This window comes from Gammaproteobacteria bacterium (genome assembly GCA_029881255.1).
Taxonomy (GTDB): Bacteria; Pseudomonadota; Gammaproteobacteria; order S012-40; family S012-40; genus JAOUMY01.
The window spans coordinates 1-115,343 of sequence record JAOUMY010000009.1; the positions used below are offsets into that span (position 1 = coordinate 1).

The following is a 115,343-nucleotide window of genomic DNA, read 5'->3' on the forward strand; positions in this document are numbered from 1 at the left end:
TACATGCTGCCAACGACTTACACTTCGCTGGCCCAAATGCCGTTGACAACCAGTGGCAAACTCAATCGCAAGGCCTTGCCTGTTCCTGGCGTTATCACTTCCGCTCATGAGTATGTCGCGCCACGCACGCCAACAGAGGAAGTGCTTGCCGCCATTTGGCAAGATGTGTTGAAACGCGAAACGATTGGTGTTTACGACAATTTCTTTGAATTGGGTGGACACTCATTATTGGCAACTCAACTGGTGTCCCGGATTCGTAAGCATTTCGAAGTTGAGTTGCAAGTCCGATTGTTGTTTACCGACCCAACATTACAGGCCTTGGCTAAACAGATAGACCGTGCGCTTCAAGTCGCAAACGGTGTTATCGCACCGCCGATTACCTCGACTTCGCGATATACTGACTTACCACTATCGTTTGCGCAACAACGCTTGTGGTTTCTCGATCAGATTAACCCAAAAAGTTCGTTATTTAACGTCCCGATGTTTATGCGTCTAAACGGTCCTCTGAATATTGCAAAGCTATTTGACACGTTTAACGAGGTAGTACAGCGCCATGAAGTACTGCGCACCGTGTTTACCAGTATAGCCGGACAGCCACTCCAGATCATCAAACCTCAATTTTTCATTCCGCTACCAGTTATTGACTTAAGTGGACTAAGCAATGATGTCGTTGAAACCAATATATCCAAACTCGCTGACACTGAAGCGAAGCGGCCATTCGTACTCTATGAAGGTCCTCTTTTGCGTACCACGCTTCTTAAACTTGGATCAGACGAACATATCATTTTGATGACAATGCACCACATTGTTTCAGACGGTTGGTCCATGGGAGTATTGATCCAGGAACTGTCGATTCTATATAACGCGCTATCGCGTGGACAACAAAACCCATTGCCGCCCTTAACTATTCAATACGCGGATTTCGCTCAATGGCAACGAAACTGGCTACAGGGTCAGGCACTCGAACAGCAACTTGGATTCTGGCGAGAACAACTAGAGGGTGCGCCCGGACTTTTAGAGCTACCAACTGACCGTCAGCGACCACCGGTGCAAAGTCATCGCGGTAGTTCAGTGTATTTCACAATAGAGAAATCGCTGGCCAAACAAATTAAGACACTCTGTAGCGAACAAGGCGCATCAGCCTTTATGACAATAATGACTGCCCTGCACATATTGCTGTCAAAACTTAGCGGCCAACAAGATATATGCGTCGGCACACCCATCGCCAACAGAAATTACCAGGAACTAGAGCCACTGATCGGCTTTTTTATAAACACGCTGGTTATACGCAGCCATCAGGATGATCGACACAGTTTTAGACAATTGCTTTCCGATGTCCGTGAAAGAACATTATCCGCATACTCGCACCAGGACTTTCCATTTGAACAACTCGTAGATGAGCTCAATATACCGCGTGATATGAGTTACCCCCCCCTCTACCAGGTGTCTTTCTCTTTTCATAACATGCCGCAACCTGGTTTACAGGCGTCGGAGATTCGCCTCTGCCCCTTGGCAACTCCAATGTCTATGGTCAAATCAGAAATCGAATTGCACATCACTGAGTCATCAAACGGTTTTAGCGGACACTGGAGTTATGCCGTAGACCTATTTGATGAATCTACGATAGATCGTTGGTCTAACAGCTTCCTCTATCTGCTAAAACAAATCGTCGCAAATCCCGACGCTTCTCTCCGAGAACTGTCACTGCTAACACACGACCAACAGCAAAAGATCGTCGCGCAATGGAATAACACCTCAAAGGCTCACTCTTCGCCATTCTGCATTCATCAATTGTTTGAAGCCCGGGTAGCCCTAAACCCTCATGCGGATGCATTGTTAATCGGTGACCAATCGATGAGTTATGGCGAATTGAACAGGCGCTCAAATCAACTCGCACACTACATACGTAGCCAAGGCGCAAGTCCCGACAAGTTAATAGGCGTATACACCGATCGCAGTTTTGACGCGATCATCGCGATATTGGGAATATTGAAGTCAGGTTGTGCCTATGTGCCACTTGATCCGGATTCCCCCCAGGAACGCCTTGTCTCCACGCTGAAGGACGCACATGCGCGTATGCTTATAACCGACAGCAATATGGTGCAAAACCTCCCCGACTTGCCTGCAAGGGTACTTAATCAACTGAGTTATCGTGAACTTGTACTGGATACCGAATGGAGCAAAATTGAATCTTGTTCTGAGGAAGACCCGACAAATATCAATGTGCCGGGGAATTTAGCGTATGTTATCTACACCTCAGGTTCTACGGGACAACCAAAAGGTGTGCAGATTCAGCATGGCAGCTTATGTAACTTAGTCCACGCACAAAGCGCAAGTTTCAATCACAAGCAGAACACGCGATACTTGCAGTTTTCGTCACTATCGTTTGACGCCTCTGTATCGGATATTTTTTGCACACTTATATCCGGGGGTATGCTTTGTATCGCCAGTCAAACGCAGCGTCATTCTATAGACGAAATGAAACAGTGGATGACATCTCAAAACATCAACGCAGCAACTTTTCCACCATCTGTGCTCACGGCAATGGGTTCCCATCTATCACTCCCGCAGCTGAAGACGTTGATCGTAGCCGGTGAAGCATGCCCGGCATCTCTTGTGAATCAATGGGCTCCGCATTGTGATTTTTTTAACGCCTATGGACCAACTGAGACAACAGTCTGCGCTTCCCTAACATTATGCGACGAATCAGAACAGGCACCCTCAATCGGGTATCCAATCAACAATGTCAACATCTATATATTAGATCGTCATTTAAACCCGGTTCCAATTGGCGTAGTCGGCGAACTCTACATAGCAGGTGCAGGACTGGCACGGGGATATTTAAACAAATTTCAGTTGACTGCTGAATATTTTATCCCCGATCCATTCAACACCGTTGTCGGCGCACGCATGTATAGAACCGGCGACTTAGCTCGTTATTTGGATGATGGTCAAATTGAATATAAGGGTCGTGTTGATCATCAAGTAAAACTGCGAGGTTTCCGAATTGAACTAGGCGAGATCGAAGCAACACTACGTTCTCATCCCGCCATAGCCGAAGCTGTCGTCTTAGCAACAGAAGGCGAACTCGCAGACAAACGTTTGTCTGCCTATCTTATTGCTCAAGCTGGCACCGAGATTCCCGACGCAACGGATCTCAGAGCCTTTGTTCAAAAATATCTGCCAGGCCACATGGTGCCAAATACTTTCACTAACATTGATCAGGTTCCTGTGACGATAAGTGGAAAGCTGGATCGCAAACGGCTATTGGAAACCGTAACAGCTGAGAAAAAAACAACGTTTGTATCACCAAGAAACGCAATCGAAAAAACGATAGCAGATGTCGCCATGGAGATATTAAAAGTAGAAAACGTTGGCATACATGACAACTTTTTCGAACTAGGCGGACACTCACTATTGGCAACGCAATTCATTTCAAAAATACAAGATCAGCTGCAGGTGAGATTAAACGTAAGTGTTCTGTTTGAAAATCCCACCGTCGAAAAGGTGGCAGCGTATATAGAAACTATCGAACAAATAAAACTGGATTCTTCGATTTTCGATGAACCGGCCGAAGATAACGCCTATCAGGAAGTGGAGCTGTAGTGTGAAAGCCCTCAGTCATTCCCGATTTCTTTACATTTGCTAACTGGAACAATCCATGAGTATTGTCGAATTAATAAAGAGCATTCAGAACGAAGGTATAAAACTATACGTTTCCGATGGCAAACTTCGGTGCATGGCGCCGGATGGCGTTATTCCACCAGCGCTTCTCAATGAAATTAAGATTCATAAAAGCGAAATTACGCGGCTTTTGACAAGTGTTACGTTCAACAAACAAAGCGTATCAAAAAGGCCAGACTCGTGCGGCGAGAGGCTTCCACTTTCTTTTGCTCAACAACGTCTGTGGTTTCTCGATCAGCTTAATCCCGGTAGTCCATCGTATAACATACCGACGACGATGCGCCTTTCGGGGCCATTGGATGTAACAGCACTGCGTAACGCATTCAACGCGGTTGTTGCACGCCATGAGTCGCTACGTACTGTATTTGTCAGTCATGAAGGGCATGCGCTGCAACACATTTTTCCATATAGCCGTTTGGAACTACCTCTGCTAGACCTATCTTCCCTGCCCTCCACAAGCAGAGAGCAACGGATGCAGGCGATAACCACAGCCGAAGCAGGAACACCCTTCGACTTGAAAAAAGGACCGTTGTTACGATTCGGTCTAATTCGCATGGATGCTCAAGAGCATGTCGCGTTTGTGACTATGCATCATATTGTTTCCGATGGCTGGTCGATGGGAGTTTTGACACAGGAACTCGCCACGCTCTACAGCGCTTTTTCTCGAGACCTTCCGAACCCGCTGCCACCCCTGTCGATACAATATCCCGATTTCGCGCATTGGCAACGCACCTGGCTGCAAGACAATGTGCTGCGGCAACAACTCGACTACTGGCGCCAGCAACTAAGCGATGCCCCACCATTCTTGGAATTACCGACTGACGAACCCCGCCCAAAAGAGCAACGTTTTCGGGGAGCCAGCTTTGATGCTCATATATCAAAAACGCTAACGGAAAAAATCCATTTCTTTAGTCGTCACCATGGCGCTACGCTCTTCATGACATTGATGGCGGTGTTTCAACTATTGTTAGCAAAGCTCAGCTCTCAAAAAGACATTTGCGTCGGCACCCCGGTTGCGAACCGACACTATGTCGAATTGGAACCTCTCATTGGCTTTTTTGTAAACACATTAGTGATTCGAACTCATCTGGAAAACGACGCCACCGTGAGCGAGCTGGTTTCACAGGTTCGACAGACCACATTAGCGGCATATGCTAATCAAGATTTGCCCTTTGAAAGATTAGTAGACGAACTCAATGTGCCTCGCGACATGAGTTATAGCCCGTTGTTTCAGGTCATGTTTTCTCTGCAAAACATGCCAACGCCGGCACTTCAGGTTTCTCAGTTACAGCTACAACCTGTTGCAACGGTTGATTCAACAGCCAAGTTTGATATCGAAGTTCAATTTATGGAAACAGCTAATGGAATAACCGGTGGCTGGAAATTCGACGTTGACCTCTTTCACTCCTCGACCATTGAGCGTTGGTCGCGCGCGTTTATATTTCTACTTGAACAGGTCGTGAGTAATCCTGAAGCTCGACTCAGTGAATTAACTATTCTGGACTCTCAACAACGACACCAGCTCCTGGTCGAGTGGAACGAGACCTCGGTAGATTACCCAGACAATCAATGCCTGCACACAATATTCGAAGAACAGGTCAAACAAACTCCAACTGCCATTGCGCTGGTTTGTGAAGATCAGTCTCTCACCTACGCACAACTCAACCAACGCGCCAATCGCCTGGCCCATTATCTACGTGACCAGGGTGTTGGACCGGACACCTGTGTGGGTCTGTGCATGCAACGTTCTTTGGAGTTAGTGGTTAGCATCTATGCAATTCTCAAAGCAGGTGGCGCATATGTGCCTATAGACCCGGAATACCCGGTTGAGCGTATCGCCTTCATTTTATCTGATACCGGAGCAAAATTAGTCCTTTGCCAACACATTTCAGAAAATCACGTCGGTGAGTTTTCAGCCAAGACATTCTATTTTGATCGCGACTGGCAGGCTGTCGAAGACTATCCCGATACGAATCCCCGTACTATCGCTACAAGCGCAAATCTCGCCTACGTTATTTATACCTCCGGCTCAACAGGCCAACCCAAGGGTGTCGCTGTCGCTCACGGAGGTGTTTGCGACCGCATGCGCTGGACGCAAGAACGTTATCCCCTGTGTTCTCAAGACAGTGTGTTATTAAAAACACCTTTTACTTTCGACGTTTCAGTATGTGAATTTTTCTGGCCGCTATTCGCCGGCTCTCGGTTGGTTGTTGCCCAACCGGAGGGGCACAAAGATCCGGTTTATCTTAGCCACATTATCGATCAGCATCAGATTACCACTGCGCACTTCGTGCCCTCCATGCTTCAGGTGTTTCTCGAACAACTTCCCACAGATAGCGGTACCTCACTAACACGGCTCATCTGTAGTGGCGAAGCATTACCACTAGATCTACAACAACGCTGTTCAGAACAACTCAACGCTGAGTTGCATAATTTGTACGGACCGACGGAAGCCTCCATTCACGTAACTGCATGGGCTTGCGACCCGAGAGCAACTTATACAAGCGTCCCCATGGGACGCCCTTTGGCCAATACCGATGTTTACGTACTTGATCAGGCACTCAACCCGGTAGCACTCGGTACGCCAGGCGAACTCTACATTGGCGGTACAGGAGTCGCGAGGGGCTATCTCAACCGTGCAGCTTTAACAGCACAGTCATTTATCCCCCATCCTTTCAGCGAGCACCCCGGCCTACGTTTATACAAAACAGGCGACCTTGTACGCTATTTGGCAGATGGTAACCTGGCGTATTTGGGCCGATTGGACCATCAAGTAAAGCTCAGAGGTTTACGTATTGAACTGGGTGAGATTGAAGCCGCTTTACGGCAGCACACCGCAATAAGTGAAACCGCTGTATTGTTAAGAGAAGATAAACCGGGCCAAAAACGTCTTGCTGCATACGTTGTGTGGCAAAGTCCTGACACTATTGTAGATTGGCGCGATCTAACAGCGGCTTTGCAACTCCAATTGCCCGACTATATGATTCCATCGACATATACCTCACTGACGGAAATGCCACTGACGTCAAGCGGCAAACTTGACCGCAAAGCACTGCCCGCGCCGGAGATGTTCAGCACTCAACGTGAATTTATTGCGCCACGCACCTCTACCGAAGAAGTACTCGCGAAAATCTGGGAAGATGTTCTCAAGCTCGAAAAAATAGGTATTTACGATAATTTCTTCGAACTCGGCGGTCATTCTCTATTAGCAACACAGGTGATTTCACGTATTCGGAAAAGTTTCAGCATCGAACTACCGCTAAAAACGATCTTTACGTCTCCCACGCTGGAGAACCTCGCCGTCGCAATCAGTCTTGTGAAAGAAAATGGGGACAATAATTTTTCCATGCCGATCAGGCCGGCCGCAAGAACATCAAACCTTCCACTCTCCTTTTCGCAGCAGCGTTTCTGGTTCCTAAATCAAATAATTCCAGACAATCCGTTTTTCAATATTCCAGTCGCATTGCACTTGGACGGAACTCTCAACTCTCAGGCCTTACACAAGTCATTCAATATACTTGTAGCTCGCCATGAAGGGTTGCGCACGTGCTTTCCTACGGGGGACAATGGCCAGGCACGACAAATTATTCACCCCAGGCTGGAAATTGATGTTCCAATTATAGACCTGGAAACGCTGGCGGATAACGTTAAAGCCGCTACAATCAAAACTTACTTGTCTGAAGAAACCAAGACTCCTTTCAATCTCAATGATGGGCCTCTCATTCGAGTCCGCCTGCTGAAACTATCAACTACAAAACATATTTTACAGTTTACCCTGCATCACATAATATGCGATGGCTGGTCTCTAAATATTTTGCGCCGCGAGTTCGAACACATTTACAATGCAGTGGTCGAAAATAATCCCGTTAAATTGCCACCTCTGCCTCTGCAGTACGCCGATTTTGCCTCCTGGCAACATGCCCGTTTGCAGGGTGAAACACTGGAAAAACAACTCTCATATTGGCGCAATAACCTAAACAATATGCCGCCGTTGCTACAATTGGCAACAGACTATCCGCGCCCTAAAATTCAAACTTATAACGGCGCCGTTGAAGTGGTTGCCATCGATAAGGAGTTAACGGGAAAACTAAAAGAAGTTGCTCAAGCCAACGACTGTACGCTATTCATGGTGCTAATGACTGCCTTCAACATTCTTCTTCATCGTTACAGTGGTCAAACCGATTTTGCCGTGGGCACTATATTGGCAAACAGACACTACTCTGAATTAGAATCTATCGTGGGTGTATTTATCAATACGATGCCTTTGCGTGCAAACTTATCCGGAAACCCAAGCTTTAGAGAACTATTGCAACAAACGAAAACAAACTCACTTGGCGCCCATGCCCACCAGGACATCCCCTTTGAACTACTGGTTGAAAAATTACAGCCTGAAAGAACTACAGCGTACACGCCACTTTATCAAGTTCTTTTTGTACTACAGAACACGCCTTTGGAAAGCGGAAAAAGTAACAAAGATTTGAAAATTCATGCTGGCGAATCTCCGCGCACGGTTGCGGAACACGACTTGACACTCAACCTGAGTGAATCTGCCAACGCTGTTAGCGGTATTCTCGAATACAACACCGATTTGTTTAGCGCACAAACAGCGAAAAACATGGTAAACCACCTTCATCGCATTATAAATCAAGTCGCTGATAACCCGGAAATTTTGCTAAGTCGTGTGGATATTCTTAATCATGCCGATAAACGCATAATCGAGACATGGAATGCGACAGAAACTCCCGTACCCGACGATGACGCTTTACATCGTTTATTTGAGAGTCAGGCGCTTAAAACACCTGATGCGGTAGCAGTTGTGTTTAACGGAGAAACGATTACCTATTCGGATCTAAATAGTAAAGCGAATCAGCTTGCACATTACATTATGGAACAAGGCGCGGGACAGGGTCGACTGATATGCGTGTGTTTTGAGCGTTCTATTGACCTGGTAATCGCCATGATCGGCATTCTTAAATCGGGGAACGCCTATGTCCCACTAGATCCAGACTATCCACAAGAGCGTCTACGCTTTATGCTCTCGGATATCGAAACCCCACTTGTCATAACACAGCAGGACTGTCTGGAGAAAATACCAGTAACAAACACCCATGTTCTTTGCCTTGACGAGAATTGGGATATGGTTGGTCGATATCCGAAAATCAATCCGCTCACGCGCGTGTCAACCTTGTCCCTGGCCTATACAATTTATACCTCTGGCTCAACAGGGCAACCAAAAGGCGTGGGCATTACCCATCAGGGCATATGTAATCGTTTGCGATGGATGCAAAACCGCTATCAACTTGTTTCAAGTGATCGTGTGTTACAGAAAACGCCATATAGTTTCGACGTGTCGGTGTGGGAATTTTTCTGGCCTCTAATAACGGGGGCTCGCATGGTGCTGGCAAAACCCGAAGGACACAAGGACGCAAGATACATACAACAAATCATAGATGACCATAATATTACTACCATACATTTCGTACCATCAATGCTGCAGGTATTTCTTGAACAATTGTCTCAAAACTGCTGTCAATCACTTCAACGGGTAATTTGTAGTGGCGAGGCTTTGTCGAACCAATTGGCTCAATACTTTTTCGCACGAATTAATGCCCAATTACACAACCTATACGGTCCAACCGAAGCATCCATCGACGTTACTGCCTGGGCGTGTCGAGCAGAAGAGAAGTCATATAGCGTCCCCATAGGCAAACCAATAGCCAATACCGAAACCTATATACTGGATCAACATCTAAACCCGACCCCGATTGGAGTTCCAGGTGAACTATACCTCAGTGGTGTCGGCCTGGCCCAGGGCTACGTCAACCGCCCCGCTCTTACTGCGCAAGCGTTTATCCCACATCCATTTGGAAAACTGCCGGGCGCACGCCTGTACAAAACGGGAGACCTGGCAAGATTTTTATCTGACGGAGCTATTGAATTTCTCGGGCGCATCGATCACCAAGTCAAACTAAGGGGACATCGTATAGAACTCGGGGAAATCGAATCCGCCTTATGTCGACACCCAGCTGTTTTAGAGGCTGTTGTTCTAGCACGCGAAGACAACTCTGGCGATCAACGTCTTGTCGCTTACGTGGTCCCGGACCTTGACTATATACCTGTGAACGAGGCCAAATCTGAACTAAACCAAAAGGCGATTGATCAATGGAAGAACGTCTACGACGAAACCTATCAGTTGCCAGTCTTCACTACAGAACCTTTCGTAAATTTTTCGGGCTGGAACAGCAGCTATACCAATCAGCCAATTGCTACGGAGGAAATGCTGGAATGGACTGAGGATACAGTTGCGCGCATCAAAGAGCTTGAGCCGAAGAAAGTTCTTGAAATTGGATGCGGCACGGGCCTTCTTCTCGGTCGCCTACTCGCCGATTGTGACGAATATGTTGGAATCGACCTATCTGAGCAAGCGCTAAACCAGATAGCAACAGATTTGGCCGCAAGCAACTTACCGTCGGAACGGCTGACACTTTTTCAAGGACGCGCCGATGATTTGGGATGTGTCGACGGAAAAGCGTTCGACACGATCATACTCAATTCGGTAGTTATCTGTTTTCCCTCTGTAGAATATCTAATAAATGTCGTGCGGGAAGCACAAAACGTGCTAAGTCCGAATGGAAAAATTTTCATTGGCGACGTGCGCCATCTGGGACTACTCGAGGCTTTTCATGCATCCGTACAATTTCACAAAAGCGCTAACACTACGCAGAAAACGGAACTGACGAAGCTAATTCGATCTGGTATCGCAACCGATAAAGACCTGGTGATAGACCCCTCGCTGTTTATTGCTCTTCAACAAAATAGTTCAATGCTAGGCCATGTAACCATCTCACCCAAATTAAGTAAGTTCCATAATGAGATGTCGATGTTTCGGTACGATGTTGTTCTTTATGCTGGTAACTCTCTACCCATCAACGACGACATTTCCTGGGAATCGTGGGAAGAAAGACGCTATTCCAGCGAACAAATTCGTGACTATTTGATCAATCGACAACCAGAGCAACTGGCCTTGCTCGCTATTTCAAACTCGCGACTCACCTATGCAATAAACGGACTATCGTACCTGGAGGAGCCAGGTAACACGTCAACAACACTCGCCGACGTGAAGCGAAGAATAGCTCAGAAACAGGAAATTGGAATCGACCCTTATGAGCTACGCGATATCGCAATGTCACTTGGTTTTGAGACAGAGTTTAGCTGGGCATCATCGAACGGTTCCGGACGATATGACGTCATCATTCAGCGCAAGGAATCATATAACGCCGCATTTTCCTTGACCCGCTTTCCGGTTCTGAAGCAGGAAACTCCGCCTACTTGGAAAAAGTATGCAAACAATCCACAATTGCTCACCTTACAAACTGATGTGCTACCAGACATACGAAAACATCTAAAATTAACTCTGCCAGATTATATGACGCCATCTGCGATTATGTTTCTAGATGCGTTCCCCTTAACGGCGAACGGAAAGCTGGATCGTAATTCACTTCCCAATCTCGGTGCCCCCCAAAAAGAGGTCGATCGCGTGTATATACCGCCTAACACTGAAATGGAACGAACGATCGCCGATGTGTGGAGTAATTTACTGGGAATTTCTACGATTGGGCGAAATGACAATTTTTTTGAAATCGGCGGCCACTCCCTTTTAGCGACGAGATTTGTGTCGCGTATGCGTGAAAGCTTTGGAATAGAATTTCCTCTGCTCGCCATGTTTGAAACTCCCGTATTAAAGACGGTTTCAGCACGAATAGAAGATCTAATGCCGTCCATCGCCAGTAAATTAGAATCGCCGACTTGTGGAAACCAAAAGCAATGGACCTGTCTGGTGCCACTACAATCACGCGGTACAAAGCCGCCAATCTTTTGTGTACATCCTGCCGACGGAGGTGTCTCGGTTTACATGACACTGGCCTCGATGCTAGGCACCGATCATCCCTTTTACGGCCTACAGGCCTGCGGTCTGGAGCCGGGGCAAAAACCTATCAACTCTCTAGATGCCATGGCTTCTCACTATTTTAAAGAGATCAAATCTATGCAAGCTACCGGCCCTTATTGTCTTGCCGGATGGTCAGGTGGAGGTCATATTGCTCTGGAATTAGCTCAAAGACTAACCGCGAATGGCGACGAGGTCCGCTCATTGTTCATCATAGATACGCCTGCGATAATGAGAATTTCTCTGACAGACGACGTTAGCTACATTACCAGTATTTTTAAAACTGGAATTGAAATGTCTGACAAAGAGCTACGCTCTTTAAGTTCGGATGAATTAATTCGAAAATTTGCTGAAAGGGCGAAAACCGGACTGTTACTTTCTAGCGAATACTCACTGGAAGACGCAAAACGACTTTTTTCAGTGTTCAAAGCGAATTTGGATATCTCAAACAGCTATACACCGTCTGCCTACAAAGGTGACACTACCTTCTTTGCTGCAACACTTGAGAGAGGGAGCAACACACCAATAGATCTATCGACTTATTGGAAAAATTTCGTTAATCCCGATACCCGGGTCATTTATGTTCCGGGGGATCACTCTTCTATCATTAAACAAGCTAACAACGTTCAGATAATAGCTGATCAAATTCGAAAACGTCTAAAAGATCGATTTTGATGTCAGATATAATATTGGAACAACAACTTCACGGAGAGATTATTTGTTTCGAATACGTATTATATTTTATAATTTTCAATACTTAATTGTAAGACACAACTAGTCAAAACTAAACTTGAATGAATTAGCAAGGACTGAACCATGAACTACGATGAATGTTATCTAAAACAAAATATACAGGTTGAAGCTCTCTATAATAACTGGTATGCATGGCCACACCTGATTTCGCCAGCCACTTCTGCCATGATAACTGCCAATTTGCATCTCAATATATTAAAGTCGTATGTCGACAATCCTGAATTACACGCAATGGCGGTTAAGAGTCCTGAAATGCTTGGCGGCCCATTCGTCGATTATGAAGGTAAGCGAGCCGACGAAATAAGCAGTCTTATCGACAGCACAGAAACTAAATTAGGTCATTTGCTGAAATTCGCGGAAGCAGTCAAAACGTTTGATAACGAACTGCAAGCCACTGCTAAGGGATTTTCGCTCGAGCCAATGTATGAAAAGATTCCCGCCCCACTGAAAGGCTACGTCGAACTCGTCTATGATTTAAACCACAATCCATCCCTGCGTTTTATCGAAGGTCTGTTATACAGAAGCCCTTATTATGTAGAATCCGCCCAGAGTATGTCGTTGTCAGTGATTAACCAGGACTATCGCCCCTTTGTTTTGAGTACGCCACGCCTGGAGGACAAAAGCCACTTACATCTTCCTATTCGCTTTAACAATCCGAGAATCGATCAACTTTTCAAAATGAAAGACTCACCGAATTCTTATGCATATATAAAAGATATCTTGCAGGTAGCCGACGACAAGGATGAGCTGTTTAAAACCTTCTTCACCGATGAACCTAATCGGAAAGATAATTCTAAGCCTGATTCCGGTGTTAGATTTCGTTATTACGGACACGCGTGTATTCTTATAGAAACTCAAGACGTAAGCATTTTGACCGATCCAGTCATTAGTTACGACTATGATAACGGTATAGATAGATATACTTATGCCAATCTGCCAGATTCAATTGACTACTTGATAATCACGCACAATCATCAAGATCACGTTATGCTCGAAACCCTGTTACAGATACGTCACAAAGTCAAAACTGTGGTTGTACCGAGAAGCAACGGGGGATCACTCGAAGATCCGTCAGTAAAGCTTATGATGGAGGCAATAGGTTTTCAAAACGTCGTGGAACTCGATGAGATGGAGACTATGCAAATTCCCGGAGGTTCAATAACCGGATTACCCTTTTTTGGTGAACACTCCGACCTTAATATACGAACCAAGCTCGCACATCTCGTCAAGTTAGGTAACACCTCTCTTATGTGCGCAGCTGACTCTAACAATATTGAGCCGGCACTTTATGATCACTTGCACAAAATTTACGGAGATATTGACGTATTGTTTCTGGGCATGGAATGTGATGGTGCGCCACTGTCCTGGCTCTACGGACCACTAGTAACTGCGCCTTTGGATCGCGCAGTTGATCAGTCTAGACGGCTTGATGGTTCTAATTATGAACGTGGTGCAAAAATCGTAGATTCATTGAAATGTAAACACGTCTATATATATGCCATGGGCCAGGAGCCATGGCTGAATTACGTCATGAGTAAAAAATATACAGAGGATTCTAATCCAATCGTGCATTCAAACAGGCTTATCACATATTGTGAAAACAGGGGAATTGTCGCGGAAAGATTGTATGGTACTAAAGAATTATATATTTAGCAGTCTGACATATTTTTGATTTTTACTAATTTCGTGGGGACTCAACGGAGCAATATCGTAGCAATCTGGACGCATAAGCGCATCTGGAATAGGTATTGTTTCTGACTGAGTCTCCCGAATGAGGATTTGAGTGATATAACATGGGCAACTTTACAATTAACATTAATAACGCGAAGACCCGGGAAAAGGCCTTTAATCGAATGAATCGCTCATTCGATATCATTATGAAGAGACGAGAACTAAAGCATGATCCACCGTCTCTAAAAAGATGGTTTAAACGGCAAAGTTTAAATATCGAGTATCAGTTTTTAGATTACTACTTTGGCGGCCCGCCAAAGTGGAGGATTTCGCTGCGATCTCTCAACAAGTCCAAGCGTATTTTGCCTGATTTCGCCGTCGTGTCGCCAATGAAAAGCGGATCATCCGATCTTTCCACCTACCTTTTGCAACACCCAGCGATACTCAAACAACTTTGCAAAGAAATTCCTGTCTTCCACGACTCGGATATTTGGCGCATATTCTACCCAACCGTCGATGAAAAAATTGAGATTGAAAAACGCTTTGGAACAAGTCGATGTGGCTTCTTTGCACCTTTTATAGCGCAGTCTGCAGCTCTGTCGGAGACACTGTCTAATATTCACAATAATTTTAAGATCGTATTGTTATTAAGAGACCCAGTAAAGCGCGCGTATTCACAATGGAAGTGGGACATACTGGGTGGAGGCGTTAGAGCAAAAAATATGAAAATTTATCAGCGCTTTTCTAATTACGCAGAACAGGCTGTTGACAGCTTTCCCGACTCCATTATGTCTAGCATATGCGGTGCCTCGATGTTGCACGAAGGCATTTACTATAAATACGTCAATCTCTGGATTGAAAAGTTTGGTGTTGACAACGTTCTCGTCATAAATGCCTGTGATTTTTTCAAAGAAACTGAACGTACTTTAATGGAAATCTATGGCTTTTTAGGACTACCCGAATACCGGCCTCTAATTACAGACAAGATATACAATAGAAACAGAATTGAAACCGCCCCACTCGACGAGGATGCAAAATATATTTTGTCCGAATTTTACAAACCATACAACCAAAAACTATACAATCTAATTGGCAAGACATATAATTGGATTTGATAAACAATTTCGGTTTTTATAATAAGCTCAACCTAACAGACAAAAGATAAAAACGGAGAGAACGAAAATGGAAATTTTTTCCGATAGAGTGCTTGAAGAAGTAAATACGTTTTTTGACAAAGCAACTCCTATCAATCCTCAGCAAATTGATTTTAAAAACCCCTATTTCACTCAACCCAAACACGCCGTTAAGGAACAACTTTCTGACCCAAAGAGTTTGTTAGCCGGATTGTCTGCAGATCATTTATATGTGCACGTGCCATTTTGTGCAACACATTGCCTGTATTGTCACTATCCTACGTTGACAAATGCGCATTCGCCTGAAAATCAACTCACTTTCTTAGAAAATATCGAGAAAGAATGGAACGAATATCAAGAAATAGGCGTCGATTTTTCGAAAGTCAAAACCGTACACATTGGTGGTGGCACACCAAACTGTTTAGACCCTGATAACCTGGAAAGATTAACTAAAAATTTGTCGGAGATATTTAAGCCTTCCATTGAATATGCTGCTGAATTATATCCTTCACCTTATGACTTAACTGAGGAAAAATTTCAAATTCTTGCAAACAACGGAGTGGATCGAGTAAGCATTGGCATTCAGACGTTTAATTATGCTATCAACGAAAGGAATCGTCGGATAAATCAAAAGCCCGAAGATTTATTTCGTATTTTGAAGCTTGCCAAGCAATATTTCAATAACGTTTCTATTGATCTTCTTTACGGACAAAAGGAACAAACTCTGGACGATTTGTCGAAGGATTTTGAAATCACTCGAGAGCTCGAAATAAATTCCGTGTATTTATACCAAACACGTGAATTGATTGGAAAGAGGCTAATAGAGCTACAAAAGGCTCTCAATATGTTCTTAAAATATTTTTCAAGCCACGGTTATGAAATCGTTTCATTCGACCAGGTTATCAAAAAGCGAAACAACGACGGCTTTTGCGCGCATCGTAGTGGACGTAGCCTATCGGAGAATTTGTTAGGTATTGGACCCGGATCTGTGTCGGAGATGGGGGAATATATCTTTAAGACAGTTTCACCCGAAGTTTACGCGAACCAGCCTGGAATTGATCTTGACAGCGTAGTAAAGCGTAGCGAACGAACGCAAAAACTTGAGTATTTAAACAGAGCCTTTCGCCACTTTAATACGCCAGGAATAAATGGAATGTTGTTCGAAGACTATAGAAAACGCTTTGGCATTGACTCACCTGTTGATGACTTTCCCGAGGAAATCGAGTTTCTCAAGAACAACAAACTTATTGCGATAGATAATAGCCAAATAGAAATCACCAATCTAGGAATGCTCTTTACTCAACCAATTAATAACTACTTGCTAGGTCATTACAAGTAGGATAACCATTGCGCTAAAACCATAGCAGACAATGGCTATTTTTTGCAGCCAACGACTACGGCGTTTTGCCGGGGAGCAGATTTGGATTATTCTTTCGTAAAGAAAATTGTTTCGTCTAGCCTAACGGATATCGATCTGATCGAGGCCCGGCGCCAAGCGGTTCCCGGTAGCCATACTGACGTAATACTAAAAGAATCTTTGCTCGACCGAATGTATGACAAGCAAGGACTACGTAAGCGCATCAGCGAAATTACTGCCAGCGGGGAGTTTATTCTTAATTCGTTTCCGTGCGAAAATTTCAGAGGCGCAAATCTTTTGCTTCGGAGTGAATTTCTAATATTGCAATATGTAGGCAACGGATGTTTAACCACTGATCTTCTGGATGATTATATTCGACATACTATCGAGCGTATAAGAGGATTTTCCGCCTCTCGTATAATGTATCGTTGTTGCGACTATCATCGTCACGACTTCTCCTTTTTTACAAGCGATTTTTTTGCGAATCAACATTCTGCGCTTGCTAGAGGAGCCCAGCTTCTTGTTGACGAAGAAGAGCTATTTCTTTTGGATATGAAAATAGTTCAAGGTTTACTCGATTGGGGAATTCCAGTCGATATTCTAATACCTTTTGTACAGTTTCCCGATCAATTAACAGCACTACGCGATCGAGCAGAATCATTCATTTCTTATAATGGAATTAACTCTAAGTTCGGAATGATGCTGGAGGTGCCCGCCAACCTATTTCAAATTTCTGATTATTCGGTATCAGATTTTTTTGTTTTTGGTCCGTCAGATCTTACGAAGTATTTGTATGGTGGTATAGATAGAAATGATTGGAACTACGGCAGCATTTCGGATGATGTTATTCTCGCGCCTATTGTCCACGCGATTGAGGAAATCAACTGCTTGCAAAATAGGCAGGTACTTCTTGCAAAGCAATTGCTCAACCTAGAAGAGAGGTTAGACTATCAACAGAGAGAGAGCCTGAAATTCAGGAAGCTCTTTATGCCCAATCAAATCGCAAGACCTATTACTCAATCTTCCACGAGTTCGCAGGGTGCGTATGAAGTTCATACTTAAGCCTGCTGATCAATCTAAGTTGTAGTGTAGTCTTTGATGTGTTCACCGATGTCACTCAGGATAATTAGAAGTTATTAGCTCAATCTACAATCAACATGGAGAGTTAAAATGGCAATATTAAATATTTGGAAGAAACCAAGACCCCGTAGCCTGAGAAAATGGCATCAACCGCCTTGCATGAAACGAACCGAGTATTTCGCCTATAGAGGATCTGAGTTAATCGATACCAATCTCGCCTATTTGCGTCGAACAGCGCGCAAATTTTTAGGTCCGAAATCGATTCATAAAACGCGTTTCGTTCCAGTTGAAAGTAGGTCATGGATGACAGAACTTTCAATAGCGGATCAATTCATTAACGACGTACAATTGGCCAAGTGGGGCGATCAAAACAGAGGAATACCACCGTTTAACTGGAAAGATGTACCTATATTGAAGGACCCCTTTTCCCTAGCAGTCTACCCACTACTTCTTTGGGAACTAAAACCAGCAACGGTTATAGAACTGGGTGCGTATCTAGGCGGAAGCGCTCTATGGATGGCAGACATGATGGACACAATGAACATCAAAAGTCATGTTTACTCCTACGAGATAAAGCGTGATCTAATTAAAGTAGAACACCCGAACATAACATTCATACAGATGGATTTGAGTAAACCAGAAAATTTCGATCATGAAATGTTGAAAAGTCTGCCACATCCATGGCTAGTGATTGAAGATGCACACGTGAATATTTATAACACGCTTAGTGTATTCGATAAGTATGTGAACGCCGGTGATTATGTCATAGTCGAAGACACGCTGTTTCCCGACACATCAAAAGTTGAACAATTTTATGCATTTCTATCGGAATTTGGAAGCGGTTACGAAGTTGACTCACACTATACGGATATGTATGGATATAATGCCACGTGGAATTTGAATGGGTATCTCCGAAAAAAATAGAAACCTTCAATTAAAATTGATTTCGCAAATCAGCGCATTGATATATCTGTCAGATTTATCGTGAACAGGCGATCATTTTAAATCGTAATTTTCGCAATTATACTACTTTATTAAAATTCGATTTAGCTCATGTTTACTAAAGCTTGTTCAACCGTAATAATATCTTCGTCTGTCAGCCCGAGGTGAGTAACGAGACGCACACGCTGATGACCGAAGTCGACTGTATTCACATTTGCGTCTTTCAATTTCGAGATAAAGACAGAGTTAGCAATAGTTTCTTTAAGTACTAACACAACTATATTGGTCTCCACCGGAAGAACTTCTTTAACGTATTTGTTTTTTTTAGCCGCTAGCCCAATACGTTCGGCATTCTTATGGTCTCTCTCCAGCTTTACGATGTGATGGTCAAGTGCATAACTTGCTGCTGCAGCGAGAAACCCGGCTTGTCTCATACCACCGCCTAATACTTTCCGTATACGTTTGGCCCTGAGAATATCTTCCCTGGTACCCATTAGAACAGAACCGACGGGTGCCCCTAAGCCTTTTGAAAAACACAGCGAGACACTATCAAATAATTTTCCGTATTGCCTGGGGTTCTCCTTGTTGGCTATGATCGCGTTGAATAGTCGTGCGCCATCCAAGTGAAGTTTTAATTTCCTGCTTTTACATACTTCATGAATTGCCTCTATTTCCCGTATATCATAACAGCAACCCCCACCCCGGTTGGAGGTATTCTCCAGGCTCACCAATCTAGTAACCGGAAAATGAATATTATTCTGATTTATTTCACGAATAACTTGTTCTGCGGTAATCAAGCCAGTCCATCCACTAATTAATCGAACCGATGCGCTAGAATTAAAAGCTATTCCCCCACCTTCATATCGATATATATGCGACTCAGAACTACAGATTACCTCGTCACCAGGAGAAACGTGAAGTTTGATCGCTATTTGATTTGTCATTGTACCGGATGGACAAAATATTGCTTTTTCCATTCCGAAACAATCGGCAGCCTTCTTCTCCAGCTCGATAACAGTTGGGTCTTCATCGAACACATCATCGCCAACCTTCGCCGAAAACATCGCTTCCAGCATACCTTGCGTTGGTTTCGTGACGGTATCACTTCTTAGGTCAATCATAGGTTCAATAGTCAACTAATCATTGCCAAATGTCGATTAAACTAAAACAATTTTTCTAAAGCAGAATACATCCTTAAATCCGATTCGCTATCCACCTCATACCAAGGCTGGGAAATCGGAACACCAACTATTTCATGCCTATCGATGATTAACCTTTGCAACAAAGATGTAACATCCATTTTATCTACCTCTGGTTGCGAATAACGACTAAGGTATGACCGTATTTTTCGCCATCCTTCTTTGGTGAATTTCATTAAACCTATGTATTGACCCTCTATCTCTTCAATCGACGAAGAACGATTTCCAATTTCTACAATTTTGTAGTCTGACAGACGAAAGGTTTCTGCATCATCTAGTGGATTCTTGAAACGCATCTCCCACAATTTACGCCAATTCGGATCGTACGCTACAGCGATATCTCCATTTGAATGCGCTAATTTCTCAACGGTATCTTTAGAATAAACGATATCCGAATAACTAACTAAACACGTATCAGAATCCAGCCAATCATCTGCCGCTAACAACGACACTACCATATTAGTTTCTTGCCAACGGTCATTTCGAAAATAGCGCAAATCTAAATCAAAATTCTCTGCTCGATACCCAACTACGATGGATATTTGTTTGATATTTTCGCCTTCTAAAGCCGAGAGTTGCCAATCAATAAGTCGCTTGCCATGCAATTCCGTGAAACATTTAGGTTGCCGCTCAGTCAAATTCCCCATGCGACTGCCTCTACCCGCCGCTAATATTATTGCTTTCATTGATTAATACCTTGATACCGATTTCTATAGTCCATAATATTTCGAAATTATTCTTTGATCAATTGGGTTAAATGGCTGGTTTCTTTCACCATGCCACATGTGACCGTATACCGGATATTTCTCATGTTCAATAGCCATCACGATTCCGTCCTCAGATTTCGCAACAATATTCAAATCAGGAACAGAATTTCTCGCTCCGTATTCGTGATAAACCGTCACAGAATCGAGTTGAAGAAGCTCTTCTGAAACAAGCCCCTGATAGACTTGCAATCGGTGGCAAGTACCAATGTGATTCTCAATTTTACCTAAGCTAACACCAAAATAATCTTGGATTATTTGCATACCGCGACAAATACCCACAATCGGCTTCTCGTGTTGCAAAGCCCATCCGAGCAATGTTTCCTCAACAGCATCCCTTTCTTGGGCATTCCCCCCGTATTTCTGCAGCGTATTACCGCCGGTAAATAGAACTCCAGAAAATTCTTCATAATCAAGTAGACATTTAACAAAACGAATATTATTGCTGACGAAAACCGGAAACAGATCAATTTGAAGCAGGTAGTCAGTCCACCGCTGGTCAATAGCATCCCTTCGCTCACCATAATCAACTACGTCATCGATTCTTTGTGTTACCAGGATTCTTCTCATTGCAAAATATGTACTTGACGCTGAGAACAATTAATTTCTAGTACTTTTGCCTTTTCCCAGTGCCGATACAACACCTCTCCAGCTCCAATAACTGCGGGAATTCCGAGTTCACAAGCACGAATAGCCATGTGTGAATTTGCACCCCCGTATTTGGTTATAAAGCCATTTATGCTATGTGAAAAAATCCAGTCAAAACCTGGGTCTGCATTTGGCAATAGCAAAATACTACCGTTCAAAAGACTGCCGTCAGCAGCTGAGTCGACAACTCTTCCCGAATTAGATTTCAAGGTGACGAAATTTGGCTCATCTTTTGGCAGTTCAAATCTCGTAACATCCTGATCTGTACATATCAAAGGCGGCAGGCTTAAATATTTCGTAAAACGATAGTCATTCTTACCCTCTAGGATGGCACGCAGAATCGAGTCCTTTTCATTCTTAGTCGATGAATACAACCGCTTTATGACATCAATCTCTAGATAGGATAGATCGTCGGCGGTAATTCCGTAATCACATCCAACTTCTTTCACTAGACGAATGACCTCGCTGAGGCTTTTAGTAAAAACGAATTTTGCGTATTCCCTCGCCTCAATGGCGGCCTTGATAAAGGCAAGAAAACTAACAACGTCACGTTCCAGCCCATGTTCTGTGAGCAAACGCTCCAGTTTTATTAACGCTTCCAAACTAAGAGAAAAGGTTTCTCTCTTTTCTGTAGTTAAAGTGCTGTCTTTTTCAGACCAATCAAAATAACGCTCCGGCTCTTCATCATATCGAGGTGAAAGAATATCGTATGTTCCCGGTCTAAGGTGTCCATATTTCTCAAGAAATTCTTCTTTTTCCAGCGCCATAAAGTCTTTCGTAAGCGAAGAGCTAATGCTATCCAAAGAATTCATAAAGCATTGATAATCTGACTCACTTAAGACATTGGCTGTGACCAGAGATCTTAACATTTGAACAGCGATGAATGCAGCTCTTGCCAACCCTGCAAACGGCAATGTACCGTAACGTTTACAATCTTCAATAAGCCAATATATTTTGTCTAGTTTGCTTATGTTACTCGAGCATATTTTATCTATTTTGTCTTGTAAGACAGACAATTTCTCACGATCTTTTTCCCAAAGACCATTCTGGCCCCGAATGATGTTATTGGTTAACGACCTAAGGCTATTATTGATCGTTTCAATATCAGTCTCAGTAAAACCGGAGCCAAGTAAAAAATTCAGCTTCTCGGGTAAGTCGAGTGTATAGCACGAATATATAATCTCAAACTCAACTTTGTCATGGTAGCTGGGATTGCTTTCGAGTTGGTATATATAGTGGTTAACCAGCTTTGTTGCAAGTTCATCAGGAATATCCCCAGGTATAAAGGAGTTGAAGCTCACGCGCACATCAATATATGGAATACCTGCAAAGCACACCAAAAGAGGAAAGCTTCTTAGGTTTCTGTATCCGTAATTATCTCTTTGATAGGCCCAAATACTATCTGTGATGAGTTCCTTATACAAACTCACGGCTAAAGGACGTGGTCTACTTCCTAGTATCTCTGCAGGATTCCAGTCCGGCATAACGCCAAACACCGTTTTTTCTCCTAGTAAATACGGATGAGATCCACTAAGCTCGACTATTCTTTGTTGAATACCTAGTATTTCTTGCGACTGTGAATTTATGCTTAGCGGGTCTTCTTCAGGCAGAACAAGTGGCCTAACTTGTAGTAAGACAAGCTGCCCCTCCTTATCAATCGCAAACTCGACATCAATTGAATCATGACTAAGCAGCGCTTCCAGTTCTTTTACAAGCACTATCACATTCTCTAGCTTGTCATTGTAGTCACCAACATTATTTAATTTCGCCAAATAAAACGTCCGTAAATTATTTGTTGAACCACTAGTGACTGTATCGGTTTGACCTGAACAATCATCGTAGTTGACAACATAATAATGAGCCCCACTATTAGGGTCTCTTGAAAATGCAACCCCACTCAGATAGACGTTTTTTAGCATCGGTTGGATAAATATTTCGTCTTCCGAACTCGATAGCCGATTACAGACCAAGTCTATTGAACGATTTATTTCAGTCAATCCGCTTACGTCAGCAATCGTAAGATAATGTCCCGCGAGGGATACATTTGCTGTATCCTCACTTGTGGCACTACTCCGGACGATGACTTCGCCGCTGATCCAGTCGGGCAACTCGCCAATATTGGAAATGTCGTTCTTAGACGAAAACCATTGTGCGCGTGTAAAACAAAACTGCGGTAGTACAATAGCACTTTGTATGTTGTGCTCAAGTTGGCCTAGTGTTCGTGCTTTTGTCAGAAAGTGCATTCTGGGACCTGGCTAAACAGTTCTGGCGGACCATGCTCTTGTAAGATAGGTGGTTTCGATCCCATCCATATGGCCGACAAATTTTTCGACATACGCCATAAATGCGTTAAATCTATCCTCCCCAGCTTGTACTCGAATATCATTAACTGACCACCACGCACCGAGATATTGCTCTGGTGTTTGTGTGACAGTGTGACGACCTTCTATGTATACCACATCATCGAAAAATGGTGATTCATTCAGTTTTTGAGTCAAGGTAGTCGTTAACCCAGAACGTCCGGAAGATACTCGTTTGAGCTCAGGCACCATTTCGTGTAGCGTATTTTCAATTTCGACCAGAACCGGATTTTCCTCAATTAGTCTTGGATTCCAAAGAGCGGCAAACCGCCCTCCCTTCCTTAGTACTCTGGAGAATTCCTTAACTCCCGCATCAAAATCCACCCAGTGAAATGACGATGCCATCGTTAAGAAATCAACAGAATCAGATTCAAGACCAGTATCTTCGCCTTTGCCTTTATACCAACGAACGGGTAGGCCGGCGCAGTCTGCGATCCCTTTCGATCTCATTTCCTCGTTAGGTTCTACAGCAATTGCTGATTTCACCGATCTACTGCAAACCATCCTTGTCCATATCCCGGTTCCCGCACCCACGTCTGCAAAGTCTACTCCCGGTGCAGGCTTTTCTAGCAGACTAAATAGAGCAGCTAAAACACTTTCCGAGTATCCGGGCCGATATGCCGAATAGTTATCAGCTAGATTTGTATAATCTCCAAGTTTTTCAATATTCATCCTGGCTTTCCAATCCTGTAATTAACGTTAAAAATATTTCATCTATTCCTTGTGCCCCATCATTTACGATTGTTAAGTCAGGCCTTACCGGAAACTCTGCAACAACATCAACTCCCATAACATTCTCGATTTTCCCAGCTAGTGCATGGCTATACAGCCGTTTCTGGTCTCTTTTAACCAAAATTTCTATAGGCACATCTATAAATATCTCGATATAATTTTCTATGTTCGCACGATTCCAATCCTGAACTTCATGGAACATAGAAATAGTAGCGCACACAACATCCTTATTTTGGTCAGACAGCATCTTACACAATCTGGAATATCGTTTGGCCAAAGCTAGTCTTTCGCTCCGTGTATGTGCGTGAATATCACCAAACACTTCGCGCAGCTCATCTCCATCTAAAAAGACAACACTTTTTCCATTTTCTTTCAGGTATTGAGCCAGCTTGCTCGCAAGCGTTGTTTTGCCAGCGCCTGACAAACCGGTAACCCAAAATACCGTTCCAGAATCGTTTACTTTAATCATTTGCTTGGAGCTTATAAACAGATTAGGCGATACTTACTTTTTTCTCTAAGTATATTTTTTAACATAATAATCCTTGTCATTTATATTGTATCGAGCAGACGAATGGTGTTTGTGCTTCCATTTTCAAGCTAATGCTAATTCGAAATACAGCACTCAAAACCTGGTTCTCGCAACGAAGTTTTAAGCAACGTTTGGCATCTTCTGTCCATGATTAAAGTTCTGTGAGGACTTGGGCTGTAACACATTTATATAAAAATAATTTGTATTGATCAGTTTATCTTGTTTAAACAGCATTTTTCTAAACTTAAAGCCCAAGTAAATAACTCTCCACAACCTTACGAAGAATACCCCGCCTCGAATGCCCGCTAAAGATCCGTTGACAAGGTACTCACGCTCAGCTTTCATCGGCAACAACAGTAACATAAAGGCCATATATTTTCCTACAGCTTTTACTTTTGGATCATATCCGAAGTTAGCAAACCTATTACGGAAAAAGTACGCCATAACCTTCATATCCATATTGGAATAAAAGCTTAACCAAGAGTTATCTTCAAAGTTCTCAATAAAGCCATTTACTTTCCTCTCAGTCGCGCTGTCACCCCACCATTTATACCCATAGATAGTGCTTTCAAGCAGTACAGGGTCAAAGTCAATCGTTATGTATTCGCAGATTCGTTCCAGGATCAATTTCTGAAAATTATGGATATCCTCGAGTCTCAGCGCGGCGCAATCCAGATTCTTTCTATTTCTTGTGAGTTCAGATATATCCATCAAAGACGTGATAACCTGCCTGTAAAAATAAGCTATATTGCAATGTTCCGTGATTTTAGTCTTGCTGACAAAAGTCGATTTGATGGCGGCCCGAGGATCTCTACTTAACGCTATCGCTCTGGCATCACTATGGAGGGGCTTGACCGTCAACAACTCGTATACATCATGAATGTGATGAACAATAATCTTTTTATCTGTTGCATCCTTTCCAGTTCGCGCAAAGTCATACGCGTAATGCACAGCATAAAAAAAGTCTTCTTCGCAGACTTCATCAGCATATGATAGCAGGTCCAGAAGCTTTGTTCTAAAACGCTGTTCTGAAACAGCAACGATTTCATTTTGATTTTCACCCAACTCGTCGAACTTTAGGAAAGAGACATTGTTAATACTAAACAGATTGGGAAAGAATTCGACAAATTTATCTACTAATTGCTCCTTATTGAATTCACCATTTTTTCGCCAAAACATTGGGTACTGGAAAATTTGAGAAATCATGAGAATTTGAGGATGACTATCCAGAAGACTTTGAAAAAAAATACTTCCATTTCGCCCCGTGGTTACAATGTATACAACAGGCAATCTAGTTATTCTTGACATCTATAAAATACCCACAATTGCAATTTCCTATCACATACCGAGTGGAGCCGATAAATGCGAATTTTCTAAGAAGTTTACCCCGCCCTATAACGCATTACACATGTCTACGACGACAAAGTAAGTATTACGTTAGGTACGCCTCAATCGCTACGGAAACAGTTCAGGTCCATTTATCTTCTATACAATATCCGTTGACTCAAGTCACCCAGGGTATCCTGCTCGAGATATTCTTAGATCCAGGATGAAATCTACTTCCCCATATTCCAAACGGACAAACTACTATTTAACACCGTAAACGTAATACGTCGTAATATCATTCCAAACGCCCTCTTCTACCGCAAGCTTGTCCATTTCTGCAAAATACTCCAGCTTTGCCTTTTCTAGTATTTCCTGTGGAACTGCTGTGATTGGGTGTGGATACTGCCCGATTGGATAGTCCTCCTCTGAAATCCATCCGTCTTTGGCCTCTTCTAGAGACATGAAGTGACCATCTTTGACTTCCTTGATTTCGACCTCCGAATAACCCGAGTCTCTCAATAATGCTTCGCATATTGCCATTGACCCGGTAGGAGAATTCGCCAGATACTCAATCCCGTGGTTCTTCAGTACCCTTCTCGCAATGCAACCACAAACGAATGAAGTTTCAGGCCAGGCATGAAACCCAAGCAACCCACCCGGCTTTAGCATACGGCGCCAATTCGCTAATGCTCTGGGCTTGTCAGCAATCCAAAAGAAGGCTGAAGCACAATAAATTCGATCAAAGCTATTCTCAGGAAAGTCTAGCGCCTCGGAATCCATAACCTTAAAAGTCAAATTGTCATGCAATGAAACTTCTTTTAGTTTTTCTGCTTCTGATATCATTCCCTGCGACAAATCTATCCCGAACACTCGACCGGACCGACCAACCAAACCGGAACAATGGTAAGCTGCAGACCCAGTACCTGTAGCTATATCTAATACCGAGTCACCCTCTTGTGGAGGATGATAATCTACCAATTGCACTGCTAACGACCTATGCCAATTACTTTGCCCATATGACTTGCTTCGCTCATCATATGAGGAAGTAATTATCTTGTGATACGCTTGGTAATCCGAAACATTCATCAAATACCTCCCCATAGAATTGTCAGCAAAAAAGCATGAATAGCCAGACTCTTGTTACTTAGCTGTTCTTCAACTTGAATGGCACAATTATAAACAATTTTTTCTTCCGATTAATGGTTTTTATATAAATCAATCAACATCACAACAAACTTAACGGCGCCCAGTATAGCGTTATCTTCTGTGGTATTCACCCTTTGAGACTGAATGCGCTCAAGACACCCAAAGTAGGATCCACTTCAAGTTGTTGACAAAAAAGTAAGTGGAGCAGCAACTCCCTATGTCCGCAAACGCCATAAGTATAGAACCCAAAGACCCAGTAAAACATCGACAGTTGCGCAGTAGGCAGGCCACCACAAAGGCACCGTGCTGATTTCAATAAACTGATTGTGCATCAGATCAAACAAGCCGTGCGCAATCAGGCCAAGTCCTACGGCGAGAAATGGAAATTTTTTTGAAAACGCTGCTGTTCCGATAAATAGCAGCGCTATCATAGACTCTGCAACTATTGACGCTGCTATTCCGCTCATTGCCGCAAACAGAACATAGTAAAGCGCAATAACGATTAGAATCGTCGGATAAAAACTCGTGTCTTTATCAAATCTGAGAGCATGCGCAGGCAAGGCTACGCATAGGGCAGTGATAATACCGGCTATGTATTCCATTACAGCCTACGGCAACTCCTCTCGCCCATTTACAAACCTGGCAAAGCGAGGCTTTTCTCGCGGATGCACCGGGTCTCTTTTTTTCCACACCCAGCCGCCAAAGCGAGTGGCTTGAAAATCATTGTAGGCCTGCTGAATTTCTTCGCGCGTGTTCATCACGAAGGGACCGTATTGTACTACCGGTTCGTCGATTGGTTTACCTTGTAGCATGAGGATACGCACAGGCTGATTACCCGCCTGGAGTATGACTGAGGTCTCGGCTTGCATAACGGCAGCGGTCTTTACTTCGAGCCTGGTGTCACCGATACCGAGTGATTCACCGTCATAGAAATAAAGCATACGATTCACACCGGCGCTTGCAGCGGGAAGCGTCCAACTGGCATTGGCTTGCATGTCGATAATCCAGATGGCCACTTCATTTGTATTGTCGGCGGCCCATGATTCCGGCGGCGGTGCGAGGGGCGTTATATCTTCTAGCTTACCCGCCACAACTTCGACCTGTGTTTTCGCGCCTTTGTCGTCTTCAAAAACCTTGCGCGGCGTTTTCTCCTGCCAGAACATCGTGAAATGCGGTTCCGCGAATTTGCTCTTCCGTGGAAGATTGATCCAAATCTGGAATAGTTGCATGAGATTGGGCTTGTCGCGATGAATGAGCGGAAACATCTCGCTGTGTTGCACACCCTTGCCGGCAGTCATCCACTGGGTATCACCCGCACCATATCGGCCTGCGGCCCCCATGGAATCGGCATGATCCACTATGCCATCTCGCACAATAGTAACAGTCTCGAACCCGCGGTGAGGATGCACGGGAAAGCCGGGTACCGTATCGCCATGATACATGCGCCAACCGTTCCGAGGTTCAAAGTCGCTGCCAATATTGCGACCTGATAGTAAATTTGGCGCAGGGCCCATCTTGTCATTCCCTTCTGGATAGGCATCGTAGTGATGTACACAAAACAAAAAAGGATCGGGCGTCGGCCACTGAAAATCGAGTGGGATAGTTTTTAAAACCGGGCCTTGATTCATGGCTACACCTCTTTACGTATCAAGCGGGGTAAGATCCCCCTGTTTTCTAATACTAGCAATAATAGTGGCCACAATAAGTACCCCACCCTTTACAATCGGCAACATATTAATCTCCGCTATCCGTAAATATCATAGGACGAGTTTCGCCGATCTTCATTATCCAAAGCGTATCTTCCCCATAACCAAGTGAAAGCCCCTCGTTAAAAAAACGTTTCGGCGGTTCCCACATAAGCTCATCCGATAAGCTGCTGACAGTTCCCCAATGGGATGCTATCAGGTTTTTTGCACGCAACTCTTTTCCGACCTTGACCGCTTCTTCCGGCGTAAAATGTGACATCCACATTAGTTTTCTTGGCTCATAGGCACCGATGGGTAAGACCGCGTAATCGAATGAACCATACTGTTCTCCGACTTCTTTATAGATGGAATTTGAATAGCCGGAGTCACCAATAAAGAAAACACGCTTTTCATCGCTAACGATGGACCACGATGACCATAGCGTCTTATTATGGTCATCCGTGGCGCGTGCAGAGTCGTGAACTGCTGAATGAGAGGTGAAGACTGTATTTCGTACCTCCACGGATTCTCCCCAGTCAAGCTCAGTAACATTTGTATAGCCGTTTTCACGAAAAAGTAACCCCACCCCTAGCGGCACTACAACATGAATCCGCTCTTTATTTGCAATTCGTCGAATGGTTCTTTCATCCAAGTGATCGTAGTGATTATGAGAAAGCAATATAACGTCTATTGGCGGAAGCTTTTCTATGGGTATACTTGATTCTACAAAGCGCCGAGGTCCCGCCCACGATATAGGGCTCGCGAATTCCGTCAAAAAAGGATCAGTTAAAATAGTTACCTTGGAGACCGTAATCAGAAAAGATGCGTGACCTAACCAGGTTATGCGCGAATCTTCGTAGCTTTCAAGCAAACGTAGCGACATTTCCTCAGATATAACATGCCCGTCAGGAATGTCCGGAAGGACAACAGAACCCCAAAACCGTCGAAGATAGAAAAAAAGACCTTTAGGCGCGGCCGTCTCTACATATGGATAATTCTGAAAACCGTTAGCGATATGATGTTTAGGCATGTTGTCTGTTACGCCGGAATTCTGTCCACCAAAAGCGAAACCACCGTTGAAAACAAAAGCAAGACATAAAAGTAGTCGTTTGAAAGGCGCATTCACGATTATCATTCTAGTTAGGTAGTAAATTAATCCGAAAAGCCTATTTAACAGCAATGTTATAACGTTTTTAGTGGAGAATACATAGTTTCAGCTATTGCCATAGGCGGACACTGATAAAGCTATACTTGCATCAATAATGTTTCAGTTTGACCTGACATTGCCCATTCTTGGTACAGATCAGAGTTATTTGCCAGACAAACTTCCTTTTCAAGACCGAAAGAGATGATGATGTCCCATATGGGATGCCTTCTTCCTGATAGCAGACTTGTCACTGGTGTTCGCTCCGAATCATCCTAATGTGCGTTCAAATAGATTAAACTTCATCATCGTATTCGACCTACTGTGTCGTGTTTTCTTTGACACCGAGCTTGCTTTAAGTCAAGTGACCAATCCTTTATAATCAAACCCCATAAATTTATTCGCTATTGCCATGAAATTTTACCACTCACTCATTTTGCTGCTATCCCTGATTTTTCCCAGCGCCTATGCCCTTACACCTGGCGAGGTTCCGGTTGGCGGTGTTTTGCGCGACGCAACATTGCAAGGCTTCGGTGGTGATGTTCTACGTTTGTCCTCACTGCGCGGAAAGCCGCTAATCATAAACGTCTGGGCAAGTTGGTGCGGTCCGTGTAAAGCAGAGATGGGATCATTGGAGAACCTGCACAAACGCTATGGTGGCAAACAATTTAACCTTATCGGTATCTCCACCGATGATGACACTAATGCGGCTTTCTATTTTCTCATGCGTGAGGGAATAACTTTCGATAACTACGCCGACAAGAATCTCATGATGGAAAACATGCTAGGCGCTAATACCATACCCGTTACCCTGCTTATTGATGCCAATGGCAAAGTACTCAAGAAAGTGAGGGGATTTAAGGAATGGGATAGCCCGGAAACGATTAAAATGATTGCATCGGTATTGGGCGTGAAGTTATAAAATCAGGTGTAATTTTTCCTCTCAGACCGTCTACCACGTGTACCGGATTGTGAAACTATAACACCGCGGATGGCCTCCTTTTCGATAGGCCGTTTCTCATGTAAATAGTCTTCGTGCAGTGGGGATAAAAACCACTGTCCGTCTTCGATGAGCAACTGACGAAATATATAGCCGTTCTCCACTATCGCCAGGACATAAGACTCATGTTTGACTGCGCCATCAGGGGAAATCATTATGATGCAACCCTTTTTAAACTCGGGCTCCATACTGTTATCAACAACTTGCAATGCGAATGGCTCGCTTGAACTACAACTGTCTAGATCCATGCCGGTTTCTTTCTCGTGTCATTTGTGAGCTTGTGGAATCGGGGCATTATCTCACAATTTGCGAATATCCGAATACTCACTTCAAGGAAGCAGCCGATTTTAGTAGAAACGCCTGACAACACTCCCCCTTGTAAAGATGAAGTCAGAAATTATTTATTGCTTTTCAGAAAAGAGATAATGGACGAACCTCTAGCATCCTATTCCCTTCAAATGTAAAATCGACGAATGCGCGCATCTACGATTACACTCACTTTTTTACTACTCACGACTGGCTGTCAACTCGAGGAACTCCTCGGCCTGTCAAGCAACGATTCAGGAAGCATACCTGGCAATGAGCTTACACAATCTGGGGGCCTGTCTCCAGAAGATGCCGCAAAACTCTATGACAATAGTGCTCACTCCGATCTTATTACATCCCATGGGTATAACCCATATCACGCTGTTTTTATCGCGCACGAGTTTTCGTACTCAATACCGGCAAATCAGGTTGATCAAAGTACAGGAGAGGAAATACGCGCCTGGAACCCGAACGAAGGACGCCGCATCCAGACAACCGTCGATGTTATGTGGCAACTGAATTCCACCTACCCACCTACATCATATCGCGAGGGAATAATTGAAACGCAATCAAAGAGAGAGTATCATCTTCTCGAAGCGACGAGGGCGCAGATCGACTTCAATGCTACAGAGCTAGATTCGGTATACGTGAATGATGAACTCGTTCAAATGTCGAACCATGCTACGACGAATGAATTCACTGCCACATTGATTGATTCCGAATTGGGCAAGATCACAATTGAATCCACTACGATCCGTGAACACTGCGACGCGAAGATCATAAGAAATAGTATTTCATACCTTGTGGAATGCCCTAGTCCTCACCCCTATTACACAACCCATCAGGCTGAAATCATTGTGACGATGGAGAACGGTGACGCAATAAACGCCTCTGTCACCTATTACACCTGCTCACGAGAAGACTGCGAAAGTGAACAACAGTTTATTTCATACGACATCGTAACACCCTTAACAACTCTCTCCTTTGTTGAACACGAAGAGGTGTCAAAATATATCGTTTGGAGTGATGATAAGTAGATTCAAACGTAGGCGTGGTGATTCGAACACCAATCCAATCTATGCTACCGGCTAGCACCGGACACTCAGGTTTCCCGAAAACTATTTGAATATGGCTAATGACTTCTTTCGTTGTCTGACTTCCGTTTCCGCCGGAACTAATTTCGCTATGCGTTCTATTTCATAACAATACAGTCAACAATAACTCCAGCGAGTCCGAGTGTAATGCTTGGTCTTATTCCGTAATTGATACGCACGCCTTTTTATTTTTATTCCCGACGCTTATAGACGGAAAAGACTATTTTATAATTCTGAAACTGTGAACGCTTTTGTTCAGAATTCGTTCATGAACGCAAGATTACCATTTGTCCATGTTGTCGATGTTTTGAAGTGATGGCTGAATCGAAAATGAGTTTTTTCAACTAGTAAAGGAATAAACATATGATTAGCTCACTAGACTTGCTTGCACTGTTACTCGTTGGTGGTAGCCTTTTCGCAATTGTTTTAAATTACGTAATGAGTCGGAAATATGTTGCATATGAAGCCGAGATAAAGTCCAAGCAATAAGCTCTGTTTTATTTTGCTACTAATAGTAATTGGCCGTTACTCTCGACAGTTACGGCCTGGGGCGGGCACGGAATACCCCAGTTAGCCACTAAGATTCTTTGCAAAGTATGGCAAGTGCGGGTGCGTCGTCCTCCCAGTCTATGCCATCAAACTTTCCGATATGTATTTTATAGAGTGGGTGTCAAGAGAGCGAACATTACCATCGCACCCATCCGGTTCACCTAGCGCCTCTACCTCGAACCGAATAGCCCCGCAATACCCCCCATACATCATTGAATCACTATTCTCTTGCTATGCCTTTTTGCATTCTCGTGTATTAAACATACTTTTCAAACGATTTCTTTTTTCACGGTGCTAGGCAGGCACCAATGTGGGGTTGCCTCGAGTGCCGCCAGACTGATCGGCAATAGTTATTCGAAGCATCAGAGGGCATTTATACAAATGCCCTCTGATGCAGGTTTGTCACAGTAACTTTATCAATTGCAGCTGTATTCTGAACTGATATTCCATAAACGTTCGGCATTGCAATGCGCGATATTATGCGCCGCCTGATATTTCAATTGAGATAACGCAGTTCGCCAATACTTAATTTTTTCGTTATATTGATTTTGCCAGTGCACAACAAACACATTATCTAGCGCGAAAATAAAGCGATCGCTATGATGGTTAAATGCATTTTGCCACGGTCGTTGTAATCGATAACCACCATTCCCATCCGGTTCAAAGAGATTCGTCCAAGGAAATATAGTAGCGGCCGCAAGGGGATCTGCATGTGATGTGAGAAAATAGACGTTGTCATGGCGCATCAGCATACGTAGCGTTTGAGCAAGATCAAGCTGCGCCATGTGTATAAGTATGAAATTATGAGTAGGATTGTCGTCCAAAAGTTTTTCAAGTTCGTCTCGATAATGTAGAAACTCCTCCTTCGTCATCGCGCCAAATTCCAGATGGACTATGAATGGCCAATTTTTATTCTTGGCTATATTCAAGGTTTCCTGTACGTAAGGTGAAAATAGGGATTTTATAACCAGCGGAATATCTTCGCTCTTACTTTGGTGGTAGTTCAGCACTTCGCCAGTAGCACGGTAAGGAATAGAATACCCGTTGTTATTTGGATAAATCAGTTGTTTTTCAAGAAAATCCTTATACGCGAGAACATCGGCTTCACTATCGGTACCATCGAAATATAAACTGCTTTTGCTCCTTAACGCGGGCAATATTTCTACAGAAGAGCCAGCTGCCAATTGCGTAAAATCAAACAAGGATTTTTGTCGTTCGTTTAGCGCACTTGGGCCACGCGTGGCCAGTATCGTCGCTTTCACTTGATTGTTCACCATGCGGTCGAGCATTATATCGTGTGTCACGTTCGCATCAAATTGACTGTGCGCGTCGACGAAATAGATATCGTCCCATGCAACAACTTGAGATGCATAACCAAGCAAAATAATCTGTAATAGACGAGTCAAAGTTCGAGTACGTAATTCCATGACGCTTTACTCCTTTAGCCATTTGTATCATCTCGGATACCCTCACCTATAGTATCGATCAACAAAATAAACATGTCAAAATGATGGGCATTTTGAGTGAGGAGAATTTCTGCAATGCCTAGTAAACGATAACTTCAGTATTCCCGAGTATGATGCTAATTTTTTACGTACTCGATGGGCATGAACAAACCGGGTCCGGAGAACAATTATTTCTAATATCCAAGCTGGCTTACATTTGAAACAATTCTTCTGACCCGATTCTTACCTATCCGAAACGCCGCATTGCGTCCAGCGTCAATCCTGTACCAACGCTCCCAAATCGATCACCCTCCACCACATTCACCTGCGGAAAGACGTTCTTCACTACATGTTGCACAGAAGGTAGGCCGGTAGTACCACCGGTTAAGAAGATGCTATCGATTTGCTCAGGGGAAATCTGCGCTTGCGATAAAGTGTGCCGAATGGTTTGATCAATGCTCGCCAGCTCTTTCTCTGTGGCTTGATCAAACTCCGCACGCTGACACTGTGGTCGTAAATTGGGTTTTATAAACGCCAGATCAAGCTCAGCTTCAAGATGTTCAGATAGACTAATTTTGCAGGCCTCTACATGGGTAATCAGGCGATGCCCTTGCTGATCTTTTAACACCTTGAGTAGACGCTCGATCAAATCGGGTTGTTCGGCACAGAGTTTCAATTGCTCTATATAGTTTATATTCGCCCGATCATATTGTTTATGTATCAAATGCCATGTTGCGAGTTGAAAATAGGGAGCGGTTGGCATCTGTAGTCGCGATGTCTCCTGTACATAGCTCTGCATACCAAGCTCAGGCATCGCCTTGTATAGATTAAAGCGTCGATCAAAATCGTTACCACCGACATGCACGCCCGTAGTAGCCAGAATGTCAGCATAGCGATCTGTTGCGTGTATGCGCTGCGGAGACAAACGGATGATGGAAAAATCCGAGGTACCACCGCCAATATCCACAATCATCGCCAGCTCTTCCTGGTGTAACTGTTGCTCGTAGTTTAAGGCTGCGGCAATGGGCTCAAATTGAAACTCAACATCCTTGAAACCAACGGCGCGATAGACTTCCGCCAGTGCCTGTTGCGCTGAATCATCGGCCTCCTTATCACCATCCACAAAATGCACCGGGCGCCCCGCCACCACTTGAGTCAGTGTTTCACCGGTTTGCGTTTCCGCACGTTTCTTTAACTCCGAGATAAAGTCAGCGATGATCTCAGGATAAGTCACGCGACGCATCCCAACTTGAGTTGTTTGATTCATCAGAGACGTACCAAGAATACTCTTTAAAGAGCGCATCAAACGCCCATATTCTCCATCGATATAATCATCAATGGCTTCACTGCCAAAACTGGTGCGGTGGTCTTCAAAATGAAAAAACAGGGCACTGGGCATGTTCGCCCGACCCGGCTCAACAGGGAGTAAAATCGGATGCCCCTGCTCCACGACGCCAATCGTGGAATTGGATGTTCCAAAATCAATACCGCAAATTGAGTTCATGAATCAGGGGCTCTGGCGTGGTAAAAATAAAAGGGTCGACAATATACGCTACATCTCGGCAAAAAAGAATGGATGTGAATGAGTAGATAAATATAGTAGAAATCAGGGGACACGGTAGATTCGTTTTTTTTCATTGTATAAGCGACCTGGATAGGACGCCAATTACTCACATAAATGTGGTCTGCTTTGCAGTGTTTGCTGCTGTTAAGGCGTGAGTATAGTTATGTGAGCTATTTGACTATGTGGCTGGTTTATCTCTCATCGCAGAAGCATGACGTTCTAAATTGACTCGTATATATGTGAAGAGATAATTGTCGATACTTTTTACAATCCTTAATCATAAGGATTTTCCTAGGAAATACAGATCATTGTAAAGTATACAATTCTACTTTTTGGTACAGCAGTTGCCTTAATTTTTATACGTAATATTGAAGTCTTTATATCGAGGGGGCCTAGTTATGTTTATCAATTCCTTCAAATCAAACTTCTTCTCTACTTGCTTATTGTGTTTTTCGCTCATAACGATATCTCAGGCAAAAGCGACTGTCATCTACGATAATACGACCAACCCAATCGGTGGAGGAACGGCTCTCAACTATGCACTGTCGGCAGATGACTTTCAGTTAAGTCAAAATACAACCGTAACCGGAGCGACCATAGGCCTTTACGGTGGAGGTATAAATCTCTGGGATTTGAGCGGTGAATGGGCTATTTTCAGTAATGGCCCCAATCAACCCGGCAGCATATTAGCAATTGGTCTTGCTGACAATGCCCAACTGGTAGGAACTGATTATAGTTTTGACTTTGGCGATAGCGTCATGCTGAACGCAAACACTACCTATTGGTTCGGATTTCATGCACTAAATGGGGGAAACAACGCTGGCTTAGCCTGGCAGAGCCGATCATCGCCAATAGGCTCAACCAGTGCGACGATTAGTTTATCAGGTGGCTATACTAATCCTTTAATTGCTAACTACAGCAATTCTTCTGACTGGGTGCTTCATTCTTCATTTGACATAGTCTTTCAATTGCACGGATATACAGCTGTTCCAGAACCCTCAGCCATTGCCTTATTCGCCCTCGGCTTGCTGGGGCTAAGCTTTTCCAGAAAGCACAAGGCATAAAATCTATTCTATACGGCACACAGACCCGCTCTTGTAGCGGGTTTTTTAGTTTATGAACGTCGGTTTCGCCCAGAAGCGGACGTAGAGATTTGCCGAAAGCGGACAATCAATGCCCAAGTAGATTCTGACTGCATTGCAGCGGAAGCAGCCATTTGAGCAACAACTACTAAACCAAGTCTCTCTACTAGACGCGGGAATTCAATGGCAAAACTCGTTGGCGAAAACGGAGCATTGCGAAATTATCGTTCGTACCTTGCAGATTCCCACGCGTGTATTGCATGCATTCTGGTCTCGCCCCAATGATACCCGCCAAGCTTACCACTTTGTTGTATGACACGATGACAAGGAATTAGAAAAGCGACTGGATTTGCGCCTATCGCTGTGCCGACGGCGCGAGCAGCACGCGGCCTTCCTACTTTAGACGCAACCTGAGTGTAGCTTGTCACCGTTCCAGGCGGTATTTCCAACAATGCCTTCCATACACTAATTTGAAAATTTGTTCCGGTAACATGCATAGAAAGTGGCCGATCTAATTTCATATCCCTGGCAAACATTGACTCAATAACTTCAGACGTGCCTTCATAATTTTCACGCAGAACAGCATGAGGCCACTTTCTAATTAATTCGTCCAAGTGGGTATCTGTATCATTTCCACTTAAAAACGCCAGTTTGCAGATTCCCTTTGGAGTTATGGCAATAAATATGTTTCCAAAAGGAGTGGCATGTATAGCATGCTCTATAGCAATACCGGCACCGCCCTTTTTGTATTCGCCTGGTGTGACGGCTTCTAAATGTACAAAATGATCATACAACCGCGAACCGCTACTTAATCCTACTGCGTCTGAAACCTCCAATAGGGATTTAGATTCAGATTCAGATAGTAATTGTTTTGCGCGTTCTACGGTAAGTATCTGCAAGAATTTTTTTGGCGTCACACCGGCCCACCTAGAAAAAAGGCGTTGAAAATGGAACGGACTCATATGCAAATGCGCAGAGATTTCCTCAAGAGAAGGTTGCTGAGTTATACGTTCACTTATAAATGAGATAGCCTTAGCTATCCGTTCATAGTCAGACATGGTTGTTTATCCAGCTATCGAAAGCCACGCTAGCAAATAGTTTTGAAGTGGCATACCCAATTCCCGAACTAGCCCCGGTGACAATGGCAATTTTTTCAGATAATAATTCATGATTCTGGCCGTCCACAATATCTTCTAGTAGAAACACATTATGGAAGGTCAGCCCAGTTTACTCGACCCGAATCTTGCTACATTGTCTACTTAAGACATAACAGCTGCTATACGGACACCGGTAGACCCGTGGATAAGTTGCAAAGAGTCGAGTGAGTCCTATTTGTCAATAGCCTAAATGTCCGCAAACAATATTAAAACGGCCAATACCGGACACTGAAAGAAATGCTATTACTCTGACCCGATTTTGATGACTAAAACGGGCAGGTACTCTCCCCTTCTATCCGCTCACCCGTGACAGGATGATCAAACGTTACACTCGTCGCGTGTAACATCAAACGACTGGCCATAGAAAACGCCTCATCTGTCCCATATAGATCGCAGCCCAAAATGGGATGCCCTAATTCTCGGCTGTGGATACGCAGTTGATGCGTACGACCCGAAACCGGTTTAAACAGCACTCTTGTTGCAAAAGGTTCCTCCATGCGTTCTATTACCTGATAATGTGTCAATGCCCATTTACCGGTTTCATAACATATCTTTTGTAGCGGAAAATTTGGCCTATCTTTTGCGACGGGCAGATTGATACAACCCTCATCCTCGATAAGATGTCCATGCAATAGAGCCGTGTAGGTCTTGGTCACAGTGCGACGCTTGAATTGTTCACAGAGGTGCGCATTTACTACTTTATTCAAAGCCACGACCAAAACACCCGAGGTACCGAAATCGAGACGATGAATCATCGTCGCGTCGGGGAATAGCTTGACCAAACGGAAATGAACCGAGTCTTTGTTTAATGGATGCTTTCCCGACAAGGTCAACAAGCCCGTTGGCTTGTTGATTAATAGGAGATGTTGATCTTTATAAAGAACCTCTAATTCTTCGTCGCAGAAGGGAACGATAAAGGGATCGGCTTGTGGCTGCATAGTGGTTTTTTGTTAAAAAGGTATAAAATCATCACACTGAGACGGCGTATATTAAAACAAGCCGAGCACCGTGCCCACTTATTTTGCCCGATAGTCTTTCATACGTAATCGGCCACACGCGGACACTCAAAGAACGATAACGGACATTAGTATTCTAGAAGAGTCTGTGCTCCACACCCAATTCTCACATAATTCTATAGCGGACTTAAATGGGCTATAATGCGTCTTTGAACACTTTCCACCTTATTTGATCCGTCATTCACCCCGGGAATCCAGTTAGAATGAGTAATGAGTCAAACTATCTAAACCATCCACTGCGCGGACTTGGCTTGAAAAGCTTATTGACAGAAATAATAGATCACTACGGTTTTGAAATCCTCGATGCTTATTTAAATCTCAACTGTTTTAAAACCAAACCGAGCCTCGATTCCAGTATAAATTTTTTAAAAAAGACTGACTGGGCTAGAGAAAAAGTTGAGAATTTCTATTTGTATGAGTTTAAAAACTTACCCAGACCATCATCCGAACAGCTATTGATACCTCCGAGAGAGCGAATTATCCCAGAAGGCCAGGAACCCAGCGAACCCAAAATACTGACACTCAAAGATGCTGAACTTTTATATGAAAAGCGCCCAAGAAAATCAACGGAGCGGAACACGAAAAAGCGCTCTCCTTCAGATAAAAAAGCCGACCCCTGGGCCAAAGCCCGACAGAAAAAGTAAAAGGGCTCCCACATATTTATCTAAAATCGTCGACGGTTTTTGTTTAATGAGACCGGCTTTCAAACAACTAGAGTTACGAACGGTATTGTCGGCCAATAGCGGACATACAGATTGAATTGTTGACCCTTTTACTTCGTGTAATTCCTCATAAACGCTTTCTATACTTTAAGACTCCTCCAGTTCTCAGAGGAGTACAGAAATGCCTAATACATCAGTAAATAACTCAGCTATAAAACAGCCTGAGCCATGGAATAAACACAAGCTCATTGGTCAGAAGCCACCGCTCAAACTCAAGGAAATCTGGGCAATCCGCATACGACTACAGCTTGCCAATGCCACCAAGGAACTCGCTTTATTTAACCTGGCAATAGACAGCAAACTCCGTGGTTGTGACCTTGTAAAACTCAAGGTTCGAGATGTCGCACACGGCACCAAGGTAATGTCTCGTACCATGATCTTGCAGCAAAAAACCAAACGTCCGGTTCAGTTTGAGATTACGCAACAAACGAGGGAGTCTTTGGGTGCATGGATCGCTGAAGCAAAATTCCGATCCGATGATTACCTCTTTCCAAGCCGCATACACGAAACTCCCCATCTCTCAACCCGCCACTATTCGAGGATTGTGAAATCATGGGTTTCTTTAATTGGTCTTGATCCTAGCGACTATGGAACGCATTCGCTCCGGAGAACCAAGGCTACATTGATCTATAGGCGTACGAAGAATATAAGGGCTGTTCAGTTGCTGCTTGGGCATACCAAGCTTGAAAGCACTATTCGATATCTTGGGATTGAGGTTGACGATGCGCTAGAAATAGCCGAACAGACGGAAATTTAAATACTTTTCTCACAAGTAAGCATTCGTTTAAGCAATCATTTAATCGTCCAAGCATTACCATGACCAGATTTGTATCCGTAATATTTTTGTTTGAATCCAGTCATCGCGGCCACATATTGAGAGAGTATTAGAGTTACGTCGCTAGCTTGTGGAACTTCATCTTCATCCAACATATCCAAGAACTCGATAGAATCTTCATTTTCAAGAATAATCCTGATTTTACCGAGAAGCCTATTAACGATTTTTATTTTACTTTTACTAACAGCAGAATCAGGTTTCTTTTTAGATAGCTCCTTAAATTCTTCATACATAGACTTTAACAATGGCATCGTCGTATCGTGTGCATTAGCTAGTTCTAACGTTGTTTCTGACTTTTCTTTCATTCCAGCTAGTCCTTCAATTTCTTAGGTTTTACTGTCCTTATTTCAATCATGCCGTCTTCATCTACGTCATCGTCCGATTCTCCTTTTACACGCCAGTACCAGGTGCCGTATGAGTTAACCACGTTATCTGACCGTAATTTTTCAAAACATTGAAGATACTGAGATAAGATAAAAACCACATCACTAGTTTGAGGTACATCATCTTCATCAAACAAATCAAAGTCATCAAATGGCCTATACTTATTTGTTAAAAAGTTGTTGCTATCCTGCACAAGCTTATTGATAAACTTAAGTTTGAATTTATTAACCGCGTCGTTCGGATTCTTCTTGGACAACAATGCTATCTCATCATACACGCTTATAAGTTGACCAGAGAGCTTTTCGAACTTATCTACATCTTTCTTATCCATTTTAATTCCCTTCATGATGGACAGCTTCTTCTGAACTCCACATACTTTTTCTTTAGTACTTCAATAGGAGCTCTTTGCTTACTCTCGTATACATCAACCATGAGCTTTAGATCCTCATCAGTAACTGCAATAATACACTTTCTCTGAGAAGACCAGAGGTCAATTGTATTCTGGAACATAGCTTTAGGTAAGTCATTTCGTGTAAGAAAAACCCCAAAATTACCTAAACCTGTCTGCAAATATCGATTTAGCTGATTTATATGATCACGCTCTATTTTTTTAACATTTTTCATTTCAAAAACAAGCTGCCTATTTCCGTAGTCGGCAAATATTTCGTCCAAAAAATCCACATCTCTATTGTTGTAAAATATTAGATCTCTAATGTGTCGGCCAGACTCTGTTCTACTTTGCGTTTGAGCAAAATCTAGATGAGGATAAAATAGTGAAGCGAGAAGGTCTGCAGACAAATCTTCATATTTAGTATCTGCTCCACCTTCTTTTCCAGAGTTTAGTTTTAATATTTCTTTTAGTTTTCTCTTTGCCGAAACCACTGGGATTTGGCTAAACAAGGGATCATTTTTACAGTCCGCAGACGTTTTATCTTTGTTCTTTATATATTCTTCAACGACCCCGTAATTTTCTCTATTAAAATTCAGAACTTTAACTCGTTCTTGTGGTTCATCAGGGTGAAAAATATCATCTCTAGGACAATAAGAACGAAAGTAGTCTTCGTAATTTATCCAAGGATTAAACCTCAACCATCTTTTAGGCGTGAAAATTAGCGGTTCTTTAGTTTGGGGATTTACAGGTAAATACGCCTTTTCGTTAGTGTCAAAGTCATGTTTCTTGTAATTATAAACTGAATCTAGAATAACCCCTTCTGTTGGTATTTCATGTAATTCGCATTGTTCGATGGTGTAGTCGATAAGAAATGACTTTATATAGTTACACGCGATATCACTCACACGGTCTTTTGAAACACCATTAACATATAACTGAATAGCTTCAAAGTGTGTAAACCCAAACTGGCTGTATTCAGGAATATCGCGAAAAAGTGACAGTATATCCACAGCCTGGTCTTTACTGATCTTGTGGCCTTTACGGGTCTTAGAAACACCGAGCCCTACTTCTCCGCACTCTGATAGAATTACAAGGACCGATACAGCTTCCTCTTCCCGCCCTTTCTTCAGAAGATAGTTAAGATGATTAAACGAGTTTGCAATCGCTGTATGGAGTGCCTGATCCTGTTGAGATGGAGATTTCCACAGGAGAAAGGGATCAACATATAGCGGAATATCCTCGTTAAAAAACTGAATGGCAAAATCAAGCTCTGCCTGGCTTTTATGTATTCCGTGATAGTCGGTAAGTCTTGGTCTTATCAGGTCCATACTATCTTCTTTTTATGTATTAACTTTCATAAATTCGTAGAAAACTGTCCCAATATATGAACCTATTGCTCCAAGAATAATAGCGGAAAGCGCTGAAATAATCAGAGACCAAATGGGGTGTTTTTTGATAAAGTCGATAAAACGATAGTACAGAGGTTTTCTTATCTTTTTTATTTCTTTTTGAATAATCTCAATGGCGTCATTTGATACTTTCTCTTTCCTCAATCTTTCAACACAGTCCGCACAGATGATAGGTTCGTGACAGGAATATACAACATCACTTTTTATGCCATTCATATCAAACAAACAGCCACGTGTTTCGTCATGGGTGAAATTTGTTTGTTCCTGATTAAGTGGAATTCGTGCCCCATTTCTTTTGAAGACGAGAGTATAGGCATAAAGTAGTCTATAAATAACGTTTTCTAGGGGGATATTTGACCAATTCAAAATTTCCTTGATCTCATGAAATGTAAAAACAACTCGATTATTAGTAAGCCTTCTTGAGTACCAATTTAGTTCGATGGGAACGTTTACTATTGCTATCAGAAAGTCACCAGCAAATTTTTCTGGCAAGACGTCTTCCAAGCCCTCATCTTTAAACTCCCAATCATACCCATCAGAATCTTTCGTCAATGAATAGCTTTCAATTTCACCAACAATTGAAAATACCTTCGATTTCCAATCCTTAAGCTTCTTCCTGTCAAACTCCGCTGGCATATAGCCAATCGTCGCCACGGTTATTTTTACTTTATCCATTAATCTACTTTATGAACCTGTTAAGAGTTCTGAGTGTCCGCTTCGGGTCGAAACCAGTCACTCAACCCTACTAATTCTCGATGTAAACACCGCCCTACGCATCTCAACCACAGCAGCCAGTTTCTCATTGATCGCTTGTACATCAATTGCGTCGCCCTCCACCACGATGTGTGTTTCCTGTGTTACGTTTTTCTTTAGATTCTCAACATTTTCTTGATTAGTCACATTTACGTACATATTGACGACAAAAAGTTGTTCTTCGGTGGCGTCGTTAAATTTTATCTTGTAGTCCTTGTCGTCGACGATGTTGATTGAGTCTTTGGGCTGTAGGAACCTCGCCGTCCATCTGACGTGTAGTTTACCGCCGTTTAGTGTGAATTTGGTATCTATGATTTCGCCTAGCCAGGAAACTGCCTGGCTGGCAGTAATGCCTTGCATATAGGCATTGGGTTGTATTCCTGTTGATTGGATTTCGATCTCAGTATTTTTCTTTTCTTCAAGCTGTCGTCCAGTATCGTCTTGTTTGGATGACATAGCCTTCGCCCTGGCAGTGACGTTGCCTAGCTGTGCCTTGCAGAATTCTTCCAGATTGTCGGCGAGCTTTTGTGTTGCGCATTTCTGAAAATACGGCATCGCCTTGTCAAATTGATTCGATTCTTTGTAGCTGACCGCATACATGTAATCAAGATTGGGATGGGTGTAGCCTTTATTGGCGTATTCATCTAATAGCGCGAGGCTCTCGTTATAGTGTTTGATCGCATAGGCCAAACGGCCCGATTCAAACAAGGCATGCTTGTAATATTTGTCTTTGAACTCGCTTGAACTTAGCGCTAATTCCTTGGCTTTCTTCACAGACTGATACGCCAGTTTGTAGTGTTTCTTGAATTCGTACGCCTTGGCTTTTATATAGTGTCCGAGCGGATTGGTAGTTTGCGAGATGACATAATCGAGCAGGATTAGCGCCTCATAGCTCATTCTGATATCCACCCACTGATTGGCGGCCTGCATCAAGTCCTCGTATTTCCTGTCTTCAAGCAGCTTGGTAAATTCAAGCCAATAGGCGCGATTGTTTTCGTTTGTTTGTGTACTGAGTAATAAGTCCCAGCTGTCGGCCGCTGGATTTTTATGATGGAGCCGATCAAGCAGGGCCGCACGAAGGATGTGCTCCTCTCGTGTGGGTTCCAGCTTTCTTAACGCAGTGTTGAATCGACTGGCATCCTCATAGTTACCGAACATCACCGCAACCAGAAACCGATTGTGGACGATCATGGGGTCATTCTTTTCGTATAACAGTGCCTGATCCAGTAACTCTAGCCCTTTTTCATAATTCTCCAGGTTGAGCATGAGGGCAGCATAGCTCGATAATACGCGTGGCTCTTTCGGTGAGTGATTAAGCGTGATTTGATAAATCTTTTCTGCGGTATCGGATTCTCTGGCGACGATGGACTGCTTCGCCCAGGTGAGGCTGTTGTCGACTAAATCAAGTTGAGTGGACGGCTGTTGATAAGCCTTGTTCAGTTTCCAATAAAAGGCCGGAAAATGCTTATCGGAATAGTCCTCTTGTAATTCACACAGGCTGACTTCGATAGTTACCGTAGATTGCGCCGTGTCGAGTTTTTTCGAGGCCCAATCTTCGGTTTCCTTGCAGACGGATGAATAGGCGACGTCAACACTGCCAAGGCTGAACATCAGCATCCATACAAGCCAATGGCGTGTCATATATTGTCTTATTCTCCTGGGGTACAAATATTCTGCTCTTTTCAATTACTTGCCCGAGCATACCCCTACCGTGTGGTCATGTAAAGCGCGCGTGAGGTTGGCAGTCGCTTACATGTAGCGTAAAATCCGGCGCACAAAGAACTCGAATAAAGGATTCCTCATGCGTCTATCACTGCTGATCGTGGCTGTGTTCTCGTTTACAGCGTGCACACAAGCACCATTGAAGTTGAGTAAGACGCCGACTCAGGCGGAGGACTTCAAACTGCCGCCTGCTGAATTACAAAGCAAATTTCCCGATGTGGATGGGCTGCATCCATACAAGATTCGAGACTATCTGATCTCTCGTAATGCCGATGTGGGCTTTAGTCGTGTTTATATCTCGCCTTTGCGCGAGGATGCCTATGCGATTCTCGGTGAACCTGAATCTACACATGCAGGTGGCTATGATTTGCACATGACCCACTCTCCCACTGTACTTTTGGGGGGCTATGCGATGATTAGTTGGGAATTGCCCTTAATGCGCTATATCGCGTTTGGCGTTATGGGGCTGCATGCACTCATGAGTAAACGGGATGAGCAACTGGAATGGCACAAGGGTGACTATCGCATTACAGCGCAATCGCAAGTCGGAAGTCCTTACCTCAACTACTGGGAGTGGCAGCATCTGCCACAAGGTAAGGATGGTCCGGCGGTAACGTTGTCGAGCAACGAGGCGTCACTGAACTATATGCTCATGAATACCAGTCGTCCATTATTCAATATGATGCGCTTCGAGCCGAATGAACATGGCTATATGTCTATTGGCCTGGGTAGGCGCTTAGGTGGGGATACGAATGGGCTGAGTTATTATCTTGAGGCCAGTTCCAGTTTTGTCGGCACATTGAATACGCCAATCGATTTCTCAAACCAAGGTATTGCGTTACTCTCACGTTGGAGTACCTCGACGAAATATGATGTTGGTATTGGTGCGTGGTATGACTTTTCTATCTTTAAACTCACCGATTACGGTATCCCAGGCAAGGCCGGTATCTTTGTCGAGAAGAGTTTTTTCAAAACCAAACAGGTCGAGCATTTCATCCGTGTTGGATATGCAATGCACCTGGATAGAAACTTAGACACTCGCTATCCGCAGTTTGCCCGTGTACAGGTGGTGTCGCGTTTATTGAAATAAGTGGTGCTGGAGCCGACGTAATTCGGCTCATCAATCACTTTTCGATGTCGTATCAAGAAAGTATATTTGTCCAAAATATATGCATATACGTTATCATTAATACATGCCTATCAATAGGACAAAAACTAGAACGTAAATACCTGGTAATCGTTAATTACCTAGCCAAATTATCGAGAATATTTTCTGCAAGGAAGCAGCGGCATTCTGACAAAGGTCAGCAATATTTTCGGAGGAAATCGTATGATCAAGATGGGAAATTATTTGTTCTGCCTGCTGCTTTTCATGACGGTGGCGGCTTGTTTCCACGATGAGAAAGTAACACCCATCGTAGGCTCCGATGCGAACAGCGGCGATACAACACAGACCGATGTTACGACGCAATCCGACGATATGACGCCGGATGAAGTAGAGGATGCTCTACTCAAAGATGCCACGATTGTATTGGTCGACGAGCAGAACAAGGATTTTTCACTTGATGAATCCTTCTGGTTTGGAACGACGGCGAGCATTGAGTATAGCATTCAACTCGATCCGGACTATGAGAGTGATCTGACTGGGCTTGGCGCAGTTTCCGGTGGTTCCGGAATGGCAAGTAATACACAGATGGTGTCTTCCAATGTTTCCAAAGATTCGGAAGAGACCATCGATTCATACGATTTCGAATTGAGTTACAACCTACCCACGTTTGTTCTTCCGGCCGAGGCAATCGCCCAATTAAAACCCGGTGTTCCCAGACTTAAGGCTTTCGCCCGTGCAGGCGAAGGTGGCGGTCAGAGTACGGTTAAGGTTGTGGTAAAGGGTACTGTTAAAAAGGCCGGCAAGGAAGCAGCGGGAGAGTATTTAAAGAAACGTTTTGGTGATAAGGGCAAGAATGTCGGCTCTGGTGCAAAAGCCGTTCTGGATGTGATTAGCGCATTAGAAGCGGCAAAAGAACACTCAGATTTAATGGATCGCTTAGATGAAATGGAAGACTGTGTAAAAAACCCACTACATCCGCTCGACCAGAAGACGTATCAAGACAATCCGTCAAAACAGCAGGACGATCTGGACAAGATAGAAGGTGTGCGCAACGAAGTGAAGCAGAACACCGGCGTGCGCTTCTTTAATAAGTGGGTTAACAAGGCGGCGGGTTATATTAAGGCCACTAAACCACTTTGGCCGATTATCTCCGGACCTTCATCATACACAGACAGTACGCTAAAAGACGTGAATAAGGACTTGGTCGACACTATCGAAAGAGAGATGCCATCGTGCAAGAACTATTACGAGGGCCGGATGAATTTGAGAAGTTCTATTGATAGCGAAGACAATGACGATGAAACAAAGAATATCGTGGACTTAAAAGATATGCGTTGGAAGCTGAGCCGATACGCGACAGGTGATGTTGCGGTGTACCAAATGAGTCGTGCAGGAGATTTGCAAATTGTGCGTCAGGGAGCTGCCTGGGAAGAAGAGTGCGATCGGTTTGATCAGGTGTTTCATGGTGTCGAGTATTCAGGCACATTGCTAGTGTATGTTGCAGACCGTAGTGACGCCTACGCCAGGAAGTATGCTTGGGGAATCCGTCCGAAGACCGTGATCAAGACGATATCCGCCATATGCGACGATGACGGAGTTCCGGACACCCCGCGTGTGCCAACGCCAAAAGTCGTGGCGCTGCATTCACACCTATCAAGCTGTGGATATGCAACTCCACCCTATGAGCCCTTTGGTATGCCGAGCGATATGCCATCCTATAGTACTTCAGCGATATTAGAGGGAAGTGGCAGCTGGACGTGCGAGTACCTGGATCATAATGCTGATTGGTTACTCACAGAAGTCATCTTGAGCAACTAACGCAAATACGTTGGTGGAAGTCAGGTGCAACTTTTCTTTAATTTCAAAGTAAAGTTGTATCTGACTATTGTTCAGTGTGCGTTTTGATACATCTTTCCCCCCCTGGCTATTCGATACTTGTCTTTGAAATAGAGACCTTCGAATTCGATAAGGCAAAAAACAACACTAGCCTAAGTGAATTCAGATTGGATAAATATCTAACAGCAGAGGAAACGGTATGGGCAGAGTCAAAGCGAAACCACACTTGACGTTTAATGCGGCTGGTCACGGCAACGCGCCGGTCAGACGATTGACCTCCTACTATGTGATCGGTGATACCTCTAACGCGACATCCTGTTATATCTTTTCACATGGCGGCTTGTATCAGAAAAACGTTCAGAATGTACTCGGCTTCAACGTTCCAGAATTTTGCAAGATAAAATTCTACGTACCGCACGGATATTCTATTTGGTCGCCCTCCACTTCCTACCGAAACGGTGAACCGGCGCAGGAAAACCAGACTGGCTTCAAGATGAATTATGTCAATGGTGACAGTTGCCCAAACTATTCCTTAACTAAGTTTGCGGGCCGTCACTCCGGCGCAGAAACTCGACAGGGCTGGGAAGACAATGAAGATGACTATAAAGGCTGGCAAAAAATTGCACATGATGCCGGCATTGTGATTGTTACGCCACGTAATCGTTGGTTCCACTCAGGTGTTTCTCTGGAGAATGCGATCAAAACTATTCAAAGGGAATATCCAAACATCAAAGAGTTTCGCTGTCCCCATTGTCGCGTCAGCAATGTCGATATCAACGGAGATCCACACATGGGTGATCGATATGCCTGGGACGCGGGCAGTGCTGCTTGGTTTGAAAACAAGGGAGACGATGAGAACCCTAACTGGCAACCATGGTAGTCAATTAAGAAGTGTCTAATCCTACTTAACTTTACCCAACACTAACGCACTAAATTGAATAGAAAAAGTATTGAAAAGAGACGACAGGAATCACAATCCTGTCGTCTCCATAACGATGTGACTACTAGCTGAACGTTAACGACGTAGCGTTCTTCTATCACCCCGCCTATCGCCCCGAGCTAGCAGCAACAGCAGTAGCAATCCGAGGATTTCGAATACGCCGATCGCACCACCACCGCGTATGCGCATGCTCACCTGGAACTCGCCAAGCACGTCGAGAACTAGCGATTCGTTGTATCGCGATGGGATATCGTCGGGTTTTAAATCGGGTGCGGTGTTAAACACCTGGCTGATTGCCTCACCGAGTGAAAAGAGTCTTACTTCTTTTTCAATAGTGACGGCCTTGGATTTAATGACTTTCTTACCAGCAACGACATTATTGGCATCGCCTTGTTCTGGTTTTTGTTCGGGTTGCACGCCAGGCATTTTCCGCGTCTGATCGATAATGCTGGCTTCTTCTTGCGCCAGCACGGGGAAACTCATAGCGAGTATACAAACAAAAGATAGGATAATGATTCTTCCAACCCAAACGAATCGACAGGTATCGCCATCGCTTGCTAGAGAATGATTAGTCATTTTTTCCAAGGGTATTTGCATGATTGTTCGTATTCACCGTTGAAACGACCTATTCGTTCATTCCATATTAACGGCGCATAGAAACAGAGGCTGGACGCACTAGGCGTAACAAATTGTTTCAAACGACATATACCCAGTTGTTACTGCTTATTTAATACCTCATTTTTTTGGTCTTGATACACATAGATTCACATGTTGTATTGATAATTCGTCATCTGAATGGGAAGTTAGCTATGCGCTTTATGTTGATCACTGCAGGACTTTTAGGAATCTCGAATATATCGCTGGCAGACGACAAATGGTCGTTCACCTTAGAAGGAGGAGTGATTTATCAAACCGTTAACGTAGTCGAGATTCCGCCCGGTACTGGTACTAGATTTTCGTTAGTCGATTCGCTGGGAAGTGGACCTATTCCCTATTTTAGAGCGGAAATGAATTACGCAATTAATGAACGTCACCGCATACGTCTACTTGCAGCACCGCTCTCGGTAGAAGCCACAGCACAAACCAATCAGTCGATAAACTACAATAATGTTACGTTTTCTTCCAATACGGACACCACTTTTCTGTATCAATTTAACTCATATCGTTTAACCTATGCTTGGCGATTTCTTTCAAATCCCCGTTGGAATGGGGATTTTGGAATCACATTTAAGATTCGTCAGGCAGACATTGCGCTAAAACAGGGAAGCTTAGAAAGCAATTTTCCTGATCTCGGCTTCGTCCCTCTACTTCATTTTGCCGCGCAGTGGAAATTTGATAACAAATGGAATATACAAAGTGACTTGGATGCTATCGCTTCACAATACGGAAGAGCATTTGATTTTGGTCTATTCGTACACTATCGAATCAATCCGAACTGGTCTGTCGGTGCCGGCTATCGCACAGTAGAGGGAGGTGCCGACGTAGACATTGTCTACAATTTTGCATGGTTACATTATGCTGGCCTGCGTGTAAAAGCATACTATTAGAATTTGAAATTGGAGGGTTCGAATACAGGATTTCGCCAGCTATGTCTATTACCTGTATTCGACCCACCGATTCTTTTTACGGCGTAACCGTAATTGTGATTTGATCGCTGTCCTGGCTGCCTTTGTCATCGGTGACTGTCAGTTCAAAGATCAAGGTCATGCTGCGCCCTTTGCGGGTTCTCGGTGCGGTAAAAGTCGCAACCGCGCTATTGGCGTTGTTTATCGATACACTCTTGCCATTCAGTTGCGTCCATTGATACTTGACGATGCTGCCGTCAGAGTCATGCGAAGCACTTCCATTCAGCGTCACGTTCGATTTTTGTGGCACTGTTTGATCGGCTCCCGCATCGGCAACTGGCGGGTTGTTATCACCGGGAGTGGTACCGCCACCGCTGCCCGTACTATCCGCCATTTGGTACAACAGAATATAACCGTCAGATGCGCCACCATTGTAAGTTGTATCAAAGGCGTCACTACTTACAGGCAATACGTCACCGCTCGATACCGAACCACCGAAGTAGATGTTGTTACCACCTGCAGAGGTCATATCGCCACTCACACTCGCTAGCGTCGAATATGCCAAGCTAGTGAGGTCGCTGGACATGCGCGCGAAAAAGTAACCACCTGTCTTTTGCTCTGCGTCAGAGCTAAGAGGAAATTTCGCATCTCCTGCAATACCATTCAGCACGATGTTACCTGCGTCATCTAGTAACAAATCTCTAACCGAGTCGTGGCCGCTACCACCGATGTAGGTCAAGGCCTGTATTGTTTGCAGATCGCGTGAATAGCGCACAAGAAAGCCGTCAGCTTTGGCGATGTAATACGTGGTGTCTGTATTGTCGCAGTCGCCATTGATTCCGCAACTGCTATCGTAAGCACCCGGTGTTGTTGGCAGATTGTTCTTTTTGGTACTACCGCCTACCAACACAAATCCGTCACCAAGCGCAAGCGTATTGAACGCTGTACTGTCATTGCCTAGATAACGGAAACTGTGGCTGGCAAGTAAGGTGGTAATATCTGCGTCAAACTGACGCACCGCGCCATCGGCGCCACCTAAAACTGTATTGGTGATATAGATACTGCTGTCTTCGGCAATTGCAAAACCTGACGGTGTTGATCCGCCTATCCAACTCAAGGCATGCAATGCCGAAAGGTCTGCGGCAACACGCCCCATATAACCGGTAAAGGTGTTGGCCCCAAAACTACCTTGCTTAATACAGTTACACGAGGTGCCATAGGCATTCGGCGTTAATGCAAGATTCTCTTGATTGTGTGTACCGGTAAAATACAGACCACCATTACCCATCGCGAGTTTCTGTATTGTAGCTGGCACAATCATTCCAGCGGCATTCAGCTGCGTTAAATCCGGACTAAAACGCGTAATGAAACCACCAATCTGTTGATAGTCGGACGGATAGCTGTATGCACCTGCTGTTTGCGGAATTCCGTTGTTCGCCTGTCCGGCAACAATCACTTCGCCGTTAGAATCAAGTAACACATCATACGCTGCGCTACCAATAAAAGTCGCATTGACTAGCGTAGTCAGATCCGCACTCATGCGAACTACAAAACCTTCACTAATATTGTCAAAGGTGGAATCGTAACCCAATGCTGTTGGAAAATCTGGTGCCTGGGTACTTCCCACCGCGTAAATATAGTCACCTGCCACGGCGAGCGCATGGACATTGTCGTAGGTGTAAGTTGGATAACCATCGCTACCACCGAGATAGGTTGCGGCTAATACTGGATCGATAACCAACTCACGTGACTTATCATACTCACCGACACGAAAACCGTATTGATTGTCTTTAAGTACATAAGCAACTTCGACAAATTGTGTTTCATTTCCACGTTTCTGAAATGCCACTGGTTGGGTAAATGCGACAGGACCTATGCCAGTATCCATCACCAGTTTGCCATCAACGCCGATATGCGACTTTTCTATCCCTTCTAACTTGACTTTGATCTGATCGGGATTCGCTCCAGGCGCAATATAGAAACGCTTTTCTACATTATTGGCCTTCGCATGTAACTCTAAACGTATGCCGTCGCTCATCTCGCCAAGACTCAAACGGTTCACCGTAGTGACACGCTGTAAACCGTTTTCGTGACGTATGTTGAGATTTACAAGGCCAGTTTCCAGTGACTGCGCCCGCAGTGTTTTGTCTGTTGAAAAACTCTCGCGAAACGCCCATCTGGCCTTTCCATTTTGCATGGAATACACCAAGCCACCCTTGCGATCGACAAAGAGATTTCCGCCAGGAACTGTCGTATAAAAAGCGACATCCGGGTGTTGCTGCCCCTGGTTTTTTACAAATGGAATACTGTTTAGTTGTAAAGACTGTTGAATAGCATTGTTGGATGGCGACTGTTGTATAGTTGCGTGTACATTAGAAACCGCACTAACACCGACGAATAATGCTCCGATAAACAAACGTGTGTGACGTGATAGAACCGACATGATATCCCTCCTGAGGTTTTCTTCCCAGGCTTTACCATGTCAAGCTTTGTTCACAGTATCATCCCGTAAAAATCACAAAACTATCACACGTGAAAAACACTTATTCGAGCAGGTATACTTCAGACTGTTTGGGTGTCGCACATTCGTGACACAAATCGGCGATATATTCGACCAGATCTTCTTCCTGGATAGTAGAAGGAATAATATCCAATGCCGCACGTTTTTTGCCTTCGTTTCCTACGTAACAGGCATTACAGCAATCCTTGCCTCTAACGACTTCCACGTTTCTATCAAAACCAATGCGCTTCACTAATGTCTGCCTTCCGCATAAGTGGGGCGAATAAGTTGTATCTAGTCCCACTTATTCTATAATACGGCCTCTGCGTAGCAAATCATGCTTATTATGTGAGTAAACTGCGTCCCATTTACTCAGGAGAACAGCATGTCCAACGTGCGTCACCGCTATCAAACCATCGAGTTTGGCGATTCCGATATTCACTTGCGCACATTGCGAGACCGCCAGCAGTATGACGATCCGGAAGGCATTGCCGATAAACTTGGAATTTCATCCGCAACATGGCCGCTATTTGGCATAGTCTGGGATTCCAGCAAGGTGCTCGCACACCTGATGTACGAATTCGAGATTCAGGGAAAACGTATTCTTGAGGTTGGCTGCGGCATGGCCTTATCCAGTCATGTGTTGAATAGCCGCCTGGCCGACATCACTGCCACCGATTATCACCCGGAAGTCGAAAACTATCTCGAGATCAATGTGGTATTAAACAAAGGCAAGCCTATTTCATTCCTGCGCTGTGACTGGGCGGACGAAAATGACGAACTTGGGGTGTTTGATCTGATAATCGGCAGCGATCTGCTCTATGAGCTAGACCACCCGGCATTATTGTCTACTTTCATTGATGAGCATGCGAAACGTCAGTGTGAGGTCATCATCGTCGATCCAGATCGCGCGCAACAAAATGCGTTTTGTAAAAAAATGGCGGCGATGGACTTTTCATTTACGAAGAGCAAACCTGTTAACACAGACTATCTCGCAAACCCATACAAGGGGAAGATACTTCGTTTCAATCGGGGACAAAACTAAGGTGTAGAGCCTGCCAATTATCAAATCAGGTGCAGGCTATCGACGCCCGCCCCAACCTCTTTTTTGCTTTTCTTCGAACTTGACCTTGATCTGGTTGCCGCCTACGCTTTTTAGATTAAGCCCGGCAATTGCTGCACGCGCTTCATGACCTTCCATTTCTACAAATGCGAATCCTTTGCATTTGCCTGTAAATATGTCGCGTACGAGCTCAACTGAACGAACAGTGCCAAACTCCGAAAACATATCTTTAACACTATCCTGAGTAGATTCGGGTGGTAAACTGCCGACGAATATTTTTTTCATATCACTCTCTTGTTGATCAAAATAGTAAACATTGAAAAGTGAAAAAAAACAAACCCCGCGTAAGCGGGGTTTGTCATATAGCGTTATTCAAACACTACATTTATGCCGGTACAACATTCTTAGCAGAAGGGCCTTTTGGGCCTTGCTCAACGTCATAACTAACGCGTTGGCCTTCTTCTAAAGAGGCATAACCACCGCCGCTATTGATTCCGGAGTGATGTACGAATACATCTTTACTACCGTTTTCCGGGGAGATAAAACCAAAACCTTTTGTGGCGTCAAACCACTTAACAGTACCAATATTCACTAAAAATTTACCTTAAATATTTAAAAAAAAAAATATACGATCAAGGTCAGTCAGAAAGGTTGAATCGGAGGATTCCAAACTACGGGTCCAGGCATTCCGCCTATTGATAACGATAATTGTATGTGTGTGTTCAAATCCTGCCGCTTATGAGCTAGAAAGCATCTAAACGTAGGATAAGACGTTGGATTATACACAAAGTTCCCTTGACTCACAATTTAGCTTGAAAATCTATTTCAAAATGCATTTCGGTTGATTTACACCAACGCCAGTCGACTACAGAAAATAGAAGGGGTAATCGGGGGTAGAATCAGGTATACTCGCCCCCGCTACAATAATTTGTAAGACGCACATCAGTCTGCGTCACTTTTCTCGGTATCTTCCTTAATCACAGTAAGCCGCCCCGAAAACAATTGAACCGTTCCCTCCTGGACTGTCTCAGGCAAAACGCCTGGGAAGGCGGCAACCAAAACCTCATAAGGCCATACTTTATATGTCATTTCTCTCACTCGGACTAATGCCCGAACTGTTACGTGCTATTCAAGAACAAGGCTATGACCAGCCTACTCCCATACAATCCCAGGCAATTCCAGCCATATTAAAAGGCAACGATATACTCGCTGGCGCTCAGACCGGCACAGGCAAAACCGCAGGTTTTACCCTACCCTTGCTGCATCGTTTGAGTGCTGGCAAGGAAAATACTCAGCATCGCCGCATCCGCGCACTGGTGCTAACACCTACGCGTGAACTGGCTGCACAAGTCGGCGAAAGCGTAAAAACCTACGCGAAATACCTGCCGATTAAATCTCAGGTCATCTTCGGTGGAGTCGGTATACGCCCCCAGATCAACGCATTACGTCGCGGTGTTGACGTACTTGTAGCGACGCCCGGACGTTTATTGGATCATGTTCAGCAACAAACCATCGATCTGTCTGGCGTTGAAATACTCGTTTTAGACGAAGCCGATCGCATGCTGGATATGGGTTTTATTCATGCCATCCAGAAAGTCATGCAACTACTTCCAGCCAAGCGACAAACATTGCTATTTTCAGCAACTTTCTCCGATGGCATCAAAAAACTCGCCACATCGCTGTTGACTGCACCCGTGTTGATAGAAGTGGCCAGTCAAAATACAGCAAATGAGTCTGTTAGCCAGGTGGCTCACCCGGTTGATCGCCAACGTAAACGTGAATTGCTCTCCTATATGATAGGTTCACGCAATCTGCGTCAGGTACTCGTTTTTGCCCGCACCAAGCGTGGCGCTGATCGACTATCAAAACAATTGATACAGGACGGCATCAAAACTGCCGCTATACACGGTGACAAAAGCCAAAATGCTCGCAGTAAGGCGCTAGCCGACTTCAAAGGCGGCACGATACGCGTGTTAGTTGCGACCGATATTGCAGCGCGTGGCATTGATATCGATCAACTGCCTCATGTCATCAATTACGACCTACCTGAAGTGGCAGAAGACTATGTTCATCGTATTGGGCGAACAGGTCGCGCCGGAAACAATGGCGCCGCCCATTCTCTGGTAAGCATTGATGAACACAAACAATTACGAGATATTGAACGTCTGATTAAGCGCAATATCCCGCAACAGTTAATTCCTGGCTTTGAGCCTGACAAAAGCATAAAAGCAGAGCCTTCATCTACTCGGCCACGCAGACCGGCTGCCGCTTCAAAACGAAACACCAGTAGCGCGCCTGCGGCTCATCGCGGCAAGCGACCTCCATTACATGCCGGCAAAGGACAAAGCGGCCGCGGACGTCGTGTAAACAAACAATCCAGTTTAGGGAGCTAAATTACCGTGAACGAAACTGAAAATCCGCCACGTAAGGCAAATGAGTATTACGTCGCGACTGTGGAAAAAGTGGCGGCGCCTGAAGGCATGCCAGGCAGTCTTTGGCATCGTTATGTGATACAGCGCGGTAAACAAATTATCGAGGGCATGCAGCCTGGAGACATGAATGACGTTACCAGCCATGCACAAGCCTTTGCCGAGAGCCTGAACGAACGATTTTCCAGAACAGGTTATGCCTACGGCAAAGCCAAGAAGTAGTCATATAAAAGGGGAAAACGTCCCCGATCGCAGTTGACGTGAACGTTGCGTCGCCTGGTTGTACACCGTTTACGACATAGGAGCATAAATGTCTAAAGAAGATATATTAGAACTCAAAGGTACCGTAATAGAAACCCTGCGCAACGAGCAATACCATATAAAACTCGAAAACGGCCACAAAGTTTTGGCCTATGTTGCCGGTAAAATGCGTCGTTTTCGCATAAGAATTGTCGCCGGTGACACCGTTACCCTGGAAATGTCTCCTTACGATCTCACCAAGGGTCGCATCATTTTCCGCGATAAAACCTGAGCATCGTCTGAATAATTTAGCTGGCAAGCGATAGCACGCTTACTAGCTAACTTACTCAGAAGATATTCAAAGTACCATTCAGCTATTCTCAGCCACTCAAACTATGTACACATTTTCATTCCCACAATGTGTATTTTTACTATCATGTTGTCACATTACGTGTTACTGTGGCTTCACACAGAGATTGGAATTATACGCAAAGCGTCATGTCCAGTTCTGCACTTACATCGCTATCAGTCCGACATTATCGGCCAGATGTAATAAAACCGAGTATTTTTATTGTTATCGACTGGCGCCATGCCTGGACAAACCCTTCTTTTAGGTCACCTCCAATACATAGTTCCCGCCTAACTCTGAATATATTTCGTCTATTTAAATTGTAAAAAGGTAAATTATTAGTGATTAACGGTACTGTAAAGTGGTTCGACGCCGCAAAAGGTTTTGGGTTTATTTCTCCTGAAGATGGTAGCAAAGATGTATTTGTACATCATTCTGCAATCAACAGCGGCGGCGGTTATGCCAGTCTGACCGAGGGACAACGCGTTAGCTTTCGCGTAGAGCAAGGCCCGAAAGGTCCATCCGCAACGAATGTGGAATCTGAGTAAGTAAAACATTCTTATTATCAAGTTACGAACCCCACTGATGTGGGGTTTTAACTTTTAGTGCTATTACAAGCATGCGCACCTTACTCTATTGCTGTGAAGATATAGAGACGGAATTGAGCAATTCTGATTGAGTTTTCCGGTTTTCTTTTAGAATACGTATTCAGTATCAGGCGATCAGGCCGATATCCTCAGCGTACAACGGCGTTAATCTCTTAGTAGACTGCGTCTTCTCAAATGCCACATCCATTACTCAGTAGAGACATCTTGTTGACATGCGGCTAAAAAAGGCTGGCACGATCTCGCTGCCTACTCAAAGCCCTAACCCAGGAGTCAACATGTCCAGAATACCACCCCCTCTACCACCATCTGGCCCATATTCCCAACAAGCGCCTCCAGTCGTTATTTCAAGTTTACTCTCTCCACCCTACAACTCCGAAGCCACACGTCCAACACCAAAAAACATCGATATCTCTTTAAGTAAAACAACATTTGCAGCATATAGTCGCACCGCCATATACGAAATTCAGGAAAACCCGATCGCGACGGCTATCGTCTATTGCGAAGGAAATTTTGGCGATCTCGACGGAAAAACAGCAAATGGACTTGTTCGTCACTCCGAAAAATATAAGATTTTGTCCGTCATCGATAGTGACAAGGCAGGGTTAGATACCGGCATGGTTCTCGATGGAAAACCAAATGCTATTCCAATTTTTGGTAACCTTAAAGACTCTTTGGCACATACCGAGCAAACGCCAGACTATTTTATTTTCGGCATGGCACCCTCAAGCGGCATGTTGTCTCCTAGCGAACGCACACTCGTACTTGAAGCGATGGCACTCGGTATGAACATCGTCAATGGCCTGCACGAGTTCTTGAACGACGATGCCGAATTCGCTGCGGCATGCGCCTCTGGCAATGTACATATACTCGATATTCGAAGACCAAGAGCAAAGAAAGATCTGCGTATGTTTAGCGGACGCATTGCCGAAGTGACCTGTCCTCGTATTGCCGTACTTGGAACCGATGGCGCTATTGGCAAGCGCACTACTGCCACCATTCTTACGCGTGCTCTGAATGACATTGGAATTAAAGCCGTAATGGTGGGGACTGGACAAACAGGATTAATACAGGGATCACGCTACGGTATCGCATTGGACGCTATTCCTTCCCAGTTCTGCTCCGGTGAAATAGAGGCCACTGTGGTTGAGGCTTTCCACGGTGAAAATCCCGATGTCATTATTATAGAGGGACAAGGCGCACTGAGCCATCCTGCCTATCTGAGCTCAAGCTTCATCTTACGAGGCAGCCAGGCAAATGGTGTTGTACTGCAACACGCCCCCGGTAGAACACATCGTTGTGACTTTGAGAACGAGGCCATGCCGACGCCGGCGTCAGAGATTCATCTCATTCAAACTTTCGTCAATACAAAAGTCATAGGGCTCACGATTAATCACGAGTTTATGAGCGAATCAGCGGTCAGTGAAGCCATCACGCGCTTTGAAGATGAGCTCGATATTCCAGCCACTGATGCACTAACACGCTCACCGGATCGCCTGGTCGAGATGGTATGTTCTGCTTTTCCTGAGCTTGAGAAAATACGGGTCGCAAACGCACAGTGAGCGCGCCGAGGCTAGAAATCGATCTCACAAAACTCCAACACAATACCGGTTACCTCGTTGAAAAACTTTCAACCAGTGGAATCTCTGTCACCGGTGTCACCAAAGCCTTTCTTGCTTCGCCTGAAATTGCCAAAACTCTCATTGAGTCTGGCGTTAGCGCCCTGGGAGACTCACGCATCGAGAACATCGAAAAGATGCGACACGCGGGTATTGTCGCTAGCATGACATTGATACGCTCACCCATGATGAGCCAGGTGGCCAGAGTGGTGCGATACGCCGACATTAGCTTTAACACTGAGATCGACATCATCAGAAATCTCTCTAACTGTGCCAGCAAAGCGGGAGTAACACACGGAATCGTACTCATGGTAGAGATGGGAGATTTGCGCGAAGGCATAATGCTGGGCGATATAATTGAAACTGTTTACGATGTCCTCAGTCTACCTAATATCAAACTCTGTGGAATTGGAACGAACCTCGCGTGTCGCAGTGGCGTGTCTCCCGATGAGCGCAATATGGCAGAACTATCAGATTTGGCTGACGCTATAGATGCCAGGTTTGGCATAACACTGGATACCGTGTCGGGTGGCAACTCGGGAAACATCGAATGGGCATTAAGTGGCGTGAATACTGGCAGAATCAATGAACTACGCTTGGGCGAGGCATTGCTACTTGGGCGTGAACCGCTACAACGCCAGGCTATCGATGACTTGCACACCGATGCCTTTACACTGGTAGCAGAAGTGATTGAGTCTAAAATAAAACCGTCACGACCTTGGGGAAAACTGGAGCAAAATGCTTTTGGTGAGCAATCATCTCTCAGTGAAGACGACTTTGATATCGCGCAAACCATCCTCGCCATTGGACTTCAGGATACGGATTTGACTGGACTGCGGGCACCGACAGGAATCGAGATTATCGGTGGCAGCAGCGACCACCTTATTGTTAACTCAGGTAGTCGTTTACCTATTGGTTGTGAAATTCGATTTCAACCCAACTACAGCGCATTGGTACGTGCGATGACCTCTCCATTTGTAGAAAAAGTGGTATACAGTCACGACCTCAATGTCGAACACGGGAAACCGTCGGATTCATGAAAATCACAATTTTAAAACATCAATGAAACTAAAAATGGGGACTCAAAAATTGATTTGTAGGCAATGCGGATTCGAATCCTTTAGCCGGATTGAGCGTCGTTGGTGGATGCGAGTATCACCCTATAGCCGCTTGTATTCTTGCGATACATGTTCAAAACAAGTATTCATAGTATTCACGCCTATAAAGGACGATAGCGTAAAAACTCTCGTCTAGTGACAATAGACTTTTCGCTCATCTGTATAGATAGTTAACGTTCTGTTTAGAGTAAAAATAGCTAAACCGGTTCTCTATTTCTTCTTTCTTCTTGAAACATATGAAACACTGTGTCTACTCATACGTTCGTTGAACGCTTCCGTCATAGACTCAGCATGTTGCATAACATCAAAGCGTGAGCCCTTCTTCAAACCTGTTATTTTCGACTTACCGCGCCTGATAACATAGCTATGCCACACACCACCAGGCATTCCTTCCGGCGCTTCTGCATGCTCTACCGCATCAACGCGATACAATAAGTCATCTGAATAGTCATCTACTTCCGGTATCATAATTAAGTATTTCCTTTATCGTAAATGCCCGCTCTTAAGCGGGACCAACTGCTACTATTGACAGTGTAAACTACAAGCCGCGCGAACCTCGGTTTATGACAGTTCTGGAAAAGTTGATTTCTATTGGTCCGAGATAGGTGCTTCATGGAGAGTCCGTGAAAGGCGACACACGAAAGAAGGGTGTCTAATAGTTGATGAGTGTCCATAATAGTAACAGAATTTATCTCCAGTGAGTGATTTATTTCACCACGCAGTCGCATTCCCGATCTTATGCCATTTTCGGTACAAAATAGATCCTTTCTCTACTGCATAAACAAGCCGTATTAGTATATCGGCAAAACCGTATATTTTCTTTGACAAAAAAAAACCGGCATTGCTGCCGGTCCTGAGAAGTACCTAGTTTACTGTTTATAAAACCTGACGTCCTTTCTATGCTGCCGTTCTTAAAGGCGGAATAAACATGGTGTTGCCCTTCGTCGTAGGTTCCAGCGTGTACACTTGATTTCCTATAATAGTCCGTGTTCTCAAAAACGAACCTGCATCAAGAATGGAATGGATCACGAGAAAAATACCGAGAATGTGAACGAAAGCGGCAATTGAGGTTGACACTGGTGGACTTGCAATTGCCAGGACTGAAAGAGCAATACCGATGCTTGCGGTAGCTATGCTGGTAAACTGTTTTGGCTCCAACCAGGTACCGTTTTCCTTGCGCGTTGCAAGCATACGTTTTCCGACTATGGATAGCATGACAAGAACTATTCCTGTGATATTAATCGTTGCCATCCACAATTTGGATACTGGAGGGAATGCCATCGCCATAACTACAATGCCGAGCCCAAGGACAAGATAAAACCCTCTTTGTTCCATATTCATCATCGAGTTTTTTGGTGACATGAATTTTGAGGCGTTTTGAGTGAGAGTGTTCATATTTTGAATCCTTTGATAAATGAGTGGTAAACGCTACGAGCAACAATCCTTTTGTCTTCGTAATGTTGATCATTATCCGGGAGTATACGGCATGTGTGAAATTGGAAGTTTTGTTACCTACTATTGATAAAAGTAAATGCGTTGAAAAACGACACCTTGCAGCCAGGTTTTCAATGTTAGATGCATCATAACTCCAGGCACTTATTCGCTATTTCCCGCCCTTCTGTTTGAACATAGTCGGTAAACAAATTGACGACACCGGGTAATTTTTTTTCCGCCGGATACGCAAAATACCATTGCCCCTGGATCGGGAATCCGGTGACGTTCAGGTTTTTCAATATATTCAGTTTTATTTCCAAAACTGAGGTAAATAGCGAAAGAATTGAGATACCAAGACCACCAATTACACCTTGTTTTATCGCCTCATTCCCGCCCAGAATCATATGAGGCCTAAGCTTTATATTATGCGTCTTGTAAAACTTCTCTATCTCTTTTAGAGTTGACGACCCAGGTTCCCGAATTAGGAACTTTTCCTCCATCAATCGCTCTAGAGAAATGTTTTTTTCGTTTGCCAGTGGATGATCCATGGACGCAATAACTATCATGGGATTTTCAACAAAAGGTATTATTTCCACATCCATATGTGTTGGCTTTCGTGAAACAATATAAAGGTCGTCTTTATTATGCGACATACGTTCGTCTATTTCCGGACGAGTGACAACCTTCATTTCAAGCTCGATTTCCGGATACTTTTTATTAAACCCACCAAACACCCTAGGCAAGAAAAATTGACTGGTAATAGTCCCGGAAATACTGATTTTTCCCTGTGGCTTATCTACAAACGACGCCATATCATTTTCGACATCTTTCAATTCTCTCAGAATATGTTGACAATGTTGCAGCATCTTCTTTCCAGACTGCGTTAGGTACAGCTTATTACTGACCGACTCGATCAGTACGGTATCAAGAGACGTAGACAGTTGTTTCACCTGAAGTGAGACAGAAGACTGCGTGATAAACAGCTCCTCAGCTGCGCGAGTAAAGCTCAGATGCCTGGCAACAGATTCGAAAATCTGCATTTGCCTTATGGTGGCGCGTAACACAATATTTTCCTTTATATTGAAACTAATGAGCCTATTGTCTTTCAACAGAAATGCTCATAGCTGGTTGATAGAGAGATTATTCCTGGTAGCGTCGTGTGACATATTGATCAAGTATTGAGAAAGCCCTGCTGCACACAGGAAACATAGAAATGAAAGCTATGGAATATAAGGTGATAGACCCTAAAAAGACCTATAAAAACGCGACTCAGTACCGATGGAGTATATACCTGAAACGCCGAAATAGCCATCACTAACAGGCAATCCCCTATATAGTCACGCAACTCAAGTGTTGTACATCTTAAAGTAGTGACACTCCAGGTTTCATGTTCGGAATTGTATAACTAACAAAATTCAATGTTACAATTTCAGTCGATGCCATTTAACCGGACATATCCGTTTTTGCGACTATGTTGAGCAAACAGAAAATCACCGGGCTGATCTCCGGACCTGGACTGTTTTTTCTATTTTTGTTACTCCCTGTACCCGACGGTTTGTCCCAGCAGGGAATGTTGGTCGCGGCCACTGCTATGCTAATGGCAGCATTGTGGATTACCGAGGCTATACCTATTCCCCTCACCGCGCTCATCCCCGTAGCGCTATTTCCTATGAAAGGCGTACTTGATGTACACCAGATTGTCGGCGCCTATACACATCACCTGATATTTCTCTTTCTCGGCGGATTTTTGATCGCTGCTACACTGGAGAAGTGGAATTTACACCTGCGTATTGCGCTGCATACTCTACGCTTTACGGGAACAACACCCGCAAAACTGTTATTTGGCTTTATGCTGGCGACTGCTTTTCTCTCCATGTGGATCAGCAACACGGCAGCGGCTTTGCTCATGGTTACAATTGCAGCCGCTGTTATTCGACAGCTTGAACCGGGAGAAAAAACTCAGTGCGGTTCAAGAAGCCTGGCTACTGTACTTATGCTAGGCATTGCTTATTCGGCGTCTATTGGTGGCATAGCTACGTTGATAGGCACGCCCCCTAATGCCATACTGGCAGCTATCGTCGAACAGCAATATGGTATAAGTATTCACTTTATCGACTGGATGAAGATCGCTCTGCCCCTGTCTCTGTCAATGCTACTCATTACCTGGGCATATCTGCGCATGTCTATCCCATCTTCCAACACGCCAACATATGATTTCGATGTTAGCAAACAAATTGGGCAACTTGGCAGAACAAGCTCAACGGAAAAACGCGTATTGGTCATTTTTCTACTGGTTGTCTGCGGCTGGCTTTTTCAGGGTTTAATCCCGACAAACACCTTACTACGGGTTTCCGATGCGGGTATTGCGATGGTAGGTGCATTACTGCTATTCCTCACCCCGGCAAAAAAAATGTTTGGGCCGCGACTCCTCGATTTGAAAACCGCAAAAAGTATTCCCTGGGACATACTAATTCTTTTTGGGGGCGGCCTCGCACTGGCCGAGGGATTTAGCGAGAGCGGTCTTACGCTATGGGTTGCCGCGCAATTCTCTGTTCTTCGGGGTATCGACATCATTATGCTAATCGGCATGATAGTACTCGTCGTCGTATTTCTCACCGAAGTCACTTCGAACACGGCAACTGCATCTATCTTACTACCCATTATGGGTTCGCTTGCCATTGCGTTACATTTACATCCGTTTATGACGATGGTCGCCGTCGCCCTGTCTGCGTCGTTTGCGTTTATGCTGCCGGTGGCAACTCCACCGAATGCCATTGTCTTTGCCAGCCGCAAAGTGACCATCGCACAGATGGCGCAGGCAGGTTTTGCACTGAATATCATCGGAGCAATATTGATAACACTATATATCGTTTATCTAGTGCCACTGATTACGGACTTGTCATTGCCTGCCGCCTCAGGTGGTTAAGAAGTTTAATGAGGCCTGACCTACTTCGCACTCCAGATTAACGTTTAGTATTTGTGTGCTTTTCAGGCAGAGTATTTTGAATTGAAAATTTAATTTGTCCGCGCAGTCCGCTAAACTCGGCCAGTGCAGAAATATTGGCACTCTTTCTTGTCCCCTCTCCTCTCGCCAGACAAAAAAATAAAAGTTGTAATATTCTTTTTCCTGCTTTATCTTGTGCCTCGTCTTCGGTTCGACCACTACATATAGTGCTCGTGGAAACAGGGAACCCGGTGAGAATCCGGGACTGTCGCGCAGCGGTATTGGGGAACGAACGCTACCAGCAGCAATGCAGGCACTGTGTTTACGCACGGGAAGCCGTAGCCTAGGTGACCATCTGGTCTCGCCCCTAAGTCCGAATACCTGCCGAAACATTGATCTTCAGCGTACATCGTCTGAAGTGTTTCAACAGGCCTCGCGATAGGGTCGGAAGTTGAGGTATTCCTCTTCTGTTTCTAGCGTTGTGGCCATAATCTTTAAAGGCCAGTCAATGAGCACTAACGCGTCATTAGTCGTCGACACTACATCCACACAACTCACTCAATATCAGGTAATACGCCGCAACGGAAAGCTTACTGCTTTCGATGCCAGCAAGATTCAAAATGCGATTACCAAGGCGTTGCTTGCAGTCGAGGGAAACGCCGCGGATGCACACAAAACCCGTGATACCGCAGTAACACTCTGCCAACTCGTGGTTGAAAGTTTGTTTCGACGTCCGCCTATTGGAGACACACTACACATCGAAGATATCCAGGACCAGGTAGAGTTGGCTCTGATGCGTAGCGGACATCACAAAGTGGCCCGCGCCTATGTGCTGTACCGCGAAGAACACGCCCGACAACGTCATGCAGAAGAGCAAACGCCTTCTGATGACAACGATACCCCCAACTACACCGCTTTTGACGGTCAGCGCCTTGCCATTGCAACACTACAGTTAGATCAAATTTTAAACGCGTGTTGCAAAGATCTCGATGGCGTCGATCCCAAACGCATTCTTGATGAAACACGCAAGAACCTGTTCGACGGCATCAAGGAAAAAGATCTTTTTACCCTGTTGATAATGAACGCCCGCTCACACATTGAACAGGAACCCAATTATTCCTATGTGGCAGCGAGATTGCTTTTAGATGATCTCTACCATGAGGTTTTGCGTTCATTCGATAAAGGATTAGTCGCTCGCCTGTCAATTCAATCCGTACACCAACGTTATGCGGAGAATTTTGTTGATTACATACACCACGCCATCAATGAGCAACTACTCGACCCCGAACTGGCGCAGTACGACCTGGAAAAACTCGGTAGCGCATTGCTACCTGAGCGTGATCTTGATTTCAACTATCTCGGCCTGCAAACCCTTTACGATCGCTATTTCATACACAAACAAAACCGCCGCCTGGAATTGCCGCAGGCGTTTTTTATGCGTGTGGCTATGGGGCTGGCGATTAATGAAATCGACCGTGAAACTCGCGCAATCGAATTTTACGAACTGTTGTCGTCGTTTCAGTTCATGTGTTCAACCCCGACACTGTTTAACTCTGGGACGCTCAGACCACAACTGTCCTCCTGTTACCTAACGACGGTGCCGGATGATTTGAGCGGTATATACGATGCACTCAAGAATAACGCCTTATTGTCGAAATTTGCCGGAGGCCTTGGGAATGACTGGACACCGGTGCGTGGTCTAGGCGCACATATCAAGGGCACAAACGGCGAATCACAAGGTGTGGTGCCATTTTTAAAAGTCGCCAACGATACCGCTGTCGCCGTGAATCAGGGTGGCAAACGCAAGGGTGCCGTCTGCGCTTATCTGGAGACCTGGCATATCGATATCGAAGAGTTTCTCGAACTACGCAAGAACACCGGCGACGAACGACGCCGCACTCACGATATGAATAGCGCCAACTGGATACCGGATTTGTTCATGGAACGCGTCGCCGATGATAGTCACTGGACCTTGTTCTCGCCTGACGAAACGCCGGAACTTCATGAGCTAAGTGGCCAGGCATTTAAAGCCTGCTACGAAAACTATGAGGCAAAAGCAGAGAACAATGAGCTGCGCATATACAAACGCGTGTCGGCACTAGGCCTGTGGCGCAAGATGCTGGCGCAGTTGTTTGAAACCGGACATCCGTGGATTACGTTTAAAGACCCGTGCAATATCCGCTATACCAACCAGCATCAGGGCGTGGTGCATAGTTCCAATCTATGTACTGAAATCACGTTGCATACCTCTGAGAAGGAAATTGCGGTGTGTAATCTCGGCTCGATTAATCTCGCCAAACATATCGACAACGGTCGACTCGATGTGGACAGACTGGGCAAAACGGTACGCACGGCGATGCGTATGCTCGATAATGTCATCGAATATAATTATTACGCGGTTAAACTGGCACGCAGCTCCAATCTCCAGCACCGTCCGGTTGGCTTGGGCCTGATGGGTTTTCAGGACGCCTTATATCAACTGGATATCCCGTATGCCTCTGCGGAGGCGATTAAGTTCGCCGATGAGTCGATGGAAACGATTTCATATCTGGCCATTGATGCCTCTTCGGATTTGGCCAGCGAACGCGGTGTTTACGCCAGTTACCAGGGCTCGTTGTGGAGCCAGGGAAAACTCCCGATTGATACACTCGATGACCTACGTCAGCAACGGGGTCGTTTCGTCGAAGTAGATAATACCTCGACCCTGAGCTGGGATGAGTTAAGGGAAAAAATCAAACGCCAGGGAATGCGCAATTCCAATTGCATGGCCATCGCACCGACGGCGACGATATCGAATATCTGCGGCGTATCACAATCTATTGAACCGACTTATCAGAATCTTTTCGTCAAGTCGAATCTTTCCGGTGAGTTTACAGTGATCAATCAACATCTGGTCAGGGATCTCAAGGCCAGAGATCTGTGGGACGATGTGATGGTCAACGATTTGAAATACTTTGACGGATCGGTTAAGAAAATCGAACGTATACCCGAGGCCTTGAAACAAAAATACGCCACAGCATTTGAGATAGATTCGCGTTGGTTAATCGAAGCCGCCAGCCGACGCCAGAAATGGCTCGATCAGGCACAGTCACTCAATCTGTATCTGGCACAACCCGACGGCAAGGCCCTGGACAGTCTTTACAAACTGGCCTGGGTGCGCGGCCTGAAAACGACTTACTATCTCCGCACACTGGGTGCGACACATGTAGAGAAAGTCAGAACACGTGCGCTTAGTGAAACAAGCGCTGCTGTGTGTTCGATAGACAATCCTGATTGCGAAGCCTGCCAGTAAAGGAGAACACGATGTATAACTGGGATGATCCACTTAATCTTGAAACAGAACCGACTTCCGACAAACTGCGCGAAACAAGCAAAGAACCGGCGTTGGAGCGACTAATCGACAGAATCACTCCACCAAAAGCTGCACAGCAAGCGGTCTCGGTGGAAGACAAGCGCGTCGTCAACGGCGATGTGGATATCAACCAACTCGCGCCTTTTAAATACCCCTGGGCGTGGAAATATTTTCTCAACGCCAATAAGAATCACTGGACGCCTCTGGACATCAATATGTCCCAAGACGTGCAGGACTATCACCACAAGCTGAGCGATGCGGAAAAACATTTGTATGAAAATGTCCTCGCCTATCTGACTACCTCGGATATTCTCGCCATGCGCAATGTCGGTCTGGCGGTGATGGAAAAGATGAGCGCGCCGGAATTGCAAATCTATCAGGCGCGACAGGTCTACGAAGAGGCACTACATACGTGGACGTATCAACACTGCATCGAAACCATCGGTCTGGATCAAAGCGAGATCTACAATCGTTATCGCGTGGTGCCTGAGATACACGGCAAGATACAAATCGCCAACCGAAGACTCAATGCGGTATTACGCCCAGACATTGATCTGCGACAGCAAAAAGATCTGCATGAGTTTTTGATGTCATACCTGTTCTTTGCCGCCGTTTTTGAAGGCTGCTGGTTTTACAACGGCTTTAGCCCGATCTTCGCGCTACAACGCCGTGGACTGATGAAGGGCACCTCGGAACAACTGCAATACATTATGCGTGATGAAGTCATGCATTGTAGTTTTGGTATTCGCACGGTAAAACAACTCATGCTTGAGGAAAACATCAGCCCAGACCCACAAGCCCTCGCCGAGATGTGGCAAGAGGCAGAGGATGCCGAACGGTGCTATGCCAACTATATTTTACAAACGCCTGTCGTTGGCTATAGCGCATCAGACCACATCGAACAATTTCGTTTTATAGCCAATAGACGTGCTCGACAACTGGGGATAGACGAGCCCTACCCCGGTGCTCAGTGCGCACTACCGTGGTTAGACGAACAGGCAAATATCCGCAAGGAAAAAAACTTTTTTGAAACGCGGGTGACGGAGTATCAGACGGGTAGTAGTTTGAATTGGGATTGATATTAAGCTTTTAGAAATTGGCTATGGCCCTGCATCAACATTGTGTGGGGCTTTCTTTCCTTTCTCTATTAGAGAATCGCACAACCAATTCTGAGTTCTGGTATTGTAGTATTTGTTACTTCTAGATTAGCTTGTCCTGAATAACAAAGCAGACTATCCTACAACGGTGTGTTCAACTCCTTTTTGATTCCCGGTTCGAAATCGATGTATATACACCAGTGCATGATAATCCAAGACATACGATATCCTCGGTTGACAATACTTCTTGGCAGCCTGTTTGTATTGTTTGCTATCGTGTTTCCAGCAACTGCAAGTACAAATTCAACGCCTGCCAGCACGGAACATGGAATAGGCTTGACGTCCCACCGCATCGGCGTTCCTTTTTCCAGCCAGGTGTCCAGCCGTTTCGCCGGATACGGCATGAACTACGGATATCATTTTGCTACTAGTCCAGCGTGGAAGCTCAATTACCAACATCGACTGATCGCGGGTGCATATCGCCAGCCGTATTATCAAAACGGTTTTTTTAGCAACTATACAATAGCGCTTGGCTATCGATTTCCTGCCGGGGTGGACCTATGGAGTAATCTCGGTCTGGGCTTTATGTATACGTTTGAAGACGCCGCAGTATACAAACAAAACGACACTGGCGAATTTACACAGGTACGCGACTATGGACGAGGGAGTTTTTTCGTGCCTTTAGGTGTGGAAGTCGCTTATAACTTTTCCGAGCGTCACTGGATTAAGGCGCTGTATATGCAATACCGACTGGATGTCGAGTTGACGTTTCTCGCTTTTCCACCGGTTTTGCCACATGAGTATTTGGCCTTGGGGTTTCGATTTTAGTCATGAGACAGAAACTCATTCCAATCGTTGTACTAAGCCTGAGTATGCAGGCGTGCAGCATCAAAGACCCGACCTATGATGTAAACAGTTATAACTGTAGCGACGATTTCGCCGTCGATAGCAGTCTTCATCCACACAATGACGCTCTGTTACAGGCCATGAGCGAAATTCAGTCTCAAGGCGTGACAGGTTTCTCGGCACTGATACACACCGCCGACGGTTTTTGGGTGGGCGCCTTGGGCAAGGCCGATATCGCGGCCAATGCGAGTTTTAAAACATGTACGAAGTCGATGCTGGGCAGTACCACGAAGACCTTGGTTGGCGCACTCGCGGCGAAGTTGCAGCAAGAGGGCTTAATCAATCTTTCTGATAAGGCTTCGAATTATCTGGATGCCGCATTGGTGAAAGAAGTCGCGAATCTCGATCAGGTCACGATCGAACAACTATTGAATCACACCAGTGGCATTCCCGAATATCTTCTCGCGATTAGCGGCGGCCTGGACTTGATCGGCAATATGGATAATCCAGATCATAGCCCGTCGACTATGGAACGCCTGGAATATATATACGGCGTGGATGCCTACTTTAAACCCGGTAATGGCCATCATTATTCAAACACTAACTATTTACTCGTCGATCTCGTACTTGAGAATGCTACGGGTAAACCGCTTTCTCAACTTTTCGATGAATATATGTTTATACCGCTAGGGTTGAACAGTACGGTCTATGACGCCAGCACAAGCTACACACCTGGACAGGCCCAGGGTTATCTGGATTTTTTCGACAATGGCAAGTTTCGCAACAACACCCTCGCCGATGGCGGCGCGAGAACCGCGCATGGCGGTGCCATATCGAATGTGTTCGACCTGTATACATTTTTTAATGCCATACTCGACAGCAACGCGGGCTATCTGACTCAGGCTTCGATAGACGCCATACAAAACTGGACACAACATCCATACAACAACACCAGCAAGACCCGACACTATGGGCTTGGCCTGGTGAAAACCACGACCGATACGGGAAGCTATTACTCACACGATGGTTTGTTACTCAATGGCTACAACGCCAATATCATTTACTACGTCGAACAACAAACGACGGTCATCTACCTGGCAAACTCTGCGACTGGGTCATACAAGGTAAAAGGTCTGATGGGGGATTTTACCAAGAAGGTAGAGGCTATACTCTTTTGAAGACGACACAAGCTATGATCTTTCCATTTCTGCGCAAGAGCGACAAACATAGATGGCTCTGCAGGCCAGACTGCAAATGAACGATATGAAAAACATATTTAGCTTTTTTCTAATTTACCAGATACTGTTACTGACAGGATGTATGGCTTTTGTCAATGCCGGTGGAGAACCCGAAGCGGGCGAACTTGAACGTTTTGTTCATTGGAGTGTTGGGGCAAAGCTCACTTCGCTTTCACCAGAAAAACTCCGCGATAGCCTAAAGCCGTACAATTTCGAAGTTGAAGAAACCTATAACGATAAGCGTTACCGTTTTCTGCGCGGCTACCCTCATTTTATTGACGGTGTTTTGAAATTCCGTTACCAACGCTCTGGAGGGGGCGACCCAAAAGACCAATGGGAGCTATTGGATGCAATCATCTATTTTCCCGGACTATCCCAGATGGACATCGAGCAAATTCTCCAAAAACTGGAGATCTCCCTCGGCAAGCCTGTAAAGACTAAACAAAACGATATGATACTAACAATGCGCTGGATGATCGGTGAATTCGACGAACTTAGCATGCGGGTGGACAAGGAGGCAGGAAATCTCAGCCTGACGTTTAGTGTTTTACAGGGTGATGCGCCATAGAGTATGCCGTCATATTGCATCCAATAGCACGCCTTCCTGATCAATAAATCTTTTACGTATTCGCAAGGCGGGTAACAATTCCTGATCCGCGTACTCACATCCGATTTCACCAGGGTCTTGTTGCTCCTCTTTCGACGCTGTTTCAGCCTTATGTCCTGCTCCACTTTCAAGAGCCCGCAACAGAGCCTGATACCCCGGCCGCCAAGCGGCAGCATTGTTGAAACGTTGTCTGAGAGACTTTAATATGCCCATGCCGGAAAAGTCGAGATCTCCCCAGAACCAGACATCTCTTAGTTGCGACGACTCCTGAAACCACCAGCTCTGAAACGCGTCTTTTTCTGATTCAGTTGATGCATGATGAAAATGCAGACTGACGCTATCACGATCACGTATATTTCTCGCACTCGAACGAAAACCAGCCATATACACGATAGCGAATTTCATTCCTCCCCTGAGTACAAGCTCGGTATAGGAATCCTGGTTCTCAACGAACAAAACGTCATCGAACCGAGGTGGTAAATAGGCATTTACGACCACCGGACGTGGCCGAATATTTGAATTCGCAAATAGCTTTTCCACATAGTCCTGGCGTTGATCAAGAAATTTTGAATCTCCAAAAAAGCAATATGCGCTTAACTGGCGAAGACTCATTCCTTTTGAAATTAAACTGGAGAGTTTGACAAAGCCAAGAACAATATCTTCCGCGGACAAACCCGTGACCTGAATCGGTCGATTGGCAAACTCGTCAAGCGCATCGCCAAAACACGATTCATTCGAATATACCGCGTCACTCCACTCCTGACGATATGGACGCCTTGCCGGTCGAAGCAGCCAACGCCGAACTAGCGGCTCCGCATTTTCAAGAAACAGCAGCGCAGCATTGTCGAATTCGGCGGCATACGGTCCTCGTTTGTGATCAACTTTGATATCGAAAATATGGTAATCAGTCGACAAAGACTTTAAGAGTGACCACAACTGGTCCGAGCCCGCATCGTGGCGAAACAATCCAGGAAGTGTTTTTTTGTTCAGCTTTTTTCGTAGGGCCTGCTTGCGCTGGGAGTATGGACGTTTGTCCAGATCGTCAATAAGCGAAGACAACAATCCTAGTATCTCCGCTTCCTCATCCAGCCACGCAGGTCTATGCATCCGCTAATACTTCCTCCATAAAGTCCAGTTCTGCCTGTTGATAGACGGTGCGTCTGTGATTCTTCCACAAACTCTTGATACGCTCCTGGTTGCATTGCTTGCGATCAACCAATACGCGGGTCTTGAGTTCGCCGCGTAACCTGGCGCTTGGAACTTTGGCGAATACGAATTCGTTACTGATTAAATCCATGTAAGGACCGCACTTGCTCGTCGGCATGATAAACACCAACTGCAGACCGAGGCTCTCGGTCAAATAGTTAATGACTTCGCGTGAGCGCGTCTCGTCCATTTTCGAAAAGGCCTCGTCGACTAACACCATACGCAAGTGGGTATTGCCTTCGGCAAAGCGAAAGGCGGAGGTAATCGCGGCGGAGCGAATTATATAGGCCGGTGTTTCGAGCTGACCGCCGGAACCCGTGCCATATTCACTCAGTGGTATTGGTTCTTTGCCCTCCACTTCCTTGTAGATTTCATAGCGCCGATAGTTGCGGTAATCGGCGATACGTTGCAACTCATGCATGGCGCGGGTTTCGTCTTCGTCGAGTAACATGCGCATTAACTCGTCGAGCACTTTCTTCGACTTAGTCGACAGTTCAGCCTCGAACAACGAAACCTCATCACCAAGAGTTGGGTTCTTGACCAGGTCTTCGAAGAAGCGGGCATAGTCTCGAAATTCCGGAATCCAGTCACTGGCGAAGCGGAAGGTCTCACGGTCTGCCCCAAAGCGGTGATGTTGCAACTCTTTATTCAGGTGTTCAATCTGGCGTCGTCCATCATTCAGTGCCTGATAAATCGAATGACACAAATGCGTAACGAAGGCGTTATTAAAGGCCTCTTTCAGTGCCGACAACTGCTTGTGTTTTTCTGCCAGAATATTATTGCGCAGTATGTTATAGATGCGATCAATCTCACGCTGTAGCGCACACACCGACGTAAACAAACTCGCGTCGTATTCACCGACAAAGGCGATATAGCCAATGGTATCCGATGTCCGGCAGTGCTGATTATGCTGCTGTAACTCTTCGGCCATTTTGCGTTCCGCCTGATGCAGGCGTCGTTCAAGGTCATGGCGATAACTGGCGAGATGATCTTTATTCGTTTCCCTCGCCTCACGATCCGCGGTCTCCAGACGGGCATTGGCATCAAAGTCTGGCCATACCGCGCTTATGGCATTGAGTGCCTCTTCTCTGGACTCAACACGTTCCATGTCGAGTTCCTGTAACTTGCCAACGGCGCTAATTTGCTTGTCGATCTCTTTGAGTTTTTCCTGAATCTTGCCCAGGGACTGATTGTATTGCGCCTCTTTGTTCGATAGCTCGTCTTGTGTCTGCTTAAGCTGTTTGAGCTTTAACTCCAATTCCTTGTGATCGCTGAGGTCGAGTTGTTCGAGCAAACCGTCGAGTTTTTTCATCTCGCGATGGCTGGCGATGATGTCAGACAATACATCGGCATAAATCGACGGCTTCAAAGTATCGACACTACGTAATAATAGCTGCGCCTGCTGTAATCTATCGTTGGCACTATTCCATTCCTGTTCGATCTTTTCCAGTTCGGCACGCTTGGCCGTCAGGGCACGTTCGCGCGCGGCTGCGCCAAACACCAATTCCGCGTCGGGCAAATCGCAACGCCACATGGAATAATTACCGGAACCCATACCATCTTCGGTAATACCGCGTCGGGTCTTGCGCAACTCGTCTGCGCTATTAACGCGCAATACACTGCCATAACTCGCTATCAAATAGGCACGGGCCACCGCATGGCTGAATTCGAGTACGTGAATCATCGAATCAGGATGCAGATCGATACGCTCAGAGTCTTCAAAGGCCTTTTCTCCCTGTATCACGCGCGCGCGATTGTCGCGCCCCGGCATATTGCGCACCACGCGAATTGCCTGGGCCTCATACTCCGGTTCCACCAGAATCGAGAAACGCGTGCCACCAAGATAACCCTCTATCGCCGCCTGCCAACGGGCATCTCTGACCTCGACGTGATCACACAACACACGCGGATCGGCAGCGGGATACTCCTGACGTATCGCCTTAATCGCGCGTTCGACATAAGGCGGATAACTCACCTGATGGTTTTGCAGACGAGTAATCTCGTGTTGTTTCTGTTTGCGTTGATCACTCAAGGTTTGGTAACGGCTGCGTCGACCGTGTACCAGTGTCGACAGACGGTCGCGGTTTGATTCACCACTACCCTGCTCATGCCAGCAGGCATGCCACTGATTGTGTTTGTGCTGAATCCTGCGCAAATCATCCATGCGTCGTTCTATTGCCGGTACTTCACCGGAAAAATCCCGTTGCACCAGCGTATGAATATCCTGCACCAACTCATCGCCACTCTCGGCAACCCCATCGGCCAACTGGCGATTTTGTTTTTCCGCCAGTCGTGGCATTTCAGCGATTAGCTGCTCATCACCAAGTGCTTTCTTTATTTCTCGCGTGGTTTGCAGATTGGCACTGATGATCCGATCCTGATCCAGAACATAGCGCACCTGTTGCACCAGTTTTTCGTCCAGCTTGCGCTTTTGATTCTCAAGTTCATCCTTTTTGCGCAAGGCATCCACACCCTGGCGCTGTGCTTCGAGACTGATTAATTGCTCTCGTATTTCCTTGGCGTGTTGTTGGACTTCGGTTATCGCATCCTGTTTTTCCTTCAATGCGATCCGTTGTTCGCGTTGAATTTGCTTACCGCGTACGTAATCCGATTGACGTGTAAAATATTCGGCCTGGGCCAGGGTGTAATCGACGACATTCAGTTCTATCCATTGTTCGATATAAGACTGCGACTGATTCTTGGCCCGTTCAAGAATATCGATTGATTCCACCAGACGCGAAGATTCGCGCTCCATGCTATGTATCGTCTTGAGCTGACTCGATACGTCGCGCACTGCGTCGCCTAGATCTTTTTGTTCGAGAATTTCATCGGCGACAAAACGATTAATACTTTGCACCGGCTTATACGCCATGAATCGCGAGAACGCTCTGGCCGCGGCAACCGCCTCGACTTCGGGCACGCCATCTTCGCGTCCGCGTAACGCGCCATACAAACGACGCAGATAGGCCTTCTTGGTTTCGTATTTTTCAACGCGACGTTTACCGAATTCCTTAATCAATAAATTCTGAAACGTATTCAAGGGCGTGACATATTCACCGCCAACGTCTTCACGTACGAAATGTGCGCGGGTTAACTGTTCACCGGCAATAATAAAAAATTGTGCATCTTCCTGACGTGCCACGGTGTTGCTACCGGCACGATCTATCCAGGCGCGTATGGCGATGATTGCGGTGAACGGTTCGCCACTCTCGCCCTTTGATGGGTGAAACACGGCGGCCAGATAACCGTCGGTGGGATCCAGTCGCGCATAACTGCCGTCGTCGCAACCCAAGACATAAGACGCCAGTGTACGCACACGCTTGCCGCCGCGACCTCGTTGCGTGGTCTCGTCCTGCCCCGGATTAAACTGAAACAGATTTTCATGGGCAGCCGTCATGACGGTTTGAATGGCATCCGCCGCTGTGGTCTTACCCGAACCATTGCCTCCGGAAAACAGATTGACCGGGCCAAACTCAAACTCCAGTGGCGGTATGTTTCCCCAGTTGACATAGACAAAGTGTTTAAGAAACATCGGCGGCCTCCCCTTCTTCCTGCGGCAGGCTTTGATCAAGCGCATCCAGTGCATCGTCATTGACGAAGCTGACTATCATGGGATGAATACGAATCCAGGACTCGGCCGAATCGATACTGTCTTCCTGACGAAACTCGATCAGGCGCAACTGACGCAGCCGCTGAAAAACCTGACGTCGCTCAGTGAGTTTGTCCGGCAAGGAACGATTGAGTAGATTGCGCATGGCTATGCTGATAGATTCCAGCGACTCGGTGACAAAACCCGCGTCGTCGAGTTGACCTTCACGCAAGGCTTTGTCGTATTGCAGACGCAAGACCAGCAACAACGCAACTTCGTCCTGACGCAGACGCGCGCGCAGACCGCCGCCAAAGGCATTCGCTTCACTGTCTTCCATGCCCGGTACGTTCGCGCCAGGCGGATAGAGACGGACATAAGCAAAACGTCGGTCGTGGAATAGTTGTACGCCCATCAGTTGCAGATAGTCTTTCACCAAATCTTCGATGCGCAGAAAACGATCATAGAGTTGTTGCTCGACCTGATTCTCTGCACGACACAATACGCCGTTATTCAATAGACGCAGGCATAGCTCACGAAACTCATCCACAGACAATCCTTCGCCTTCCAGGATTCCCATTACACAACTACTGAGCATGCATACCTCGCTCGATCAACTCTATCGTAAATTCGTCAACGACTTCGAAGTAGTCCGTACGGACACGATTCGCCGTTGGTAAAACCCTGAATTCAAATTCACTCGAACTCGGTGCGCCGAGTTCGATAATGTGCGCGCTCATTAATAGTTCGCGCGCATCGGCCACGGGAAGATTCTGGCTGTGGATGCGATGACCATCGCTCAAGGCCTGCACAACATAATCACGCTGCGCCTGATTGTTAAAGGTAAAGGCCAGATCAACAGCGGTCTGAACATACATTTGCTTGCGCGATTCCTTGTCGTCACTACTGGCGACCTCAACACTGGTATTGACCACGCGTGCCTGGCGTGTTGCATTCAAACGCAAACTATCGGTGTCGACAAAGCCGATGCTAAGTGACGCCAGCGCCTCGCCCGCCGCATGCAAACCCGCGGTTTGTTGTTCCTGCGGCGCCAGTTTCAAACGATCACACAGCGCATGCAAACGATTCTGCACACCGCCACCTGAATAACTAAGCTGGCGCATGATGATATCCGCGCGACGGGTAAAACCCTGTAAGGCCTGACGCAGTGCGGGCAACATTATCATCGACGCATTGTGCATACGCGACTCAATGCTGTTGAGAATTTTCAGATACAAGGATTGTTCGCGCTGTTCAAGCAACTCCGGTGCGCTACGTCGTAATTCCTTTTCCACCGCTGTTTTGAATTCCTTACGCTTGCGTCGCGCGCTCCTGAGTAATTCGTCGATCTCGTCGCGATATTTCTCCACCGAATCGGCGGACAAACGCACCGCCAGATCCGGCATAAAACGTTTTTCCATGAAATCAAAAAACTCATCAGAGGCACGTTGCATTACTTGTTGCGCCTCGACCTCTCTTACCAATTGGCGTTTCTTATCATCGAGTTCGGCAATAACATCGGAAAAATCGGCAATAATGCGTTCGGAATATTCAAAGGCATCGAGCAAGTCATAGACCTCGCCCTTGTCGAGAAAGGATTGCAGTGCGTTGCGGGTGTTGCGCGTATTGCGATGACGGGTGCGAAAACCCCGGCCCGCTGTTTCGACTATAGGTTGGGCAAACAGGCGACCATGACGGGTAAAGGCAAACGTGCTTTGCAGCGTGGCCTCATCCATCTTGCGTTCCAGCCAGCCGAACTCCAGCATCTGATTGAGCAGCCAGTTGGCCTGTTCGCGCTGACTACGACTGGGCGCAATAAAATCTTCGACCTCGACTTCATCCAGCACCGGGCTACGTGCAATCGCCTCTTCGAGTACCTCAATCACCTGATCGCGGTTGAAACTACGACTATAATCGGCGCTGCTACCATAAAGCCTTTCATACAAGGCACGCAGACAGTCCATAAACTGGCCGCGGAATTTGCTCGTCAGGGGGCGGAAAAAATGCTTACGTTCATCAACAAAAAAATCCATGCACCACCCTATAGCAAACCTCGATAGACCATGCTTGAGGCATGGTTATACTCACCCGCCGCCATGACAGGGCCGGGTATTTTACGCGTTTTGGAGGTAGGCATAAATGGGCGTTTGCCGGTGAGTGCTGGATGATTTTTGACCAGTTTGTTTTGGATTCAGCTTTCCTATCTGGACAGTAGCGCGCGAGCTCACTAAATTCAGAACCTAGACCGTGAGCACATCCTCATGTTCTAACGTTGAAGTCGAACTCAAGACGCTGTAAGTGAACATTGAAGACTCAAGAGTATCATTGCGCCACCGAATCCACTCTGCTATCAGACAGTTAGCACTGATGCAGTTTGAAACGAACGAGACAGCTTTACTATGTCTCCGAAGAGACGAGGCAAGATCAGTATAAGTATTACCGCATACTACCGAGTTGTTTGACGGCAGTTTTGTTAGAAAAAGCTTTTTCTAAAGGCAAAAAGCCACAAATTCTAAACAGTCGATGCAACGATTTACTGATATAATGTGCGACCTTAAAAAGCCAACAATTATGCAAGCGATAGACGGGTGAATGGGAAAGACGATAGATTTCACCTAGTTATACATCGCTTGTCGATTAGGGAACAATCGATGAGAATTCAAACCCTGTTTAACAAATGTCAATTGATTTTACTCGCTGCGAGTCTGGGCTTGCTCGCCGGTTGCGACACGTCCACCGAACGACACTCCTCTTTGTTGTTTTCTATGGATTCATATTTCAAGCAGCACGGCTCGGGCAAACCGTCTGCTCGAAGTTCACATGGTGTATCCTCGATCACACTCCAAATCCGAAAGATTAGCGGCGAGCTTTTGACGGAAGGACGCCTGGACGCAGAGGTCAGCAGCAAAGCTTTCACCGTTCCTTCAAGCGTGGAACTGCATATACTGGCAAATGGTTTTGATGGCGATATCAAGACATACGCAGGTGAGGTTGCAGTTGCGCCATTGATTCCCGGTGAGTCCAGACAAGTCAGTTTTCATATGTATAGTGTCGACCTTCAACCCATTACCATCGATGTCGGGCTAAACAATCAACCAGCGAACGGTCCTAGCGCTGGTGCAAAATTATCGCTAAGCCGCAATTATTTTCTTTTTACCTCGGATGCAAGCAATTTAACAGAGGGCGACAAGAATGAAAGCACGGATGTCTTTCTACGAGACCTGGACACTGGCAGCATCCTCAACCTTCATACCAACGCCGAAGGGAAAGCGGTCTCCTCTTCCGGACTAATAGCCGAAAGCAACGACATTTCCGTTGACGGCCGATACGCGGTATTTTCCTCTAGCTCCAGCGATCTGGTTGAAAATGATAACAACGGTGTTTTCGATGTCTTTATCAAAGACACGCTGAGTGGTTTTATCCAACGCATTAGCGTGTCAAACACCGGTCAGGAATTTACGCTCCCAAGCTACAGTCCTGACATTACCAACGACGGTCGTTACGTTCTGTTTTATTCAGAAGCCGATTTGCTTGGTACTGGCGGAAATCGATATTTTCGCTATGATCGAATTGCGGACACTCTAACCTCGAGCGTGCAGAATGCCCGTCAGGCGACTTTGAGTGGTGACGGTGCCTTTATCATTTATGTTGATAGCACGTCGGGATCGCTTAAGAGTTTTTCCAGTAATGACGGCAGCATCATCGATATTCTTGCCACCGAGCAAGTAAACAGAAAGTCTAAACTCGCCAAGGTTCAAACTAGCGCAATTGAGTTTGCTGTCAATCGAGATGGAAGCGCCATCGTATTTAGTCTCCATGCCAACCGTACTCCGTTTGTGCGCGATGAAGTTTATTTGTTCCGCCGCAGTTCGGGTACGATAACAAGGATAAGCGAGAACGCTAGTGGAGAAGCAATAAGGGTTATCGATGCCGGTTTACACTACCCAGGTATAAGCGATGACGGTCGTTTTGGTGTGTTTAGAATCGACCACACGATTTATGTTAAGTTTTTTGAGACCGGCGAACTTGTCGCCGTCGCCAACGGTGACCGTCCCATACTCAGCCCGGATGGCGCGCGTATCGGTTATACCAGTGATTTTGGTCGTCTATATTTAGTGCCAAATCCGCTTTATTCGATTGCGGTGAACGTTACACCAACAAATACGCGAAGCCCTGCACCACAAAATGTTCAGGTTCGCAGCCAAAACGGTGGAGTGTCGATACATTGGGATGAAACCGGTGCGCATACCTACTACCGAGTTTATCTGGCAAATGTACGCGGTGTTACGCCGGATAACTATCTGGAACTGGAAGGCGGCGCGCAATTTGAAACCTTGGAAAATAGTTTGTCAGTTCCGCTTGATGAAGAGCATCGTAGACGTATTTATGTCGTCGTCACTCCGGTAGATGATGAAGGCGAAGGTGAACCTTCGGATGAGGCAGAGTTACACTACCTGGTCAGCACCAGTGCGGTTACCAATGGCACTATCACACCCAGTTCGCATTCAGATGTAGAACAAGGCTCGCACGTCGCTTTCAACATTACTCCAGCAACCGGCTATCATATTGGCAACGTCACTGGGTGTTCGGGTAGTCTTGAGAACGGTGTTTATACGACAGGGCCAATTACTGCTGACTGTCCCGTCACAGCGATTTTTGAAATCAATAGATTTAGTTTGAATTATACTGCGCAGGCCAACGGCGTGTTGCAAGGTGATACCGAACAGACGGTGAACTACGGAAGCAGCGGTAGTATAGTCACCGCAGTTCCAAATGTAGGTTATAGCTTTGTCAACTGGTCCGACGGTTCTGTATTGAATCCACGCACGGATATAAATGTAACTTCGAACATCAACGTCTCCGCGTTTTTCTCAGACAACGTATATAGTTTGACTTATGCCGCAGGCGTAAACGGCGCGTTAGCCGTCGGTACGAATCAGATATCGACATTCACCCAAAACGTAGTACATGGCGGAAATAGCGTCCAGGTTACTGCCGTACCCAACACCGGCTACCATTTCACCAATTGGTCGGATGGTTCAATACAGAGTTCACGCACGGATTTGAATGTGACAGGCAATATCAATGTCTCGGCTAACTTTGCGATCAATACCTATACGTTGTCGTATTCGGCTGGCCCGAACGGTACGTTGCGGGCCAATGATAGTCAGGGACTGACTTTTTCACAAACCGTCAACTACGGAAGTGATGGCTTCGCCGTTAGGGCGGCTCCTGGCCCAGGCTACCACTTCGTCAATTGGTCGGATGGTTCGATACAAAATCCGCGGACCGATACCAATGTGACGGGTAATGTTACAGTCACCGCTATCTTTGCGATCGATACCTTTACCCTAAAATACACCGACGATGGGAACGGAACCATTCAGGGCAATGCGAACCAGACTGTTGACTACGGCACAAGTGGCAGCGAAGTCGAAGCCGTACCTAACACCGGCTACCATTTCACCAGTTGGTCGGATGAGTCGACGCAAAATCCGCGCACAGATTTAAACGTGACAGGCAATATCGATGTTACGGCTAACTTTGTAATCAATACCTATACATTGAACTACACTGCGGGTGCGAACGGAACCTTGAGCGTCAACGAAACCCAAACACCGACCTACGCGCAAACCGTCAACTACAGCAGCAGTGGTAGTGCCATCACGGCAGTACCGAGTACGGGTTACCACTTCGTCGATTGGTCCGATGGTTCCACACAAAATCCGCGCACCGATACCAATGTGACGGGCAATATTACTGTCACGGCGAACTTCGCGATTAACACTTATAACTTGTCCTACACGGCAGGCGCGAACGGTATGTTGGGTATCGCTGTAGCCCAGGTTCAGACATATTCACAAACTGTGGATTATGGTGCTTCTGGTGATACGATTACTGCAGTGCCAAACACTGGTTACAGTTTTGATTCCTGGTCAGATGGACTCCTAACCGCCTCAAGAACTGATACGAATGTCACTGCTGACATTAACGTGCAAGCGAATTTTGTCGCCGACGTAAGCCCGTTTACGGCGTTAAACGATACCGGTTTAGTTAGTTGTAGTGATGGTGTAAATTTTGTGAGTTGTCCGCAAACCCTGTATCCCGGCCAAGATGCCGAATATGGCAGAGACGCGAACAGCACTCGCAATGACAATGATGGGTATGCCGGATTCTCGTTTACCAAACTCGATCAAAACGGAAACGCTTTAGCAGCGACGGCGACAAGTTGGGCCTGTGTTCGAGACAATACGACGGGACTTGTTTGGGAAGTCAAAACATCAACTAATTCGAGTACTGAATTTTCTTGGCCGGATGCGCAAACATATGCGAGTAACTTGAGTTTATGCGGCTTCAGCGATTGGCGGCTACCAACGGTAAACGAACTACTTTCATTGGTTGACTACCATGTCAGCAACCCGGCTATTGATACTAATTTTTTCCCGTATACCATTAGCAACTACTATTGGACTATAAGGGAGTCTTCCCAAACATCAGGCGTTATATGGGTGGTCCGTTTCAGTGATGGAATCGCAGGACCAGATTCACCGAACTATTTTGGATTTCCAGTTCGCGCGGTGAGAGGGCAATAAGATGGCAACTATGAAGAACAACGTTCTACTACTCGCAATAACTGGCTTAACCATGTGTACAAGCCCTTTGGTGCATGCGACATGCAATACCAACTTACCTGAAACCACACCGACACAGCGATTCGACAATAACCTGGATGGAACAGTAACTGATTTAAAAACAGGATTGATGTGGAAACAGTGCGTCGAAGGAATGACAGCCCAGGGCACCACGGCTTGCGTTGGCACTGCGCTAACTTTTGGTTGGCAGAGTGCGTTGCAACAAGTACAGGTTGTAAACGGAGACCCTTCCCAAAACCTCGGCTATAGTGACTGGCGCATGCCTAATATCAAAGAGCTTCAAACAATTGTTGAGCGGCAGTGTGATTCGCCTGCGATTAATCAAGCTGTATTTCCAAATGATCCAGGCACATACACATGGTCCTCCACCTCCAATAAGATCCCAGCAAATGGCGCCTGGAGGACAGGTTTTGATACCGGTAATGCAATCTCCAGCGGGCTTAGCAATCTCACAAACATTAGACTCGTACGAGGCATGGAACCGTAGTTTTTTGCAATGCTCAGCGAGCTTTGTAATCGATACTATATTTAACTACGCAATAAAAAACCGGACCAAAGCAATAATCTCACTCTGATCCGGTTTCGAGGGGGGTTAAATTGTACGGTTTGAGTTCGACGTACGCCGAGCCTTCCAACCTATTAGGCCGACTCCGGCAAGCATCATTGCCCATACTTCCATTTCTGGTACGACGGCGACTGTTGCGCCATAGTAGTTCACAACTTGTTCATTACCGGTGATTGCAGAGAAAAAATTCCCCGCAAGTTGATCATTTGTCATCATATCCAGGCTGGTGGATGTTCCCTGCTCCCCCAGCACGTCGAAAGTTAGCGTAGCCACTCGTCCCGCTGTGAGACCGTTGTAGTAGCCAAACATAAACGAATTGTCGGCAATAATTTCGCCGCTAAATGTGCTTCCCGGTCCGCCGGTGAATTCCGGGTCTAGCGTCAAACTGTCGTTGAACGCCAGTGAAGAAAAACTCAGGGCACTGGGATCGAACACAAGATCGACACCTCCTCCAACCGTTGCATCCTCAGTAAAGTCGAACCAGACGTCGAGCTGAACTTGTCCTCCCTGCAATGCGTCGATTTCTACAGCCGTGCCCGGTGTGACTTCTTCGCCACTTGCGCTAAGCCATATCGTGTTCGCCATCGCAAGATTGCACACGCTAGAAAGCGCAAATACATAGATCGATTTTGATATTACCTTTTCCATTTTTTTCATGCAGCCTCTCCTTTTCCTCATTTATGGTGCTATGCCGCTCGGGCCAGGAACACTCAGAAATTTTTGTTTTATAAACGCCAAATCACCAAAATTGACGCGACCGTCGCCGTTAAAATCCGCGTCAGCATCTCTACTCAGAAAACGTTGTTTAAAGATTGCGATATCACCAAAGTTCACCCGCCCATCCTGGTTCAAATCCGCATCGCAACGATTGCCAAAACCATCGCGATCGGTATCGCGTTGATCCGGATTTGCCACGTTTAGACAGTTATCACTGATGCTGAATATGCCATCACCGTCCGGGTCCTGATCAATCGCGCCTGGGCTTGCATAGTAGGCGTTGAAAAAATTCCCGGTCTCAAGAATGCCACCCGGATTGGTGACGACAAGATGATACGGCCCAAAAGGCAAATTCGCAGGGACAACGGCACTCATGTTTTCGCCATCGGCGTAGGAAATACCGCTGACTAAGGCGTTACGTTCGATGACCTGCACACCAGCATAGTTGTCTGCCACATATATCGTGTTGCCGATTACATCGATACCGTAGGAATAGCCGGGCGTATCATACCAACCACGCACAAGCGGGTTGCTCGTATCCGAGATATCTATTTCCAGCACGCCAGTTTCCGAGTTACTGACGAATACTCTGTTGTTCACCACCATCACATCATTTGCGAAACCCAGTGTTGGAAATTCGCCGAAGAGTGACGGAAGCGATGGCATCATAGTGTTGATAGCCTGGATACCGCCCCAGCCGTCAGCGACAAAAGTCAAAATGCCGTACACGAAAACACCATACGCGAGTCCGGGTGTGTCGTAGTTGCCCGCTAACACCGGTGCAGTTGGATCTGAGATGTCTATGATTTGCAGTCCGGCGGATCGGTCAGCGACATACGCATATGTTCCGGACACTGCGACGCCTAAGGCTTCACCCGGTGTATCGTATGCACCGGCGAATACTGGATTGACAGGATCGCTGATGTCTACGATTTGCAGTCCGGATAAATAATCGGCGATATACGCATGATTGCCATTTATCTTTACGTCGTATGCCCTACCCGGCGTGTCGAAGGATGCGACTAACGTCGGTGAAGCGGGATTCGATACGTCGATAATTTGCAGCCCCGAATTGCCGTCGGCAACATAGGCGTAGATTCCTTGCACGCTGACACCTAGCGCAAGATCGGGCGTGTCATAGCTGCCTAACTGAACGATGTTTTGGGTGTTGCCAATATCGAGAATAACGAGACCAGTTCCACCGTCGGCAACGTAAGCAATATTGCCGACGACGTCGATAGCATACGCATTGTTTGCGGTTTTAAACGTACCAGCGAGCGGCGGCACGGTGGGATTACGAACATCGTAAATCTGAAACCCTGCCCCACCATCCGCGACAAATAAGTTTCCGTTCAAGGCATATAGTGATTTCGCGTAACCGGGTGTATCGACAAAACCGATACGGCGCAAATTCGATGGGTCGCTAATATCAAAAATACGTATTCCGGTGTGCTCGTCAGACACATAGGCGATATGGCCGATGATATCGACGTGGCTCGCGTATCCAATAGTGTCGTAGGAATCCAACACCGTCATCGCAGCAGGATTGGACACATCAATTGCCAACAATCCGGCCTCATACGCGGGTACGTAGGCAACATTGTTTCGAACAAATACGTCGTACGCAATACCGGACACGACGAGTGATCCAACGAGTGTAGGATTTGCAGGATCACTGACATCGATGGCGAGCAAGCCCAGGTAGTTGTCCGCAATATAGGCGACATTGCCGTCGACAAAAACCTTCGACGCGCCATTGCCAACGCCGCTTTGCTTATACGCACCGACTTGCACCAGATTTGCCGGATCGCTGATATCAATGATCACGAGACCCGAGGACTGGTATGCAACATAGGCGTACTGACCAAGCACCACCACATCATAGGCGTAATCAGTAGCAGGCGTGTCGTAACTGCCAAGTTGAACAGGATTCGTTGGATCGCTAACGTCGACGACCTGCAATCCGCCGGTCAATGCTGCGACATAGGCGATTGTGCCAAAAACTGTTACACCTCTCGCTGCCGGAGGCACAATTCCCGAGCCGGTAACCACATAGGTTGACAACAAGATAGGATTTCGCGGATCGGATACGTCAAAGAGTTGAAGCCCGGTGTTGTCATCGGCGACGTAGGCGATGTCGTCTTTTGCGAAAACGTCCCAGGCGTAATCGTCGGTGTTAAATGAACCCAACCATACCGGTCCACCGCTGAGAAGATTAACGCTCGCACCGGGAAGAAATCCACTCCCGACGATCGAGACATCATGAGGCAAAAGCCCATCGCCGTTATTCGGCGCAACACTACTGAGCAGCGGCGGCGCTCCATAGGCGAAACTACAAAAGAAATTAAAACTAAGAACTAATATACAACATAGACGGCGCGGCCCTATCGCGACATTGATCACGGAGTATCTCCTTATTTTCTATTTTCATTTCCATATTCTTTACATTCCAGATTATCGTTTTTCTAGTACGGCATTTCGATACAGCAAACCTTAAGCCAATAGTCTTTGCTTACCGTAGGGGGCCGAGTCCATCAAAAACACGCCCCACACATTTCAGATTTTTAAATGTGTAACTGTCGTGATAAATAAACATTATTCTTTATCACGTAATTTTTCCAATCTATGGATTTGTCTGAAACAAAGCGAGCAATGGCAGGTAAAAATCGCTATCGATATCCGGGAATTGTAAACATACGTAAACTTCAAATTGTCTATCGCCTATTCATATCCAAACGCCTAATTTCCTGAAATTTAAGGACGATATATTGAGTGAACCAAATCCATCTCGACTGACTATTCACCACCAAAGGCAGGCTAATGAAACGATCACGCGAAACAATTCTATCTCGCAGAAAATTTTTAGAACTTTCTACTTCCGCCTTGATTGGTTCACTACTGCCTGGCGCCCTATTGACTAGCTGTTCGAAGACACTCCCGCCACTGCGGATTGGTTCTAATATCTGGCCGGGATATGAATTACTATTCTTGGCCAGGGAACTACAAATTCTGGATGACACCCTGGTAAACATGATCGAATTACCGTCTGCGTCGGTATGCCTGGAAGCGCTCGCCGCAGAAACCATAGACGGTGCCTGCCTGACACTCGATGAAGTTCTAACCGCGAAGTCCGAGGGTTTGGATTTAGTCATTGTTACGATACTCGACATTTCGATGGGTGCGGACGTCATTCTCTCTAATTCTAAATACAAAAACTTTGAACAGCTAAAAGGTAAACGTATCGGTGTCGAACAATCCGCCGTTGGTGCGGTTATGTTGCATTCAGCAATAGAAAAACACGGACTGAACGTTTCCGACTTTGAAATCGTACACATGAATGTAAATCACCATCTTAATGCATTCCTTCAAAACCAAGTCGACGCCCTGGTGACTTTCGAGCCAGTGGTCAGTCAGCTAGAAAAACATAATGCATTGAAACTTTTTAGTAGCGCCGACATACCGGGTCGTATTGTGGACGTAATTGCAGTTAGACCCGACGTAATCACAAAAAACCCCGACGCAGTTCGCAATCTTGTTGCTTCTCATTTCTCAGCGCTTCAGGTTTTCCTCAACACACCTAAGCAGGCGACTCCGATTATGGCGAAACGACTGAAACTTGAGGCCTCCGAGGTAGTTGATTCCTACAAAGATCTCGTATTACCGAACATTGAGGAGAATCAAAAATTCCTTCATGGGAAATCTGCTGAACTCCACGCATCCGCTGAAAAACTCGCTACCATCATGACTGATGCAAAGCTACTGCAAAGGAAACCTGACACTAGCAACATCATAAACGGAGACTTCCTTCCGGGCTAATATGAACTACAGGCCTCGTCTAAAACTATTTCTGCCGTACTTTGTTGCGACGATCGTTATCGTAGCCATTTTTTTAACGCTTGTATTGGGTTTTACTTCGAACAAGAAAGAGCTAATAGATTCCGCGCATGACAATATTCGCCGTGATATCGCGGCACTTTCGAATCTCGCGCAAAAGACTATCACCTCGAACTCACAACTACTCGAGGACGCCATAACCCACTTAACTACCGATCCGATAGTAAAACACACTGCCGTGATTACCCCGTATGGAGTGGTTTTGTTTGCGTCCAATTTTTCCTGGCGTGGTGAACCCGCTGCTTTGAGTGTGCCGGACTACAACCATGAACTTTTCCAAAAATCTGTAGAAAAACTAGGCGCACAAGTAGCGTACTCGCCAGATAACAATACCGTAGTTGCGATGATGTCCTTCAGCTACCCAGGTAATAGCCCCACCATACGTAGCCTGAAAAAAGGGGCCATTTTTATTAGCTATGATCTTACACACAAGCTACTGGAGTCCTATAAGAACACGCTTTATGAACATACACCGGAGCTAGTGGTATTCTCCGTTCTTGTTCTTTGTCTGATGTGGCTGCTACAACGCTTTGTCATCAATCCCGTCGAAAACATGGTAGTCGCATCCAGGCGCATTGCCAACAGCGACTATAGCGTACGATTACTCCCCTCTGGATCTCGCGAGCTGTCCGCACTCTCTGACGCATTCAACTTTATGACTGAAAAAGTAACGCAAAACATTCGGGAATTAAATGATAAAGGCAACCATATTCAGGGGATTCTAGACAATACCTTTGACGGTATAATATCGATTGATGACAAGGGACTGATTCTCTCGTTCAACAAAACCGCCGAAACTATGTTTGACATGCGCGCAGACGATGTCATTGGAAAAAATGTACACATACTTATGCCCAGCCCATTCAGGGAGCAACACAACAACTATATAGGAAATTTTCTTCAGGGAAACGACGCGAAAATTATTGGCATCGGTCGTGAGGTCGAAGGCCAACGTGCGAACGGACAGACATTCCCCATGGACTTGGCGGTGACTGAGATCACGTCGAATGGAAGTACTATTTTTATTGGTATCTTACGCGATATCACCGACAGAAAGCGCCACGAAGCAGAGGTGATGCGAATACAAAAAGACCTGACCGAGGCCAATGAACGTCTGGAGAAAATGGCGATCACCGACGCATTAACTGGCGTTTTTAATCGCAGGCATTTCGACACGACGCTATCACTAGAGATTAATCGTGCGAAGAGAAACCATCATTCGCTATCACTCTTGTTGTTTGATGTAGATCACTTCAAACTCTACAACGACTACTACGGCCACTTAAAGGGCGACGAATGTCTTATTGCTATAGCTAAAGCGTCAAAAAGTACTTTTCAACGCAGTGGCGAAGTCGTGGCGCGATATGGTGGCGAAGAGTTTGCGGTAATATTACCTGGCGTGTCACTCGATGACGCCATGCAGGCCGCGAATATGCTTATCGACAATATTTCCTCTTTGAATATTGAACATAAAAAATCCAAAAACTGTGGTATTGTCACCATAAGTATTGGTGTTGCTACATTCTCGAATAACATACATACCACTGCCGACGAACTGATTCTTGAAGCAGACAACGCACTATACGCCGCGAAAGAAAGCGGTAGAAACCAAGCCGCTTACTATCAGGCCGAAAACAATATAAAGGCGATTAAGTAGGCTGAGTGAGTACAGCGCTACGAGATCGCCTCCTCGTTTACGATCGAATTCAATCGAGCCCAGTCTTCATCAGCCAATACTGTTTGACTGAGTTTACACACGCCATTGAAAACCTCGGCAGGTGCGGCCTGTTTCATGCCGGACAACATGAGAACCCTCTCGCTGTGATTCATTGCCGGAATCATACAGCTCAGAAAATCACCCATTACCGGTGGAGGTACATTGGCGCGGATCGTTATTGACACATCCATTAGTGCCCGATCATCAAAGTTTTCCCACAATAAAGGCATCACCAATTGTTCTTCGTCGGCTATATGTTGCAAATACTCGCCGACAAAGCGCGTAAGTTCAAGGTATAGCATCCTGCCTCGCCAAACCGCATCATCATCGTCGGCGTCGATACCGACAAGCATTTCCTGAAGTTGGCTAAATGCATGTTCGAGCTGTTTGTGCATGCTCGATAGTTTTTCGGCAACTACCGTGTCGCAGTTCAGGATCATAGGCTCTACATAGGTGTCTTCGCTATGGGCATGGGTTTCGAGCAGACTATAAGTTCGGCTAAACCGATCTTTCAGCTGTTTCAGCGAGTCAAGCTTATCGAACTCAGTGCTTCCTGCAAAAACAATAAGATCAAACAATTCCTTGCGCACGCCCTTATGTACTTCTTTATAAATATCTAAACGACTGGCACTCATGTGAATTTCCTCTTTTCTGGTAGCTTCGTTGTTAGAGGAATTGTAGCGGTAGCTCCACAAGCCGTTTCTTAAATGTATGCTCGTACTTTCTTAAAATTTTACTCACCGAAGGAATCTTTCGTTAATTAGACTGAGCGACGGATAACAAATCGATCTTGCGCTCAACGTGAAGGCTAAAACGGCCTCGACCGGTTTTTTGCATAGTTATGCCCGGACAGCGATCATCAAGTCGCCTTTGCAGTAGCACCAGTCGCGCCTCCAGATTGTCCGCGATCTCCGGCAGTCCAAGCTGCTCATCCAGCCTCAATTCTCTGTTAGTAAATTCGCTACGCCCCGAATCAAGGTACAATGTCAAAAGTCGAAACAAGATCGATCCCGCAACACCTTTTATGAGATAGTCGTTGTCTATGAAAATACTCTTGTCAGCTTGGTAGTAGCGAACCTTCATCAGGCCGGACACTGCAATGGCTTCCTTTTGTGATTCAGTGCTAGCAATATGTGAATACATTTTGGCTTTTGTTTGTTCTCTTGGCTCGTCGTCACAGAGCAGGATCGCGGTGCCAAGATGATTTGCCACACTGCATATCAGCTCCTGCATGTCATGTGAAAAGCCAGAATATTTTTCGCTTTCAAGAAACAAAACGCCCAATTTTCGGTTTTTTGCCTCGATAGGAACCGCCAATTGGCTATTCGGATTTGAAAGCCCTGGGAGCGCAATCCGCTGACGAAAGACGTAGTCAGCGTTCTCATTCCTCGCCTGCTGACGAACGGCGTCCGCCATGATATTTTCGCGGCGCATATTGGAGATTTTCACTGGCCTTCCCTGTTCCGCTACGGTACCTACTATCCCTTCCCCCAACGCTACTTCGGCCCCTGCTCCCTGTTGTTGATAGCCGTGGCTCGCAATGGTGTACAGTGACTCGCCGTCGTTATTAAAAAACAAAATCATGGAATGCGTATATCCCAGGTGAGTCGCAATCGCGGACAGTGTCGTATCAAGCAAGTGTGCCAGTTGATCACAATCGGAAATCGCCTGAGTGACTTCATTCAATTCAGCAAAGGAAACCGTCGATCTGGGCACCTGTGCCGTGGCATCCAATTCCATGCATTCCCATGACAACACCTGAAAAACGTCCACGCCACGTAGGTGAAACACATCCGACATACCACTCATCGACGCAACCGCTGCAAGTTTCACTTTGAGCTTATCGAAGTGGGGGCCTTCTGTGTCCGTCCGTTGAAATCGTATCGCCAGGCGATATTGGATGCCTGAGAATGGGTCGATCACCAACAAACTGGCATTAGGGTTTTCTGCGAGATTGGCGCGTGTTTTATTGAAAAACTGATAGCTAAGGCCTATGTGTTGATCATCGATCAAATGAACCTGTGACAGATAGGTAACATTGACCACGCCTGCCGACGAGCAGGTCGCAATGCCTGACGGAATCCCGCCCTCGAAACAGTGCGCAATTTCACGCAAGGAGGCTGTCATTCACCACGCTCCCGTCGCTTGCCCGCGCCAGGTCCAGGTGTCTGAACAAAGACATCGCGCGGAGTGAAACAAATGCCCACGAGATTTTCATTTTCCTGACTTTGAAAAACCGCGGCCGCCTGCTCAGGCGTGAGACCAACTTTCAACATTTGCGATTGTACATCGTCGACATATTGCATCACATGGCGCTGATCCTTAATACTAAGCTCCACTCGTCGCGCACAATCTCCCTTGAGTTGGTAACTTTCGTAGGTCGTAATTCTTGCTGCGTTCACTGATATGTGACCATTCTTTTCGATATCCGCTAGTATTCTCTGTGATTGTCTATCGGTTACGAACACGGTGAGTTGTGTGCAATCGTCGCTAACTCGTGCACCAAATCCGCGAGAAATAATAGGAAACTGATTCTCGTCACAACTCGCCACGAGAAAAGCCACATCCGACTCCAAAAAATTTGTCAGAGTGACATCAAAGAGAAATGCTTCACTGGCCATGTACGCTACGGTCCTCGGTACTCATCCTTTCCCACTCGTCATATATTGGAACCAATATACAATTCAGAGAAATTCTGCTGTCTTTACATGCGTATAGGGCAGTGATATTAACATAAACCTTGGATTGGGTGCCTATTTCGCTAAGCTAATGGAAAATAGGGATTTTTTGGCATTTCACGGACGCGAGCACCTGCCTTTATGCCACGTGAGTAAAATTTTAAGAATTAGCGAGCGATCATTTACGAAACAATGACTCCTCCCCTGCCTAAACTATTAACATCAATTGTTAAGAGAACTCGTCATAGGCCGACGAGGAAGTGGAAAATATGAAGCTAATATTCTTTTTTGTCTCAGTCATGATCTCAAGCAGCGCCTTGGCCATATTTAGTCAAGGACTCGATGAAAAAAACCCCATTCGGGACAGACCAAAACACGGCATAGCTGCCGTTAACCAAAGCGTGCTTGGGAAGCTTAGCGTACAAATCGAGCTCTATGTACTGCCAGAGTCACATTCCTTTGACATCTATACCTCTAAAACCGCATGTGCCGAACAAGCCACACTTTCCGATCACATCCAAACTGTGACCACAAATCATTTTGGTGTGCTATCAAGCACCATAGCGATTGAACAAAGACCGCGATCGATTCTACTCCGTTCAAACGACGACGGTACGATGTGTATTGATGTCACATCGTAAGATCTGAAACGAATCTATCAATCAGCAACAGAAGAAGAGGCATTACTGGCATTGGAGCAGTTTTCAAAGCGTTGGGATGAAAAGTATCCACTAGTCTCTCCAATTCGACGACTCTGATCGATAGTTTATACCTTAATCGCGAGAAACATTTTGCTACGGTTACTAATAAAAAACCACTGTATTGTCCATACAATACCTAACATTGTTATATTTTTCTTTTGAAAATCGTACCGTATCCATTTTCGGAACTTTTCTACTACCGACGAAAAAGTACAACCACAATCCAATAAAATCGTCGATTTTCGATTCATCACGTAATTCCATAATTGAACTGACAATAGCCTCTCCAACTTCAGTCAAATTTCTGGTGTTTTTGTACATATATTTTCCAACGACTGAAGTCCCAATCTCGCCTAGATCGACCAAAGTATATTTTTCTAAAAGTTTTCCAAATTGATCCCCTACTATTGCAAACTTCCTGAAATCATCAACATTGTCTCCACTATACGACTTAATTTCGCTCGCGGCAGAATCTAGAACACTCCTATCTGCTCCTCCTTTTGCTATTGAATTTAGCATAAAGGCTTCAGGAAGCACTAGTTCCCTAGGTACGAACAAGGCGACTCCGAAGCTCACGGCGCTGGATCTCCATACCAAACATGACCGCCTTGTCTATTGCCATCGTGAAAGTGAGCATATCTTCCAGAAGTTGAGCCTGTAGCTCTATCAGGGTGCGGCGCATCTCTTATCGCACTCGTACCACCTGCTCTCGTCGCAACGCCACGCGCATCTCTCGCATTTCGTGTATATACTCCTGACACGTGATCACCTTCTCTCATCAATCTACGCATTCGTGAAATAGCCTGCTTCCTTGAAATTCGTCGACCTAATACAATTTGACCATTCCTGCCAATAGTAGCCTCGAAATATCGCCCTGTTCTACATTTAAGTCCAAGCGGATCTGCCCACAACAGCGTATTTTTTGCGTAAACATATTCATTTTCTCCCCCTTCCAGACCCAATGGATCCTGAGAAACAAAACGTCCTGTGACTGGGTGATAATATCGAAACCGATTGTAGTGTAAGCCGGTTTCTACGTCAAAATACTGCCCTTGAAAACGAAGATTATTCTTACATCTTTCTAACACTACCTTAGCTTGTCCGAAATTGGAGTATTCTGCATACCAAACATCTTCTCCATTAGTATTTGATACTACGAGAGGAGTTCCTACTATGTCAGTTGAAAGATGAAACCATGAATTGTTCGCAAAATATGCCAACGGATAGAACTCGTCAGGCTCATACAAATAAATAGTTATTCCTTGATTCGACGCTCCTCCCTCCAAAAACAAAACATTACCATCCCAATAAAACTCTCTTATTGCTCCCGCCGTACTCTTGAGAACTCGTCTCCCCAACGCATCATACGCAAATGTCGTCACCACCCCATTCACATTAGCCGCGATCATCTGGTTATTGTGGTTATAGGTATAATCAGTTCGGTGATACCCGCCTTTACCACGAAATTCCTGAATCATATTTCCCACGTCGTCATAGACGAAGCGTCGGTCTTCGAAGACGTAGAGCCGGTTTCCTTGTACCTGGTTGGTTTCGCTCCCGGGAGAGCCGAGTAAATTTCCCGCGGGATCATAGTAAAACTGTTCTGGAGTTGGTGATTTAACCTCGCGTAGTTGATCGCGGGGGTCGTAGAAATATTTCATCACACCGCGGGATGCATCGTGGGTCTCGCTGAGATTGCCTGCTTTGTCGTAACGATATTGACGGTGCAACAGACTCTTGCCATTCGCGTCGGTGCGGTGCTGTATCAAGCGCCCGGCGGGGTCATAATCAAAATTGCTTTGCACCGCCCCGCCTTGACGTATTTTTTCACGTCCGAAAACATCCCGTTGCAGATGTATGATCTGCTCATCGTCGAGGTGTATATCGGTAAATAGTCCGTCACAATCGTAGGCAACTTTGATGGTGCGGCCGTCGGGAAGCTTGGTAGCGATACGATTTCCTACGGCGTCGAATTCATGTTCTAGTACATGATCGCCCTGGGTTTCGCCTATTACGTTGCCTACGGGGTCGTATGCATACTCTACTGTGGTCGTAGAGTTAACAGCTTTTGTCAGCCGACCAATCGGGTCATATTCGAAACTGGCGACTTCGTTATCTGAAAAGGATTTCTCTAGCAAGCGACCGACAGCGTCGCGAGTAAACCGGGTTTTGCGATGCGCGCCGTCGCAATGGGTGACTAAGCTTCCGGCCAAGTCATATTGATAGCGTTGTACCCGTCCGTCAAAACCTATTTCGCCAATCAAACGCTCATTAGCATCATATTTTAGTTCATAGATATTCCCGGTCTCATTCTTCAGCTTGATCAGATTCAGCTCGGTGTCGTAGTCATAGTGAAATTCGGTGCCGTCGGCATTGATACGCTTATACAGGCTGGCAGTTCCGCGGTACTCGTATCGTGTTATACGCCCCAATGGATCGGTGAAGCGAACCAGATTGCCTCGTTCATCGTATTGCAAACGCGTTGTGTTGTTTGTTGCGTCAGTGACTTGGACTAGTTGATTCTTTCTGTCGTAGACGAGCAGAGTTTTGGGGCCACCCCTCCCCTCCTGGACCACTGTAATATTACCAAGCGTGTCATACTGATAACGCGTAATCGCCTTCTTGTGACTAACCTCGGCAAGTAGTTCCCCTCGATCGCTCCAAAGCAAACGGGTCTGGTGCTGTAGTGGATTTGTAATCTTTTCCGGTAAACCAAATTGGTTGACCTCGATCTTGGTTTCATTCCCAAGCGGGTCGGTTTGCGATACCAGGTTTCGCTTGTCGTCATATTGATATTGCCAACTCGCGCCAGTGGCGTCGGTAAACTGCGAAAGATTGTGTTTCTCATCAAATTGACGAATCGTTGCATTGTCAAGGGGATCAATTTCCTGCGTCAAACGTCCAAAGTCATCGTAGACATAAGTCGTCTTATTTCCGTTCGGATCGGTCTGACTAATCTTGTTGTTGTCGTCATCATATTCATAAACAATTTCGCCGCCGAGCGGGTCCATCTCGTGGGTGACTAAACCGGCATCATTCCATTCATAGGTGAGCACTCCGCCTTTTGAGTCGGTGACCTCGGTATATTTGTTGAGTAGGTCGTAGCGCAGTTCGCGGTAGTAGATATTGCCGTCGCCCCAGGTTTTTATGCAGCGCGCGGTGTGGTCATGTCCGTCGTATTCAAAATAGAAATTCAGGCCACCGCGCTGCGTTTCTTTGACCAACAGATGATTGTAGTATTCGAAACGAAATGGGTGGTCTTCGGCGTCGCGAATTTCGACGAGATCGTTTTGTTCGCTATAGATGTAGTTGACCAGGTATTGCACTTGGTCCGGGCCGAGATTGGGATTGAGTATGCCAATGGAGTTTATGCGACCGTCGTTTTGCGTGTTGACGATGAGTTCACGTCTGGCACTATCGACTATCTTTACGAGACGCTGACCGTTATATATGAACTGTATCGAATTTTGGTTTGGGTCATTTATTTTGACCAGTGGCCGTTGATTAACATCGTTGACTGGAAGACCGAAGTTGTATTGCAGTCCTGCCAAATCCTCGATTACAAATAATTCACCAACTCGTTTCAGCCATAGTTTCTCACCGCGATGAAAACTTGGTTGATCAATCGATGGAGGAGCGAACTCTACAAATCGTCCATCGCTGGTGCGCAAAATAAAAACGTGATCGTCATTGTATAAGGCCATGTCATAGCTATGATGCCAACCGTGTCCCAGCGGTCCTTCATACGTCGAGGTGCTATACCAGACGCGTTCCCACTTAAAGGGAATCGGTCCGGGTAATTCAAAGTCGACGAAATCGGTATAGAGTTTGCCGGTAGCGATGTCTACTGGATGCCCGGTTACCGCGCAGATGGCTCGGTGTGCGGCATTGCGTAAACGATTGCCACCTGGGATTCTTCTCAATAAGTCATCGGCTTTTCTGCGAAGAAAATCGGATGCTGCTCGCATCGCGCGCCCGATGCGGCCAGCACCACGCTGAAGTCTACGCAACCCTTTTAAACCGGCCATGATGCCGTGCATCGCAATAGCCATCATCGAAATTGTCGGCGCACCACCAACCAGCACCATCGGCCCTGCGGGTATGGGCAACACAACTGTTGTAGGCAACATCAGGCTTTTTGCCTTGGTGCCTTTCTTACCGGGACGCGGTGGCGCGGGCATTCCGACGTCGCTACAACTCAACACCGGCAAGGCGAGATAACTAAAGGGTTCGTCCTCTGCCAACACGGTTGAGCTGCCCATAAAGCACTCGCCTTCATCACCTGCCGGTTTGATAAAGGTCCCGCCAATGGGTATGTGAACGGGAAGTGCTTTGCCTGCCGAGCCCGCTTGTGCGCGTGGTAAACCGTTGACGCTAACGGTCGAGCCAAGTATCGGCACCAAATCCATCGGATCGAAGACCATGCCGACAAAGGGGTGCGGAACGGGTATAGGTGGCACCGGGCCTGGCGGCTGAACAATGTGCACGTCGATGCCAAGCATAGGGTCTAGCATTTTTGCGGCGGGCATCATGGTCAGGCAACTCCTTCCACGGTTTCGCGCCACTGTTGCAAGGCCAGCTCATGCATGCGTTTCTCGACATGATGGTTTAGCCGTGTATCGCGCAACTTTTCTGCTACCCGTTCCAAACCCTGAGCAACAAACGGCAACGTAGTATTTTCCCGCTCGTTCTCTGGAATCCGTTCGCCAAACTCCAGTGCCTTGTTGCCACACTTCCAGGCGTCTTCATATTCCGTGAGTTGCTCATAGCAATAGGCGGCCATGCGCAGGCTCTCGACGATCATGAACGGGTCTTTGACTTTTTTCGCCAGCGGCGCGCTTTGAAGATAAAAGCCAACGGCCTGTTTGTAGTTGGCCTCTGCTAAAAATGCAGATGCGGTGGCCAACTGACTTTGCAGCACGAGTTTAGGCGCGACTTCGTCGCCGGTTTCTTCGGCGGCGAGTGCAACGTGGTAGGAACGCTGATAGGATTGAACGGCTTTCGTGATATCTTTTTGTCCAAGAAAGAGACTACCCAGCCCCATATACACCACACATTGCATATGTGGCCATTGTTGTTGTTCTGCAATTTGAAGAGCCTTGCGTCCGCTTTTTAACGCCGCTCGCAAGTTTCCTTTGGCCGCGGCGGTGTTCATACCGACGAGAAAACGCCGGAAGCGGTTGCCAGGTGCATTCCCTGGTACGTTGCGCGCGACTTCGGTAATAGCGTCTGCCATATTTAAATCGGCATCAACGGTCTCTACCAACTCCTTACCAACGTGAGAGAGTTGACCGTACAATTCCTTATTTTTATTTTCAACGAGAATAATTCGAATAGTTGGTGGCAAATTAAGGGACAGAAATTCAAGTATCCAACGTTGAAAATCCGCAATATCACTATAGTCCCCGGGTACCAGAACCAGTACCAGACATTCGAGCATTTCGGCATGATATTCCTGAAACGACAGACAACACTGAAAGAAGTAATTGGTTCTATTTTGCTCTTGCTGTCTCGCTGGCGGTGACCATTGATTTTTTATATGGTCGTTTCCAAGTTCTTCTTGGCTGGCAGCATACAAATCGATAAGCGCCCTGGCCAATCTCGCGCCATAGTCAGCCTTGCTCTCAAACGATACATCAAACGGGATAAACAGATCAGGCGTAGATCCACCGTCACTGTCTTCCAATTTGATAAACGCCTCGATCATCCTTCTTTCATCGTCGTCGGCACAACACCAACGAAGAACACGGGCATCCTCGTTTTGTGCGAATGCGTTCCACTGGTCGGTTAGCTTGTCGATGCGTTTTTCAATTGGATTCTTTTTGGTCATGTTTGGGCATACTCATCCTTGAATAGGCACTAATTCAGCTTGACGGTCGCGCCGGATATTTCATTTATCGCCTGAGCCGCACTTGTGATTTTTGGTGCACTAATCGTAATACCGGCCGGGTCTATCTTGATCGAACTGCCGCCGACGGTAAGTGTGATCTCACTCGATCCCGTAATCGAAATATTTGCGGCTTCTAGCGAATAGTTCCCACCGACAATGACTGAGTTATTGCCATCGATAGACGCACTGGCGTTACCAGAAACTAAATCGCTCAAATTTCCTGAAATACTGACTGTCTGGCTGCCACCGATCGTTCGAGTCGCGTCACCTGATACCTCGTATTCTTCCGTTCCGGTCACGCCGATGGTGAGGCTTCCCAGCACCTGTTCCGATTTGTCGCCGGATACGGTTCCTGCGTAGTTTCCGTCTATTGACACTTCCTGATTGCCGTTGACCATCTCGGTGTCGTTGCCTTGCACCGTACTTGTACAATTCCCTTTGACGGTACGCGTCTCGTCGCCATCAATAGAGATGCTGTTATTACCCTTGGTGGAATACGAGCCATCGTTTCCGGCACTAAAGCTGTAGTTGTGTTTTGCACTACCAGAGAAATCTTTTTCGGCGTGGATCGTGATTGATTCACTGCCCTTCTTATCTTCGAAACGAATCTCATTGTAGTTGGATGGACTCCCGCCGGTGCTGGATCGACTCTTCCATCCGCTTTGTGTTTTATTCGCGGGCAAATCGTACGGCGGTTTGTTTTCTTCGTTATAAACACTACCCACGACCAAGGGTTGATCGGGATCACCTTCCAGAAAACTGACAACTACCTCATGACCAATACGCGGAAGAAATTGCGCACCCCACTTTTTTCCCGCCCACTGTTGCATCACGCGTATCCAGCAAGAGCTATTTTCGTTTTTCTCACCGATGCGATCCCAGTGAAATTGAACCTTTATACGACCGTGTTCGTCTGTGTATATTTCCTCGCCGCTCGGGCCTACCACGAGAGCAGTCTGTAACCCATGCACAATCGGCTTGGGTGTTTTCGAAGGTGGTCGAAACACGATGTCAGAAGGAATGCACTGAAACTTATTGTGATAGTCAAAGGCACCTCCTCGCCCCCTGTCATACGAATTCTCCCGCATATAGTGACTAATCGTAGTGATTACATATTCCTGATCTTGTTCTTCTGCTATTTCGTGGCGCGTTAATGTAAACGTGCCGCCTGGAAGAAAGCTGCGGTAGGTTCCGGCAGCGAAGACGGTGTGATATTTCGTTTCTTCCTCTTCCATGCGTATGCGCGTCAGGGCCTCGCCTTCGTCACGGTCAATAAAGGCACCGGGATACCCATAATTTTCGAAGTTAGCGATAGCCGGTAGGTCGACGATGGATGTCACCGAGTTGAGCAGCGAGGTACTGGGTATGAGAAAGTTATAGTCGCTTTGCGACCATTTTCCGGGTATTAAGTGGCGCTGTCGAAACCAGTCATTTAGATGATCATCAAATCCACCCGATTCAAAATAACGGGCCTCGTTCTCTTCACAGTTATGGTAAGAAACAACAGAGTCGCCCAGCACCAGTGTGTGTTTTCCTCCCTCATGTCGGAAATAATAGAAGATTCCCTCTTCTTCCAGTAGGCGAGACACAAAACGAAAATCCGATTCCCGATACTGGACTGTGTACTCCCGTTGGCGAAACGTTCGTTGTGTCTGGAACTCAAAGTCATTGAAACCACGTGACTGAAAGACGTTTTCAATAATGGTTTTCGCATCGCTTTGCTGAAATATCCGGTTATCCGTGTAGTAGGACAACAAATACAACCAGGGAACCAGCTCTGCCTGGTAAATGCGATGCCCCGACGAATGCCGCTCTCCAGCAACAAACTGATTGATATAGCCATTGAAAACGCGCGACGTAGCACTGTTTTCCGCCACCGTGATATCGACACTTGATCCAACAATATCATTGGGATCGATATCATTATTGTGCGACAACATTTCCAGTTGAAAAGAAAACGGGCGAGAGAGATGTTCAGCACCACTCATGGACATCAACAGAAGTTCATCGCTGCCCAATGGTGTACTAATCGAAATAAATCTGCCGTCCTGGCTAAGTATCGGTGGCATAGTTGAGTGCTCTCTATCATTCCCTAAAGAGAGAATAGCGGCCCCGCTATTCACAACACTACTATCGCGTGTTTATGGATAAAATAGCTGTGACTTATTGCACAAGCGGCACCGAATAATTTCAAATATGATACGAATGCAAAGAAATAAATAGTACCTTCGTACTACAAATTCCGTAGGAGATTCACTATAGTTTTTCGATGGTCAGATGATAAATACCGTTGATCTCTAGATACCCTCAAGATCTAACTCACCCAGCCCCAATTCACTCGTAGACGAGCCGGAAAATTCTCTCATATTGCGTTGAAACCCTGGCTCTAGTGGCAACACCATTCGATCCATGGTCCAGTGTCCGTGAATGGTTACTTCTAATCCAGTAATATCAGTTCGCCGGGGAAAATATCGATGTGCCCATGCTTGCAGTGTCGAGCGTGAGGTTGCGCGCGCGTCGCGCAAGCGTAGTGATCGAGCCGGGCCAGCACTCACATGAAAACCTACGTGACCGCCGTCAATTGTATAGAGCTGTCCCTGCCCTCCCTGAGAATAGCGATCATAGTCGTAGGCATTATCTTCATGGAAACTGGCCGGTACCCAGCCGTAACGCACGCGAGGCCCACCGACAACTTGGCAAGCAAAGAAACGTTGAATGGCCGACAAAGTAGATTCATAAGATCCTACCTCGCACGCGACGAGTTCAACTCTTTGTAGGTGAAGATCTACAACTCGCTGCCGCAGTCCACGCAAGTTCGCAATCTGTGTCTCGGTCAGAAATAACAGCGGAACGAGCTCGGCATGACTGCGCCGACTGCACAATAGATTTAACACGTCGGAAGTCAATTCCGGATCGTTGGCTGAATTGCTGCAACCAAGTGGAATATTCAGCGCCTGGGTCAAGCCGTGACTGACGATGACCAGGTTGTCGCCTGCAGTGCAATTTTCGACAATACCTGACAACAGTTGTTGTAACTGCAAGTTGGCAATATCGAATACCTTTTGTGTATTGATCGGCAGCGTACGCGAATTGGCTATTGGAATATAGCGGCAGGAGCGGAGGTAATCTCTCGCCATTGGGAAGTTATCTTGATCAACAATACTCACCGTAGCCATCAGTGCGTGTGCTCCCTTTTTCTGAATTTTCCTCAACGTAACGGAACGTGTGATATGTGTAACGCTATCGCGGATGTTACTTTAATCATTTATATACGACGAAAAGCAAATCGTTGAAAGGCAATTTCGCACAAAATGACTGTCGGTGAAAATATTCGTGACTACACGTCCGACTGGATACCCCATGTCGCATGACATACTCAGGATAATTTTCCGGTTTTAACTAACGCATTTACTTTTTCTGTTGGTTTGGTCTACACTGCCATTCTTTGTTCTATTGACAGTTGGTGCTTATCGTTACTTCATAGCGATTACCGGGACATCTAAATTGGGAAGGTGTCATGATAAAGAGCAGTGTCAGCAAACATGACGAACGCATTACCGTATTATTTTGCCTGGTGGTGCTCGCACCGCTAATTGCCACGCTGTTTGTCGTGGGCTATGGGCTGGTGGTGTGGCTGTTGCAGTTGGTAATGGGACCACCGGGGAGTTGAGGCGCGTGGATATTCAACGTCGAAACTGGCTTCGCGGTCGTTTATCTGCCAAACATATTCCGCTTCTACCACCCTGGTCTATTTCATATGACTTGTTCGTCGAACAATGCACGCGTTGTCATGCCTGTATTGAGAGTTGCCCGGAACAAATCATCGTTAAAGGTGAATCGAACTATCCGAATCTGGATTTCACTCGTGGCGAATGCACTTTCTGCACTCAGTGCGCGAACGCCTGTCCCGAGGGTTTATTCACGGACACGGGCCGCGATCAAGCTTGGTTTTATAAGGCGCAGATTGATGAGCACTGTGTCACCCAATCGGGAGTCATGTGCCAGACCTGCCGTGATCATTGCGAAACCGGCGCAATCACATTCAGGCCGCGTTTAGGACAAGTCGCACAGCCATCAATAGAAACGGAAAACTGCAACGGTTGTGGTGCCTGCGTAAAGAACTGCCCGGTATCCGCCATCTCTGTTCACGAACCGAAACACCACGCTGCTCAGGAATCCGCACATGCAAGCAGTTAAGGACGTCGCCCATATCTCCAGTGTGATCGTGCATTGTCTGCCACAGCGCTTTGATCAACTACTGCAGCGTATCTCAATGCTGGATTGTTGCGAAATCGGCGCCCACAACGGTAGTGACAAGTTGATCCCGATACTGGAAATGGCAACCGAATCTGGAATCCTCGATACCCTACGCGAAATCGAGGCAATGGAAGGCGTGATCAGCGCAACCATGGTTTATCACCAGATCGACGAAGAGGATGAGGAGGTCTTACCGTAATGAGTCTTACACGTCGTGGTTTTATAAAAGCTAACGCGCTCGCCACCGCCGCGGCCGCTGCCGGAATTACTTTACCCACGCATGCGGCCAACCTGGTCACCCACGCGTCGAAGAATAAACTCAAATGGTCGAAGGCCGCGTGTCGCTTTTGTGGTACGGGTTGCAGCGTCAATGTTGCTGTTAAAGACAATCGCGTCGTCGCCACCCATGGCGACATCAACTCTCCAGTCAACAAGGGCCTCAACTGTATCAAGGGCTACTTTCTGTCGAAAATCATGTACGGCAAGGATCGTCTACAGACACCGTTACTGCGTAAAAAGAACGGTCGATACGACAAGGATGGCGATTTCACGCCGGTGTCCTGGGACGAGGCCTTTGACGTGATGGAAGAAAAATTCAAGGCCGCGTTAAAGGAAAAAGGGCCCAAGGGCGTTGGCATGTTCGGCTCGGGCCAGTGGACGGTTTGGGAGGGCTATGCCGCCAGCAAATTGATGAAGGCCGGTTTTCTCTCCAACAATATTGACCCCAATGCGCGACACTGTATGGCCTCGGCCGTAGGCGGGTTTATGCGTACATTCGGTATCGATGAACCGATGGGCTGTTATGACGATTTTGAACACGCGGACGCGTTTGTACTTTGGGGTTCAAATATGGCAGAGATGCACCCCGTATTGTGGATGCGCATTACCGACAGACGACTGAGTTATGAACATGTAAAGGTGGCCGTGCTCTCGACGTATGAACACCGCTCGTTTGATCTGGCCGACTTACCCATCGTGTTTACGCCGCAAACCGATATGGCGATACTCAATTACATTGCCAATTACATTATCCAGACCGGGCGCGTGAACAAAGATTTCGTGGCCAAACACGTCAACTTTCGTATCGGCAATACCGACATCGGCTACGGTTTGCGCCCGGAACATCCTCTGGAAAAGCGCGCGGCCAACGCCAAAAACGCAGGCGGTTCCAAGGCGAGTAGCTTTGACGAGTTTGCCAAGTTTGTTTCCACATACGACGCCGACTATGTGTCAAAACTCTCCGGCGTGTCTGCAAGCAACTTGAAAAAACTTGCAGAACTCTATGCCGACCCCAACACCAAAGTCATGTCCTTATGGACGATGGGCGTTAACCAACACACCCGCGGCGTGTGGACCAATAACATGATCTATAACATCCATCTGTTGACCGGAAAAATTTCGACGCCGGGCAACAGTCCGTTTTCACTCACCGGACAGCCTTCGGCCTGTGGCACCGCCAGAGAAGTAGGCACCTTTGCCCATCGCCTTCCTGCCGATATGGTAGTCAATAAACCCGAACATCGTGAGATAGCGGAGAAGAAATGGAAACTGCCCAAGGGAATTCTTCCCGGCTGGGTGGGTGCCCATGCGGTGTTGCAAAATCGTCAACTCAAAGACGGTGAAATCAATGCCTACTGGGTGCAGGTAAACAACAACGTGCAGGCCGCGGCTAATATGGTTGAGGAAACCCTGCCCGGTTATCGCAATCCGAAAAACTTTATCGTGGTCTCCGACGCCTATCCCACCGTCACCGCACAGGCCGCCGATTTGATCTTGCCGACGGCGATGTGGGTAGAGAAAGAAGGTGCCTATGGCAATGCGGAGCGACGCACACAGTTCTGGCATCAAATGGTCGACGCGCCGGGTGAGTCGAAATCCGATTTGTGGCAACTGGTGGAGTTTTCAAAACGCTTTAAGACCGACGAGGTATGGCCGGCAGCGGTACTCAACAAGAACAAAAACTATAAAGGCAAAACCCTGTACGATGTTTTGTTTGCCAATGGTCAGGTAAACAAATTTCCCTTGTCGGAAATGGATGCCGATTACAACAACCAGGAAAGCAAACATTTTGGTTTTTACATACAAAAAGGTTTGTTCGAGGAATATGCCTCCTTCGGCCGCGGCAAGGCGCATGATCTCGCGGATTTTGATCGTTATCATCAGGAGCGCGGTTTGCGTTGGCCGGTCGTCGATGGCAAAGAAACCCGTTGGCGTTTTCGCGAAGGCAGCGACCCCTATGTTAAAAAAGGCAAAGGCTTCGAGTTTTATGGCAAGCCTGACGGTAAGGCGGTAATCTTCGCCCTGCCCTACGAGCCACCGGCAGAGTCACCCGACAAACAATACGATCTGTGGCTCTCAACCGGACGCGTACTCGAACACTGGCATTCCGGTTCGATGACACAGCGCGTACCCGAGCTCTATCGCGCCTTTCCCGATGCGGTGGTCTTTATGCATCCGCAAGATGCCCGTGACCGTTCCCTGCGCCGCGGCGATCAAGTCAAAATACAATCCAGACGCGGAGAAATGTTGACGCGTGTGGAAACCCGAGGAAGAAACAAACCACCCAGGGGCCTGGTGTTTGTGCCCTGGTTCGACGCGAGCCAGTTGATCAATAAGGTAACACTCGATGCCACCGATCCGATCTCGAAAGAAACGGATTACAAGAAATGCGCCGTGCGCATTGTTAAGGCATAGGGGGCATAACATGAAATATCTTTTCGCTCTTTACGTCGTCGGTGTTTTTCTAAGTCAATCGGTGCTTGCCGACGATAATGTTGCGACGTTGCGCAAACATGCGCTGCCCACGCAACAGGACACACCGCCCATCGCGCCGGTACTTAATGAAGACATAAAGCGCAAACGTAATTACCCGATGCAACCACCGACGATACCGCACAAGATCGACAATTATCAGGTGGACATACGCTCAAACAAGTGTCTCAGTTGCCACAGCCGCAAACAGACGGAACAGAGCCAGGCACCGATGGTAAGCGTTACCCATTACATGGACAGGGACGGTAATTTTCTCGCCGATGTTTCACCGCGACGCTATTTTTGCACCCAGTGCCACGTCATACAGACCAATGCGAAACTGCTGGTGGATAACGAGTTTAAAGACATGGATGAATTGCTAAACGATAAGGCCGCTCGATGAAGGACTGGCTAAAAAAAGAGATCAAGTGGCGTTGGCACATTCTACGTAGTCCCACCCAACACTACGCGCTGGGCTTTCTGGTCATGGTCGGTTTTTTCGCCGGTATTATTTTCTGGGGTGGATTCAACACCGTATTGGAGTTCACCAACACCGAGGGTTTTTGTATCGGTTGTCACGAAATGCGCGACAACGTCTATCAGGAGTTGCAAACCACCATCCACTTTGCCAATCGTTCCGGCGTACGCGCCAAGTGTGCCGACTGCCACGTACCCCACGACTGGACGTCCAAACTCGCGAGAAAGATGCAGGCCTCAAAAGAGATTTGGGGCAAGGTGTTCGGCACGATCGATACCCGCGAAAAGTTTTTGGATAAGCGGCGCGAACTGGCGGAGCACGAATGGGCCAGACTAAAGGCCAACGATTCGCTTGAGTGTCGTAACTGCCACAATTTTGAATACATGGATTTAACCCGACAAAGCCAGCGCGCCTCCGCACAACACGACCGGGCACTCAGTGGCGGTGATAAAACCTGTATCGATTGCCACAAGGGTATCGCCCATCGACTACCGGATATGGAGGGGGTTGAGGGGTGGTGAGGGGTGAGCTCAACAACCGCTTCAAATCGTTTCCAAAGACACCACTTCCTGATCGACAAACCCTGCATGTTTTCTAAGTGCGGGCAGTAGTAGTTGGTCGGCGAACAGGCAGCGTGTGAACGAATCGCCTCCCGCCATTCATCGCGATAGAGTGGCTTTTGTGGTCGGTTCAACCAACTGCGTACAAGCGGCCCGGCCTTTTCCTGAAAAATGATTGCGGCATTTGTGCTATCTCTTCTCGGCTATGCCCGGATTTCTTTAAACTGTAAATCTGGTATCGTTCATAAGTTCTTCATCTCTTGCGGGGAGAAGCCTGACTTTACCAGTTGACCTCTCTATTACCAATTGCACCTACTATCCGTATCCGCCAAATGGTATCTATCTAAATTTATGTAATTTATTCCTCGACTAGAGCGAGGAAAAATTTATTTACTTTGACAACGACAAGATATAATACATTTTCAAACCAGGGTCTTCCTGGCGAAACGCTTTCGCGCTACTTTGCACCCATCTGGTGATAAATTCTCCAATCTGTGAAGCGCTTACATTGTACTCGCCACTGTTTGGTTCGAAGAAATACATATCATCCTCATCAAACGCAAAACCAATCGCGTGGCGAGCATTCCCTTGTTGATATGCGAAGACAAAAGGTCGTTGAGACACACCACCATAATTTTTATAGAAAAGATTGATCACAGAAGCCAGATCATCACTGCTGCATTCTGTCTTCTTTCGTATCTTCATTTCAATTTTGCCAACATGCGGCATGTACTCTCGCATGCCGCCAAGAAAGTTAATTGATGTTTGTATTTGGCTATTTCGAGAATGTTCATTGCGAGGTGCTGGTGTTGGCGTTGCGCTTGAGTAAGACCAATCGCGAAACTCTTCAAAAGTGCGCCCCTCCCACTGTCCTATACGTTGAAACAAATGCATCGCGTCTTCGTATTTCAGATTTTCAACAGCGGAGTAACTGCCCCATGACTGAGTGCTTTCGCTATATTGAAGATCACCCCAAATAAGCGCAGCCGCAAAACACACACCGTCTTGAGCCGACACCTGAGTTCGGCTCCTTCCCATACCGCTGGCATTGTTATTCAGGTTGGCCGCTTTTAGGACGCTCTGATTCCAGTCCTCAGTTTTCCATTTACTTATTTGCTCGTATGACATCCTTATCCTCCAAAAATAATATTGTAGCTTTGCGATAGCGACATACTGTGAGTGACAACAATCGTTTGAAAACGAAACAGCGTTGATTTGTAGTATAGAGGCATGGGCAAGGAAGTAGTTGTAAGCTACATCACAACAAATGCTAAAAGTTATAGAAATAGTTGTATAACCATCGGAACCAAAATCCAGCGGGCACAACAAAACCAGTTGAACACTGCGGCTGAAGGACATCCGTCGGGTTCCCAAAGAATATTTAGGTTTGATCCCTTAAGACGAAAGGAACCCAAGATCTACAACTTTAGCAAGACAAGCTTACTTCTACCCCTTTTTCTTGTTCAATGCCCCAAATGGCTTCTGAACACAGGATTCCGGTGTATTAGTTTCGCTATTGCCGATTCAAATAAGATACAGAACAACGACTACAAACCCTCGCCAACAACTATAATCGAAAAGATTGACGATGCATCCCTCGACTGTTTTCCCCCTATAGCCATGACTGTTTCTCAACATCTAGCGCAATCTCAACCCTTTCGCTAGCAGTTAACGCAGGCTCTGTAGTCATGGCTTGCCTCCCTCCCCTGATGAGAAACCAAATGGCCAGCGACATCTCTCCGAATATGCTTGGGATAGCAACCAGCATCAGGAAGTAATCCGCATAGGCTTCGTAGTCCAGAAGTGTGAAGTGCGCAACAGTATCAATCATATACATCATACCCGCTATCATGAGAAAGACGGTAATAAATTTTGGCCCATCTATTATGTTTGCAAGAACAATCAAGTGGACACCAAAGAAGAAAAGACCGATTAGCCAAATAGTGTTGAATTCATCGACTTTTTTGAGGATTTCATCCGCAGTGTCCAAACCAAACACAGCGGGCAGAGAGAATATGGCAACACCCATAATTACCGCATGCATCATTCTAAAGAGCGTGCTTAAAATGGATAGCGGATTCTTTTTGTATAACTCAAATAGCGTCCATGCCACCACTACATCGAAAACCACAGTAATCAAAAAGGCAACAATACCAGCACTTACCATTGCTGGGGATTGTTGCACCATCGTTATCGGATCATTGAGCAATGATTCGACAACAAAAAAGTTAGCAAATATTGCCGCAAAGAAAATGACTAGATAACTCAGGCCAGTGGTCACGGCGTATTTTCTTGATGCGTTTGTGATGTTCATTTTGACTCTCCAATAATCAATATGAGGTGGTTTTACACAACGATAACGACATTGCCCTTTTTGTGTCCGTTGTCGATGTAGTGCGGTATTTAAAAGCTTTCATAGTTTTCTTCCCCGTTTTTGAATGATGGTGTCGTACTTGAACAGAAGTGTTAGTGCGCAATAACGCTGCGTCTGTCAAAGTCATTGTTCGAGTAGTTAAAACCTTTGACGATCAACCACACACTTAGCGCAAGTTCGAACAACCCGCCGGGAAACCAACTTCGACTTATACAACAAGGTGCAAAACATCAGTCCGCCCATGCCCCATATCGCCATATCGATCTGGTAGCAAAGAACCCACCTTGTTTGAGAACAGTAACTTAAAAACAACATTGCCTTGTATCAACGCTAAGTTCCTGTCTTTCAAATACCGTGTAGTAATTATCGACCATGCAATGTAGTATGCATATTCCGAATTTTTGTATATAACGCATGCAAAAACGTATGGATTGGCGATCGGTAAATTTTGACTGGAATCGGGCAAGAGCCTTTCTCGTTACGGCGGAAGAGGGAACATTATCTGCGGCCGCACGTGCCCTGGGAATGACGCAGCCCACCTTAGGTCGTCAGGTTACGGCTCTGGAAAAGGAATTAGGCGTTATCCTTTTTGAGCGAGTAGGATTAGGGCTGGTACTGACACCCAGCGGGCTAGATTTGTTGGAACATGTTCGCGCCATGGGCAACGCGGCAAATCAGGTGTCATTGACAGCGAGTGGTCAGACACAAGACCTGGAAGGCAACGTCTGCATATCCGCGAGTGAGGTTTACTCGGCATACATACTTCCCCCAATCATTGCCAAACTTCGCCTAATCGAACCGAAGATACAGATCGAGATTGTTGCCAGCAATCAAGAAAGCGACTTGCGACGACGCGAGGCAGATATCGCCCTGCGCAACTTCGAACCCACACAGCCCGAATTGATCGCAAAAAAAATCAAAGATGTCTCGGCACGTTTCTATGCAACAAAAAAGTACCTGGACCGCGTCGGCCTACCTAAAACGATTGAACACCTGCAACAGCTCAACTTCGTCGCCTTTGAAAGCCCAATGATGTTGATTAATCATCTCAAGCAAATAGGCCTGAATCTTTCTCTTCGTAATTTTCCCATCGTCACTACCAGCTATTTGGTCCAATGGGAATTGGTAAAACAGGACTTAGGCATCGGCATGATGCCTGAGGAAATTGGCAATGCCGACCCTTTGGTCCAACAAGTGCTTCCCGACTTTCCGCCCATCGTATTCCCAATCTGGTTGACCACCCACCGAGAGCTTCGTACCAGTCGCAGGGTGAGGATTGTTTTTGATTTATTGGCGAGTGAGCTCTAGCGCTATTATGGAAGGTTTATTGGGGCTATTTCATCAATCGCGCCTATGCTCGTCCCGGCACGTCGATAAACTGGGAAGGCATTTTACTTGGTCTCCAACATCTGAGTAAAACCACCCTTCATCTTGGCAGTGTCTCCGCATTAAACCAACAAGGTCTTGCACATTACCTCAGCCTGGAAGGAGATTCTGTCATCCACTTGTGGGGACAGGATACTCCCCCGACATGGATGGACACACTCCAAACAAATTTCCAATGGGCTTTCCACAGGAAAAAGCTATTCCGATCTGACTCTGAAAAAGCATGGATCAACTTGCCAACAAAAATACGGGACTGGACCATCCGCGCTTCGGCACCAGAGCGCGCATTACTGGAGGTCCTCAGTGAGGTTGATGAAACTCCGTCATCATTCATCTTCTCCGCAGAGCTGTTTGAGGGTATGACGATGGCCAGGCCTGCTGTTATCAATCAGTTGCTACAAAATTGTACTCACAACAAGGCAAAGCGGCTTTTCCTTTTTCTGTCAGAGCATTTTAACTATCCATGGGCAAAGAAAATCAATTTTGATGACGTAGACCTTGGCAAAGGAAAACGACTCGTGACGAGAGGCGGCATCTATAACAAGAAATACCAAATCACCGTGCCGGAGAATTTTCGTGCTGGATAGAAACAATCCACATTATCGCCAAGTCGAATTACTTGTACGTGTCTTACCTTTAGTGGCTCAAGAAAAACTTTTTGCACTAAAAGGTGGAACTGCCATCAACCTTTTTGTCCGCGATTTACCTCGTCTTTCCGTAGATATCGATTTGACCTATTTGCCCATCGATGAGAGAGACACAGCATTACTTGCGATAAATGATGGCCTGGCGCGGATTTCGACCCAAATTACTCGAGTCGAGAAAGGCGATCCCAAATGCGGTATCGGCGTCGTTTTTGAGTTATCCGCTTTGGTAGGAGTGAAACTCTTCGATGAGGCTAGCTCTGCCCTAACCCACCACATCAAGCAGGTCGAAGATAAGCTCGCTCTTCTGCCCAAAGCGGTACATAAAAAGACCAAGTCCGTAGATGATGATTTCTAAACAGCCGCATATCCAAGCCTTTGTCTGGATCTGGTTACCTGGTGAATCCGAGCCTGTTGTCACAGGTAAACTAACACTGGAAGGAAAAAACCTGCTCTTCAACTATGGCAAGAGTTACCTGAATCGCGCCAATGCCATCGCCATATATGATCAAGAACTGCCATTAAAACCGGGCGTTCACGCGCTTTTTGCAGGATTGAGTATGCCCAACTGTATTCGGGATGCTGTGCCCGATGCTTGGGGACGTCGTGTGCTAATTAATCGTTTGCTTGGCCTAAAGGGTGAGCAAGCCGGAAACACTTCCCAACTAGACGAACTAAGCTATCTACTTTAGTCCGGCTCTGACAGAATTGGCGCGTTGGATTTTCAAAAGTCAGCCACTGAATACGTGCCGCGATTTGCAAACAATGCCCCCCTCGAGGAATTACTCGCTGCTGCGGAAATGGTCGAAAAAGGTATTCCGCTTACTCGGGAACTAGAGCAGGCTTTGCATCACGGCACTTCTATTGGTGGTGCGCGTCCTAAGGCTTTAATCGAAGACGGTAAGAAGCAACACAAGCGATGCTTATTTCTGACGGTAACCGGATGAGTCGTTTAAGCACATGCCTGGAAACGGCTCATAATTTTCTCCTATCTCAGGAAGATGCTCGTGAAATTATGGATCACCAAGTTTCGGTAATAGAAAAAAATTGGAATATAGTTTGTGACGAGGCCGATCTGAATCCAACCGACCGCGCATTATTCTGGAGGCGACAATTCTTGAATCCGTTTGCCTTTGAGGGATATCGAGATTAATTCGGAAAAAGGGAAAAAGGTCGCATCTGTTAGTTTGTCATTTCGAGTGGATTACTGAAAGACAAGCGCAATCCGGACCGTGCTGGAAAATAGTTAAAAACGGAAATTACCTAAATTGAAACCTAAAAACGAAAAAAGGGTTAGCTTTTTGAGCTAACCCTTTGAGAATAGTGGCGTCCCCAAGGGGATTCGAACCCCTGTTACCGCCGTGAAAGGGCGGTGTCCTAGGCCTCTAGACGATGGGGACGCTGAAAAAAGGTTTTTCAACCAAAGTCGGCCTAGTAAAACTGGTACTTCCGTAATCTGGTGGAGCTAGCCGGGATCGAACCGGCGACCTCTTGCATGCCATGCAAGCGCTCTCCCAGCTGAGCTATAGCCCCGAAAGAGACGCGCATTTTACGTATGCGAATGAGTGGGGTCAAGCGAAAAATTTTATTCTTCAGGAATTTTTCGCTTCGATGTAAGCCACCGCTTTTTCTATACGAGACAAGCTCTTATCCCGCCCTATGAGATAAACGGTTAAGTCCAGATCCGGCGTGGGCGCACCGCCTGTCACGGCCAGACGCAAGGGCATGCCGAGCTTGCCAAAGCCAATTTCCAGCTCAGCAACGGTCTGTTCCATAGCGGCATGGATGGCCTCGCGAGTCCAATCCTGTAGCGCCATCAGCTTGACCTTAATATTGTTCAACACCTCAACGGCCTCGGGTTTAAAGGCCTTTTTCGCGGATTTTTCGTCAAAACCATCCAGGTCTTGGTAATAAATCCGGCACTGCTCGGCCAGCTCAATCAGGGTTTTGGTACGCTCGCGCTGGGCCTTTATCACTTCGAGGATATCCGGGCCCTCGGTTGGGTCGATGCCGACATTGCCCAGGTGATAGCTCAGGTGGTGCAACACGTGGGCAGGCTCGCTGTTCATAATATATTGGTGATTAATCCACAGCAGCTTGTCTGGGTTAAACGTCGACGGCGCGCGATTGATGGCCTTAACCTCGAATAACTCGATCATTTCATCAATGGAAAACAGTTCCTGGTCACCATGCGACCAACCCAGACGCACCAGGTAATTGACCAGTGCCTCAGGCAAAAAGCCTTCTTCACGATATTGCATCACGCTCACCGCTCCGTGGCGCTTGGACAAACGCTTGCCATCGGAACCCAGAATCATAGGCGCATGGGCATATTGTGGCAGTTTCGCGCCCAAGGCCTTGAGGATATTGATCTGACGCGGGGTATTATTGACGTGGTCATCGCCACGGATAACGCAATCGATCTGCATATCCATATCATCGACGACTACCGTCAAATTGTAGGTCGGCGTACCGTCGGAACGGGCGATGATCAGGTCATCCAGTTCGGCGTTCTGTACTTCGATACTGCCCTTGACTAGGTCATCAAATACGACTGACCCCTCAGTGGGGTTCTTGAAACGAATGACCGGCTCCACTCCATCACGCGGCTCGGTACGATGACGGCAACGTCCGTCATAGCGTGGCTTTTGTTTGTTGGCCATTTGCTCTTCGCGCATGGCTTCCAGCTCTTCTTTACTGCAATAGCAGTAATAGGCATGGCCGTCGTCCATGAGTTTTTTGATGATTTCTTCGTAGCGATCGAAGTGATGGGTCTGGTAAAACGGGCCTTCGTCGTATTCCAGGCCTATCCAGGTCATGCCCTCAAGGATGGCGTTCACCGATTCCTGGGTCGATCGCTCGCGATCAG

General features: G+C 46.0%; 90 protein-coding genes, 2 tRNA genes, 2 pseudogenes and 1 riboswitch (1 of these 95 running past the window's edge). Of the genes and pseudogenes, 45 read left to right on the top strand and 49 right to left on the bottom strand.

The annotated features are described in order from the left end of the window. The 7 genes from OEZ43_15435 to OEZ43_15465 form a co-directional block, all read left to right on the top strand. On the top strand, window positions 1–3,606 hold a 3,606-nt coding region (locus OEZ43_15435; GenBank protein ID MDH5546983.1), incomplete at its 5' end, for an amino acid adenylation domain-containing protein. Between the two features lie 55 nt (window positions 3,607–3,661). Continuing rightward, the gene (locus OEZ43_15440; GenBank protein ID MDH5546984.1) at window positions 3,662–12,304 is read left to right on the top strand and encodes an amino acid adenylation domain-containing protein; all 8,643 of its coding nucleotides are present in this window, start codon (window positions 3,662–3,664) and stop codon (window positions 12,302–12,304) included. Window positions 12,305–12,445: 141 nt separating this feature from the next. Continuing rightward, on the top strand, window positions 12,446–14,035 hold the full coding sequence (locus OEZ43_15445; GenBank protein ID MDH5546985.1) for an MBL fold metallo-hydrolase: 1,590 nt from the start codon (window positions 12,446–12,448) through the stop codon (window positions 14,033–14,035). A 140-nt stretch (window positions 14,036–14,175) separates the two neighbouring features. Then, window positions 14,176–15,168 carry a sulfotransferase domain-containing protein gene (locus tag OEZ43_15450; GenBank protein ID MDH5546986.1) on the top strand — a complete coding sequence of 331 codons (993 nt, stop codon included), beginning with the start codon at window positions 14,176–14,178 and terminating at the stop codon, window positions 15,166–15,168. A 67-nt stretch (window positions 15,169–15,235) separates the two neighbouring features. After that, complete coding sequence (locus OEZ43_15455) at window positions 15,236–16,525, top strand: radical SAM protein (GenBank protein MDH5546987.1); 1,290 nt, start codon at window positions 15,236–15,238, stop codon at window positions 16,523–16,525. Between the two features lie 81 nt (window positions 16,526–16,606). After that, a complete protein-coding gene (locus OEZ43_15460) occupies window positions 16,607–17,605 on the top strand; it encodes a hypothetical protein (GenBank protein MDH5546988.1) in 999 nt (332 codons plus the stop codon). 321 nt (window positions 17,606–17,926) lie between these two features. Next, window positions 17,927–18,547: a hypothetical protein gene (locus OEZ43_15465; GenBank protein ID MDH5546989.1), complete on the top strand. Its 621-nt coding sequence runs from the start codon at window positions 17,927–17,929 to the stop codon at window positions 18,545–18,547. Window positions 18,548–18,669: 122 nt separating this feature from the next. On the opposite strand, the gene OEZ43_15470 is transcribed toward OEZ43_15465, so the two are convergent. The 11 genes from OEZ43_15470 to OEZ43_15520 all read right to left on the bottom strand — a co-directional run bounded on the left by OEZ43_15470 (window position 18,670) and on the right by OEZ43_15520 (window position 30,080). Next, window positions 18,670–19,686 (bottom strand): beta-eliminating lyase-related protein, encoded by a 1,017-nt coding sequence (locus OEZ43_15470; GenBank protein MDH5546990.1) that lies wholly within the window; start codon window positions 19,684–19,686, stop codon window positions 18,670–18,672. A gap of 41 nt (window positions 19,687–19,727) precedes the next feature. Continuing rightward, on the bottom strand, window positions 19,728–20,450 hold the full coding sequence (locus tag OEZ43_15475) for a phosphocholine cytidylyltransferase family protein (GenBank protein ID MDH5546991.1): 723 nt from the start codon (window positions 20,448–20,450) through the stop codon (window positions 19,728–19,730). A gap of 24 nt (window positions 20,451–20,474) precedes the next feature. Then, window positions 20,475–21,098: a gamma-glutamyl-gamma-aminobutyrate hydrolase family protein gene (locus OEZ43_15480; protein MDH5546992.1), complete on the bottom strand. Its 624-nt coding sequence runs from the start codon at window positions 21,096–21,098 to the stop codon at window positions 20,475–20,477. After that, window positions 21,095–23,419, bottom strand: a complete 2,325-nt coding sequence (locus tag OEZ43_15485; GenBank protein ID MDH5546993.1) for a PEP-utilizing enzyme — start codon at window positions 23,417–23,419, stop codon at window positions 21,095–21,097. The genes OEZ43_15480 and OEZ43_15485 overlap by 4 nt, the downstream gene beginning before the upstream one ends. A gap of 12 nt (window positions 23,420–23,431) precedes the next feature. Next, entirely contained in the window at window positions 23,432–24,208 is a 777-nt protein-coding gene (locus tag OEZ43_15490) for a class I SAM-dependent methyltransferase (GenBank protein MDH5546994.1), read from the bottom strand. Continuing rightward, on the bottom strand, window positions 24,198–24,737 hold the full coding sequence (locus tag OEZ43_15495; GenBank protein ID MDH5546995.1) for an adenylyl-sulfate kinase: 540 nt from the start codon (window positions 24,735–24,737) through the stop codon (window positions 24,198–24,200). The genes OEZ43_15490 and OEZ43_15495 overlap by 11 nt, the downstream gene beginning before the upstream one ends. Before the next feature lie 180 nt (window positions 24,738–24,917). Then, window positions 24,918–26,105, bottom strand: a complete 1,188-nt coding sequence (locus OEZ43_15500; protein MDH5546996.1) for a sulfotransferase — start codon at window positions 26,103–26,105, stop codon at window positions 24,918–24,920. 279 nt (window positions 26,106–26,384) lie between these two features. Further along, window positions 26,385–27,209, bottom strand: a complete 825-nt coding sequence (locus OEZ43_15505; protein MDH5546997.1) for a class I SAM-dependent methyltransferase — start codon at window positions 27,207–27,209, stop codon at window positions 26,385–26,387. 275 nt (window positions 27,210–27,484) lie between these two features. Further along, window positions 27,485–27,871: a hypothetical protein gene (locus OEZ43_15510; protein ID MDH5546998.1), complete on the bottom strand. Its 387-nt coding sequence runs from the start codon at window positions 27,869–27,871 to the stop codon at window positions 27,485–27,487. A 6-nt stretch (window positions 27,872–27,877) separates the two neighbouring features. Further along, window positions 27,878–28,897 carry a pirin family protein gene (locus tag OEZ43_15515; protein MDH5546999.1) on the bottom strand — a complete coding sequence of 340 codons (1,020 nt, stop codon included), beginning with the start codon at window positions 28,895–28,897 and terminating at the stop codon, window positions 27,878–27,880. Window positions 28,898–29,003: 106 nt separating this feature from the next. Beyond that, a complete protein-coding gene (locus OEZ43_15520) occupies window positions 29,004–30,080 on the bottom strand; it encodes an MBL fold metallo-hydrolase (protein MDH5547000.1) in 1,077 nt (358 codons plus the stop codon). A gap of 430 nt (window positions 30,081–30,510) precedes the next feature. Between OEZ43_15520 and OEZ43_15525 the strand changes: the two genes are divergently transcribed. Further along, window positions 30,511–31,020: a TlpA family protein disulfide reductase gene (locus OEZ43_15525; protein MDH5547001.1), complete on the top strand. Its 510-nt coding sequence runs from the start codon at window positions 30,511–30,513 to the stop codon at window positions 31,018–31,020. Window positions 31,021–31,022: 2 nt separating this feature from the next. Here the strand turns inward: OEZ43_15525 and OEZ43_15530 are convergent, their stop codons facing one another. After that, a complete protein-coding gene (locus OEZ43_15530; protein ID MDH5547002.1) occupies window positions 31,023–31,346 on the bottom strand; it encodes a S24 family peptidase in 324 nt (107 codons plus the stop codon). A gap of 225 nt (window positions 31,347–31,571) precedes the next feature. Here OEZ43_15530 and OEZ43_15535 point away from each other — a divergent pair, with 225 nt between their 5' ends. Then, window positions 31,572–32,441, top strand: a complete 870-nt coding sequence (locus OEZ43_15535; protein ID MDH5547003.1) for a hypothetical protein — start codon at window positions 31,572–31,574, stop codon at window positions 32,439–32,441. Window positions 32,442–32,861: 420 nt separating this feature from the next. Beyond that, the gene (locus OEZ43_15540) at window positions 32,862–32,987 is read left to right on the top strand and encodes a hypothetical protein (protein MDH5547004.1); all 126 of its coding nucleotides are present in this window, start codon (window positions 32,862–32,864) and stop codon (window positions 32,985–32,987) included. A 476-nt stretch (window positions 32,988–33,463) separates the two neighbouring features. On the opposite strand, the gene OEZ43_15545 is transcribed toward OEZ43_15540, so the two are convergent. Both OEZ43_15545 and OEZ43_15550 read right to left on the bottom strand, forming a co-directional pair. Further along, complete coding sequence (locus OEZ43_15545; protein MDH5547005.1) at window positions 33,464–34,474, bottom strand: amidohydrolase; 1,011 nt, start codon at window positions 34,472–34,474, stop codon at window positions 33,464–33,466. A gap of 265 nt (window positions 34,475–34,739) precedes the next feature. Next, window positions 34,740–35,996 (bottom strand): Hsp70 family protein, encoded by a 1,257-nt coding sequence (locus tag OEZ43_15550; protein MDH5547006.1) that lies wholly within the window; start codon window positions 35,994–35,996, stop codon window positions 34,740–34,742. A gap of 458 nt (window positions 35,997–36,454) precedes the next feature. On the opposite strand from OEZ43_15550, the gene OEZ43_15555 reads away from it, so the two are divergent. Continuing rightward, on the top strand, window positions 36,455–37,120 hold the full coding sequence (locus OEZ43_15555; GenBank protein MDH5547007.1) for a PEP-CTERM sorting domain-containing protein: 666 nt from the start codon (window positions 36,455–36,457) through the stop codon (window positions 37,118–37,120). A 239-nt stretch (window positions 37,121–37,359) separates the two neighbouring features. Here the strand turns inward: OEZ43_15555 and OEZ43_15560 are convergent, their stop codons facing one another. Next, window positions 37,360–38,196 (bottom strand): methylated-DNA--[protein]-cysteine S-methyltransferase, encoded by an 837-nt coding sequence (locus OEZ43_15560; protein MDH5547008.1) that lies wholly within the window; start codon window positions 38,194–38,196, stop codon window positions 37,360–37,362. A 365-nt stretch (window positions 38,197–38,561) separates the two neighbouring features. Then, a complete protein-coding gene (locus OEZ43_15565) occupies window positions 38,562–39,233 on the bottom strand; it encodes a pseudouridine synthase (protein ID MDH5547009.1) in 672 nt (223 codons plus the stop codon). A gap of 281 nt (window positions 39,234–39,514) precedes the next feature. On the opposite strand from OEZ43_15565, the gene OEZ43_15570 reads away from it, so the two are divergent. Together OEZ43_15570 and OEZ43_15575 are read left to right on the top strand one after the other, a co-directional pair. After that, window positions 39,515–39,955: a VF530 family DNA-binding protein gene (locus OEZ43_15570; protein ID MDH5547010.1), complete on the top strand. Its 441-nt coding sequence runs from the start codon at window positions 39,515–39,517 to the stop codon at window positions 39,953–39,955. A gap of 199 nt (window positions 39,956–40,154) precedes the next feature. Next, complete coding sequence (locus OEZ43_15575) at window positions 40,155–40,790, top strand: tyrosine-type recombinase/integrase (GenBank protein MDH5547011.1); 636 nt, start codon at window positions 40,155–40,157, stop codon at window positions 40,788–40,790. Between the two features lie 35 nt (window positions 40,791–40,825). On the opposite strand, the gene OEZ43_15580 is transcribed toward OEZ43_15575, so the two are convergent. Genes OEZ43_15580 through OEZ43_15600 form a run of 5 tightly spaced genes read right to left on the bottom strand, consistent with a single transcriptional unit; the run spans window position 40,826 to window position 45,446 of the window. Next, a complete protein-coding gene (locus tag OEZ43_15580; GenBank protein ID MDH5547012.1) occupies window positions 40,826–41,173 on the bottom strand; it encodes a hypothetical protein in 348 nt (115 codons plus the stop codon). A 5-nt stretch (window positions 41,174–41,178) separates the two neighbouring features. Then, a complete protein-coding gene (locus tag OEZ43_15585) occupies window positions 41,179–41,583 on the bottom strand; it encodes a hypothetical protein (GenBank protein MDH5547013.1) in 405 nt (134 codons plus the stop codon). A gap of 11 nt (window positions 41,584–41,594) precedes the next feature. After that, entirely contained in the window at window positions 41,595–42,971 is a 1,377-nt protein-coding gene (locus OEZ43_15590) for a hypothetical protein (protein MDH5547014.1), read from the bottom strand. Window positions 42,972–42,983: 12 nt separating this feature from the next. After that, complete coding sequence (locus OEZ43_15595; protein MDH5547015.1) at window positions 42,984–43,727, bottom strand: hypothetical protein; 744 nt, start codon at window positions 43,725–43,727, stop codon at window positions 42,984–42,986. Between the two features lie 57 nt (window positions 43,728–43,784). Continuing rightward, window positions 43,785–45,446 carry a hypothetical protein gene (locus tag OEZ43_15600; GenBank protein ID MDH5547016.1) on the bottom strand — a complete coding sequence of 554 codons (1,662 nt, stop codon included), beginning with the start codon at window positions 45,444–45,446 and terminating at the stop codon, window positions 43,785–43,787. Between the two features lie 160 nt (window positions 45,447–45,606). On the opposite strand from OEZ43_15600, the gene OEZ43_15605 reads away from it, so the two are divergent. The 3 genes from OEZ43_15605 to OEZ43_15615 all read left to right on the top strand — a co-directional run bounded on the left by OEZ43_15605 (window position 45,607) and on the right by OEZ43_15615 (window position 49,351). Then, window positions 45,607–46,617, top strand: a complete 1,011-nt coding sequence (locus OEZ43_15605) for a hypothetical protein (GenBank protein MDH5547017.1) — start codon at window positions 45,607–45,609, stop codon at window positions 46,615–46,617. A gap of 240 nt (window positions 46,618–46,857) precedes the next feature. Continuing rightward, window positions 46,858–48,453, top strand: a complete 1,596-nt coding sequence (locus OEZ43_15610; GenBank protein ID MDH5547018.1) for a hypothetical protein — start codon at window positions 46,858–46,860, stop codon at window positions 48,451–48,453. A 217-nt stretch (window positions 48,454–48,670) separates the two neighbouring features. Then, on the top strand, window positions 48,671–49,351 hold the full coding sequence (locus OEZ43_15615; protein ID MDH5547019.1) for a hypothetical protein: 681 nt from the start codon (window positions 48,671–48,673) through the stop codon (window positions 49,349–49,351). Between the two features lie 135 nt (window positions 49,352–49,486). On the opposite strand, the gene OEZ43_15620 is transcribed toward OEZ43_15615, so the two are convergent. Further along, window positions 49,487–49,987 carry a hypothetical protein gene (locus tag OEZ43_15620; GenBank protein ID MDH5547020.1) on the bottom strand — a complete coding sequence of 167 codons (501 nt, stop codon included), beginning with the start codon at window positions 49,985–49,987 and terminating at the stop codon, window positions 49,487–49,489. A gap of 233 nt (window positions 49,988–50,220) precedes the next feature. On the opposite strand from OEZ43_15620, the gene OEZ43_15625 reads away from it, so the two are divergent. Next, complete coding sequence (locus OEZ43_15625; GenBank protein MDH5547021.1) at window positions 50,221–50,958, top strand: hypothetical protein; 738 nt, start codon at window positions 50,221–50,223, stop codon at window positions 50,956–50,958. A 76-nt stretch (window positions 50,959–51,034) separates the two neighbouring features. Here OEZ43_15625 and OEZ43_15630 read toward each other — a convergent pair whose 3' ends face one another. Both OEZ43_15630 and OEZ43_15635 read right to left on the bottom strand, forming a co-directional pair. Then, window positions 51,035–53,419: a PKD domain-containing protein gene (locus tag OEZ43_15630; GenBank protein MDH5547022.1), complete on the bottom strand. Its 2,385-nt coding sequence runs from the start codon at window positions 53,417–53,419 to the stop codon at window positions 51,035–51,037. A 100-nt stretch (window positions 53,420–53,519) separates the two neighbouring features. Then, window positions 53,520–53,729 carry a hypothetical protein gene (locus OEZ43_15635; protein ID MDH5547023.1) on the bottom strand — a complete coding sequence of 70 codons (210 nt, stop codon included), beginning with the start codon at window positions 53,727–53,729 and terminating at the stop codon, window positions 53,520–53,522. Between the two features lie 132 nt (window positions 53,730–53,861). Here OEZ43_15635 and OEZ43_15640 point away from each other — a divergent pair, with 132 nt between their 5' ends. After that, on the top strand, window positions 53,862–54,521 hold the full coding sequence (locus OEZ43_15640) for a protein N-lysine methyltransferase family protein (protein ID MDH5547024.1): 660 nt from the start codon (window positions 53,862–53,864) through the stop codon (window positions 54,519–54,521). A 36-nt stretch (window positions 54,522–54,557) separates the two neighbouring features. On the opposite strand, the gene OEZ43_15645 is transcribed toward OEZ43_15640, so the two are convergent. From OEZ43_15645 to OEZ43_15655, 3 genes are all read right to left on the bottom strand, one after another. Continuing rightward, window positions 54,558–54,824 carry an RNA-binding protein gene (locus tag OEZ43_15645; protein MDH5547025.1) on the bottom strand — a complete coding sequence of 89 codons (267 nt, stop codon included), beginning with the start codon at window positions 54,822–54,824 and terminating at the stop codon, window positions 54,558–54,560. Between the two features lie 100 nt (window positions 54,825–54,924). After that, the gene (locus OEZ43_15650; protein ID MDH5547026.1) at window positions 54,925–55,131 is read right to left on the bottom strand and encodes a cold-shock protein; all 207 of its coding nucleotides are present in this window, start codon (window positions 55,129–55,131) and stop codon (window positions 54,925–54,927) included. Window positions 55,132–55,481: 350 nt separating this feature from the next. After that, a complete protein-coding gene (locus tag OEZ43_15655) occupies window positions 55,482–55,628 on the bottom strand; it encodes a hypothetical protein (GenBank protein MDH5547027.1) in 147 nt (48 codons plus the stop codon). Here OEZ43_15655 and OEZ43_15660 point away from each other — a divergent pair. The 6 genes from OEZ43_15660 (at window position 55,622) to OEZ43_15685 (ending at window position 60,821) form a co-directional block, all read left to right on the top strand. After that, complete coding sequence (locus OEZ43_15660) at window positions 55,622–56,932, top strand: DEAD/DEAH box helicase (GenBank protein MDH5547028.1); 1,311 nt, start codon at window positions 55,622–55,624, stop codon at window positions 56,930–56,932. The genes OEZ43_15655 and OEZ43_15660 overlap by 7 nt on opposite strands. Window positions 56,933–56,938: 6 nt before the next feature. Next, window positions 56,939–57,190 (top strand): hypothetical protein, encoded by a 252-nt coding sequence (locus OEZ43_15665; protein MDH5547029.1) that lies wholly within the window; start codon window positions 56,939–56,941, stop codon window positions 57,188–57,190. Window positions 57,191–57,278: 88 nt separating this feature from the next. Next, window positions 57,279–57,500 (top strand): translation initiation factor IF-1, encoded by a 222-nt coding sequence (gene infA, locus OEZ43_15670; protein ID MDH5547030.1) that lies wholly within the window; start codon window positions 57,279–57,281, stop codon window positions 57,498–57,500. Between the two features lie 398 nt (window positions 57,501–57,898). Next, window positions 57,899–58,105, top strand: coding sequence for a cold-shock protein (locus tag OEZ43_15675; protein MDH5547031.1), 207 nt, complete (start codon window positions 57,899–57,901; stop codon window positions 58,103–58,105). Window positions 58,106–58,440: 335 nt separating this feature from the next. Beyond that, window positions 58,441–59,724: a DUF1611 domain-containing protein gene (locus OEZ43_15680; GenBank protein ID MDH5547032.1), complete on the top strand. Its 1,284-nt coding sequence runs from the start codon at window positions 58,441–58,443 to the stop codon at window positions 59,722–59,724. Continuing rightward, a complete protein-coding gene (locus OEZ43_15685) occupies window positions 59,721–60,821 on the top strand; it encodes an alanine/ornithine racemase family PLP-dependent enzyme (protein MDH5547033.1) in 1,101 nt (366 codons plus the stop codon). Before OEZ43_15680 ends, OEZ43_15685 begins: the two co-directional genes overlap by 4 nt. A gap of 288 nt (window positions 60,822–61,109) precedes the next feature. On the opposite strand, the gene OEZ43_15690 is transcribed toward OEZ43_15685, so the two are convergent. The 3 genes from OEZ43_15690 to OEZ43_15700 all read right to left on the bottom strand — a co-directional run bounded on the left by OEZ43_15690 (window position 61,110) and on the right by OEZ43_15700 (window position 63,397). Then, a complete protein-coding gene (locus OEZ43_15690) occupies window positions 61,110–61,367 on the bottom strand; it encodes a hypothetical protein (GenBank protein MDH5547034.1) in 258 nt (85 codons plus the stop codon). 429 nt (window positions 61,368–61,796) lie between these two features. Next, a complete protein-coding gene (locus tag OEZ43_15695; protein MDH5547035.1) occupies window positions 61,797–62,294 on the bottom strand; it encodes a hypothetical protein in 498 nt (165 codons plus the stop codon). 185 nt (window positions 62,295–62,479) lie between these two features. Next, complete coding sequence (locus OEZ43_15700; protein ID MDH5547036.1) at window positions 62,480–63,397, bottom strand: LysR substrate-binding domain-containing protein; 918 nt, start codon at window positions 63,395–63,397, stop codon at window positions 62,480–62,482. A gap of 407 nt (window positions 63,398–63,804) precedes the next feature. Between OEZ43_15700 and OEZ43_15705 the strand changes: the two genes are divergently transcribed. From OEZ43_15705 to OEZ43_15730, 6 genes are all read left to right on the top strand, one after another. Next, on the top strand, window positions 63,805–65,259 hold the full coding sequence (locus OEZ43_15705) for a DASS family sodium-coupled anion symporter (GenBank protein MDH5547037.1): 1,455 nt from the start codon (window positions 63,805–63,807) through the stop codon (window positions 65,257–65,259). A gap of 208 nt (window positions 65,260–65,467) precedes the next feature. Then, window positions 65,468–65,681: riboswitch (cobalamin riboswitch) on the top strand. A 104-nt stretch (window positions 65,682–65,785) separates the two neighbouring features. Further along, the gene (locus tag OEZ43_15710) at window positions 65,786–68,569 is read left to right on the top strand and encodes a ribonucleoside-diphosphate reductase subunit alpha (GenBank protein MDH5547038.1); all 2,784 of its coding nucleotides are present in this window, start codon (window positions 65,786–65,788) and stop codon (window positions 68,567–68,569) included. Window positions 68,570–68,580: 11 nt separating this feature from the next. Continuing rightward, window positions 68,581–69,708: a ribonucleotide-diphosphate reductase subunit beta gene (locus OEZ43_15715; protein MDH5547039.1), complete on the top strand. Its 1,128-nt coding sequence runs from the start codon at window positions 68,581–68,583 to the stop codon at window positions 69,706–69,708. Between the two features lie 252 nt (window positions 69,709–69,960). Beyond that, window positions 69,961–70,554: a hypothetical protein gene (locus OEZ43_15720; GenBank protein MDH5547040.1), complete on the top strand. Its 594-nt coding sequence runs from the start codon at window positions 69,961–69,963 to the stop codon at window positions 70,552–70,554. A 2-nt stretch (window positions 70,555–70,556) separates the two neighbouring features. After that, window positions 70,557–71,750, top strand: coding sequence for a beta-lactamase family protein (locus OEZ43_15725; GenBank protein MDH5547041.1), 1,194 nt, complete (start codon window positions 70,557–70,559; stop codon window positions 71,748–71,750). Window positions 71,751–71,835: 85 nt separating this feature from the next. Further along, window positions 71,836–72,378 carry a hypothetical protein gene (locus tag OEZ43_15730; GenBank protein ID MDH5547042.1) on the top strand — a complete coding sequence of 181 codons (543 nt, stop codon included), beginning with the start codon at window positions 71,836–71,838 and terminating at the stop codon, window positions 72,376–72,378. Window positions 72,379–72,387: 9 nt separating this feature from the next. Here the strand turns inward: OEZ43_15730 and OEZ43_15735 are convergent, their stop codons facing one another. The 4 genes from OEZ43_15735 to OEZ43_15750 are packed head-to-tail and all read right to left on the bottom strand — an operon-like array spanning window position 72,388 to window position 79,242. Next, window positions 72,388–73,524, bottom strand: coding sequence for a DUF2220 family protein (locus OEZ43_15735; protein ID MDH5547043.1), 1,137 nt, complete (start codon window positions 73,522–73,524; stop codon window positions 72,388–72,390). Then, window positions 73,517–77,155 carry a hypothetical protein gene (locus OEZ43_15740; protein ID MDH5547044.1) on the bottom strand — a complete coding sequence of 1,213 codons (3,639 nt, stop codon included), beginning with the start codon at window positions 77,153–77,155 and terminating at the stop codon, window positions 73,517–73,519. The genes OEZ43_15735 and OEZ43_15740 overlap by 8 nt, the downstream gene beginning before the upstream one ends. Continuing rightward, entirely contained in the window at window positions 77,145–77,807 is a 663-nt protein-coding gene (locus OEZ43_15745) for a DUF4194 domain-containing protein (protein MDH5547045.1), read from the bottom strand. The genes OEZ43_15740 and OEZ43_15745 overlap by 11 nt, the downstream gene beginning before the upstream one ends. Then, window positions 77,797–79,242, bottom strand: coding sequence for a DUF5716 family protein (locus tag OEZ43_15750; GenBank protein MDH5547046.1), 1,446 nt, complete (start codon window positions 79,240–79,242; stop codon window positions 77,797–77,799). Before OEZ43_15750 ends, OEZ43_15745 begins: the two co-directional genes overlap by 11 nt. A gap of 618 nt (window positions 79,243–79,860) precedes the next feature. Between OEZ43_15750 and OEZ43_15755 the strand changes: the two genes are divergently transcribed. Beyond that, window positions 79,861–83,802: a DUF1566 domain-containing protein gene (locus tag OEZ43_15755; protein ID MDH5547047.1), complete on the top strand. Its 3,942-nt coding sequence runs from the start codon at window positions 79,861–79,863 to the stop codon at window positions 83,800–83,802. Between the two features lie 10 nt (window positions 83,803–83,812). After that, on the top strand, window positions 83,813–84,349 hold the full coding sequence (locus tag OEZ43_15760) for a DUF1566 domain-containing protein (protein MDH5547048.1): 537 nt from the start codon (window positions 83,813–83,815) through the stop codon (window positions 84,347–84,349). 105 nt (window positions 84,350–84,454) lie between these two features. On the opposite strand, the gene OEZ43_15765 is transcribed toward OEZ43_15760, so the two are convergent. Both OEZ43_15765 and OEZ43_15770 read right to left on the bottom strand, forming a co-directional pair. After that, on the bottom strand, window positions 84,455–85,084 hold the full coding sequence (locus tag OEZ43_15765; protein MDH5547049.1) for a hypothetical protein: 630 nt from the start codon (window positions 85,082–85,084) through the stop codon (window positions 84,455–84,457). 21 nt (window positions 85,085–85,105) lie between these two features. Further along, window positions 85,106–87,547: a dockerin type I domain-containing protein gene (locus tag OEZ43_15770; GenBank protein ID MDH5547050.1), complete on the bottom strand. Its 2,442-nt coding sequence runs from the start codon at window positions 87,545–87,547 to the stop codon at window positions 85,106–85,108. A 417-nt stretch (window positions 87,548–87,964) separates the two neighbouring features. Here OEZ43_15770 and OEZ43_15775 point away from each other — a divergent pair, with 417 nt between their 5' ends. Both OEZ43_15775 and OEZ43_15780 read left to right on the top strand, forming a co-directional pair. After that, entirely contained in the window at window positions 87,965–88,960 is a 996-nt protein-coding gene (locus OEZ43_15775; protein MDH5547051.1) for an ABC transporter substrate-binding protein, read from the top strand. A 1-nt stretch (window position 88,961) separates the two neighbouring features. Continuing rightward, entirely contained in the window at window positions 88,962–90,695 is a 1,734-nt protein-coding gene (locus OEZ43_15780) for a diguanylate cyclase (protein ID MDH5547052.1), read from the top strand. A 17-nt stretch (window positions 90,696–90,712) separates the two neighbouring features. On the opposite strand, the gene OEZ43_15785 is transcribed toward OEZ43_15780, so the two are convergent. From OEZ43_15785 to OEZ43_15795, 3 genes are all read right to left on the bottom strand, one after another. Beyond that, a complete protein-coding gene (locus OEZ43_15785) occupies window positions 90,713–91,390 on the bottom strand; it encodes a hemerythrin domain-containing protein (protein ID MDH5547053.1) in 678 nt (225 codons plus the stop codon). A 121-nt stretch (window positions 91,391–91,511) separates the two neighbouring features. Further along, window positions 91,512–92,882: a GAF domain-containing protein gene (locus OEZ43_15790; GenBank protein ID MDH5547054.1), complete on the bottom strand. Its 1,371-nt coding sequence runs from the start codon at window positions 92,880–92,882 to the stop codon at window positions 91,512–91,514. Continuing rightward, window positions 92,879–93,376 (bottom strand): hypothetical protein, encoded by a 498-nt coding sequence (locus OEZ43_15795; GenBank protein MDH5547055.1) that lies wholly within the window; start codon window positions 93,374–93,376, stop codon window positions 92,879–92,881. Before OEZ43_15795 ends, OEZ43_15790 begins: the two co-directional genes overlap by 4 nt. Before the next feature lie 326 nt (window positions 93,377–93,702). Between OEZ43_15795 and OEZ43_15800 the strand changes: the two genes are divergently transcribed. Next, complete coding sequence (locus OEZ43_15800) at window positions 93,703–94,074, top strand: hypothetical protein (protein ID MDH5547056.1); 372 nt, start codon at window positions 93,703–93,705, stop codon at window positions 94,072–94,074. Window positions 94,075–94,236: 162 nt separating this feature from the next. On the opposite strand, the gene OEZ43_15805 is transcribed toward OEZ43_15800, so the two are convergent. The 5 genes from OEZ43_15805 to OEZ43_15825 all read right to left on the bottom strand — a co-directional run bounded on the left by OEZ43_15805 (window position 94,237) and on the right by OEZ43_15825 (window position 103,200). Further along, on the bottom strand, window positions 94,237–94,710 hold the full coding sequence (locus OEZ43_15805; protein ID MDH5547057.1) for a hypothetical protein: 474 nt from the start codon (window positions 94,708–94,710) through the stop codon (window positions 94,237–94,239). Then, window positions 94,707–98,666 carry a DUF6531 domain-containing protein gene (locus OEZ43_15810; GenBank protein ID MDH5547058.1) on the bottom strand — a complete coding sequence of 1,320 codons (3,960 nt, stop codon included), beginning with the start codon at window positions 98,664–98,666 and terminating at the stop codon, window positions 94,707–94,709. Before OEZ43_15810 ends, OEZ43_15805 begins: the two co-directional genes overlap by 4 nt. A gap of 2 nt (window positions 98,667–98,668) precedes the next feature. Beyond that, complete coding sequence (locus tag OEZ43_15815) at window positions 98,669–99,964, bottom strand: hypothetical protein (GenBank protein MDH5547059.1); 1,296 nt, start codon at window positions 99,962–99,964, stop codon at window positions 98,669–98,671. Window positions 99,965–99,993: 29 nt separating this feature from the next. Then, window positions 99,994–102,093, bottom strand: a complete 2,100-nt coding sequence (gene vgrG / locus OEZ43_15820) for a type VI secretion system tip protein VgrG (protein ID MDH5547060.1) — start codon at window positions 102,091–102,093, stop codon at window positions 99,994–99,996. 228 nt (window positions 102,094–102,321) lie between these two features. Beyond that, window positions 102,322–103,200: a hypothetical protein gene (locus OEZ43_15825; GenBank protein MDH5547061.1), complete on the bottom strand. Its 879-nt coding sequence runs from the start codon at window positions 103,198–103,200 to the stop codon at window positions 102,322–102,324. Between the two features lie 341 nt (window positions 103,201–103,541). Here OEZ43_15825 and OEZ43_15830 point away from each other — a divergent pair, with 341 nt between their 5' ends. Genes OEZ43_15830 through OEZ43_15855 form a run of 6 tightly spaced genes read left to right on the top strand, consistent with a single transcriptional unit; the run spans window position 103,542 to window position 108,031 of the window. Then, window positions 103,542–103,694, top strand: a complete 153-nt coding sequence (locus OEZ43_15830; GenBank protein MDH5547062.1) for a periplasmic nitrate reductase, NapE protein — start codon at window positions 103,542–103,544, stop codon at window positions 103,692–103,694. Window positions 103,695–103,699: 5 nt separating this feature from the next. Continuing rightward, window positions 103,700–104,221 carry a ferredoxin-type protein NapF gene (gene napF / locus OEZ43_15835; protein ID MDH5547063.1) on the top strand — a complete coding sequence of 174 codons (522 nt, stop codon included), beginning with the start codon at window positions 103,700–103,702 and terminating at the stop codon, window positions 104,219–104,221. Continuing rightward, window positions 104,208–104,480: a chaperone NapD gene (locus OEZ43_15840; GenBank protein ID MDH5547064.1), complete on the top strand. Its 273-nt coding sequence runs from the start codon at window positions 104,208–104,210 to the stop codon at window positions 104,478–104,480. The genes napF and OEZ43_15840 overlap by 14 nt, the downstream gene beginning before the upstream one ends. Then, window positions 104,480–106,975, top strand: a complete 2,496-nt coding sequence (gene napA / locus OEZ43_15845; protein ID MDH5547065.1) for a nitrate reductase catalytic subunit NapA — start codon at window positions 104,480–104,482, stop codon at window positions 106,973–106,975. Before OEZ43_15840 ends, napA begins: the two co-directional genes overlap by 1 nt. 10 nt (window positions 106,976–106,985) lie before the next feature. Continuing rightward, complete coding sequence (locus OEZ43_15850; protein MDH5547066.1) at window positions 106,986–107,435, top strand: nitrate reductase cytochrome c-type subunit; 450 nt, start codon at window positions 106,986–106,988, stop codon at window positions 107,433–107,435. Continuing rightward, window positions 107,432–108,031, top strand: coding sequence for a NapC/NirT family cytochrome c (locus OEZ43_15855; protein ID MDH5547067.1), 600 nt, complete (start codon window positions 107,432–107,434; stop codon window positions 108,029–108,031). Before OEZ43_15850 ends, OEZ43_15855 begins: the two co-directional genes overlap by 4 nt. Window positions 108,032–108,460: 429 nt before the next feature. Here the strand turns inward: OEZ43_15855 and OEZ43_15860 are convergent, their stop codons facing one another. Together OEZ43_15860 and OEZ43_15865 are read right to left on the bottom strand one after the other, a co-directional pair. Beyond that, a complete protein-coding gene (locus OEZ43_15860) occupies window positions 108,461–109,198 on the bottom strand; it encodes a hypothetical protein (GenBank protein ID MDH5547068.1) in 738 nt (245 codons plus the stop codon). Between the two features lie 484 nt (window positions 109,199–109,682). Next, complete coding sequence (locus OEZ43_15865; protein MDH5547069.1) at window positions 109,683–110,384, bottom strand: DUF4386 domain-containing protein; 702 nt, start codon at window positions 110,382–110,384, stop codon at window positions 109,683–109,685. A gap of 474 nt (window positions 110,385–110,858) precedes the next feature. Between OEZ43_15865 and OEZ43_15870 the strand changes: the two genes are divergently transcribed. From OEZ43_15870 to OEZ43_15885, 4 genes and pseudogenes are all read left to right on the top strand, one after another. Continuing rightward, window positions 110,859–111,752: a LysR family transcriptional regulator gene (locus tag OEZ43_15870; GenBank protein MDH5547070.1), complete on the top strand. Its 894-nt coding sequence runs from the start codon at window positions 110,859–110,861 to the stop codon at window positions 111,750–111,752. 197 nt (window positions 111,753–111,949) lie between these two features. Beyond that, a complete protein-coding gene (locus OEZ43_15875) occupies window positions 111,950–112,417 on the top strand; it encodes a type IV toxin-antitoxin system AbiEi family antitoxin domain-containing protein (protein MDH5547071.1) in 468 nt (155 codons plus the stop codon). Beyond that, a pseudogene (locus OEZ43_15880) lies at window positions 112,410–112,640 on the top strand (nucleotidyl transferase AbiEii/AbiGii toxin family protein). The gene OEZ43_15875 and the pseudogene OEZ43_15880 overlap by 8 nt, the downstream one beginning before the upstream one ends. A 181-nt stretch (window positions 112,641–112,821) precedes the next feature. Further along, window positions 112,822–113,627: pseudogene (locus OEZ43_15885) on the top strand (HipA N-terminal domain-containing protein). Window positions 113,628–113,798: 171 nt separating this feature from the next. On the opposite strand, the gene OEZ43_15890 reads toward OEZ43_15885, so the two are convergent. The 3 genes from OEZ43_15890 to gltX all read right to left on the bottom strand — a co-directional run. Continuing rightward, window positions 113,799–113,874 (bottom strand) — tRNA-Glu (locus tag OEZ43_15890). A gap of 57 nt (window positions 113,875–113,931) precedes the next feature. Next, window positions 113,932–114,007: transfer RNA gene (locus tag OEZ43_15895), tRNA-Ala, on the bottom strand. 59 nt (window positions 114,008–114,066) lie between these two features. Beyond that, window positions 114,067–115,343, bottom strand: the 3' portion of a protein-coding gene (gene gltX / locus OEZ43_15900; protein ID MDH5547072.1) for a glutamate--tRNA ligase. It continues 130 nt past the right edge of the window; 1,277 of the gene's 1,407 nt are visible here — the last part of the coding sequence; its start codon lies beyond the right edge, outside the window — the gene reads right to left on this strand; its stop codon occupies window positions 114,067–114,069.

Bases quoted from the DNA above. Each gene is read 5' to 3' on its own strand.
- OEZ43_15515 (MDH5546999.1), bottom strand. From the start codon at position 28,897: ATGAATCAAGGCCCGGTTTTAAAAACTATCCCACTCGATTTTCAGTGG.
- OEZ43_15765 (MDH5547049.1), bottom strand. From the start codon at position 85,084: ATGAAAAAAATGGAAAAGGTAATATCAAAATCGATCTATGTATTTGCG.
- OEZ43_15610 (MDH5547018.1), top strand. From the start codon at position 46,858: ATGATCAAGATGGGAAATTATTTGTTCTGCCTGCTGCTTTTCATGACG.
- OEZ43_15745 (MDH5547045.1), bottom strand. From the start codon at position 77,807: ATGCTCAGTAGTTGTGTAATGGGAATCCTGGAAGGCGAAGGATTGTCT.
- OEZ43_15825 (MDH5547061.1), bottom strand. From the start codon at position 103,200: ATGGCTACGGTGAGTATTGTTGATCAAGATAACTTCCCAATGGCGAGA.
- OEZ43_15465 (MDH5546989.1), top strand. From the start codon at position 17,927: ATGACAGAACTTTCAATAGCGGATCAATTCATTAACGACGTACAATTG.
- OEZ43_15475 (MDH5546991.1), bottom strand. From the start codon at position 20,450: ATGAAAGCAATAATATTAGCGGCGGGTAGAGGCAGTCGCATGGGGAAT.
- OEZ43_15620 (MDH5547020.1), bottom strand. From the start codon at position 49,987: ATGACTAATCATTCTCTAGCAAGCGATGGCGATACCTGTCGATTCGTT.
- OEZ43_15495 (MDH5546995.1), bottom strand. From the start codon at position 24,737: ATGATTAAAGTAAACGATTCTGGAACGGTATTTTGGGTTACCGGTTTG.
- OEZ43_15595 (MDH5547015.1), bottom strand. From the start codon at position 43,727: ATGGATAAAGTAAAAATAACCGTGGCGACGATTGGCTATATGCCAGCG.
- OEZ43_15815 (MDH5547059.1), bottom strand. From the start codon at position 99,964: ATGACCAAAAAGAATCCAATTGAAAAACGCATCGACAAGCTAACCGAC.
- OEZ43_15455 (MDH5546987.1), top strand. From the start codon at position 15,236: ATGGAAATTTTTTCCGATAGAGTGCTTGAAGAAGTAAATACGTTTTTT.
- OEZ43_15630 (MDH5547022.1), bottom strand. From the start codon at position 53,419: ATGTCGGTTCTATCACGTCACACACGTTTGTTTATCGGAGCATTATTC.
- OEZ43_15655 (MDH5547027.1), bottom strand. From the start codon at position 55,628: ATGACATATAAAGTATGGCCTTATGAGGTTTTGGTTGCCGCCTTCCCA.
- OEZ43_15530 (MDH5547002.1), bottom strand. From the start codon at position 31,346: ATGGATCTAGACAGTTGTAGTTCAAGCGAGCCATTCGCATTGCAAGTT.
- OEZ43_15590 (MDH5547014.1), bottom strand. From the start codon at position 42,971: ATGGACCTGATAAGACCAAGACTTACCGACTATCACGGAATACATAAA.
- OEZ43_15550 (MDH5547006.1), bottom strand. From the start codon at position 35,996: ATGAACTCAATTTGCGGTATTGATTTTGGAACATCCAATTCCACGATT.
- OEZ43_15840 (MDH5547064.1), top strand. From the start codon at position 104,208: ATGCAAGCAGTTAAGGACGTCGCCCATATCTCCAGTGTGATCGTGCAT.
- OEZ43_15850 (MDH5547066.1), top strand. From the start codon at position 106,986: ATGAAATATCTTTTCGCTCTTTACGTCGTCGGTGTTTTTCTAAGTCAA.
- OEZ43_15445 (MDH5546985.1), top strand. From the start codon at position 12,446: ATGAACTACGATGAATGTTATCTAAAACAAAATATACAGGTTGAAGCT.
- OEZ43_15470 (MDH5546990.1), bottom strand. From the start codon at position 19,686: ATGATTGACCTAAGAAGTGATACCGTCACGAAACCAACGCAAGGTATG.
- OEZ43_15830 (MDH5547062.1), top strand. From the start codon at position 103,542: ATGATAAAGAGCAGTGTCAGCAAACATGACGAACGCATTACCGTATTA.
- OEZ43_15855 (MDH5547067.1), top strand. From the start codon at position 107,432: ATGAAGGACTGGCTAAAAAAAGAGATCAAGTGGCGTTGGCACATTCTA.
- OEZ43_15535 (MDH5547003.1), top strand. From the start codon at position 31,572: ATGCGCGCATCTACGATTACACTCACTTTTTTACTACTCACGACTGGC.
- OEZ43_15705 (MDH5547037.1), top strand. From the start codon at position 63,805: ATGTTGAGCAAACAGAAAATCACCGGGCTGATCTCCGGACCTGGACTG.
- OEZ43_15660 (MDH5547028.1), top strand. From the start codon at position 55,622: ATGTCATTTCTCTCACTCGGACTAATGCCCGAACTGTTACGTGCTATT.
- OEZ43_15800 (MDH5547056.1), top strand. From the start codon at position 93,703: ATGAAGCTAATATTCTTTTTTGTCTCAGTCATGATCTCAAGCAGCGCC.
- OEZ43_15580 (MDH5547012.1), bottom strand. From the start codon at position 41,173: ATGAAAGAAAAGTCAGAAACAACGTTAGAACTAGCTAATGCACACGAT.
- OEZ43_15785 (MDH5547053.1), bottom strand. From the start codon at position 91,390: ATGAGTGCCAGTCGTTTAGATATTTATAAAGAAGTACATAAGGGCGTG.
- OEZ43_15440 (MDH5546984.1), top strand. From the start codon at position 3,662: ATGAGTATTGTCGAATTAATAAAGAGCATTCAGAACGAAGGTATAAAA.
- OEZ43_15755 (MDH5547047.1), top strand. From the start codon at position 79,861: ATGAGAATTCAAACCCTGTTTAACAAATGTCAATTGATTTTACTCGCT.
- OEZ43_15480 (MDH5546992.1), bottom strand. From the start codon at position 21,098: ATGAGAAGAATCCTGGTAACACAAAGAATCGATGACGTAGTTGATTAT.
- OEZ43_15730 (MDH5547042.1), top strand. From the start codon at position 71,836: ATGAAAAACATATTTAGCTTTTTTCTAATTTACCAGATACTGTTACTG.
- OEZ43_15695 (MDH5547035.1), bottom strand. From the start codon at position 62,294: ATGAACACTCTCACTCAAAACGCCTCAAAATTCATGTCACCAAAAAAC.
- OEZ43_15780 (MDH5547052.1), top strand. From the start codon at position 88,962: ATGAACTACAGGCCTCGTCTAAAACTATTTCTGCCGTACTTTGTTGCG.
- OEZ43_15870 (MDH5547070.1), top strand. From the start codon at position 110,859: ATGCAAAAACGTATGGATTGGCGATCGGTAAATTTTGACTGGAATCGG.
- OEZ43_15450 (MDH5546986.1), top strand. From the start codon at position 14,176: ATGGGCAACTTTACAATTAACATTAATAACGCGAAGACCCGGGAAAAG.
- OEZ43_15615 (MDH5547019.1), top strand. From the start codon at position 48,671: ATGGGCAGAGTCAAAGCGAAACCACACTTGACGTTTAATGCGGCTGGT.
- infA (MDH5547030.1), top strand. From the start codon at position 57,279: ATGTCTAAAGAAGATATATTAGAACTCAAAGGTACCGTAATAGAAACC.
- OEZ43_15865 (MDH5547069.1), bottom strand. From the start codon at position 110,384: ATGAACATCACAAACGCATCAAGAAAATACGCCGTGACCACTGGCCTG.
- OEZ43_15715 (MDH5547039.1), top strand. From the start codon at position 68,581: ATGTATAACTGGGATGATCCACTTAATCTTGAAACAGAACCGACTTCC.
- OEZ43_15510 (MDH5546998.1), bottom strand. From the start codon at position 27,871: ATGGAATACATAGCCGGTATTATCACTGCCCTATGCGTAGCCTTGCCT.
- OEZ43_15810 (MDH5547058.1), bottom strand. From the start codon at position 98,666: ATGATGCCCGCCGCAAAAATGCTAGACCCTATGCTTGGCATCGACGTG.
- OEZ43_15625 (MDH5547021.1), top strand. From the start codon at position 50,221: ATGCGCTTTATGTTGATCACTGCAGGACTTTTAGGAATCTCGAATATA.
- OEZ43_15690 (MDH5547034.1), bottom strand. From the start codon at position 61,367: ATGATACCGGAAGTAGATGACTATTCAGATGACTTATTGTATCGCGTT.
- vgrG (MDH5547060.1), bottom strand. From the start codon at position 102,093: ATGCCACCGATACTTAGCCAGGACGGCAGATTTATTTCGATTAGTACA.
- OEZ43_15775 (MDH5547051.1), top strand. From the start codon at position 87,965: ATGAAACGATCACGCGAAACAATTCTATCTCGCAGAAAATTTTTAGAA.
- OEZ43_15645 (MDH5547025.1), bottom strand. From the start codon at position 54,824: ATGAAAAAAATATTCGTCGGCAGTTTACCACCCGAATCTACTCAGGAT.
- OEZ43_15540 (MDH5547004.1), top strand. From the start codon at position 32,862: ATGATTAGCTCACTAGACTTGCTTGCACTGTTACTCGTTGGTGGTAGC.
- OEZ43_15505 (MDH5546997.1), bottom strand. From the start codon at position 27,209: ATGAATGTTTCGGATTACCAAGCGTATCACAAGATAATTACTTCCTCA.
- OEZ43_15600 (MDH5547016.1), bottom strand. From the start codon at position 45,446: ATGACACGCCATTGGCTTGTATGGATGCTGATGTTCAGCCTTGGCAGT.
- OEZ43_15750 (MDH5547046.1), bottom strand. From the start codon at position 79,242: ATGGATTTTTTTGTTGATGAACGTAAGCATTTTTTCCGCCCCCTGACG.
- OEZ43_15490 (MDH5546994.1), bottom strand. From the start codon at position 24,208: ATGAATATTGAAAAACTTGGAGATTATACAAATCTAGCTGATAACTAT.
- OEZ43_15710 (MDH5547038.1), top strand. From the start codon at position 65,786: ATGAGCACTAACGCGTCATTAGTCGTCGACACTACATCCACACAACTC.
- OEZ43_15790 (MDH5547054.1), bottom strand. From the start codon at position 92,882: ATGACAGCCTCCTTGCGTGAAATTGCGCACTGTTTCGAGGGCGGGATT.
- OEZ43_15525 (MDH5547001.1), top strand. From the start codon at position 30,511: ATGAAATTTTACCACTCACTCATTTTGCTGCTATCCCTGATTTTTCCC.
- OEZ43_15500 (MDH5546996.1), bottom strand. From the start codon at position 26,105: ATGTCAAGAATAACTAGATTGCCTGTTGTATACATTGTAACCACGGGG.
- OEZ43_15680 (MDH5547032.1), top strand. From the start codon at position 58,441: ATGTCCAGAATACCACCCCCTCTACCACCATCTGGCCCATATTCCCAA.
- OEZ43_15605 (MDH5547017.1), top strand. From the start codon at position 45,607: ATGCGTCTATCACTGCTGATCGTGGCTGTGTTCTCGTTTACAGCGTGC.
- OEZ43_15485 (MDH5546993.1), bottom strand. From the start codon at position 23,419: ATGCACTTTCTGACAAAAGCACGAACACTAGGCCAACTTGAGCACAAC.
- OEZ43_15735 (MDH5547043.1), bottom strand. From the start codon at position 73,524: ATGCATAGACCTGCGTGGCTGGATGAGGAAGCGGAGATACTAGGATTG.
- OEZ43_15565 (MDH5547009.1), bottom strand. From the start codon at position 39,233: ATGCAGCCACAAGCCGATCCCTTTATCGTTCCCTTCTGCGACGAAGAA.
- OEZ43_15555 (MDH5547007.1), top strand. From the start codon at position 36,455: ATGTTTATCAATTCCTTCAAATCAAACTTCTTCTCTACTTGCTTATTG.
- OEZ43_15560 (MDH5547008.1), bottom strand. From the start codon at position 38,196: ATGTCTGACTATGAACGGATAGCTAAGGCTATCTCATTTATAAGTGAA.
- napA (MDH5547065.1), top strand. From the start codon at position 104,480: ATGAGTCTTACACGTCGTGGTTTTATAAAAGCTAACGCGCTCGCCACC.
- OEZ43_15795 (MDH5547055.1), bottom strand. From the start codon at position 93,376: ATGGCCAGTGAAGCATTTCTCTTTGATGTCACTCTGACAAATTTTTTG.
- OEZ43_15585 (MDH5547013.1), bottom strand. From the start codon at position 41,583: ATGGATAAGAAAGATGTAGATAAGTTCGAAAAGCTCTCTGGTCAACTT.
- OEZ43_15740 (MDH5547044.1), bottom strand. From the start codon at position 77,155: ATGTTTCTTAAACACTTTGTCTATGTCAACTGGGGAAACATACCGCCA.
- OEZ43_15725 (MDH5547041.1), top strand. From the start codon at position 70,557: ATGAGACAGAAACTCATTCCAATCGTTGTACTAAGCCTGAGTATGCAG.
- OEZ43_15860 (MDH5547068.1), bottom strand. From the start codon at position 109,198: ATGTCATACGAGCAAATAAGTAAATGGAAAACTGAGGACTGGAATCAG.
- OEZ43_15545 (MDH5547005.1), bottom strand. From the start codon at position 34,474: ATGGAATTACGTACTCGAACTTTGACTCGTCTATTACAGATTATTTTG.
- OEZ43_15575 (MDH5547011.1), top strand. From the start codon at position 40,155: ATGCCTAATACATCAGTAAATAACTCAGCTATAAAACAGCCTGAGCCA.
- OEZ43_15570 (MDH5547010.1), top strand. From the start codon at position 39,515: ATGAGTAATGAGTCAAACTATCTAAACCATCCACTGCGCGGACTTGGC.
- OEZ43_15640 (MDH5547024.1), top strand. From the start codon at position 53,862: ATGTCCAACGTGCGTCACCGCTATCAAACCATCGAGTTTGGCGATTCC.
- OEZ43_15760 (MDH5547048.1), top strand. From the start codon at position 83,813: ATGAAGAACAACGTTCTACTACTCGCAATAACTGGCTTAACCATGTGT.